Below are 115,343 nucleotides of genomic sequence, written 5' to 3' on the forward strand. Positions count from 1 at the left end.
CCGCACAGGCGGTCGAGCCGTGCGGGCGCGTGGGCGCGGCGGCCCGGCCGTCCGCCTGTGCGGGCGTGCCCGGCCAAACCGCCGCCCCAAGCGGCAAGACAAGCCGACGGGCTAGGCAGCAGGAATGCGAAAGCCCAGATACGGGATTCCTCCGAACCGGCCATGGTAATCCGACCCGCCCGTGCATATCAATCCGTAGCGTTCGGCCACATTCGCACAGCGCGCATGATCGATGGGCGTGTGGTCGGGGTGGAACCGCTCGATACCTCCCAAACCGCATTCCGCAAGCGCCGGAACCATATCGTAGCTATCCAGCTGACCGGGGTGCGCCAAAACAGCCAGCCCCCCGTCCTCCACGATAGCCGTCACGGCATCGCGCGCGTCCACGTACGCGATATCGCGATCGCAGATGCCGCCGTTCTTGAACAAGCTTCGGTACAGCGCGCGATAGGCTGCGGATACGTACGGCTCATCGGTGAGCGCCGCCATGATGTGCTGCTTGTACAACGCCGTGGAAGCGCAGCCCAGCGCAAGGGCCTTCGACACATCGACACGATAGCCGGCCGATGCCAACCGATCAAGCTGCCAAAGCGAATTCGCGTTGCGACGCTCGAGCGTGGGCGCGCACAGGGCCTCCACCGCTGACGCCCCCTCGTGCAGTCCCAAGCCCAGCACGTGCACCTTGCGCATGCGCTCGAAATCGTACGCGCTTATCTCCACGCCGCCCACCACGCGAACATCCAGTCGCTCTCCCAGCTTGGCTGCCTGGTCAAGCCCTCGCGTCGTGTCGTGGTTCGTGAACGCCACGCGCCCAATGCCGCGCTGGCGCGCCTGCTCGAGCACCTCCTCGAACGTGTCCGAGCCGTCCGAAACGGTGGTATGCACATGGAGATCTTCGATCACGCCATCATCCCTTCCTGCATGTTGAACTCATGATCGCACAACCCCTCCATGAATTCGAGGTCGTGGAAAATGCCGAGCATGGTGGTTCCCTCGGCTTTGAGCTGCTGGATCAGATCGCGCACCTTCAGCTTCGACGCATTGTCGAGCGATGCCGTGGGCTCGTCGAGCAGCAGCAGCCGGGGGCGCTTGATCATGGCCGCCGCAATGTTGAGCCGCAGCTTCTCGCCTCCCGAAAACGTGCGCGGATACAGTTCCCACAGCTCTTCGTCCAAGTCGAAGTGGCGAAGCATCCGCTCGGTTTCCGCCTCCGCCCGCTCGCGCTCGGTCGCGCCGTAGGCTTCCAATGCGCTTCTCAACACGATGTCGCGCGCGGTTTGGCGCGGCAGGGCATTCAAGAACTGGGACACGTAGCCCAGTTCGTAGGAGCGCAGATACAGCATCTGGCGCTGCGTAGCCTGGGCGATGTCCACCAGGCCGAAGCGCGCGGAGTCGTACAGGATGCGCCCGTGCTCAGGCAGGTTCGTGCGCCAGATGCAGCGCAGGATGGTGGACTTCCCGCTGCCGCTGCGACCGGTGATGCCCACGAACTGACCGGGGGCGATGGAGAACGAGATATCGTGGCACCCCTGGATCCTCCGGTCCACCCGATGGAGCAAAAACGACTTCGACAGGCCCTCGATTTGAAGCAAGGGAGCTGCGGAAGCTCCCTGGACGACCGTGCATGGCTCCAGGCCGTCGGAACGCTCGACGGTCATGCTACATCACCTCGACGCACGCGGCGCGGGGTGCGCGAACAGCCTTGTCGCACTCGGCAAGGTCGCGCCCGTACCCGCACGGCTGATCGGGATAGTGCGAGCGAAACACGGAATGACCGCCCACGAACGCGCGCGTGACCACCGGCATGGTGCGCTTGCCCGCGCCTTGCGCCAAGCCGGTCGAGGTGCCGCCAGCGCTTTCTCCGCAGGAGATCTCGCGCACCAGCAAGATGTCCGCGCGCTTGCCCACGGCAAGGGAGCCCACCTCGTCCGCAATGCCCGCAGCTTTCGCGGGATTGATGCTGACCAGGGAAAACGCTCGCGCGATATCCAACCCGCACCGATCGCGCAACGTGAACACGGCATCGAGCAGCGCCGCCGGATAGTAATCGCTGCACAGCACGTCGATCGCGCCGGCCTGCACGGCCTCGCGTGCGCTCAGATTGCCCGAATGGCTGTGGCCCAGCATGACGTTGGGCGCCCCGGCAATCGTGTGCATGCCGCGCGCCCGCGCCTCGCGAGCGATGTCGAGCGAAATGGGGAACTCGGAAATGGTGGCCTCCAAGCCGTCCATGAAGGCAAGCTTCTCCACGCTGTCGTCGTCGTGCGAGGCAATGGAAACGCCGCGCTCGCGCGCAATGGAAGCCAAGGCGGTGATCTGGGCGTACGTCATTTTCTGGCTTTCCTGCTGCTGACGGACGATGTCGCGCACCTCGTCGTCGGAAACGTCGCGGTAGCCTTTGAGCGTGTCGCCGAACACCAGCAGGTCACGGTACTGGCCCTGGCCGGGGGTGTGATCCATGAACGACACCAGATCCACTTTGCCCGAACGCAAGAACTCCTCGATGTCGTCGTACAGATCCACCGAGTCCAATTCCACGCGCATGTGCAGGCGGTGGCGAATGAGGTGGTCGCGCTCTTCGCCGCCGCGCAGCGCCGCCACGCGGTCGATGAGCGCGCTCACGTTTCCAAAATCGCGAATGGGCTTGTGGTCGAAGATATGCGCCCCGTACACCGAAAGCGAGTGGAAGATGGTGGTCACGCCGTGCGACACCAGCTCGCGGTCGGCCTTGTACAGCGACGTGCTCAGGTCCATGACCACGCTCGGGCGCGGCGAGGCCACGTTTTCCACGTAGTCGGAGTGGATGTCGATCAGCCCGGGAGCCACGTACGCGCCGCGTGCATCGACTACGGGAAGCACGCCGACGACGGAATCGGGCTGCGCGTCGAAATCCGACACGCTGGAAGGCTCGATGGAAGCGATGCGCCCATCGATCACGACAACGTCGTGATCGGGCAATACGCGATCGGCGCACACCACCGTGCCGCCGCGGATGATGCAAGAGCTGTTGTCCATGGAAGAATTCCTTTCGGGAGTTGGTCGGGCAGGAGCGAAGCGACCTGCCCATGCCGCCGCCAGGCGGCATGCGGGGCGTGCTGGTTGGCGTAGTACGTCAGCGAGGGAGCTTCCCGGTGCCCGAGATTGGCGCGAAGGCTCGAGGAAGCGTGCTTTTGCACGCGACGAGGGCCTGGAGCGCCAAGATTGGGTGCCGGGAAGCTCCCGCAGCGTCGGGCGGTTCCCGCGGGCGGCCCTCCCCCCCCGGAACCCGCTGCTCGTCAGAGCAGCGAATAGACGAGCTGCTGGGTGTAGGCATGCTGGGGATCCTCGAGGATCTGGTCGGTCAGGCCGCTTTCGATGACGCGGCCGTCCAGCATGACCAGGGTGCGATCGGCCAGCATGCGGATAACGCCCAGGTCGTGGCTTACCACCAACATGCTCACGTTGAAGTCGCGCCTGATCTGCTGGATAAGATCGAGCACGGCGGCCTGCACGGACAGGTCGAGCCCCGTGGTCACCTCGTCGAGCAGCAGGATGGGCGGGTTGTTGGACAGGGCCTTCGCAATCTGAACGCGCTGCTGCATGCCGCCGGAAAAGTTGCGCGGCGGCTCCACCGCGCGCGCCTGCGGTATGTTCACGCGCTCCAGCAAGTCCTCGCCTCGTGCGCGCATGGCGCCCACGTTGCGGCTGCCTGCGGCTATCATCTGCTCGGCAATGTTGGACAAGCTGGAAAAATCCATCCGCAAGCCCAGATACGGGTTCTGATACACCATGCCGAACACCGTGTTCCGAATAGCCCGACGCTGCTGCGACGACAAATCGAACAGGTTGGCGGCGCCACCGTCGTACGGCAGTGCGCGAACGTCGCCCGACGTTGCCTCCTCGTCGAAGAACAGGCACTTCATGAACGTGGACTTTCCGCTGCCGGACTCGCCCACCACGCCCACGATCTCGGCGGGGAACACGTCCAAGCTCACGTCGCGCACCGCATGCACCGTACCGCAGCGCGGGCACACGTTGCGCTCGAGCTGCGCCGAGGAATCCAGGCAATACGCGCAACCGGAGCCGAACCGCTTCGACAGGTGGCGCACCGACAAGCTGGGCGTTTCATCTGCGCCGAAGTGCTGCGCATCAAGCATGGGGCGCTCCTTCCAAAGAATCACTGGTCGTTCGCAGAGTCAGCGAGGGGTCTTCCGGTGCCGAAGATTGCGGGGAGAGCCCGACGAAGCGTGCTTCTGCACGTGAGGAGGGTTCGGAGCCGCAAGGTTCGGTGCCGGAAGGCGCCGCAGCGTCGGGCGGCTTCGGCGGCTGGCAAGCCGACGAAGCGCAGAACGCGGTGTCGTTGCACTGGTAGAACACGGCGCCGGTTTCCTCGTCCACCAACTCGTCCAGGTACACGTTCCGAGCGCCGCACAGGCGGCACTGCTTGCCGTCGAAGCGCTCCACCGCGAAGGGATAGTCCTCGAAATCCAAGGGAGCGACGTTCGTGTAAGGAGGCACCGCGTATATCTTCTTCTCGCGGCCTGCACCCAGCAGGGTCAGGTGATCGGCCTGGTGAAGCTTCATGTTGTCGAAACGAGGAATGGGAGACGGGGCCATGACGTAGCGATCGTGCACAAGCACGGGGTGATCGGCGCCCGTCGTGGTCATGTTAAATCGCACGATCTGGTCGAACAGCTCCAGCCACGCGCCTGTGTAGTCGGCTTCCGCATGCAGGCGCCGCGTGACGGCCTCGCTCGGCTCGAAGCTGCGCAACGGCTCGGGCGTGGGCACCTGAAGCACCAGCACCTGGTCTGCGCGCAGCGGCTGCTCGGGAATGCGATGGCGCGACTGCACCAGCGTGGCCTCTTCGGTAACGTCGGTGACCTCGACATCGGTGGTGTCGGCCACCAGCTTCTTGATGTTGACGGCGTTCACGCTGTCGTCCGACCCCTGGTCGATCACCTTGAGCACGTCATCGCGCCCGATCAGGCTGAGCGTGATCTGCAACCCGCCCGTGCCCCACCCGCGTCCGATGGGCATTTCGCGCGACGCGAAGGGCACCTGATAACCCGGGATGGACACGCCTTTGATGATCGCGCGGCGGATCTCGCGCTTCGACGCCTCGTCGAAAAACGCGTAATTATAGCGCTGCTGCATCGGCAGGCCCCTTCCCTTCCTCGCGCGTGCCGCGCACGCTGGACAGCTTCGATTGGAACGTGACGTAGTGCGGCAGCTTGAGGTGCGAGATGAACCCCGTAGCCTCCACGCCGTCCACGTGGTACAAAACGAACTCCTCGTCTTCAGTGGGATAGCGCGCATCGCCCAGCTCCAAGCAGCGATCGAGCACGCTCATGGCGATGGCCTTGGTCTCGGCGCGGCCGAACACGCAGCCGTAGCCCACGGCCAAAGACAAGCCGGCCGACAGGTTCGCCGCCTCGTCCTCATGGGACATGAACACGCTTTCGACTTCGGTAAGGGGAACCGACCCCAGGTAGTACGCGTCTTCGGCGCCGCCCGCCTCCAGCGGGTGATCGACCGACACCGCAACCGTGCCGCTGCGCAACTCGCCCACCGTGGGATGCGCGGGCCCGAAGCCGCGAATGGCCGCGTACCCCAACGCCTCGACGGCCTGCGTCATGCCGCGCGCAAGCGTTTGCAAGCGCACGGAACGCGGCGCGGGAAACGTGAGCGGGACCATGGTGGCGTCAACCGGCGGGGTATCATCGCATCGCACGGGTTCGACCAGTCCTTCGCCGCGCAGGTAATCCAAAACGCGCGGAAGCGCAGCGGGAAGCATGCCGTCTACAGCGGCAGTTGCGGCGCAGGCATCCTCGTCGAAGTGACGCAGCAGCTCCGCGCGCTTTTCCGCAAGGACTTCCTCGTCTTCGGTCTCCAGGTCGAACGCGAGCAGACGATGGCTGTAATCGCGCGTAGCGCCAAGAACCTGACCTCCCGGAACGTCCTTGAACGCCGCCGACACCCGGCGATTCGCGCGCATGCTCCCCGTATCGATGGGCCGCGAAACGTACGGCCGCTCCAGCGTCGAGCGAAATGCGCGCAGCAGAAACACCGCTTCATCGGGCGATCCTTGCGCCTGCTTGAGCGCAAGCGCCGCCAAGCGCGGGGCGTACAGCGACGCCTCGCCCATCACCTGGTCGATCAGGTCAGGAAACGTGCCCTCGATCTGGTCGGTTCCCCACGCTGCCGAAGAGCTGACGCGTTCGAGCTCAAGCAGCTTGAGGCTTTCCTCGATGGCCTTGCCGCCGCCGCGAACCGCAACGTATCCCATTTAGAGCACCCCCTTGGCGTCGAGCTCGCCAACGCACGTCACGCGCGAGCTGCGGGGAACGGCCACCACGTTGCCCGAAGGATCGACCAGCACCATTTCCACGCCGCACGGAAACTCGTCCTCGCGCGCCGCACGGGCTTCGGCCCAACCGATGCGGTCGATGGCAAAGCGGTTCGCATCCCGCACGCCCGGCCCGCGCACCTCGACAGCAAACATCGCCGGCTCAGTGCGCTCGGTCGCAGCGGAAGCCTCCGCGATACGCGTGCAGCCCATGAGCAGGGTGGCTCCTTTCTCCGGGGCCATCAGCGTTCCGCGGCACGACTCCAACACGGCCTCGGCTGCCATGCGCGCATCCGCACGTGCCGGCACGATGACGAAACCGGCGTCGCAAACGGAAGCGCGAGACGCATGCGATTCGCTGGTCACGTACGCGGCCAGGGCATCCGGCTCCACATCGGCCACGGCGAACGTCACCGCCTGATCGACGAACAGCCGCACGATCGACTCAAGCGCCGGATCCAGAGCCGTCGGGCGCGCAGGATTGTCGGGCGCGGCCTCGACGCGATGAACGGTACCCGGGTACGCGAACGCGTCCAACACGCTGCGAAACGTCCGCTGCATACGATGCAGATCCGCATCCTCCCTGATCATCATGCTTCTACCTCCATGGTCGAGAAATCCACGCGCGTGGCAGCTACGCGGCGCGCATCGGCTGCGTCTCGCTCGGCAATGCGAGCAAGCTCATCGACAAGCCGAGGCTCCCAGCGCTGCGCGCGAGCCGCGCCCGCCTCCCCGGAAAACGCCGCATCCACCACGGCCAGCTCGTAGGCGCGGCAGCGATCGCTTCCCAAGACCAGCCCCAAGCCAACAGCGTTCCCCATGCGCACGCGGCACGACGTTGCCAGCGCTTCGCCCAGGTAGAACAGGGTTCCTTGCGCCGTCTCGCGCACCTGCATCATCACCAGCTCTTCGCGAGGGTCATCGAGCACGACGATGGCGCCCGGCGCCGCATCGCGCTCGATTTCGCACACGATAGCCCGCGCCAGCGCAGGGTCGCCCTCCACGAGAGCGCGCGTGCGTTCGTATCGCTTCAAAGTCACAGCATTCCTTTCATCACAAGTTGAGTCTCAACCACCACGAACCCAGCGCAGGCGAAGTTCACCGCTGCACGATATAGCGCTTCCGCAGCTTCGTAGCCACCACTTCCAGCACCACCGCAACCGCCAAGCACAGGTACACGATCAGCCCCACCTCATGGATGTTGTAGTAGAAGCTTCCCGCCAAGAACAGCTGGTAGCCAATGCCGCCCGCGCCCGCCACGGCCCCTACGGCCACAGCGTTCACAAAGTTGATCTCGAAACGGATGAACGTCCACGAGAGCATTTCGTTCACTTTTTCGGGCACCACGCCCCGAAACACCACCTGCCACCACGAAGCCCCGCTCGCGCGCAGCGCCTCCAGCACGCCGGCGTCCACCTCTTCGAAGCTTTCCGAATACGCTTTCACCAAATACGCCACGCTATGAAACAGCAAGCCGGTGACCGCCGCCTCAGGGCCCAGCCCGATAGCCACCGAGAACACGAGCACCCATAAGATGGTGGGAACGGCGCGGGCCACGCTCATGAACACCTTGATGGCGTTGCTTACGGCTCTGCTTGACAGGTTCGACGCAGCCAGAAGGCCCAGCACGAACGCGATCACCGCGCCGATGAACGTCGTAAGCAGCGCCAAGGCCAACGACACGAACAGCCCCTCCATCACGTCAGGCAGCGTGAAGTGCCCGCCAAGCCCCGGCTGCAGCATCATCATGAAGAAATCCTCGACAGCGGCAGCCATTGCAGCGAAGAACGAGACCTTGCCGTAGTCCATGGTTGCCAGGGCGTATACGGTCACGACGGCCAGAACGCCCAGAACCGTGTACAGGGCTTTGTTCGAAGCGCTGGCCACATGGGTCTTGATCTTGCCCGAACGCGTAACGCGCGCACCGGCCACCGCAGCCGAAGCCCCGCCTCCGAAGCTCCCGTCAACCGAGGCGGCGGCCCCAGCTCCAACGCCCCGCATGTCGGCAGAAGCCCCGTGCACGTAGCCCGCGTCCTCCGCAATGGACGAGGCCATCGCCTCCGCAGCCACCTTGTCGGCGTTGCGCATCATATAATCTTCCTCCTCACGTAGTTCGACGTGAGCTCGCACGCCACAACCGCCAGAATGATCGCCAGGATCACCAACCCGGCAACGTCGTAGCGAAAGCTCTTGTAGTACACGTCGAACACGAAGCCGATGCCCGTTCCCGTCAAAAGGCCGATGAGCGTGGCATCGCGAATGTTCGTTTCGATCATGTACAGCACCCAGCTGACAACCGACGTGATGCTCATGGGAATGACGGCCTGCGCCACGATCTGCCCGTAGCTGGCCCCCGCGGCGCGCAACGCCTCCACGGGACCAGAGCCCATCTCGTCGATGCTTTCCAAAAAGCACCTTGTCAAATAGCCGAAGCTGGTCAAGAACAGCGCGAAGAAACCCGTGAACTCGCTTTGCTTGAACGAGAACAGCAAGATGAACGCCCAGGCAACCACCGGAATATTGCGAAACAGCGACGCGATAGCCCTCACCGCAAGGGGAATCGGACCGCCCACCCCCACCGATCGAGAGCCCAAAACCGCGCATACGTACGCCAGGATCGCCGCCGTGCAACTCGACGCGATCGAGGCCAGCACGGTCGATGCCAAAGCGGGCAGAATGGTGCCCAGCTTCTGAAGGGACGAGACCGACGGAACGAACTGCGTGGCCATCCATACGAACCCGCCCGGAACGTCAAGCACCGCCTGGATGAAATCGAATCCGACGTAGGTGCCTGACAGCGCGCCCAACGCAAGAAACACTGCAGCGGCCGCAACAAGGGATGCGGTGCGTCGCAGGAAGAAGGACCCGTCGTACTGACCCCGCGGAACAGCACGATGACCGCGTAGTTTTGCGCGCACGGCCGCAACGGGCGCACGTCTGATAGCGCGATCGATCATGCAGCCTCTCCCGTCGACTCGTCGGACAAGGGCTGCGCCTTTCCACCCGCACGCGACGCTTCGCCGCGGCCGGATTCGTCGTCTTCGCCTGAATCGTAAATGTCGGCAATGATCTCTTCGGTCAGATCGGCAGGGGAGCCATCGAACACCAGCTGGCCTTTCTTGAGGGCCACGATGCGATCGGAGAACTCGCACGCGAAATCCACCTGGTGCAGGTTGACCAGGCAGGCAACGCCCAGCTCGTCAGCAGCCCAACGCAAGTGCTCCATCACGGTGCGAGAAGACTTCGGATCCAGGCTGGCAATGGGCTCGTCAGCCAGCATGAGCAGCGGGTCCTGCACCAGCGCACGGGCAATGCCCACGCGCTGCTTCTGTCCGCCGGACAGCTGATCGGTGCGCGTATAAGCGAAATCCGCCAAGCCCACCTGGTCGAGAATCTCGAACGCACGGCGCTTCTCTTCCTCGCTGAACAGGCCCAGCATGCCCGCAAGCGTAGACTTGTAGCCCAAACGGCCCTGCAACACGTTCTCGATGGCGGTTGCGCGATACACCAAGTTGTAGTGCTGGAACACCATCGCAATACGACGGCGGCACGCGCGAAGTTCGCGACCTCGCACGCCCGTCACGTCCCGACCGTCAAACAGGACCGACCCTTGCGTAGGGTCGATCAGCCGGTTCACGCATCGCAGCAGCGTGGACTTGCCCGCGCCCGAGCATCCGATGATGCTGACGAACTCTCCCGGAGCCAGGGAAAGCGACACCCCGTCGAGCGCCTTCGACCAACCGTCGTAGCTCTTCGTCACGCCGCGCAGATCAAGCAGGTTGTCGGATCGATGCTTCGCCTGCGCAGGCGAAGCGCCCGCCGATGCGGGCGCCCCCGGCGCAACGGATACGCGCGCGTCAAGCATTACTCCGCCCCGCCCAGTTTGCGAATCGGCTCGTACCACGCATCGTCGGTCTTGACGAATCGGGTCTTCTCAGATTCCTTCTTGAACAGGCCCTTTGCGCCCTTGTCTTCAGGATCGATGAAGATCTGCTTGTTGCCGGCAACCGCACCGGAGCAGAAGTGCTCGACGATCTTCGTGCGATCGTCATCAGAGATCGCCTCTTCGTTGAAGCAGATGGGCGAGTTCAAAACCGGCGTGAGCGCGATGATGGTGAAGCTTTTCCCGCGCACCGTGTCCATGGGGGCCTCGGCGTTGTCCTTCGCCTTGTATACGGCACCGATGCTGTTGGGCTCGCCGGACACGAGGTCAAGGTACATGTCCACGTCAACGTCGTCAAACGCCGCCGCCTCGGCGTCGCCCGAAAGCAAGTTCACCACCGAGCCCACGTGCGAGTTGCCGAACAGCACTTCACTGAAGAACTTGCCGGCCTCCAGCAGCTGGTCGGAGCTGTCCAACCCGAACTCTTTCACGATGCCGCTCGACGGAACCTTGAAGCCCGAAGTGGACGTGGCCGACACGAACGAGAAGGACTTGCCCTTGATGCCCTCGATCGAATAACCGCTTCCTTTCTTGTACTGCTCGACGTCTTCGGTGCGCACGCAAATGCGGCTGTAGTAGCAAGCCCCTTCAAGGCCGCCGTCCTTGTCGCTGTTGGTGAACGCAGCCTGCACCTTGGGGTTCTTCTTGTTGGCCTGCACGTAACCTTCGGGGCCCAAAAGGGCCATTTGAGCCTTGCCCGAAGCGATGGACTCGATGGCCACGTTGTAATCCGTGGTGGTGAGCAGCTTCGCTTCGCGCCCGCACGCTGCCGTGATGGCCGCGCCGATAGCCTCGCGCGAGGAGGTCATGTCAGCCGAAGAGTTGTCAGGAAGCCATACCATCGTGATAGGTTCAGCGGAGGACCCGCCGTCGGTCTGCGACTCGGAGGAGCCCGCAGCCGCGCCGCTTCCGCCAGCCGTGCAGCCCGTCATCGCGCCGAACATGCCCGCCATCGCAAGCGCAGCACCGCCCACTACGAACTGGCGCCTGCTCAGAAACCCTTCTGCCATGCTTTCTTCCTTTCGCGATTCCGACACCCGCGTGTCGGATGGTTTCGTTGTTGCGCGCATCGGGTCTCCGGTGCGCGCAATCAATCGTACGGAAGGCAGGTAAAAGACACTTCAGGCGCAGGTAAAGAAGCTCCCAAGTTCAAGCAAGGAAGCTGTCAGATCCGGGCAAAGGACCCGTAAAGAAACCTGCGGAAAAGGCGGACAGCGGCGCTTCTTGTGCCGAGCAGGGTCCCGCGCCAAGCAGGGTTCCGAGCCGAGCGGGATCCCCGTATCAGACAGGCCCCGCGCCAAGCGGCGCTTCCCGCATCAAGCAGGCGTCGCCCTTTTCCCGGATCCCGGAGGCGACTCTCGCACCAACGCCCAGCCGCCACCGATACGCGCACAGAAAACGAGGGTCTTGGCACGAAATCGCGGGTCTGCGTCGTCTCGCCGGGCTATCGGCTGCGGTTGTTTTGAGCAGTTGCACCAACAGGCCAGCTCAACAAGCCGCAACAGATTCGGCAACGATCGAAGGCATTTCTCAAGGAGCGCAGATCCGCAATCCCGTGCCAAACTGGACGCCAAACCCAGAAAACATGCGGGGCCTTAACGCAGTACGGCCTCGCGCAAGCGGTAATGCGCCCGCGTGAACTCGGGATCCTTGAACCGCAGTCTCTTGCCCGTCATTTGGGCAATCAGCACAGCGATTTTGAACAAAGCTTCTCCACTGGAAATCTGGCCGTTAGTCACCGTTATCACGGTCATCCCCATAGACACCAACGTGTTGCGGCGCTTCGAATCGCGCGAAATATGCTGAGCGCCCGTATGACATTCGTCGGAATCGTATTCGACGCATACGTTAACCCGCGGCCAGCACAAATCGCAAACGCAGTACCCCTGAGACGCACTGCGACGAAATCGCATAGGAACGTCGATACGATAGTTGAGGAAGGGTTTTTCGATGCCGTAGCCTCCCAAACGATACGGCAAGCACAACAGCAGGTAGAGAGCCGATTCCCGAGGAGACGCCGAACCGTCGTTCATATAAAGCAACGCCTGGGCGGCTTTTTTCCGGCCCCGCACTCCAGCAGCGCCTTCGACAAACGCCTTCAACTTGGAAACGCAGGTAAGCGGGGACAGGTTATATTCCGTACCGCCCTCTTTGCGCTGAGCGTAGGTGCCGCACAGCTCCATGCCTTGATACACAAGCTCCTCCAAAGAAAGGTCGCTTGCCATCAGAAGAAATAGAAATTCCGGCGAGGGGGCCAGTACGCCATTCCCCACCTGCACAAACGAGCCCTTCGGAAGAGGGCCGCTCCACAACCGCCCCGTCAACAGCGAAGAACGCGGACGCGCGGAAGGGCGGGATACCAGCACCTCGAAAGGCGGATGACATTCGGAAGGCAGTTGAACGCCATCCGGCAAAACCGGTCGCTCGCCTTTTTCCAACGTGCGCTCGGCGCGCGAAGTCGCATCGCGGCGAGCGGAGGCGTTTCGAAAAAGCAGGCTCCGATCGCTGCGCCAAAACTGCAAGGCAGTTCTATGACTTATTAAGATATACATGTAGAAAGCATATCATTTTACAAAGCGCTCTGCCGAGCACGTTGCCTGGCGCGAAATCGCGGGTCTGCGCTGCTCAACCAGCCCATCGGCCGCAGCCGTTTTGAGCGCCTGCATCAACAGGCCAGCTCATCGAAATGCGGTAAATTCGACGGGTATCGAAGACGATCGCCGGAAAGCGCAGACCCGCGATTTCGTACCAAGTGCAGGAGGCGCACGAGTCTCGCCCAGCAAAACGCATCCGGGTCCGCCGCGGCCCTGCGACCGAAAGACTCGGCGCATCCCCTACTCGAAGTGGTCCACGGCAACCTCAAGCTGACGAACGATGTCGATGCCCTGCGGGCACATGGCTTCGCACGCGCCGCAGGCAATGCACTTCGAAGCCGGCCCAGGAGCTGCCTGCCAGGAATACAAGCCCTTCGCGAAATCGCGATTCTCGGTCATAAGCTCCAGGTTCAAAAGGCTTAAGATCTCGGGGATAACCACGTGCTCCGGGCAGCCCTTGACGCAGTACCGGCAATTGGTGCAGGGAATGGACGCCAGATTGGACAAAATGCTCCGCGCCGTCTCCAGCGCCGCGCGCTCATCAGGCGAGAACGGCTTGTTGCCGCGATGCTCTTCCACGTTTTGCCGAACCTGATCTGGGGAGGACATCCCCGACAGCACCGTCAACACGTTCGGAAGGTTGTAGCAGAATCGGTACGCCCACGAAGCCAAGCTCAACTCCGGGCGACACGTCAGCAAGGGCTCCGCAACGCGCGGGGGCAGGTCGGCCAGGCGCCCACCGCGAGCGGGCTCCATGATCACCACGGGTACGTCGTGCTTTTCGGCAACCTCCATGCATCGGCGCGCTTCCACAACCGGATCGTCCCAATCCAGGTAGTTCACTTGCAGCTGAACGAAATCGGCATCAGGGTGCGCCCGCAGCAAGGCATCGAGCGCGTCGGGGCCGTCATGCATGGAAAATCCCCAATTCCGAATGCGCCCCGCCGCCTTTTCGCGCCTGGCAAAATCCCACATGTCATACGCGTCGAAGGTGGCGGTCCGAGCGCCGCCCACGTTATGCAACAGGTAAAAGTCAACGTAATCGACGCCCAAACGCTCAAGGGAGGTTCCCAGGTTGCTTTGAGCCGTCTGGGCATCCGGAGCCGCCCAGGCCAAGCACTTCGTGGCGATAGTGAACGAATCGCGAGGATAGCGCCGCACCAGCGCCTCCCGCAAAGCCGTTTCGGAAGCGCCCTCATGGTAGACGAACGCGGTGTCGAAGTACGTGCCGCCTCCCGCAATGAACGCGTCCACCATCTCTTTGAACTGCTCAAGGTCGATGCTCTTCTGGTCCTGAGGGTCCAGCAAAGGCAGGCGCATGCAGCCGAAACCGAGCTTCGACGTATTCTGGAATTCTGGTTTCACGAACGCTCCTTCTTGCTTTCCTGTATTCGGTGACAAGAAAAATCATACCTATTGGAGCAGGCTCCAAGTCAAGAAGTTTCCGTACGCGAAAAAAAGATCGTGCCGAGCCTGCATCCCACAGCAACGCTACGCGCGCGAACCGGAACCGGCAAGGCAATCGAACAGGTACTGGAATTCCTGCTCGAAAATGCTGTTGCGTAGCCGTATGAAGGCTATGTCATGCTCCACGGAGAAGCCTTCCAGCTCGACGGCGCGCAGCGTTCCTTCGCGCAGCTCCCGCTCAACCGCAGCCTCGTACAGAAACGCGATCCCCATATCCCGCTGCACGAATACCTTGATAATATCGAGACTCTCCACCACGCTCACCTGGCTGAAACCATCGACGGAAAGGTTGCGGGCGGCCAGCGCATGCTCGAGCACAGCGCGCGTGCCCGAGCCCCGCTCGCGCACCAGCACATGTTCGCCAAACAGGTCCTCCACCCGCCCCGGATCCTGACTGAAATGATGATCCGGCGCGCATACGCACACGAACCGCTCGCTTCGGTAGACGTTCCAAGCGTAAGCGCTCTTATCGAAGAACCCCTCCACGAACGCGCAATCTATTTTGCCCATTCCCAAAAGCTCAAGCAGTTCCGCCGTGCCGCCGGACCGCACGGTAACCCGGTACCGCGGGTGCTCGACCAAGAAGTCAGCAAGTGGCGCCGCAACCAAATACTCGCCCGCCGTCAGCGTCATGCCCACAACCAGATCGACGCGCGACCCGGCAACGGCCTCGGCAACGCGATCGCGCAGCAACGCCTCGTCATGGGCCATGGTGGACAGGGCGTCGCGCAGCATACGCCCCGCAGCGGTAAGCGCAAGCTTCTTGTTGCGGTAATCGAACAAAGAGGCACCGTACGCTTTTTCCAGGTACGCAATATGCTGCGACACCGCCGGCTGCGTCACGTTAAGCTCTTCGGCGGCGCGCGTGTAGTTCATCGTGCGGCACACCGTTAAAAACGTTGCTACGCGAAAGTCCTGCATACGAGCCTCCACCCTTCATCGAGCATCGTGCTTTTCGCCAATACCATAACAGTACCTTATTACTGCATAAATATATATTAGTTTCCTTTGTTGTTACGGTATGGAAGAATACGCCAAAGGCGCCTTCGGTCAGGAAGCTGCGCGTTTCGCGTGAATCATCGCGAGATCACCTACAACAAGATTATTCTCGTTTACGATAAGCTCAACAGAAAGGCGAGCCGTGCTCAACGTCATACAAAAAGTGCCCATCCCCACCGCTGGCGTCGCGCTCGGCCTGGCAGCGCTGGGCAATCTACTGCAACCGTACACCGAAGCGATCCATGTCGTTTGCGGCGCGCTCGCGTTTGCCCTCATTGCTTTGCTCGCTGCGAAAATCGTCCTGTTCCCCAACATGATTCGCGACGACCTGCATAATTCCATTCTGGCAAGCGTCAGCGCAACGCTGTTCATGACCCTTATGCAGCTGGCCGTTTACCTGGCGCCCGCCGCCTACGAACTCGCCTTCGCCATCTGGGCCGCCGCCGTCATCTCGCACTTGGCCCTTATGGGATGGTTCACCGCACGGTTCATCGCCCATTTCAAACTGCACGAGGTGTTCCCCACCTACTTTATCTGCTACGTGGGAATCGTCGTGGCCTCGGTCACGTCACCTACATTTGCAATGACGGGTGCCGGTCACATGTTGTTCTGGTTCGGATTCGCCTGTTACCTGGTGCTGCTTGCGCTGGTGACCTACCGCTACGCCAAGCATGAAATTCCCGAGGCAGCGCGCCCGCTGTTCTGCATCTACACGGCGCCCATGAGCCTGTCGCTTGTAGGGTACCTGGCAACCGCAGCCGACCCCAACCCCCTGTTCGTAGCCGCGATGCTGGTGCTGGCGCAAGCCCTGTTCGTCCTGGTGCTGTCGAAACTGCCCCGCCTTCTGCGCCTTCGGTTCTACCCAAGCTACGCCGCCATGACGTTTCCGTTTGTGATCACGGCAACGGCGCTGGGGAAGGCCCTGTTCTTCTTCCGAGCAAGCGGCGTCGCCCTGCCCGAAGCGCTCGACCTGCTGTTCGTTGCGGAAACGGCCATTGCGATTGTCATGGTGGCGTACGTTTTCAGCCACTACGTTCGCTTCTTCGTGCGCCGCATCGAGCAGCCGCAAAGCGCCGCCGTGCTGCAAGAGAACCAGCAAATCGCCCGCTTCTCGGAGAACTTCGACAACTAGCCGACCTCCGACCTCCGACCTCCGAAGGATCGAAGAGGGCCGTATGCATGCTGCGCGCAAACGCGTCGCAGGCGCAAACGGCCCTCTTCTCTTGCCGTTTGCCGTTTGCCGCTTAACGCGACAAGCAGCTACTTGCCCATCTCCAGGCTGCGAGCGAGCACCTGCATGCGGGCCTCGACATCCTCGATAATCCGGCTGCAATCCTTCAACTCGGCATACGAGTCAAGCCCCTCCACCTCGCGCACCGCCTTGTACTTGAGATCATGCTCGAGGCTGGCCCAGAAATCCATGGCGATCGTGCGCAGCTGCACTTCCACGGGAATGAACTCTTTCTTGTCAAGGAAGTACACGGGAATTCGCACGATCACGTGCAAACTGCGGTATCCGTTGGGCTTCGGACTTGCAATGTAGTCCTTCACCGTGACGATGGACAGGTCGTCTTGTTTCTGAAGCAGCTCCAGCAGGTTGTATACGTCGTGGATGTACGAGCAGATCACCCGCACGCCCGCGATGTCCATGATGTAGCGTTCCATGTTCTCGAGCGTGGGCTCTTTTCCGTAACGCTCCAGCTTCTCGAAAATGCTCGCGGGCTTCTTGATGCGCGATTCGATGTGGTGAATGGGATTGCGATTCTTCTTGAGGTTGAGATCCTGGTCCAAAATCTCGAACCGCACCTGCATTTCACGCATAGCAGCCTGGTACTTCTGAATGATCTCGCGCGTTTTCGCCTCAGCCTCGCGCAGGCGCCACAGGTCGTCCATGGGCCCGCGCAAATCATCGGTCGAACGAAACGCCGGCCGGATCCCTCCTTCTTCCACGGACCCGTTCTGATCAGCCCGTTCACCCGAAAACAAGGGTTCGTCTTTCACGCCGAACGCCACCTCCATGACAATGCTCCTTACAACAGTACGCGGTAAAGGTCGTATGATAGCCTACATCGAAGGGCTCGCACCGGCTAACGCAGCCTTTGCTTCTTCCCACAGCGCTTCAAGCTCATCGGCGGAAAAGTCCTCGATGCGGCGGCCCTGCGCCCATGCCGCGCCCTCCATGAACGACCACCGAGCGCGGAACTTCGCGCAGGTTGCACGCAAGGCCCCTTCGCCGTCCACGCCCATGCGGCGCGCTACGTTCACCAGGCTGAACAGCACGTCGCCGAACTCGAGCTCGACGGCTGCGGCCAATTGCGCAGCGCGGGGGTCGGCCGCGCTCGCATCGATCTTCCCGTTCGAAGCCTTGGGGGCTGCCGCGTACGCCTCGCGAAGCTCGGCCACCTCTTCGTCCACCTTGGCCCACACGTCCTCAAGGGTTTTCCATTCGAATCCAGCCGAAGCTGCTTTGCGCGAAATCTTCTGAGCCTGCATAAGCGCGGGGAAGCTGGTGGGGACGCCGTCCAGAAGCCCCGAAGGACGAGCGCCGTCGGCTTGCGCGCTTTCGTCCGCCGTTCCTTTTTCGGAAAGCTTCACCTGATCCCACAAATCCAAGACCTCGCCCGCATTGGCGGCCTGGCTCTCCCCGAACACATGCGGATGGCGGCGCACCATTTTCGCATTAACGTCGGAGCATACGTCGTTGATGTCGAACGACCCCGCGTCGGAGGCTATCTGGCTTTGCAGTACCACCTGCAGCAAGACGTCGCCCAGCTCTTCTCGCAGGTGGGAGTTGTCTCCGGCCTCGATAGCATCGACCGCTTCATAGGCTTCCTCGATCATGTTGTGCGCGATGCTCTGATGAGTTTGCTCGCGATCCCACGGGCAGCCATCGGGCGCGCGCAAGGCAGCGATAGTGGCAACGAACTGGTCAAACGACGGATGCTCGATCGGATGGGCGGCAATGTCAAGCGCGGATTCGCGACGGGATACGGTCATGGGACGGTCCTTTCTGCTGTTCTTCTGCCCAGCAGTATACCCCTCGCCGTCAAAACGAAACCAACGATGCCGCAGGAACCGAAAACGCACGAAAATCAACCGCACGCGACGCGCGGCGACAGGGCGCGGCAACAGGGCGCGGGAGCACGCTGGACAGCGACGTGCGGCAGGGCGCGGGGTTCGCACGACGCGCCGCATGTCGCACGCGACGCGCGCCCCGCAAGCAATGCGGCCGGGGCTGCGCTCCAACAGCAGCAGCCCCGGCCGCGAAAGCCCTATGCCCTCACCTGCCTACGCCTTCAGAATCGCGGCAAGATCGTGCTCCGGATCGCCCACGGGATGCACGTCGAATTCGCGCACCAGCACGTCAAGCACGGCGGGAGAAACGAACGCCGGCAACGTCGGGCCCAGGTAGATGCCCTTGATCCCCAGGTGCAGCAGGGTCAACAGGATGCAGACGGCCTTCTGCTCGTACCACGACAGAACCAGCGTCAGCGGCAGATCGTTCACGCCGCACTCGAACGCCTCGGCCAGCGCCACGGCAACCTTGATCGCGCCGTACGCGTCGTTGCACTGCCCCATGTCCATAAGGCGCGGCAGGCCGCCGATAGATCCCAGGTCCAGATCGTTGAAGCGAAACTTCCCGCACGCAAGCGTCAGCACGATGCTGTCCTCGGGGGTCTTCTGCACGAACTCGCGGAAGTAGCTGCGCCCGGGGCGCGCGCCGTCGCATCCGCCCACCAGGAAGAAATGGCTGATAGCGCCCTGCTTCACCGCATCGACCACCGTGTCTGCAACTCCCAGGATAGTGCCGTGGCCAAACCCGGTCACAAGCGACGCGTCGGCGCCGGCGCTCTCCCCGCGCGAGCCTTCGATAGCTGCGAATACGCGCGGCTCGGCGAACCCGCCCAGCTCGAGCGCGCGCTCGATGACGGGGCCGAAGTCCTTGCTGCCATCTTCCGCAGCACCGATGTGCGCGGCACCCGGATACGCCACCACGCCGGTCGTGAATACGCGATCGGCATAGGAGGATGCCGGCGGCATGAGGCAGTTCGTGGTGAACAGGATGGGTGCGGGCAGCTCCGCAAACTCGTCGCGCTGGTTCTGCCAGGCCGTTCCCAGGTTCCCCTTGAGATGCGGATACTGCTTGAACAGCGGATACGCATGCGCGGGAAGCAGCTCTCCGTGCGTGTAGACGTTCACGCCGCGGCCAGCCGTCTGGTCGAGCAGCAGCTTCAAATCATGCAGGTCATGACCGGTTGCCACAATAAACGGACCCGCTTCCACCGTGCGCGACACGGTGGTGGGCTCGGGGGTGCCGAACGTTTGCGTGTTCGCCTGGTCGAGCAGTTCCATGCAGCGCAGATTCACTTCGCCTACCATGAGCGCCAGCGGCAGCAGCTCGTCGGCCTGCGCAACGGCAACCCCCTCAAGCCCCTCGTGCATGAACGAGGACACGGCTTCGTCCCGATACCCCAAAACCGCAGCATGATACGCATACGCGGCCATCCCGCGCAAGCCGAACAGCACAAGCGACCTGAGCGAGCGCACGTCTTCCAGATCATTCCAAACTTCACGCAAGTCCAGGTCGGGAGCCTGATCCATGCCCGCATCCGCAGCTATGAGCGCCTTCTGCGCGCGAGCGAGCCGTACAAGCGATTCCAGCTCCGCATCGTCGAAGTCCACGTTCGTCAACGTGGCGAACAGCCCTTCCATCACCAGATCGTCGGCCGCGCGTCGAGCATCGCCCGTCACGCCCGCCGCACGCACCGTACGCGCCAGGCCCACGAGCGCGCCCGTCAGCTCGTCTTGCACCTGGGCGGTGGAAGCTTGCTTGCCGCACGCTCCCGCAGCGCCCGTGCAACCGCTGCACCCTATGGTCTGCTCGCACTGGAAGCAAAACATTGCATTCGCATCCGTCATTGCTCTTCCTCTCTTTCGAGGGTCCGCGCCTCCCTCGGTCCGCAGCATGCGCCGCGAAACCAGAACGCGCTCGCCCGCTCTCGTCTTGCGTAGTTGCAACCCTACGACACAACCGCTATGCTTTCCGTTGTAATTCCAACAAAGGAGCACAATGGACCGCTACGCCCATCTGATCAACCGCTCGCCCCTGTTCCACGGCATCGATCCGCAGCACGTCGACTCCATGCTGCAATGCCTGGGCGCGCACCAGCGCAGCTACCCCAAAGGATCGGCCGTCTTTCGCATAGGAGACACCTCGTCGACCATGGGCTTGGTGCTGGAAGGGTCGGTTCGGCTCGAAAAAGAAGACTGGTGGGGAAACCGCAGCATCCTTGCATCCTTCGGTCCGGGGCAATCCTTCGGCGAGGTGTACGCCTGCGAGCAGGATCTTGCCTACGACATCAACGTAATAGCCGCCGAGGAAACAACGATCCTGTTCATGGACGTAGGCCGCGTTACCACCATGTGCCCCACCTCCTGCGCGTTCCACGCGCAGCTCATTCGCAACGTGCTGGGCGTGGTAGCGCGGCGAACGCATGCGCTCACCCGCAAGATCGAGCACACGTCCAAACGCACAACGCGGGCGAAACTCTTGTCGTATTTGTCCGACCAGGCCGAGATGGCCGGAGGGCATCGGTTCACCATCCCGTTTGACAGGCAAGAGCTGGCCGATTACCTGTCAATCGACCGCAGCGCCATGTGCGCCGAGCTTTCCCGCATGAAGCGGGAGGGCTTGATCGATTATCATAAAAGCCAATTCGAAATCACCCGAGGGAGCGCCCTATGATCAACCCCCGCACCGCCGCATTGCTGATCATCGACATGCAGCATGGATTCATCGACGCGTCATCGTCTTTGTGCGTAGCGGGCGCAGCCGCCACGGTGCCCGCCTGCGCCCGCGCGCTGGATGCGGCCAGGCGCAGGGGGATGCCCGTGTTTCACGTGGTGCGCTCGTACGCCGAAGACGGATCGGACGTGGAAGCCTGCCGACACGAAGCGTGGGCCGAAGGCGGCAAGCCGGTATCGACCGCATGCGCAAGCCCGCGCTCGCTTGAGGAACCGGCGCCGCTCGCGCCGCAACCGGGCGACCGCGTGCTGGTGAAGCCGCGCTTCTCGGCGTTCTTCAACACGTCGCTCGACCTGACGCTCAGAAGGCTGGGCATCACCACCGTGGTCCTCACGGGCACCACCACGCCGAACTGCATCCGGACCAGCTGCTACGACGCGCTGTCGCTCGACTACAACGTGGTGGTCGTGGAGGACTGCACGTCATCGCGCTCCCCCGCCGTGCAAGCGGCCAACATCCAGGACATGGCCCACATCGGGGCGCACATCATGACGTGCGAGGAGTTCTGCGACCGCGGCTTGGCCGACGTTCGCGACACGGCAGCCAACGCGCGCGCAGCGCAGCGCAACGCTTAAGGAAGAAGGTACCCATGCCCCTGCTAGAGATCGACGTGCTCGAAGACCCCCGGCTCGACGCGTACGCGCGCCTGACCGAAGCGCAGCTGCGCAGCAAGCTCGAACCCGAGAAAGGCATATTCATCGCCGAGTCGGGAAAGGTCATCGAGCGAGCGCTCGAAGCCGGCTTGGAGCCGCTGTCGATGCTCATGGAGGCGAAATGGGTTCCCGCTTTGCAGCCCGTCATCGATCGCATCGCCCTCGATCACCCCGAGGTGCCCGTGTTCGTCGCACCGCACGACGAGCTGGCGAAACTCACCGGCTTCGAGCTGACCCGCGGCGCGCTGGCCGCCTTCCGTCGCCCCAAGCCGCGCAGCGTTGCCGACGTAGTTGCCAACGCTCGGCGCATCGCGGTGCTCGAAGACATTACGAACCACACCAACGTGGGAGCCATCTTCCGCTCCGCCGCAGCGCTGAACTTAGATGCGGTGCTGGTCACGCCCTCGTGCTACGACCCGCTGTACCGGCGCGCCGTGCGCGTTTCTATGGGAACCGTGTTCCAAGTACCTTGGACCCGCATCGGAGACGATGACGCCGCCCGAGCAACGGGCCACAGCACCTGGGCGGAAGAGGGCGTCCCCCTGCTGCACAGTTTGGGCTTCAAAACGGCCGCCATGGCTCTTTCCGACGATTCCGTATCGCTTGACGACCCCGCTCTTGCCACCGAGGAAAAGCTGGCCATCGTGCTGGGAACGGAAGGCGACGGCCTTTCCCGCAGCACCATCGCACGCTGCGACTACACGGTGCGCATCCCCATGGCCCATGGCGTGGATTCGCTCAACGTAGCTGCGGCGAGCGCGGTAGCCTTCTGGGAGCTGCGCGCACGTCCGTCGGCGCGCTAAGGCCAACGACGAGCCGCAAGCCGCATCGCCAGCACCGCGCCAGCCGGGGATCGCCCGCGCGACAACCGCTCAAGCATAGGAATCGCTCGGCCGCCGCAAACGAAAGCATGCGGCACCTATGAATTCCATAGTCATTCGCTATTGTTTTATTGACTCCCCAATCTGTACTTGCTAAAGTTACAGTTATTGCACGTACATACTGTACCGGCAGATAAGGAGCAAAGACCGTGAACCTTCGAACGAAACGCCTCGGCCTGGCACTGAGCCTTGCCGTCCTTGCAACAGCAGGGCTGCTGGCGCTTGTCGCCTGCTCGAACCCGTCGTCAACCCAGGAAGGAACAAGCATGGAGCGCACGAGCGAATCCGACGCATCATCCAACGCGCATCGAACCATAGATTCCATCGAGGCCCAAGGCTTGATCGAGCAAGGAGGCGTCACCGTAGTCGACGTGCGCACACCAAAGGAATACGCCGAACGACACATCCCCGGTGCCATCAACATTCCCGTTGAGACCATCGGCGACCAGCAACCCGCCGAGCTGACGGACCCGGATGCCGAGCTGCTGATCTATTGCCGCTCGGGAGTGCGCAGCAGGCAGGCCGCCGAGAAGCTGGTATCGCTGGGGTACAAAAACGTAACCGACATGGGAGGCATCATCGACTGGCACGGGGAAACAGTTGCAGGTTCCCAACCGAACGGCAGCTAGATTCCAAGGTTACAGGTTCGCCTTGCAGGGCCGTGCGCGTCCCGCTCAAGCAGACACGTGGACGGGTATGGGCAAACTGTTCCGCACGACCAGCTGCGGGAAGCGCACGGCCCTGCAAGGCGAACCTAATGCCCGAGCCCATGATCCTGAACCACAGGATTGCGCCGCAACGCCACCGACGCATGGCGAGTGCCGACCCGCCATGCACGAGCCACAAAAAAACGTGCGGACGGGGCAAGCCGTCCGCACGTTGGCGAATCCATGCAAGACGTGCGCTTACTTTGCAACCAGCACCGGAATCTTGGAGCCGTGCAGTATTTTGTGACTCACGCTGCCCAAGTACTCTTTAAGGCCGCTCAAACCGCGATTTCCCACAACCACCAGGTCGTACTCGCGCTGATCGACCAGTTTGAGAATTTCGGTGGCAGGGTTCGTGCCCGTCAGCAACAAGGAGTCGATGCGAGCCGCCACATCCTCGCGCACGTCCGCAACCGCTTCGGCAAGCAAGTCTTCCCCGTCGGAAATCATCATGTCGAGAATCTCTTTGAAGCTGGCCATCTGGCTCTCGTCCAGCAACGGGATGGGAACGACGTACGCGATGTCGATATGCACCGCGGGATTGACTTCGGCCAAGCTGACGGCCATATCCAGAGCGCGGCGTCCGCCCTCGGATTCGTCGAACGCAACAAGCAGGTTGTTCACAGCCATAATCGGCCCCCTTTCGGTCGCGGCAGGCCCTGAGCCCACCGCCTCTGCTTCCCCTTCAGTATAAGACTTTTTCCCTACTCTGACCACGGAAAACAGGTAACGTGAGCGTAGCGAAAGCAATTCGGGAAATCCGCCCGCTCCCCCACCTTGCCGCCCTGCTCCCAACCTTCGTCCCGCTGCCCCGACCGGCCCTGCAACCGCGAAGGGCCCGGCAATGCCGGACCCTTCGCTCGTTCGCATGAAAAGATACGCTAGTCGATAGGCGTCGCATCCAAGGTCAAGCTGTCGAAGTCCAGGGGATCTTCAACCGTGCATTCGTAGTTGCCGTCCTGGTCGATGCCGATCAGCACGTGGCTGCGGTCGCGCAGATTGCCCTCGACCACCTTTTGCGCGATACGGTCCACGATCTCGCGCTGGATGAGGCGCTTGAGCGGGCGCGCTCCGAAGATGGGATCGTAACCGTCGATGGACAAGTGCTCCATCGCGGCAGGCGTCACATCGAGCGTGATGCGACGATCCGCCAAACGCGCGCGCACTTCCTCAAGCTGCAGATCGACGATAGGCTCGATGTTCGTCATGTTGAGCGCGTTGAACACCACCACGTCGTCGATACGGTTGATGAACTCGGGCCTAAACGTCGCGCGCAGCGCGCCGTCGATGGCCTGCTTCATGGCCTTCTCGTCGCCATGCTCGGCAAATTCGCGAATGAACTGCGACCCCACGTTGCTGGTCATGATGATGATCGAGTTCTTGAACGACACCACGCGGCCCTGCCCGTCCGTCAAGCGGCCGTCATCGAGCACCTGCAGCAAGATGTTGAACACGTCCGGGTGGGCCTTTTCGATCTCGTCCAGCAAAATGACGCTGTACGGCTTGCGGCGCACGGCCTCGGTCAATTGGCCGCCTTCGTCGTAGCCCACGTATCCCGGAGGCGCGCCGATCAAGCGCTGCACGCTGAACTTCTCCATGTACTCGGACATGTCGATGCGCACCATGGCCTTCTCGCTGTCGAACAGGTATTCCGCCAGCGCCTTGGCCAGCTCCGTCTTGCCCACGCCCGTCGGGCCCAGGAACAGGAAGCTGCCGATGGGACGATCCGGGTCGGACAGGCCCGCGCGGTTGCGTCGAATAGCGCCGGCAACCGAGGACACGGCCTCGTCCTGGCCCACCACGCGCTCGTGCAGCTTATCCTCAAGGTCGACCAGCTTCGCCATTTCGCCCTGCATCATCTTCTGCACGGGGATGCCGGTCCAGGTGGACACCACTTCGGCAATCTCGTCGTCGGAGACTTCCTCTTTCAGGATAGCCCCGTCCTGCTGCTTGACGTTGAGCGCTTCCTCGGCGGCATGCAGCTGCTGCTGCAATGCGGGAATGCGCGCGTAGCGAATTTCGGATGCCTTCACTAGATCGCCCTCGCGCGTGGCGCGCTCCTCTTCAAGCTGGGCGCCTTCCAGCTCCAGCTTGAGGTTCTGCACGCTCTCGATCGCGTCCTTCTCGTTCTGCCATTCGGCCTTGCGCTTGTCCAAGTCCTCACGAGCCGACGCGATTTCACGACGCAGCACGTCAAGACGCTCGCGGGAAGCCTCGTCGCTCTCCTTCATGAGCGCCTGCTCCTCGATCTGCATCTGCGTGAGCTTGCGCTCGGCAGCGTCGACCTCTTCCGGCATGGAGTCGATCTCGATGCGCAGGCGGCTGGCAGCCTCGTCCATGAGGTCGATGGCCTTGTCAGGCAGGAATCGATCGGAGATATAGCGGTTCGAAAGCTCGGCCGCGGCAACGATGGCGCTATCGGTGATGCGCACGCCGTGATGGATCTCGTACTTTTCCTTAAGGCCGCGCAGGATAGCGATGGTGTCCTCGACCGTAGGCTCGCTGACCAGCACTGGCTGGAAACGACGCTCCAAAGCGGCGTCCTTCTCGATGTACTTGCGGTACTCGTCAAGCGTGGTCGCGCCAATCGCGTGCAGCTCGCCGCGGGCGAGTGCGGGCTTCAGCATGTTGCCCGCGTCCATGGAACTGTCGCCCGTGGAACCGGCGCCCACGATGGTGTGCAGCTCGTCGATGAACAGGATGATGCGGCCTTCACTCTGCTTGACTTCGCGCAGCACGGCCTTCAAGCGATCCTCGAACTCGCCGCGGTACTTGGCACCGGCCAGCATCGCGCTCAGGTCCAGCGTGATGATGTCGCGATCCTTCAAGCTGGAGGGGACATCCCCTGCCACGATGCGCTGCGCCAGACCTTCGACGATGGCCGTTTTGCCCGTTCCCGGCTCGCCGATGAGCACGGGGTTGTTCTTCGTACGGCGGCTCAGCACCTGTACAGTGCGGCGGATTTCCTCGGCGCGGCCGATCACCGGGTCCAGCTTGCCTTCGCGCGCCTGCTGGGTCAGGTTCTGGCCGTACTGCTCCAACGCCTCGAACTGCACTTTATTCTGCTGGTCGGTCACGCGCGTGTCGCCGCGCAGCTCATCGTAGGCGGCTTCGATGGTCTTGCGCGTTACGCCCGCCACGCTCAAAACCTTGCCCGCCGCGCCCTTGTCTTCAGACAGGGCAATCAGCAGGTGCTCGCTTGTAGCGTAGCTGTCTCCCAGCTTTTCGGCCACCTTCACCGCATTGTCGATCACGCCCAGCAAAGCGGGACCGGGAATGCCGCTCATCATCATGTTGTTGTTGGAGCTGACCTTCGGCATGCGCTGAATCTCGGCATCCACGTTGGCAAGCAGCTGGAAAGGCTCCGCGCCAATGCGCTTGATGATGGCGGACAGATTGTTTTCTTTCGATTCGAGCAATGCCTTCAGCATGTGGATCGGTTCCGCCTGGGAGGCCTCGGCTTCAGAAGCGATCACGATCGTCTGCTGAAGCGCCTCCTGCGCGCTGAGGGCCAGCTTGTTCAAGTTGCCCATGTTCATATACGTTCCTCCTTCGCTTTCGTCTATGGCAAAAGCAGGTCTAGCTAGGGTAGCTGTCGAAACGAGGGCGGCAGGTCGGAAACGCGCACCAGGGCGCTGACGCTCTCGCGCGTTTCCAGCTCGTGCACGCGGTCGGCCAAGCGGCGAACGCGTTTGTGCAGGTCGTCAAGTTCGTTGTCGCGCTCGTCAAGGCGCCCCTGCAAATCCAGAATGCGGATGACGCCTGCCAAGTTGATGCCCTCGCCCGTCAGCTCGTTAATAAGCTCCAGGCGTTCGATGTCCGCTTGCGAGTACATGCGGGTGTTGCCGCTGGTGCGCTGCGGAGACACGAGACCCTTCTGCTCGTACGCACGCAAGGTCTGGGGATGCACGCCAGCCAGCTGCGCGGCCACGCTGATCATGTACAGCGGGCGGTTGCGGTCGGTACGTTCGCTCATTGCGCCCAGCTCCTCACGTCTTCCGTTGTCGCAGCCAGGTAATCTTCCATAGCCTTCTTCTGGCCTTCGTTCATTTCCTTCGGAACCAGCACCTTGACGGCAATTTTCAGATCGCCCGAGCCCTCGCCCTTCACCTTGGGAGCGCCCTTGCCGCGCACGGTCAGAACGGTGTCGTCCTGCGTGCCGGCGGGAACCTTCACGCGCACCTTCGTGCCGTCAGGCGTGGGAACCACCACGCTCGCGCCCAGCGCCGCCTCGGCCACGCTTACCGGCACGTCCATGAGCACGTCGGCGCCCTTGCGGCTGTAGTAGGGATGCTCGTCGATCTTGGTGGTGATCAGCAAGTCGCCCGATGCGCCGCCGTTTTCGCCCGGACCGCCCTTGCCCTTGAAGCGCAGACGACCGCCGTCGACGGCGCCGGCCGGAATCTTCACCGTCAAGGTTTCCGATTCGCCGCGGCCCGGAACGCGCACGGTCACGCGCTTCTCGGCACCCGAAAACGCCTCGTCGAACGTCACGTTCAACGTCACGTTCATGTCCTGGCCCTTGCGCGGGCGCGGCTGGCGGGCGCCGCCGAAACCGGAGCCGTTGAAGTCCCAATCGGAACCGAAGGCCCCTTCTCCGTGGCGAATGCTCTCCAGAATATCGGCCCAGCTGCCGAAGCCACCCGCGCCGCCGCCGAAGATGTCTTCGACGTTCACGGCACCGCCGCCCCAGCCTTGGGGAATATGGTTCTCGTTTGCCGTGCCGTACTGGTCGTACAGCTTGCGCTTCTTGTCGTCGGAAAGAACCTCGTACGCCTCGTTGATCTCCTTGAACTTCGCTTCGTCGCCGCCGGCGTCGGGATGGTGCGTTCGTGCCAGCTTGCGGAACGCCTTCTTTATCTCATCGGCCGTCGCCGTGCGTGGAACGCCCAGCGTCTTGTAATAGTCGGGAGTGGCCGACATGCGCTCCACCTTCCTTTCAATGTGAGGAGGCCCACGACATCGCGCCGAAGCCTCGCTGTTACCTGTTCATCATTAAGCAAAAGCGGGCTACCGTATGGTGTCGCCCGCTTGCCGTTGCTTTACTTCTTTTCCGCGTCTTCCTGCGGCTTTTCGCGTTTTGGTCCGCCGGTGGTAACGGTCACCATTGCGGGTCTCAAGACCTTTGATCCCATCTTGTAACCCTTTTGGTACACTTCGCTCACCGTTTCGTCGGGGACGCTTGCGTCATCGACCGTGGCAACCGCCTGGGCTTCCAGCGCATCAAACGCCTCGCCCGCCGGATCGATAACCTGCACGCCGTCCTTCGTCAACACGCCGACGAACTTCGCATGCACCGCCTTCACGCCGTCGAACAGTCCTGTTTCACCGTTCTTGGCTGCGTAGTCGATAGTGCGCTCGAAGTCGTCGATGACGGGAATCAGCCCGGAAACAAGCTTCTCCGTAGCGCGCGCCTTCTCGACTTCGCGCTGCTCGGTCGTGCGACGGCGGTACGTATCCCACTCGGCATGCAAGCGCATGAACTTGTCCTGCCACTCGCGCGCTTCCGCCTGGGCCTGGGCGACCAGCTCGTCGTTGGTCGGCTGGGCTTCCGCAGCAGCCTCGGCGCCTTCGGCCGAAGCCGCTCCAGGGGCGCCGCCCTCGGCCGATCCTTGCGGATCGACCGGGACAGCATCGGCCACGGCGTCGGAAGAGGAGGGGGCGCCGTCGCCCGCGTTGGCATCGCGTCCCTGCTGCTGAGACTCCTCGGCAGCAGCGCGGACGTCTTCAATGGGGATCTGCTTGCCTTCGCCTTGCGCCGCGCGCGCCGGCGAGGGTGTGCTCGGCTGGGCCATGGCGATTACTTCCCTTCCTTCGTGTCGTCGTCTTCGACAACCTCGTAGTCAGCTTCAATGGTGTCGTCAGCGGGAGCCGTTTCAGCGGCAGCCGCACCGGCACCGGCAGCGGCGCCCTCGGTGGAGTACACAACCTCGGCCAGCTTGTACCCGGCCTGCTGCATCTTCTCGGTCGCAGCCTTGATGGCATCCATATCGGAGCCCTCCAGAGCCGTCTTCGCCTCGGCGATGGCCTCTTCGGCAGCAGCCTTCACGTCAGCCGGAGCCTTGTCGCCCACTTCGGCCAGCGTCTGCTCGGTAGCGTTCACCAAAGCGTCGGCGTTGTTGCGGATCTCGACTTCTTCCTTGCGCTTCCTGTCCTCTTCAGCATGCTGCTCGGCATCCTTCACCATGCGCTCGACCTCGTCGTCGTTCAGCGCGGTGGAACCGGAGATGGTGATCTGCTGCTGCTTGCCGGTGCCCAGGTCCTTGGCCGACACGTTCACGATGCCGTTGGCGTCGATGTCGAACGTAACCTCGATCTGAGGCACGCCGCGACGAGCCGCGGGGATACCGGTCAGCTGGAACTTGCCCAGCGTCTTGTTGTCGCCCGCCATCTGACGCTCGCCCTGCAGGACGTGGACCTCGACCGACGTCTGGTTGTCCGACGCGGTGGAGTAGATCTCGGTCTTGCGGGTCGGGATGGTGGTGTTGCGGTCGATCATCTTGGTCATCACGCCACCCATGGTCTCGACGCCCAGCGAAAGCGGGGTCACGTCCAGCAGCAGGATGCCCTCGACGTCGCCAGCCAGCACGCCGCCCTGGACGGCAGCGCCCATGGCCACGACCTCGTCCGGGTTCACGGACATGTTCGGGTCCTTGCCGGTGAGCTTCTTCACGATGTCCTGCACGGCGGGCATACGGGTGGAGCCGCCCACCAGAATGACCTCGTCAAGGTCGCCGGACTTGAGGCCCGCGTCCTTGAGCGCGCGCTCGACAGGGGTGCGAACGCGATCCAGCAGGTCCTTCGTGATTCGCTCGAACTCAGCGCGGGTCAGCGTGTAGTCCAGGTGCTTCGGGCCGGACGCGTCAGCCGTGATGAAGGGCAGGTTGATGTTGGCCTGCGTGGTGGAGGACAGTTCCATCTTCGCCTTCTCGGCGGCTTCCTTCAGACGCTGCAGAGCCATCTTGTCGGCACGCAGGTCAATGCCGTTTTCAGCCTTGAACTTATCAGCCATCCAGTCGATGACGCGCTGGTCCCAGTCGTCGCCGCCCAGGTGGTTGTCGCCTGCGGTAGCCGCAACCTCGAATACGCCGTCGCCCAGCTCGAGAATGGACACGTCGAACGTGCCGCCGCCCAGGTCGAAGACGAGGATCTTCTCGTCCTTGTTGGTCTTGTCAAGGCCGTAGGCCAGCGCAGCGGCCGTCGGCTCGTTGATGATGCGAAGCACTTCGAGGCCCGCGATCTTGCCGGCATCCTTGGTGGCCTGGCGCTGAGCGTCGTTGAAGTACGCGGGAACCGTGATGACCGCCTGGGTCACCGGGCCGCCCAGCTGCTTCTCGGCGTCGTTCTTGAGCTTCTGCAGAACCATGGCGGAGATTTCCTCCGGCGTGTAGTCCTTGCCGTCGATGTCGACGACCGCACGACCGTCCTTGCCCTTCTGGACCTTGTAGCTGACGGTCTTCTGCTCTTCGCCCGTCTCGTTGAAGGAACGGCCGATGAAGCGCTTCACGGATGCAACCGTGTTCTCGGGATTGGTGACGGCCTGGTTCTTCGCGGCCTTGCCCACCACGCGCTCGCCGTCCTTGCGGAAGCCTTCGACGGACGGCGTGGTGCGGTCGCCCTCGGCGTTGACGAGGATTTCGGGCTCGGAACCCTCCATCACGGCCATGGCGGAGTTCGTGGTGCCCAAGTCGATGCCTAGAATCTTACCCATTATCATGCTTCCTCTCTGTTGGAGTTTGTAACCAATGTTCACGTGTCAGCAGTTGTTGTATTCGCATGCAATGCGCGCTCGGGAGCGCGCGGTCGTCAGCAAGGACCAAGCAAAAGGTGCTGCCTCGACGCTCAATCCGCTTTCGATGTTTTGGAATATATAATCTAAGTCTTTGGTTGTCAAGTTAGTTACCAATTTGTCACACAAGTTATTTCAACACGCCAACTATAGACACCGCAGCAACTCCTTCAGGGGCAATTCGGCACTTGTTACGCAGCATGCACGCACCTGTTGCAAGGCCGACGCTTCCGACAAGTTCACAAGACCGCGGACCAGCCCGCGAAGCAACGGCGCAGCCCGCGCAAGAATGAAAAGCCGGGCGCGAAGCGGCGGCAGCACCGGCGGCCAGAAGCGCCGGGACAACCGGATGAAGGCCCGCCGACCGAAAGCGTTGCGCGGCTAGCTCCGAACGCAAAAAAGCTCCCGCCTCCTGCGAAGGAGACGGGAGCTTCAAATTCGCTCAAGCGAGCAGTCCGAGTGAGGAAGTTACTCTTCGACAACCTCGGGAATGGCGCCCATGGGGCACTCTTCAACGCAATCGCCGCATGCGATGCAGGCGTCCTCGTTCACGACCTCAGCGACGCCGCCAACGACTTCGAGCACTTCCTGCGGGCACGCATCGACGCAGATGCCGCAGCCGATGCACTCATCGGCTTCGATAACCGGGTGAGCCATGATAACACTCCTTCTCGTCTTTAAAGCAACCCAGCGCCAAGGCCGGAGGGCTTCCCCAAAACTTCATGCCCGCAAGATACCATTATTCCCGCCGATTGCAAGAAAAAATGGTGAAATTCTCAGGGTGCGGCGCGAAAAGCGCCGTCGATTTACCATCGACAACCGCGCGGCGCTTTCAAGTCCCGCTTCAACAAGAACGGCTTCGAATATCTAGCAAATTCTGGGCAGTTGTTCCCCCACCAGCATGTCGAGGATGCGCGTGCCGCCGAAAGCCGTGCGCAAGAACACCTTGGAGCCGCGTTCCGGCTGCGCAGCGGTAACCTCTCCGATCATGGCGGCGTCGGCACCGTAGCGGTTCGCACGCATGGCAGCCAACGCGGCTTCGGCCTGATCGGCGGCTACCACGCACACCATTTTGCCCTCGTTCGCCACCTGAAGCACGTCGTAACCCAGCATGTCGCACGCGCCCTGTACGGCAGGCTTTACGGGAACGGCATCCTCTTCGATCGTGATGTCGGTCCCCGACTGCGCCGCAAGCTCGTTCAGCGTAGACGCCAAACCGCCGCGCGTAGGGTCGCGGAAGCAGCGCGTAGAAGGAGCCGCCGCAAGCACGTCGGCGATCAAATGGTTGAGGGGCGCGGCGTCGCTTTTCAGGTCGGCCGAGAACGAAAGAGATTCGCGACAGCTCATGATGGTGATGCCGTGATCGCCCAAGGTTCCCGTGACCAGCACTTTATCGCCAGGCTGGCACCGCGACCCGCCCAGGTCGATGCCTTCGGGAAGCGTGCCCACGCCCGAGGTGTTGATGTACACCCCATCGCCATGACCGCGGTTGACCACCTTCGTGTCGCCGGTGACCAGCGCAACGCCCGCTTCGCGAGCGCATTCGGCCATCGATGCGCAAATGCGCTTCAAATCCTCGATGGGAAATCCCTCTTCCAGCACGAATCCGCAGCTCAGATAGCGTGGCGTTGCGCCGCTTGTAGCCACATCGTTCACCGTGCCGCACACGGCCAAACGACCGATATCGCCGCCGGGGAAAAAATGCGGAGTAACCACGAAGCTGTCGGTCGAAAACGCCAAGCGCTCGCCCGGAGCAGGGGCGGGCAGCACCGCCGCATCGTCACCGCGCAACAGCTCGTCTCCGGCGTACGCCGCGAAGAAAACTTCGTCTATGATGCGTTTCATCATGGTACCGCCACTGCCGTGGCCCAACATGACCGTCGTGTCCATACTGCTCCCTACATATACTGCCCGGTCGTAGTTACGACCAGACGACCGTTCTGCACGCCCTTCGTGCCCAGAATAAGGTTCGCGATATCCTGCACCAAGCCTGTTTCACCGCGCACCACGATGACCTCCAGGCAATTGTGCGCATCCAGATGGACGTGCATCGAGGAAACGATTTCCTGAAAATACTCGTGCTGGATGGCGTGCAGCTTCTCTTGCAAATCGCTTGCATGGTGATCGAACACGATGGTGATCGTGCCCACCACCTCAACGCCGGGCGTGGAGCATTCGTCTTCCACCAGCGCATCCCGCACCAAGTCGCGCACGACTTCGCTGCGGTTCTTCGCCAGGCCGCGACGCGCTACCAGCTGGTCGAATCGAACAAGCAAATCCTCGGGCATTGCAACCGAGAACCGCATGAGATCATTGCCCATGGATGCTCCGCTTACACCAGGCTGACGGTAACGCCGCCCGCCGACTCGGCGTCGTCCTCAAGGGCGTCCTTGGCCTCGTCGAGCAACGCGCGCACATCGTCGAGCAGCGCCTGCGCCGCATGCAGCTTCTCGCTGACAGTAGCGTAGCCGGCATCGCCCGCCGTATGCCCAAGGGAGTGCGCCCAACGGCGCTCCAGCTTAATATGGTCGTCGATCTGGTCGATCATCTGCTCGAACTGACCCGTGTTGATACCGTTCGTGCACATAGCGAGCCTCCTTTATCGTACGGCAACCGCCCCTTGCAGGAAGCGCGGCGCAAGCTGCCCGTTTCTTGCTATCATGATTGTTATACGGCGAACCAGAATGGACCGCAAGGGACAGTGTGAAAAAATCTGCAAACGGTAACATGTACGAGGTCGCATTGGATGAAGCGTGGGAGCTGTTCGGAGCCCACCTGAGCGGCGCGCGCTCGGGGCTCGTGTGCGTGCTGAGCACGCAACAGCTTGACGAGCGCAGTCGCAATGCGCTGAACAGCTCCGCCGCAGCCCTCGGGTACGGGCGCGATGCCTGCCTGTTCGCAACGTTAGCCCCCGAGGGAACGCCCCTTGACAGCCAAGCGCTGTTTTTGCTGATCGAAGGCGTGGACCCGCTCTGCCTTGTCGCAACCGACGAGGCCGCTCTTAAGGCGCTTTGCGAGACGTACCGATGCAAAGCCGTTCCGGGAAAAGCGAGCCGCGTTTTCGGACGCACCTGCGTGGCGTTCCGGTCGTTTTCCCGCATGCTCGACGACGGCCAAGAAAAACAAGTGGCCTGGGCCCTGCTCAAGAAGCTTCCCAAACGGGGCGACGCAAAAGGGCGGGACCGGTAAAGCCGAGCGAGGCGGAGGGGCTACGTCACCGACCTTGCCCCTCCGCCCTATCTCGTCTTACCGGTCCCGCTTCCCATCGGGAGAGCCGGCCGAAGCCGGCCCTCCTTGCAACGCGAAACGCGTCCTCGAAAATTAAGCCGTCACCACTTCCGCAGCAGCAGCAAGAAGATCGCGCACCTCGTCCACGGTTTCGGCTTCGGCGTAAATGCGCACGAGCGGCTCGGTGCCGGAGGGGCGCATCATCACCCATGCATCGCCTTCCAGGTAAAACTTCACGCCGTCGCGACGATCGACGTCGACGACCTTTTTCCCGCACACGTTTTCGGGTGCGTAGCTCGGCACGATGTTCGCGCGGAAATTCGCCATCTGCTCGTCGGTGATGGTAAGACCCTGGCGCTCGAACTCCAGCTTGCCCACCTTCTGGAACATGTCGTCCACCAGCTGGCCCAGGCTCATGCCGCGCTGCGCCATAGTTTCGCACAGCAGCAACGCCATGAGCAGGCCGTCGCGCTCCATGACGTGGCCGGGAATGCCGATGCCGCCGGACTCCTCGCCGCCCAGCATGACGTCGCCCTTCTCCATCTCGGCGTAAATCCACTTGAAGCCCACGGGCGTGCTGGTCAGCTCCAGGCCCAAGCGCTTGCACTGGCGAGCCAGCATGGCCGACGCCGTGATGGTGGACACAACGCGGCCGGAAAGGCCCTTGTCCTCGGCCAGATGCGACGTAATCAGCGTGATGATGCGGTGCGGGTTCACAAAATTGCCGTGCTCGTCCACCGCGCCGATACGATCGGCATCGCCGTCGTTGATAAAGCCGGCATCGTAGCCCAGTTCGGGAACCTTCGCCAAGCAGCGGTCAACCCAGGGCGGAATGGGCTCGGGGTGCAGCCCGTCGAACGTGGGATCCTCGGCATTGTTGATCTCGCACACCTCAACGCCCAGATCGCGCAGCAGATTCGCGAGGTACAGGCGACCCGCTCCGTACAGCGGGTCCACCACCACGCGCAAGTTGGCGCTGCGGATAGCCTCGACGTCAACGCGCTCTTTCAGCGTAGCCAGGTACGGCGTCATGAGATCCACCGTCTCATACGTTCCGCGAGCTTCAAGAGGCTCGTCGACGAACGCCGCCTCCACGCGATCGGTGAAGTCCTTGCCCGCCGCGCCGCCGTCGGCCATACGCAACTTGACGCCCAGGTATTCAGCCGGGTTGTGACTGCTGGTGAGCATGATGCCGCCCACCGCGTCGGCGTCCTGCGCCACGGACCAGCACAGCGTGGGCGTGGGGCAGTAATCCTGCGTCAGCTTGACCGCAAAGCCCTGCGTCGCAGCAACCTCGGCCGCCAACTGCGCGTAGGCATGCGCATCCTGACGGCAATCATGACCGACGATCAACGTGCCCGGCGCGTCAGCCGGTCGGCCGGCCGCCACCGCGTCTTCCTTGAACATACGAGCGGCCGCGTCCACGACGCGCACCAGGTTATCGCTCGTGAAGTCTTCGCCGATGATAGCGCGCCATCCATCGGTGCCGAAGTGAATGTCTGCCACGAAACTTCCTTTCCTTATGGGTGCCGAAGCGCAAAGCGCCCGGCCACGTGCAAGGCATACTGCTGTTCATTATAGACAAATCGGCATCGATCGGACCAAGCCAACGCAAAAGAGGCGGATGAGAAGGCGCTGCTGCTTCGAGGAACTGCTTCGCGGCGGCGGGATTTGGCCGGCCAGCCGCCCCGGCCCAAACGCAAGCGCAGACCGCGGGGGAGGCGGTCTGCGCTTGGACGAGTGAAACGAGGAAACCGGAGAAGTTGGTCGTTTCATCACGTAGTACTTTAACGGCAATATTATCCTTTGTCAAGGATAATATTGCCGAACAAGGACCGTTCTTCATCAAGCAAGGGCACGTTTTGCAGGCAAACAAGGGCCCGCACAGCGCCAGCGATGGCCGCCGCCAGCACGGCAGCGGCACAACAAGGGCATGTTGCTTTGGCGGGTTCGAGGAAAAACACGCCCGCAAGCTGGTATTATGAACATGCGAGAAAGCAACGCCTCGCACGAAAGACGAACTGAACGGATGCGCACGCGCTCATCCACGGGAGAGGAGACAGCCATGGCGAACAGGAACCTTGCCAAGAGCCACGAGGAAACTTGCGTGCTCGTCACGGGAGGCGCCGGGTTCATCGGTAGCCATACGTGCGTGGAGCTGCTGAATCAAGGATACCGCGTGGTCATCGTCGACGACCTGAGCAATTCGAACGCCGTCGCGGTCGACCGCGTTCGCAGCATCACCGGACTTGCCGCCGACGACGATCGCTTGGCATTCTACGAAGCAAACATCCTGGACCGCAGCGCCTTAGCCGCCATCTTCGAGGAAAACGAGATAGACGCCATCATCCACTTTGCCGGATTCAAGGCCGTAGGCGAAAGCGTGCAAAAGCCGCTCGAATACTACTGGAACAACTTCGCAGGCACGCTGGCCCTGTGCGAGGTCGCGCGCGACCATGGCGTGAAGAACATCGTATTCTCGTCGAGCGCCACCGTGTACGGCGAGCCGGAGTTCATTCCCATCACCGAAGATTGCCCGAAACACGACGCGACCAACCCCTACGGCTGGACGAAAAGCATGCTCGAGCAGGTGCTGACCGACCTGTACGTAGGCGACAACGAATGGAACGTCGTGCTGCTTCGCTACTTCAACCCCATCGGTGCGCACGAGAGCGGCCTGATCGGCGAAGACCCGAAGGGCATCCCGAACAACCTGCTGCCGTACGTTGCGCAAGTTGCCGTCGGCAAGCTGGAATGCGTCGGCGTGTTCGGCGACGACTACCCCACGCACGACGGCACGGGCGTGCGCGATTACATCCACGTAGTCGACCTGGCACGCGGGCACGTGGCAGCGCTCGATTGGATGGGCGGCAAAGTGGGCACCGGCAAGGCGAGCACCGCGGGAACGCTGGCCGGAACGCCGGCAGAGGACGGAACGCGCCGCGGCGTGGGCATCTTCAATCTGGGCACCGGCACCGGGTCGAGCGTGCTCGACGTCGTGCACGCATTCGAGCGTGCGTGCGGCAAGAAGCTGCCGTACGAAATCAAGCCGCGCCGTGCAGGCGACGTAGCGGTGAACTACGCAGCTTGCGACAAGGCGCGCGAAGAGCTGGGATGGGTCGCGCAGTACGATCTGGACCGCATGTGCGCCGACAGCTGGCGTTGGCAGTCCACGAATCCCGACGGTTACGCCACCGCATAGCGCACCGCAGCAAAGAAGGGGCCTCGGCCCCTTCTTTTTCTTTTGACATCGACGGAAGCAAGGCTTAACCCCTCCCGCCCTGCACCGCCCTCGCTCATCTACAGGGAGTCTTTGTCTCGCTTTTCTTCGTACATTGCGCTGTCGGCAGCATCGAAAAGCTCTTGGTAGGTTTTGCCGTCCTGCGGGAAAAACGCCGTGCCAACGCTCATTCCCAAGTCGAATCCCATCTCAAGGGAGACCGCCTTCGCTTGCGCGCGCAAAGTGGCCTGAATTTCCCGAGCATCGGAAAGCCCGTCGTCCGACAAAACGAACGCCGCGAACTCGTCCCCGCCCACTCGACCGACAACCCCGCGCCGATCGAAGACCTCGCGAAGTACCCGAGCGATAGTCGCAAGTGCGCGGTCGCCCGCCAAATGACCGTACGAATCATTCACCAGCTTGAAATCGTCCACATCGATCACGAACAGGATGCCGGGATCACCTGCGTTGAGCATAGCCTCTATGCGCTCCTGAACGACAAGTTTGTTTAGCACGCCGGTCAGCCCGTCAAGCCTCAGCCGATGTTCGAGTCGCTCTTCCTTTTTCCGCTGGTCGTCGACATCGACAATCTTCACGACCGCGCGATACGGCTGCGACCCCTCGTACAAATAGCGGAACGTGAAGCTGAACCAGCGATACTCGTCCGAAATCGACCGAACGCGGCACAGCACCACGCGCGTTTCGCTTGGATGCGGGTTTTCAAGCGCTTCAACTAGAGCGTCGTAGTCATCTTCGCACACGTCGATCAAAGACCGTCCGCGCTCAAGATAGGACTGAGCCGACAGCTCCTCCAACCGAAACACCTCGCGCGCGTTCGGCGTCAGCTCAAGAACGTCGGTCGCGTACGAATATTCAAGCAGTACGGTATCGGAGAACTCGGCGAGCACCGTATAGCGCTCCGCATCGCGACGCGCTCGACGACGAATGCCGCCCACCGCAAAAACCATGATCACGCACGCAGCAACGCCAACGCCAACCAGCGAGGCGCCCGTTGTTACCGTCCCCTCCAGGATATGCTCGGCATGCCGAGCAAGATCGCTCTCTTCGGTAAAGTTGACGATGTTCCAATCGTTGATCCCTAACGGCGCTATCGTCATAAACACGGTCGAGCCGCCATCGGAGCCGATCACGGTGGTTATCACTTCGTTGTCTTTTTGAATGCCCGAGCGCACCTGATCCACGGCCTGCAGCGAGCACCCGCGCTCTTCCAGCAGCTCGAACAGATTGACCCCGGCCAATCCTTCCGTATTTTGGCGCACGGGAATGATGGATCCGTCTTTTTTAACCAGCAGCGAGGATATCAACGTAACCTGGGTGTCCTCCTGGCTTGTTTGCAGCAACGTGGAAGCATCGACCACGCTTCTCAGCACGGCAACCACGCGGTCATCCTTCACCACAGGCTCTGCAACACTATAATAGTAGCCGTCGTAGCGCTCGGATTTGCGCACCTCGGAAACCACCGACTGGCCTGCTTTCAGTCGAGTGAGAATGTCGATCTGCTCGTCCTTCCAAAGAACGTTGACTTCCAAGCCTGCTTCCAATTCCTCTATGGAAGAGTAAACAACCCGAAACAGCCCCTTCTCGTTCCACGACTGCAAGTACGTCGCGTACATCTCACCCTGAGATTCAAGATCGATGGATTCGGCAAGCGCACGCATAGACGAAAGAACGCCGCGCGTTTCGTGGATGGAAGATTCAACCTCCACTTTCTGAGCAAGCGTATAGTCGCTCATGCTCTCGGTTGTCATCACGACGAATTCGGCATTCAGAAAGCGGGAAAACGAGTTGAAAATGCCGAATATGACCACTCCGACTATCGCTACAGACAAGCCGAGCGCAATAAGAGTACGCGAAAAATACGGCGAATCCCATCCGACGAGTCGCCGCATGACACCCTTATATTTCCACCGCATGTTCACGACACCAACATCTCACGACTGTCCAGAAGGGGCAAGGTTGTAGCGATTATACACCCCATCGGACAAAATGCCCCGCAAACCGCGCACAAGGCACGCTAGGCAGCCAAACCGCCTGCAGAGCCCGAAGCTCCGCCTCCACCAGGAGCGTTCGCATCGCCCGAGCCGGTGCCCGCAGAGCCCCCGGCGCCAACCGCGCCGGAAGAACCCGCGCCGCCCGTGCCTCCCCCCGATCCGGTGCCGGAGCCCGTCGCGCCCGTGCCTCCCGCAGCCGGCGCTTGATTGCTCGTCGAGCCTGAGGAGGACCCTCCGTAATATAGGGAGTTATCCACGTATCCCGAACTGCCGCCCGAATTGGACGTACTCGACGAAACGGAGGGGCCGCCAGCAGACGTAATTCCACTGGGGTCGCCGCCTTCGTCGACAACCTTCATCATCTCTTTAGTCTTTTCGGCGTCGTTGATAACGTAAGACACCTCGTTGATGTACTGGGTGTACGAAGGCAGCATGGCCGAGTAGATGGTCAGCTCGCCATCATCGCGGAACTGCTGCGCCAGCGAAATGATGTCGTTCACGGACAAGTCGGTGGTCACGCTTTGCGCAGCGCTTTGAATAACGCCCGGAAGCTCCGTAACGGGCAAAGCGAGCACCTTGTTGACGATCGCCATGATCAGCTTGCGCTGGTTGGCCGTACGCGTGAAGTCGCCGTCGACGTACGCACGGCTGCGCGCGAACACGAGCGCCTGGTTGCCGTCAAGATGCTGCTCGCCCTCTTCGATGATGACGCGCGGCCATTCCGGATGCGCGGACGTTCCGTCGGCGTCGGGGTCGTCAACCCGCTCGTCCACCACGATGTCCACGCCGCCCACGGCATCGACCAGGCCTTTCAGCTCTTCGAAGTTGACCTCGGCATAGTGGGAAATATCCACGTTCAAAAGCTTGCTGGCCTCTTTGATGGCACCAGCCGCGCCGCTGTAGTTGTACGCGGCATTGAACTTGTTCGTGCCGTATCCGTCGATTTCGATTTTCGTGTCACGAGGAATGGACACCATGGTCGCCTGGTTTTTGGCGGGATCGACGCGCACAACGATGTTGGTATCGGAACGCGCGCCGGCAGAGGGGTCGTCGTCAAGACGGTCGGAGCCGATGAGCATCATGTAGAACGGCTCGGTAAACGCCGGATTGGAGACCGGCTTCAGCGCATCGCTGATGGCGCTCAGCTCGGATTCGGACTTGGTGCCCTGGTTGAGCTGCCTGTTGACGCCGTCCATCCAGAAAGCAAACGCCGTTCCTCCGCCCACAACAGCCACCAGCAACGCCGCGAGCACGCCAACCGCAATCTTCTTGCCACGATTCGACTTGCGAGAAGATGCGGTCGAATAAGACGCGTTGTTGCGGGAGTACTGGCTTACCGCAGTTTGTCGGCCGTAGGCACCGTTCGCGCCCGATCCTTGGCTGCCCGGCGTGTAAGCCGATCGATAGCCGGCGTACGAAGAGGGCTCGCCCGCACCGCCCTGGGAAAACGAGCCCGCTTGAGCCCGAGAAGCAATCCGCCCCGATTGCGCAGCCTTCGCCGAACGAACGGCGCGCGCCGATTGGGGAGCGCGAGACGAACGGGCCGCGGGACGGCTGGTGCGAGAGTTTTTTGGCGCCATATATTCTCCTCAACGACCCTTCGCGCGAACGGAGCGCGGTACAGAACGAGCCATGCACCGTCTCCCCGTCGGCGAAAGGCATCGGCTGCCAGGGCCTCAGTCTTCAAAACCTACCCGAACCCCCCGATGCCCAAACGATTCGCAAACCGTCCATATACCGGCATCCGCAGATTCGACGCGTATGGCATATATTGTAGCATCGATCGATTACAACCATAAAATAGGCATGCGCTGGGTACAAAGCGCACATTTTCCGAATTAGTGCAGAAACGTATTCTGGCGGTTACGCCGTTTCCCTTGGCTGGCAGTAGCCTGTTCTTCATGCATTCAGGCTTGGGACATAATAACCCTTCTCATCAGGAGTTTGACGAAGGAAGGCTCTCGTATGTTCTGGCCGAAAACGTCAAGCGTCTGCGCCTTGAAGCCAAGATAAACAAGCACACGTTCTCCCTCATGCTGGGCATAGGACGCCCGTTTCTCAACAAGATAGAAAGCGGGCTTGCCGATCCTCGGCTCTCCGTCATTGTGAAGATAGCCGACGCGCTCGAAACAACCCCCGAAGAACTGCTCACCACGCAAAAGCCAGCCGACAGGAAAAAGCGTTCGCCCATCGGTCTGCGCAGCGACGCGGACCACGCGCGCCTTCGCTAAGCGCCAAGCAAGGCGCCCGGGGGAGGAATCCGGGCGCCCGCTTGCTACTCTTGCCGCAAAGCTTCGATAGGCCGCAGCTTCGAAGCCCGGTACGCGGGGAAAATACCGAAAACCAGGCCGATAAACGTGCTTGCGCCGAACGCGATGCCCACAATGGACGGGGAAACCACGCAGGCCATGCCGACAAACTCGGCCAGCTTGCAGAAGCCCACGCCGAACGCGATGCCGAGCGTACCGCCCAACAAGCTTATGAGCAGGGCTTCCACCAAGAATTGGAACATGATGTCGCCGCAGCGAGCGCCAAGAGCCTTCTTGATGCCCACCTCGCGGATGCGCTCCGCAACCGAAACCAGCATGACGTTCATAACGCCGATGCCCGCAACCAGCAGCGATATGCTGGCAACCCCGGCAAGAAGGACCGTCATGGTCTTGTTGATGGAGCCGCCCGCGTTCAGCATTTCGTCTTGAGTGTTCACGACGAAATTGAACGGCGAGATGTTCTTGTCGACCCTCAGATAGCTCGACACCGCCTGTTTTACCTGCTGAACGCTGTTTTCGTCCGTTGCGCGAACATACACCGAATCGATCTTGCCGTCGGCGCCCAAAGCGTACGCGGCGGGAATCGGGACAATCACCACGCTTCCCGTGCTGAGGCCCATGGACGCGCCCTGCTCTTTGAGAACGCCCACCACGGTGAACTCGTTGCCGCCGATCTTGACCGTACGGCCCACCACGTCGGTGGTGCCGAACAGATCGCGAGCAACCGAACCGCCCAGCACGGTAACGTTCGACTTGTTGGCGCGATCCACCGAGGAAAGATTGCGGCCCGCGGCCAGTTCCAGGTTCCGGGCAGCCAGATACTGCTCGTCAGACCCCTCCACCGTCGCGCGGCTCGAATGCTTCGCGCCAACGCTCACCGAAGCGTTCACGTTTTTTGCAGGAGCCACCTTCGCAACGTTCGAAAGCTCGGATATGGACGACAGGTCGTTGTAATCAAGGGACGCCTCGAACAAAAGCGCCGAGATGACATCGCCTCCGAGCGCCTTCATCCGCTCGGAAACCTGGCGGTTCGAGCCGTCGCTCATGCCCACGAGAACGATCACCGAGGAAATGCCGATGATCAGCCCAAGCATGGTGAGCGCCGTGCGAAGCCTGTTGCGCGCAACGTTGCCCAACGCCTCTTTCGCTATCTGCACCCATTTCATACGGCTTTCACCTCCTCGTACAGCACGCCGTCGGCTATGGTCACAGTGCGGTTCGCCTCCAGGGCAAGCTCGGGGTTGTGCGTGATCAGCACCACGGTTTGCCCTTGAGCATTCAGTTCCTTGAGCATGTCCATGATCTCGACGCTCGTGCGCGAATCAAGCGCGCCAGTAGGCTCGTCCGCCAACAAGATTTCGGGCGTGCCCGCAAGAGCGCGCGCAATGGCGACGCGCTGCTGCTGGCCGCCGGACAGCTGGGTTGGCCGATGTTTCTCGCGCCCGGCAAGCCCAACCTTCTCCAGCATGCAATTCGCCAAACGGTCGGCCTCCGCCACGCGCATGCCCCGGTACAGCAACGGCAGACGCACGTTCTCTCGCGCATTCATGTTCCCCAGCAGGTTGAAGTGCTGGAATACGAAGCCGATCTTTCGGTTCCTCACGCCGGCAAGCCGATCGTCCGACATACGGGAAACGTCTTCGCCGTCAAGCAAGTACGTGCCCGAATCAGGCGAATCCAGAAGCCCGATCATATTCATGAGCGTGGACTTGCCCGAACCCGACGGCCCCACGATGGCAACGAACTCCCCGCGCTTCACCTGGAAACTCACGTTGTCGAGCGCGCGCACCTCGTCGTCTCCCATGCGGTAGGTTTTTGTAAGATGGGTCATGGAAATCATGAGAGCGCCTAACCCGCAGCCGGAAGCATCATTGCGCCGGCGCCTTCTTCACCGGGCATTTCACCGCCGCCCGCTCCCGCTTCGTTCAGGACGACCGCGTCCCCTTCGTTAAGGCCGCTCTTGATCTCGACAATTTTGCCGTCCGACAAGCCGGTCTCAACCTCGACAGGCTCCATCATGCCGCCCTCGCGCTGCACGAGCACCGTGGTCTTTCCGCCGCCCGCATCCACGATAGCGCTCACCGGCGCCGTCAGGACATCGGCAGCTTCGCCCACGTTGATGCGCACGTTCGCCGTCATGCCAATCAGAATGCTGCCGTCGTTGGGGATCTCGATGGTCACTTTGTACTTCGATCCGGTGGAGTTGTACGTGCCCACCTGGTTGATGTTCACTACCTTGCCCTCGAACGTCTTACCTTCGTTGGAGCCGAGCACAACCTGGGCAGCCTGCCCCTCGGAAAGGGTGGAAAGATCGCTTTCGTGGACGTCGAACTCAACATGCATGGCGTTGACGCGCGCCACTTCGATGTAATGCTCCTCGGTTACTTCTTCCTTGGCCTTCGGAAGGCTCTTGGACAGAACAACCAAGTCGTACGGAGCCACCAACGGATCCCCGTACGTGAAGTTCGCCAGCACGGTGCCCGCCGGAATCACCTTGTTCAGCGGCACCTCGGAGTCTTTGAAGTAGCGCCATTTGGGCATTTTCAGCTTCTCGACCTGAGCGGCCTTCACTTCGCCCGTGCCCTTCACCTGCTTCACCACCGTGCCCTTGGCAACCGTGCCGGTGGGCATCATTTCGCCTTCGGGGACGGCAGCGGAATTGGTCTGCTGGTACAGCAGATACCCAAGGCCGCCCAGCGCGGCGCACAGCACCACCACCACGACCACTTTGACGACGTTCCTTACCATGCTATCTCCTATCGTTGTTCATCATGCAGGCCCACGCCCGCCAAGCCCGTGGTTACGCCTCGTCGGTCGTGAAAGCGTTTTGATCGCCGCCTCCAAGCGAGGCGGAACCAACGGGGACCGCCGTCATCGACGTGTCCTTGTTCATGGTTTTCGCCAGCAGCAGGCCGCCGGTTACCAGAATCGCCACCGAAAGCATGACGACAAGAATCTTGTATGCGTTGCTAGTCTTGGAATCGTTCATGGGAATGCCTTTCTTTCGCATCCGTCAACTTCACGCTGCGCATACTATCGAAAGGCCCCTTAAAAAACCCTTAAAAAGCGTGCTCTCATCTGTGGAGATATCTCCACCTCCCGCTTCAGGATCGTTTAAGGATGCGATGATAGAATGGGCGCAACTGAAGGTGGGTGAACCATGAAGATTCTTATCGTCGAAGACGATCGCAACCTATCGAACGCCATCAAGCGATGCCTTTCCTCGACCTACGACGTGGATCAGGCATTCGACGGGGCGGAAGGCTACTTCTTTGCTAAAGAAGGCATTTACGACCTGGTCGTGCTTGACCTCATGCTCCCCGAAATGGACGGCTACTCAGTTTTGGAAAAGCTGCGCAAGAACGAGGTGTTCACGCCGGTGCTCATCCTTACTGCCAAGGGGACCATTGCCGACAAGGCGCGCGGATTCAGGACGGGAGCTGACGACTACCTGGTGAAACCGTTCGACAAAGACGAGCTGCTGCTGCGCATCGAGGCCATTCTTCGACGAACCATGGGACTGTACGGATCGGCTGACCTCAGTTTCAAGCAGCTGATCATTTCGCCGACGAACCGAACCGCATCAATCGAAGGCTGCCCTATCGAGTTGAAGGGCAAGCAGTTCGACGCCCTTGAGTACCTGGTCAGTCGCCAGGGGCAGCTCATATCGAAGTCGCAGCTGTTCGACAAGGTATGGGGCTTTCTTTCCGACACATCGTCAAACGTTGTGGAAGTATACGTGAGCGCCATCCGCAAGCAGCTCAAGCCTTTCGGATACGATGCGTACCTGAAAACCATTCGAGGCGTAGGCTACTTGTTAACGGACGAGGACGACCATGCGTGAGAGCGCGCGCATGAAGCGGGTGTCCATTCGCTACGCAGCCCTGTTCTTTGTTGTGTTCGGGTTGATATTCGCCGCGCTAGGCGCATTCGTGTACCAAACGGTCAACGCCAACATCTTCAGAGCCGTCGACCAGCAAATACTCATGGTCGGCGTTGGAGAAGACCAATCTTTGGCAACGGGCACCGAAGTGAAAACCGACGCGAACGACGAAAGCCCGGCGCAAGAAGAGGCCGAGGTTCCGCCGGCGCAAGGCGAAGTTGCCAGCGAGACGCCCCAAAGCCAGATAGTCGAAGAAAGCCTGGAAGAGAATCCTCAGACCGTCCTACTTGCGCGCGCAAGCGACGGAACCGTGATGGATACGTTCGGCATCTACTCCACGTATCCCAATTTCTTCGAGACCCTGCCGTTCGATCCCAGCGTTTTGGACACGGCGTACCTCATGGAGAAAAACGGGCATCATTATCGCGCGGCGAACTATCGCGTGGAGCCCGCCGCGGACGGGATTGCGTACCTGCAAACCATCGTAAACGTGGATTCGGAGATAGCCATCCTGGAGCAATTCAGGTTTACCTTGATCGTCGGCTTATCGATAGCGCTTCTGGTTTGCGCGGGCGCCAGCTACGCGCTGTCGCGCAAAACGCTGCGGCCCATAGCCGATGCATGGGAAAAGCAAACGGAGTTCGTTCAGAACGCCTCGCACGAGCTGCGCACGCCCCTCACCGTCATACGTACGACGCAGGAGCTTTTGCTGGAAGAGCCTCACGCTAGGATCATCGACAAGTTCGAAGACATCAGCATCACCATCGAAGAGGCGGGAAGGCTGTCCCGGCTGACCAAAGACCTCTTGGCGCTGACCACCGCAGACGCGGAGGACAATGCAGCCGACATGACCGAGCTTGACCTTGGCGCTCTGGCAAGCGGCGTCGCGGCGGCCTATGAGGATCTGGCGCTGGCCGAGGGAAAAACGCTAACCGTGCGCACATCGGACAACGTCTTGGTGCAAGGCGATCGAGACAAGCTGCAGCAGCTTCTGGCCATCCTGTTGGACAACGCGCTCAAATACACCGAGGGAGGCGATGCGATTCGAGTATCAGTCGAAGAACGCGGAGCGTCGGCTCTGCTGCTGGTTTCGGACAACGGCGTGGGAGTGAGCAGCGAGGATCTAAGTCGGGTATTCGATCGATTCTATCGCGCCGACAAGGCGCGCTCTCGAGAAACGGGCGGGAACGGACTGGGGCTTTCCATTGCGAAAAGCATCATGGACGCGCATGGGGGCGCCATCAAGATGACGCGCAATCCCTCTGGAGGGGTCACGGTAACGGCATCGTTCAAGAAGGCTACGGCCAGATAGCGGGAACTTGCTTGCAGGCGTGGGCGCGGTGGTGCGCGTAGGCGCGGCGGTGCGCGTAGGCGCGGGCGCGGCGGTGCGGCTCGCGCTCGCCCTGAAACAAAACAGGCCACCGGTTGAAAACCGATGACCTGCAGCATCCAATGGTGCCCCCGGCGCGATTCGAACGCGCGGCACCCGCTTTAGGAGAGCGGTGCTCTGTCCCCTGAGCTACGGAGGCGCGGTGGCTATTGTAACATTAAACGAAGTTGAGCAAGTCTCGCGCATCCTCGATCACGATATCCGCGCCCGCTTCTTGAAGATGCGCCGCATCATGATACCCCCATGCAACGCCCATGGCGAACGTGCCGGCATTGCGCGACACCTTGATGTCACCCGGGGAATCCCCCACGTAGATAGTGCGGTCGGGCGTCGAGCCCAGTTCGGAAATGGTTCGGAGCAGGCCCGTGGGATCGGGCTTGCGAGGGATCTGGTCGCACTCTCCGTACATCACCTTGAACAGATCGGGCATGTGCTGATCGATCACGTCATGGACGCCTTGATCGAACTTGTTCGACAAAACGCCCAGACGAACACCGCGATGCTTGAGCTCGGCCAGGGTTTCGATCATGTGCGGATACGGGCTGGTAAGCTTGTTGCCAATCTGAGGGTACAAATCCTTCCAACGCTGCATGACGGCCTCGGCTTGCTCGGGCGACGTGCTGGCGGGAACAGCTTGGTACATAAGCGCACGTGCCCCATTACCAACAAAGCTATGGATCTCGTCGGTCGTACGCGGGGGAAAGCCGAATTCCCCGAGTGCGGCGTTCGTTAAAACCACCAAATCAGGGAGCGTGTCGAGCAGGGTGCCGTCCAAGTCGAACACCAGCGTGTCGAAGCGAGCCATGGCAACCTCCTATCATAAGAAAAAATCCAAGCCGAGGCTTGGATCGTAAGTCTATGGAGCGGGTGACGGGACTCGAACCCGCGAATGAAAGCTTGGGAAGCTTTTGCCTTACCACTTGGCCACACCCGCAATGTAGGGAATTATAACCTTATATTCCCCATTCGTCTGAAAATATCAGAGAATATTCCATCGATAGGCCACATGACGCCTGTCGCAAGGCGCGCGCCTGGCTTCAACCCAGGTCGCGCGGGTTCTACAAGACGGCTGCGCGCGGCGTGCAGGGCGGACGTCGACAGTCTGCGCCGTCGCGCAGCGCCGACTTGCCACGCCTTCCTGCCAAAACGAGCGAGTTTTGCGGCGATTTTCCGCCCCTGAGGGAACAGCTTCTGGGATGCGTTTTACATCGCCCCAGGTCACGCAGCAGCCAGTAGCCTTTATCCTGGTTTGAGGACCAGCAAAACTCGTTCGTTTTGACAGGATGAGCGGAACCGATGCATATCGGAGGCTCAGAAAGCTCGCCCGGCGCTCGCAAGGCGCACGCCCGGCGCGCACTCGGCGCACGGCAAGGCGCGCACGCCCGACTCCTCCTCAAAACCCCCGGTTGCCGCTCACTTCATCCTAACTCGAGGACCGCCCTTGAAAACACAGGCGCGAATCGGGGCCTATGGCAAAAAATCGGGCGCCGAAAGCAGGACGCGAAACAGCGCGTTGGCGAAATGCCTGGTCGCGCGTTCGAAGGCAGCCATTATGTGGCTTCGCATACGGCGCAAATTGCCATAGGCACCGATTCGCGCCCAAAGCATTGGAACCGCGACCCTCGTGCATGGATGTTCGCACACGATAAGCTACTTGCAATATTCTTTTGTTAGCCTAGTATAACTTACAAAAGACGCACCCGCCCGTCCCTAAAATTATTCCCTAGGCAAAGCAACCCGCAACACTGCAACACCCCCCTCCAAGAATCAAAAAGCGCCCTGGAGAAAGAAAGCCGCCTATGAAACTAAGTCACCTCATACTGAAAGTCGAGCAGCTGGATCAAGCTGTTCGAGAATACCGAAAAGAAGGGTTCGCGGTCGAGTACGGAAGAACGAAAAGCCCGATCAATGCCCTCATCTACTTTTCCACAGGACCTTATATCGAGCTGCTGGATGGCTCAAGGATGCCCGACGCCGCAAAAGTCCTCATGCGGCTTCTGGGCAAAGGCGCCCTTGTCGATCGGTTCGAACGCCTTGACTCTTGCGCCCCGGGGTATCGCGAACTCGCCTTGGAAAGCTACGGGAGCAACCTTGCCGAAGAAAGGGCGGTTCTGCGGAAACACGGAATCAGAAGCTGCGAAGCTCCCGCCCATCGAGTGAACGCACATGGCAGAGACCTGCGATTCCGAATCGCATCTCCAACAGCCCTCGACGTCCCTTTCCTCATGACTTACTTCTCTACCGATCCAAAGCCCAAGAACTTCGTCCACCCAAACGGTATCGAGCAAATCAACCGGGTCGTCTACGGCACAAACCCCGTTCGATTCCCGTTGATACGGGAATTGTGCGACGACGAGCGCCTTGAGCTTGCATCAGGCGGCAACATCGAGGTCAGCTTCAAGAAACGCGCCTGAACCAGCAAGCAGGAGTCGGTCCCACAGCTATTCGGCACGCGACGCCCCGCCCCTCCGACGGTCGGCGGCGCAATGCCCGCCCTTCCGCGCGGATCGTCGCGCCATCCTGTCAAAACGAACGAGTTTTGCGGCGATTTCCCGTCTTTGGGAGAACCATTCCTCGAACGCGTTTTACATCGCCCCAGGTCACGCAGCCGCCAGTAGCTTTTATCCTGGTTCGAGGACCAGCAAAACTCGTTCGTTTTGACAGGATCGTCTCATCCTTGCCATGCGCCTCAACCCGAAAGCCAAGCGCACGCGCCATCACGAAACTTCTTCGCCATCCGCTTGGCCGAGCACCGCGTCAAGCAACTCGAAAAACCGATGAGCTTCGTCGGCGGTATCAAAACGCAGCGCTTCGGCGTACAGAACGTGCGCAACCGCCGTCAACGCCGCCGGAGTGTACTCCTCATGGGCAACCGACCCCATAAGCACGCGCGCCCGGCCCCTCCACGGCTCCACCCCTAAACTTCCAATGGAAGGGCATTCCGTCTTCTGGGCCAAAAGCGTCAGCAGATCCTGAGCAGATCCAACCGCCCGAGAGCGCGCATGCAACTCCGCGCCAGCCGCATGCGAAAGCTCTTCCAAATCGCAAACGACACCCTTCTCCACCTGCTCATCGCACGGCAAAGCCTTCGGCTTGCTCGCACTGCACGACCTTCGTCTAAAGATATCGAACATGCGCATCGAAGCTCCTTTGCCGCCCCTTCGCAACCTTCACCCGTCGGAGGAAGGCTCGTGCGCCGCGAAATCCAAGTTCCAGCGCGTGTGAAATGATACCGCCCGAAACGCCCAGCTGAACCATGCATGGACAAACGATCAATATGCCCAACCATGTGCCCATCAAGGCTTCAGGGCGCGCGGTGAACGAGGCGTGCGAACGGGTGCTTCGCACGAACTCGCGCAATTCGAAACGCGGCGCATAATCGAGCGGAATACCCAGCTTGAGGCACGTCAAAAGTCAAGCAACTAGTTTGCATACTAATTTATCAGTTCAATTAATGATTCGATTCGGTATGTAAACCTTTGGAGCCCTGCGAAACGGTTTCGATAGAAAAATAGTAACATTTTTATCATATCCGTTACGACGCCTTGGAGAGGGTGTATCGATCCATGACGCTGTGCCTACGACTGAACAACTGGGTCATTGCCACTACCGCCGCGCACAAAGCGCTCGCCAAGACCATTGGACTTGCAGGCGGCATATCAGTAAACCAGTACCGAATCCTTGCGCGGCTGCAGGCATTCGAGCGATTCGACCAAATGCGAAGCCTTGCCAAAACGCTCAGCCTGCATCCATCGACCGTTACCATGACCATCAAAGAGCTTGAAGCGATGAACCTGGTCAAAACCCAGTGGGACAAAGACGACCGACGCAACACCGTTGTCCTGTGCACCGAACGCTCCGTCCAGCTCATCAAAGACATCGACCGAGAAATTGTGGACCAGGTCAGACAGATTTGGGAGCTTTACACCACCGACGAACTTCTGCTGACATACTACGATTCCTTGAAAACAGCCGCGAACAACCGCGTGATCAGCAAATACGGGCTAACCCTTGACAACGTGGAACGCTCGTACGCCGAATGCGTGTTCGTCAATCACGCAACAGAATGCTGCGCCCTGAAAAAGAACGGGGTGTCCCTGAACAGCTTCAAGATCCTCGCCTGCCTTACCGACGCGCCCATCGGGCTGTCCCCTATCGTGATTGCAGGCAAGGTGTTCCTACGACCGCCCGAGGTTTCGGAAGCGTTGAAGAAACTCGAGAAGCAGGGATACGTTGAGCGGCAGCGGTCAGCCTCGGACCAGCGCTACACGTACGCGCGCATCACCGAGCAGGCGCTTTACGACCTTGACACCTTCATCGTCCCCGATTTGCTTGGAGCTCTCATCGCCATCATTCCCGAAGAGAGTCGAAGCAAGGCCCACCAATACTTCGACATAGCCGAAAAGATCGTCGCAGCCATGCACAAAACGAAGGAGCCGCCGTTCTAGACCTGCGGCTCCCGTAGCACGTCAATAAGAAGGCGCGATGCGACGGCCGGCAACCGTCGCATCGCGCCGCAAAAGCCCTACGCTGCGCTTTTGCGCACCTTCAGCAAGATTGCAACAATGCCAACAGCAAGCAGGATATGGCCGATGCCGGCGATTCCCGCCAACGCCGCATCGGGCGCGCTTGCCAGCGTTACGCCAAGCACCTGCGTGATCCCCCGAATCAAAAAGCCCAAGCACGCAATGTTCAGGCCAATGTTGTACACAACAACAAAGGGCATGGTTTTGCCCTGGGCCGAAAACGAGAACGACTTCTCAAGCAGCGCGAGCAGCAGGAAGAAGACCATGCCCAGCACGAAATAGTGGGTATGGATAAACGAAAGGCTCGTAAACCCGTCAAATCCCAAAATCTTGGTGAATTCCCGATAGAACACGCCCATCGCCAACGCGATCACCGCATAAACCAACGCAAAAGTAGTGTATTTCTTGACCATGCTCGCCTCTTTCCGATTCCAACAAAGCGTTGCGTCGCTCGTCTTTCGACTGCGATCTTCCCAAAGCCCCGACGAAGCCGTTTGCAGCCTCGCGCAGAGCCCCCTCTTACATGAACATCGTTCATATTAAATGATATTATAGAGGTAGCACAAGCGCAAGAAAAGAACCGTAACGCTCACATATCAAGCAAATACACTGGTCAAACGCATCTTGCACAAGAACGCCTACTGATACTCGCGACGAGCTCCGCCTTTGAGCACCAGCTTCACACACGTCCCCGCCCCCAACTCGCTTTCCACGTCCATGTGCGTGCCGGGGCCAAAGTAGCCGCAAATGCGATCGTGCACGTTCTTCACGGCAATCCCCAGGCCCGTCGACGATTCAGGATGCAGAATGTTTTGACGAGACTCCTCCGTCATGCCAACGCCGTCGTCCATCACGCGCACGATCACGTCCTGGCCTATCACCTCGCCCGTAATGGTTATCGTCAGCTTGCCCTCCGACGGCATGGCGTGGCGAACCGCGTTTTCCACCAGCGGCTGCATCAAAAACGGGGGGACCATCATGTCGTCGATGCGCGAGTCGATCTCCTCCACCATGGCAACGCGATCAGCCCCGAAGCGCGCCACCTCGAACGTGAAGTACCGCCGCGTCTGCTCCATTTCGCGACCGAACATGATCAGGTCGGCAGAATCCTCCAGCGTGCGCCGGTAGAACACGGCGAACTCGCGCAGCAGCTTGCGCGCGGTTTCCGGATCCGTACGGATCAGAGAAGCAATGGTATTGATGGTGTTGAACAAGAAGTGGGGATTGATCTGGCTTTGCAGCATTTTCAACTCCATGCTGGTAGCCAGGTTCGTCTGCTCTTCAAGCGCAGCGGCGGCCATCTGCGTAGACAAAAGCTGCCCGAAGCCCTCCGCGATAGACTTCTGCGTTTCGCTGATATGGCTGGCGCGACGATAGTAGAACTTGAGCGTGCCCTCCACGTTGCGGCCCACCGTGAGCGGCACGATGATGGCAGCCTTGATGGTTGAGCTGTCGTGCGGAAAACCGATGTCCTCGGGCGTGAACAAAACGCGCATTTCGCCGTCGGCGATCGTAGCATGCGTGGCGTGCGTGCGGATGATGCTGCCCGACGGATTCTCGGACTCTTCGTACCCCGAATACGCCAAAATCCTGTCTTTGTCGGTAATGGCCACGGCAATAGCGGCCGTCGAAGGAAGAAGCAGTCCGCATATTTTTTCTGCCGCCGTGCGGTCAAGGCCCTCGTTCATGCAGGCCAGCGTACGGCTTGCCAGCTTGAGCATGGCGTCAGATTGCCGGGCGCGCACCGAATCAGGGTCCATGAGCAGCCTGATGACCACCACGATGGACAGCGTAAATACGATGCCCGCGCAAAAGAGCGCGATGATGTTGTTGTTCGGCGCGATCAGGTTCCAAATAAGCACCAGGCCCGAAAGGACCGTGATCGTGAACATGAACATCTCAAGGGTGAAGAAACGGGGCAACGACGCCCGCTCTTGCGACTCTTTCCTCATGGTGCCTCCCGCACAACGCGACATCTGCACACCGCGCTCGAAATTGCTTCTACAGACCGCGCGCGAGTGTCGTCACCGGGCGCGTCAGCTCAGTATACCGAATTCGTTCAGCACCAACAGGGCAGCCGCCAGCAGAAGGAAGCATCCGAAGATGAAGCGGAGCATGCGTTCGGGCACCACGCGAACAAGACGAGCGCCTACAACAGCACCGGGAATGGACCCGATGGCTATGGCGATTCCCGCCGCATAGTTGATGTTTCCCAGCAACGCCTGCTCGATAACGCCCGGAACGGCCAAGATCATGACCGCAATGAGCGAAGTGCCGGAAGCCTGGCGCATCGAAATGCCCACCAACGACAACATCATGGGCACCATGATGAAGCCGCCTCCTACGCCCACGTATCCCGATGCCACGCCCGCGACCAGGCCGATTGCCGCTCCCACCAGCAGCTGCTTGCGCGTCAGCTTGCTCGACGGCGAAGGACCGGCAGGGCCGCTGAACGCGGTCGTGGTCGCAGTCGTAGTCGCGGAATCGACGGATTTACCGGGTGCCGTTTCGACCTGGATGGCAGCCGCCTGCAACGATTCCGCAGCAACGGGCGACGCATTCTTCATCTTGAACGCCTTGGACAGCATCTTGAACGCAGACCACCCGATGATGAGCGCGGCAGCCAACATGATCATCCAAGCGGGAGATATCTGGGCAAGCCACACGCCCAACGGCGACGTGATCGCGCCGCCAAGGCCCGCGGCAATGCCCAGCGACGGGATGCAAGTTTTATGCCGAATATGGGAAACCGCGCCCGAAACGGATGTGGGAATGATGGTGAACAGGGACGTAGCCGTAGACATGACGGGACTCATATCGAACGCCAACCGAAAAATGGGAACCATGACCGTGCCGCCGCCGATGCCGAGCAGCCCTGACAAAATGCCGATTCCCACGCCGACAAGAGCCGGCAGAACATAGAGCATGAAGATATCCATGAACGCTGAGCTTTCCTTTCGCTTGGCGCCCAAGCACGCGCAGCGTCAAGTGTAGCCGAAGTGCAGATGCCTTTCGCCAAATACGGTACTGCTTTTTACAAAGGTAAGCGTTTGGTTTCCGTTTCCGGCCCCGAACGCAAGGCGGCCGGCGTTTCGCCGGCCAACCAGGTGATGCTCATCAAGCGCGTTATTCCGCGATGTTCAGGCGAATCTCGCTGGTCACGCCCGGGTCGATAGCCTGTGCGGGCGCAGGTACGGGACGCATGGGCGAAGACCCGGCAGCGCTGGCGTTCAGCTGGCGCTGCGCAGACGATTGCAGCAGCGCGGTGCGCAGGATCTGGTCGTTTTCCATGCGCGCCATAAGCTCCGGCCACACGAACTGGAACTCGAAGTACTTCGCGCAATTGCGCTGAGCGTACGTGGTGGCTTCGCCGGTCGCGGCACGGGCGGCCTTGCGATACGCGCGCTTGTCGGGCCGAGCAAGGCTGCGCAGAAACGCCGTCAGGCGAATGCGATTCGTGATGCCCGGCTCCAGGAAGGGACCCGGATACGGCTCGAGCGACGAAGGCTTCACCTGCAGCAGGTCGATCTGCGTGCGGCTGTACTCCATCTTGCGATACTCGTAAAGCCAACGGAAGATGTCCTGGCGAAAACGCGTGCCCTCGCTTTCGGTCTCAGGGGGAAGGTGACGTAAACTCCACTGGTTGTCGAACCAGATGTCCGACCCGTACATGCGCAGGTTCAGCATGTAATCCAGGTCTTCGCCGCGCGCGATCCACGGATCGAACGACAAGCGGCGAAACGCCTCTTTATGCAGCGCCAGGCACCCGCCGCACACATGGTTCGAGCGCGACAAGCGAGGACCGCGCATGGCTTTGGTAATCCACTTGTTGAACGCCTTGCCCTGCTGCCAGAAATGGTTGTACCACTTGTCCTGGCTCTTGGACAGGTACGACCCTTCGGAATTGAAGTAGAAACCGGTTTTGGCCAAAATGGGAATGCCCTTTTTCGTAAGCTTGCCCAGGCCGTACATGGCTTTTTGGAGGAAGTCGGCGTCGTCGACCACTTCGTCATCATCTAGGAACACAATCGAATCGTAGCCGAGCACGTTGGCCATCACCAAGCCGAGGTTGCGCATAGCACCGTAACCCGCAAGACCAATTTCCTTTTGCAGCTTGCCCAAACCCAACTGCTCCATGCGCTGCTGGATAAGCGCCAGCTCGGGCGCGCCGATGACCACGATGTTAAGGGACGAGAAGCGCGAAGCCGTGGCCTGCACTTTTTCGGCAGCTTGGTTTTCGATGGACGGCTCGCTAACAACCAGCAAGACGATCTGCCCAAGACCGCGCACCTTTTGAAGCGAAGCAAGCAGGCGAGGCAACTCGCCAGGCGCCGAAACCGGCGTCGCGTGATCGTACGTGGTAAGCACGCTGCCGCCGTCTTTTCGGCGGCGGGCTGATATGAAAACTGGAACGACGATAACGGGATTCATGCACGTCCTTCATTCGACCGACACTTTGCAGATTCGCACGCGCACCTCCAAAAGCGTCCGAGGGCACGTTCGTTGCGAGTCTAACCTCCCTATTGTAGCTATTTTCAACCAACCCGCTGTCCAATTCACCGAAACAGTGAAGCGCCTGGTGAGCACCTATAGAACATACAGAAAGGACGCCGATAGTCCGACGCCCCCGTGAGCTGAAACATAGTATGCGATGCGAAGATCCGCGCCCGGCACGCCGCAGGCTCGCCGGAGTGCGAACTCGCCAGATGCGCTTACGCGTCGGGCTGCTTCACCACGCCAAAGCGCCTGAGCGCCGTCAACAGAGGAAGACCCAGCACATACATGACCAGCGCCTCGCCCAAACCGGTCGCCACCACGCCGAACAGGTACATGGGAAGATACATGCCATCAAGCGCAATGCTGGTGAACGGAATGGTATAGTAACCCAAACCCTGCAGGATCAAGGGCAGGTACGCCGGCACGATGAGCGCGTTCGCTATCACCGGGCCAAGCAGCGCCAGCTTCGGCTTTTCGCGCATCTTCCAACACCAGAGCGCCCCTACAAACGTGGCCAAACTGCCGAACACCACGTCAAGCATGCCGAGCGCGCCCGTACCGTTGACGGCCAGCGCAATCAGGTTCGCAATGATGCAGCCGACGGTCAAACCGGGAACGGCCGCAGGCGTGAGCACCGCCAGCACGCACACCGCTTCCGAGATGCGAAACTGCACCGGGCCCCAAGCTAAGCCTTGCAGCAGCATGAGGGTCACCAGCGTCGCCGCAGCATACACGGCTGCGATCATGCCCGCTTGGGCGACATACGTCGTCTTCTTGTTCATGGATATCTCCTTGTCTCCGCACGGCAAGCGCCGCGGGCTTTGGGCAACTATAGGTCGCAAGTGCAGGGCCCAACGATGCAAATGCGAGACCTTCCGATGCGGGCGTGAAATCCGCAGCGCAAAGCCAGAAGGCAGTATAGCAGAGAAGCGGGCCTTGAGCGCGCCGCGCGACACGGCGCACAGCAAAGCCGAGGGCGCCAGGGGCGAGGGCGCTGTTCGCTTGGCGCTCGTTCGCACGCGGGCGTCTGCGCCGTCGTTCTGCGCGCAAGGACGCAGGAGGTTGAACGCGCAGGGGGCCGATGGCCGAACGCGCGGCTCGGTGCCTTTCCCGCGATTTTTTTGGACACGAAATCGCGGGACTGCGCTCCTTGCGCGGCTTGTCGGGTGCGGTCGTTTTGTGCGCCCGCATCAACGAACCAGCTCACCGAGACGCAGCGGATTCGACGGCTGTCGAGAGTCCTCGTCCAGCAGCGCAGACCGGGGATTTTGCGCCACGAACGGATCGAACGATCCCACCAACAGATCTTCGCCCTGCCGCCAGACCATCGGGCTGGGAGCGCAACGCGCGCAGCCCAGCCGCAACTCGTCGGGTAGAATACGACAGAAAGAACATCGCGCGTCCGCGCCCGAAGAGAAAGCCGGAACTGCATGAAAACCTTGCAAGCGATACAGCAGCGCAGAAGCGTGCGCGCCTTCACAGACGAGCCGGTGGAAACCAGCGTGCTTGAAGAACTGGTGGAAGCGGGAGCTTGGGCGCCGTCGGGCAGCAACGTGCAGGCATGGAAATTCGGCATCTTGACCGATCCGCAGCTAGTGCGCAAAATCGACCTGTTCTCGCCGGGCATGAGCGGCAACCCGCCTGCGCTCATCGTCGCGTGCTCCGACCGCGCGTACGCGCAAAGGCGGGGTGGCGCGAAAGGCGCGGACGAGTTCGCAACGCTTGACTGTGCGTATGCCTCGCAGAACATCATGCTGGCGGCAGCCGATCGGGGGCTGGGCACCTGCGCTATCAAGTCCTACAACGACACGGCGCTGCGACGCATCCTCAACCTGCCCGACAACATAGTCATCGAGCTGGTAATCGCGATAGGCCATCCAGCACACAAGCCGAAAGCGCCCGCGCGCAAGCCCCTGGCCGAGATCGCCTTCTACAACACCTGGAATTAGGAGCACAGCATGAACGCGAACAACGCAATGGAATTGCTAGTGTACATGGTAACGTCAGCTGCGGGATTGCAGGGAGAGCCGGAAGCTTACGGACCCTTGCGTTTGATCGAGGCGTCCAAGCGCCTTGCCCTCATGCTAGCCGAAGAGGACGCCGATCGCGCAGCAGCCTTGCAAGAGCTGGCCGAGCTCATCGACGCCCGGAAAAACGATTGCATGACCGACGAAGATTCGTTCTACGCCATGCTCAATGACGCAGCCGCCAAACTAGTGGAATGCGTGTAAGGAGAACTCGCCGCGCAATCGGATGCGTGTAAGGAGAACTCGCCGCGCAGCCGGATGCGCGGCGGACGGCAAGCAGGCGATTCCTCGGTGACGTGCCGGCGCGCTGCCCGCTTGTTGCCGCCGCTTCCCGCCGCCATAGGGGAAACATGCGCACGAAAAACCGCCCTGCGTGGCAGTTTCTTGCGGTTTGAGGTCGTCATGTTGAGCGCTCTCTTCGCCATGGCGCTGCCCGCGTTTAGTTTTGCCTGGTCACAGCTCTGGAGTGTCGTATCGCGCTTTCGAGGGCGCTCGTCCGGCCAAGCCAAACGACCCCTAAACGTGAAAACCTTCCAGCGAAGGCGATTTTTCGTGCGCGGCTGCGCCAGCGGCGGGCCGCCGGCGCATCCGGCCCAGGCGCGCGCCCCGTCGACGGCTCGCCACCGCAGCCGACCCAGGCACAATCCGCCGGCCCAACCCGGTCGCGCTGCCGCTATGCGGCCTTTCGATCGATCATCGCGCGTCGAACGCGCAAAAGAGCATAAGCGGCAAACAACACCGAGTACACCGCCACGCTGACCTGCGCCGCTGCGCCTCCATGCAAGGCGGGCGGCAGCAACATGAGCATCAGATGCAGGTACACCAAACCGAAAAACGGGTACGCCAGCATCTGCACGCGCTTCCACGTGTCTTTCTTCATGCGCTTCTTGACCACGTTGAACGACGTGACCCCTAAGACCAGCAGAAGAGCGAACAGCACCAAGGCAACCACGAACGAGATCATCACGGCTCCCTTGTTCACGCCGCCCAATCGAGGCAGGTACGAGACAAGGTACACGGCCATGTGCCCCAACGACAGAATCCAGGCGATAATGGACAGCTCCGCGCGAATGGGACGAAGCCAACGGCCTGCTCGAGAATCGCGCGAGAACACGCCGATGAACATCACCACGGCGAACAAAGCCAAGGCCAGCATGCATTTTTGAACGAGCAGGAACAAAGCGCTCCACACTGCACGCGGCATTGGGAAAAACTCCGCCGCAATGAACAGCACGCTCACCGCCACGGCCAAAATATAGAAAGCCACCGGTGCCTTCTTTATGGGATTGCGCAACGCAAACGCCGCCGCAACGGCGCAAATAAAGACCAGCAGGAAATCCATACGTTCCCCTATTCTTCGTCAGGCAAGGACGTCAAGACGGCGGAAGCGTACAAGGCGAGCGCGGCGTACGGCCCGTCGGTCAAGTCGCAGGTTTGCTCCATGAATCGGGGGAGCCAGGCAAGCGCGTGGCTTCGAAGAAACGCTTGAGTTTGCTCGTTTAGACTGGTCAGCGTTTCTTTATTCTCGGTGCGAACAGCCTCGGCCTGCTGAGCGAACAGGTACGAAAGAAACTCGAACTCCTCCTGAACGCTGTCGCACGGCTCTTTGCGCCCGTTCTTCGCCATCACTCCGGCTTCGCGCATGCAGCGCTCGACGTCAAGCGTGACGGGCGTGCGGAACAACGAGGGAACACCCGGAGCGCCCATGGAAACATGCAGGAAAGCACTTTCGTAAGGGAAAATCGGCGTGTGCCCGCCCGGCGCAAGGTACAAGCGCGAGTACGTTTTCCTCATCTCCGACAAAACGTCCGCAACGGACGATTCCGCCCATGCCCGCAGCCCCGTTGCCAAATCATCAGCAACGGAAGCCGACATACCCATGTCCAACAGGCAAGACCGAGCATCGTCGGCCAGAGCACCTTCGACGAGCGCAGTTGCAAACACGTCGTCAGGATATGAAAACGCGCGCGAAAGAAGCTCACACGCGTCGGCCCTCCCCACGGCCCTTTTCAAAGCGTCGTATTGCTCCATGCTTCCTCCCCCTTTTTGAAAAGGGGCGGCGGTTGCTGCAAAAACCGCCGCCCCGCGTAAAGCTATTGCAGGTAGTACACGCTCGGCTCAGTGCCGGCATCTTCCTGCAAGAGCAGGACTTCGCGGCCCTCGATAGCCTTGGACACCGCGGACTCGGGGTCGTCCAGATCGCCCCAGTAGCGCGCACGGCCCGGGCACAGCTGCATGCAAGCGGGCACCTCGTCACGGTCGATGAGGTTCTTGCAGAACGTGCACTTCTCCACCGTACCGGCCTTATGAGGCGGCGCGTCATACTCGCCTACCACCACGTCAAGGTAGTACTCGGGACTCTTGATGAGCGTGCGCACGCCCTCGTACGGGCACGCCTTGATGCACGACTCGCACCCGATGCACAGCTCGCTGTCCACCGATACGATGCCGGTCTCCTCATCCTTGACGGTAGCGCCCGTCGGGCACACGTCGAGGCACGCAGGCTTCTTGCAGTGTTGGCACTGCATAGGGAAAAAGGACAGCACCGGGTCATCGTGCGTCCCGCCAGCACAGTCATTGGAAACGGCACCGGTCGCAACTGCCAGACCAAGCGTATCAAGACTCTTATCCGACTTGGTGTACACAATGTTGTAGTTAACATCCTTTGGCATATTGTTCGCGATCTTACACGCAGCGGCACACGCTTGGCAGCCGAAGCAACGATTCAGGTCGATCGCCATTCCGTAACGGGTCATTCCTCACCACTCCCTTACAGTTTCTCGATCATGACCGCAACATCATTGAAAGCCTGGTTTGCAATCATGGAGTTGTAGTCCTTCGAAGACAGGTTTGCAAAATGACCATCGATGAAATCGTCTTTCTGCCAGCTGCGTCCCGACGAGATCATCTTGCGCGGCAAACCAGCGCTGATAGCCGCCTTCATGACCACATACCCGTTATCGTTGGATAAGCGTACGGTATCGCCCTCTGCAATGCCCAGCTCAGCCGCGTCATCGGGGTTGATACGCACCACCGGCTCGCGCTCGAACTCGCGCACGTAGCCGCATTCCCACCATTGCGTATGGGTATGAGTGCGCATGTGCTCGGACAGCAAGCTAAACGGATACGTCTTCCGATACTCGCGGTCCTCGCCAACGTAGACGGGAGTCTCCCAATGCAAACCGCGCTCTTTCGAGATGTCGAAATCGGTCGTAGCAACGTTGTTGGGAACGGCAACCTCCTGGTACAGCTGAATGCGCCCAGTTTCCGTAGGCAGCGGATCGGCGGAGCCCAGCTTGTCGCCTTCCGGATAGATGCGAACAGCGCCCTTCGCCTTGATGTTCTCAAGCGTGCAGTCCAAAGACTTCCAATACTCGGAATCCAGAATGGTCTCGGCATACTCGTCTTCCGTGCACCAGAACTCGCCCAAACCAAGGCGATCCAGAATATCGCCAAAGATTTGGAAGTCAGGCTTCGATTCGCCCTGCGGCTCGACGCACTTTTCCTGCCACAAAAGATACGGGTGAGAAGAGAACAAGAAGCCGATGTCCTGCTGCTCGAACCAATGAGCGGCGGGCAGCACGATATCCGCGTACTTGCACGTTTCGGTCATGCACATGTCGGCCACCACGACGAACTCGAGAGCATCGATCCAGCGTGACGTATAATCGTTGCTGCACATGGTCACAAGCGGGTTCGAGCAATGGATGTACGCGCTTTTCACCACGTAGTCCTCGCCCTTGAACTTGCCCGTAGTGAACACCTCTTCGAACACCGTCGTATCCAGATGTCCCGAAATGCCCGGAGCCGCCTCTCCTGCGGAATTAACCGGATAGCAGGCACCTTTGATGTTGGAGAACAGCATCTGAGGCAGGTATTCCTCGCTCTGGCCGATCGCAGCACCAGGCTTGCCAGCATTGCCAGTCAGCAATCCGACCAAATATACCGGCCAACCAGTGTAGTGTGCGTTGCGATAATGGTTCAAGCCTTGCATGATTTCGGTCGTCACCGGACCGTCCTCGTGATACACGCGTGCCAGCTCTTGAATGTCCTCTACGGAAACGCCGCACACAGCAGATGCCGCTTCGGGCGTCCAAGCGGAAATGTAACTCATAGCATTCTCGTACACCGTTTGAACCACAATGCCCTCGATGGGAGCCACGTTCTTGAGCGCCGGCTTCTGAGCCTCGCTGAACGCAACGGCCTTGCTCGCAGCTTCGTCCCATACGGCAGGCGGGCTGATAACCTTCGGCTTGCCCGTAAGCGGGTCAACGTCGCCCTCGGTCGGCTCAACGCCCAGATCGCTCATGCGTAGGTACATGCCATCTTCCTTGATGAGCAGGCCACAGTTGGTCTTGCTGCGCAGCGTATCCTCATCCACCCAACCGTTCCCGATCAGCACGTTCAAAACACCTAACGCGAGCGCACCGTCCGTACCGGGCTTGACGGGTATCCACCAATCGGCCTTGGCCGTGTTCGGGTTGTACACCGGATCGATCACGATAAGGCGCGTCCCGTTTTCCTTTGCCTCCATCATGAAGTGCAGGGTATGAGGGAGCGAAATAGCAGGGTTGTTGCCCCAAAGAATCTGCGTTTTTGCATTCTTACGATCAGTAAGCTCATTGCCCAGATCAGCTCCACCATGAGCACGCGACGCGCCGTATCCCGTTCCTACGTCAACATCTAGGCCGGCGTCGGTGCATCCAAGAATGTTCTCGAACCGCACAACCGCACCTGCCGCGTTGCAACTACCGCTATACAAAGCATAGTTTCCCGATCCGTAAAAAAACATGATGGACTTCGGGCCGAATTGCTCGCGATAGCTCTTCCACTTCTCAGCTATGGTATCGAGCGCCTCGTCCCAGCTAATGCGCTCAAAATCGTTCGAACCACGCTCTCCCACGCGTTTCATGGGATACAGCACGCGCTCCGAACTGTACATACGACCCACGTGCGTCAAGCCACGAGGACAGATGCGGTTGTACTCCGTGTTCGGCATATCGCGCGCCGACGTACGCACCACTTGCCCGTCGCGCACGTGCACATTCAAAAAGCAGCCGCCGCCGCAGTTACCACGGCAGACACCCGGGTAAAGCTGCGTCTCGGGGGCTTCCTGCTTCTTGTCCGTTTCCTCCAGATTCTTGGCCTGCGGGCTGCAGCCAACCAGCGCGCCCGTTGCAGTGAGCGCCGCCGCGCCCTTGATGAAGCTTCTGCGGGTGAAACCATGCGTTGCATTTTCAGCCATGCTTGCTCCTCTCGTTCTCTCCCCACGACCTCTCGGCCGCACCGTTCTTGTGCTGCGAACAGCAGGGAGGGAGGCCGTCCGCAGCACAAGATGGAAAGTCTCGCTTCCCCCGACTTTCCCTTGCTATGCACTCTACGGATCATTGAAAATTATTGCGATAAACCGAAAATAAGTTTTGCGTTAAGAAGATATTAACCGGATATTAATGACTAGATTAATAAGATTAAATGGTGCATCGAGGATGCGAAAAGGTGCCGGACAATCTCGCCAAGCAAGAAAATCCGCCTAAGACCTGGCCAGATCGTACTCATAGCCAGCGGGGCGGTAGACTTCGCAGAACTGCTGAGGGGTCATAGCGGCAACGGGAGATCCGACAAAGTCCCGCACGTTTCGAGTCACAATGAGATCGACTCCATGTCGAAAAGCAGCCCAGGCGACCATTGCATCTTCAAAATCGCCCAGAGGATCGACCAACGCGTGACGAAGGTCAACCTCCGTCACATCAAGGACGCTTACGACGTCAACTAAATTCTGGAGCGCCGAAATGGCTCCCGGCTTTGAAGCGTATTTACGAGCAGAAAGAACGTACTGAACCGTGGGCGCCATCGACGCGGTCATGAATGGCTCGAACCGCTTCAGCAACATCACGTCCAACGCCTGGAACGAATAAAGCACGTCTTCGGTCGCTCCTAAAATGTCAACTATGACATTAACGTCAAGAAGCACTTTCATGAGCGCAACCCCGGTCCGTGCTTTTCTACCAGGTAGTCGCGATATTCCTGCCGTGCGTCAACTCCACGAGGCAAGTCGACCACCCCCACCAGCGAACGAAGCTTCTCGCGGCGCTTGGACACTTCGTCGCATGCACCCGCATCGCCACGCATCCACTCAGGCACACGTTGCTCTCGCTCCAAATACTCATAGAGGCATCGAACGGCTTGCGTCGTCGACACCCCTTCGCGCGCCAAAACTTGACCTCCGCGACGCTTCAGGTCTTCCGGCAACCGCGCATTAATCGTTCCCGCAACAGCCATTTTCGCCTCCTTTGCTCTGCACGATCTTAACAAATTGCATTATGTAATGCAATTTGTTAAGACATAATGCCTTGCTTGATGCAGGAAACAAGCGGAGTAACGAATCTTTGGCTTCCCGCGAGCCCTTAACCCTCCACTCGATCAGCCATCTTGTAACCCACGCGCTGAACCGTTAGCAGGTACCGTGGCTCGGAAGGGTTCTCTTCGATCTTCTCGCGAATCTTGCGCACGAACACCGTTATGTTGTTGGTCGGTTTGCAGTTGGCATCGGACTCGCCCCAGATGTACTCCTGAATTTGGCTGCGCGTGAACACCTTGCCCGGGTGCGCCGCCAAAAACGCCACGATCTCGAACTCCTTCGTGGTCAGTTGCACCGGCTTTCCCTTGATGCGCACCTGGTACTCTCCAAAATGCACTTCAAGATCGCCAATCTGAGCAACCCCCTCCCGATTTCTCGAGCGCGCAAAATCTATCGTGTCCTTATGACGGCGGATGTTCGCCTCGATGCGCAGCAGCAACTCCATGGCATCGAACGGCTTGGTCACATAATCGTCCCCACCCGACCGAAAGCCGATGCTCTTGTCGACAATATCGCATTTCGCAGAAAGGAAAATGACCGGAATGCGGCGGCCTTCTTCGCGGATGCGCGCACACAAATCGAACCCGTTCGTTCCCGGCAGCATCACGTCGAGCAACAGTAGGTCGGGCTTTTCATGCAGAAGCATCTCCATGCCCGATTCGGCGTCTTTCGCGCCACAAAATGCGTACCCGTTCGACGTTAGAAGCTGCTCGATCGCCTGTCGCAAATTATCCTCATCGTCGATGAGCATCACCTTATACATCGTCTTCCCCCACTATCAGCCTCTTCGGCACCGTAATAACGAAAGCGCTGCCCTTCCCCACTTCGCTCTCCACCGAAATGGCGAACCCTTGCACGTCAGCGTATTCGCGCACAAGGGCAAGGCCCAGGCCGCTGCCATTGTACTTTCGCGTCGACGTGCTATCCACCTGGAAGAATCGCTCGAAAATGCGCTCCTGGTCCTCGGGCGCAATGCCTATGCCGGTATCGACCATCGACAGCGTTACCACCTGACGATTCTCGTCGTATGCCACCCTCAACTCCACTGACCCGCCGTCGGGCGTGAACTTGATGGCGTTGCTGGCCAGGTTTTCAAGCATACGCAACGTCTTCTCGTAATCGCCGTTCACCAGGGGCACGTCCGAAGCAACCCTCGTGCGGAACGAAACCTCGTACTTGCGCGCGAGCGGAGCCATGGTGCCCTTGACCGACGCCGCCACGTCGCCCAAATCCATCGGCTCGCATGTAGACTTGATGCTGCCCGCGTCGGATCGTGCGATGTCCAGCATGTTGTTGATCATGTTGAGCAAGATCTGGCTGTTCTTCTCGATTTCCTCCCAAGACCGCCGATCGCTTTCACGCCCCGGATCGCACGTTTCGCGCGAAATCTGCGCGAACGTAATGATAGACGTCAACGGAGTGCGCAGCTCGTGGTTCACCATGGACAAAAGATCGGACTTGAAACGAGTCTCCTGCTCAAGGCTTTCGTTCAGCTTTTCCAACTTGTCGCGCTGATGCTCGAGCAGCGCATTGGCTTCCTGCAAATCAATCGTGCGAGCCTCAACCTGCGACTCCAAGTGCTCGTACATATCGCGCAGATCGCCCGCCATGTCGTTGAACCCGCCAACAAGCTGCTGCACCTCTTTCGCCGCATGCCCGCCGCCCAGTTCTGCATCCATACGGCCGCGCTTCAGCTTTCCGAACGCCGCATGCAACCCTCCTATCGGGCGCAGCACGAAGAAGGTTGTCACCACGTAGATCACCGCGCCAATGAACACGGTGATCCCCAGGAAGAACACGACGTCGCGAATCACGTTGTCGCGCAGCGTTTGCTGTTGCTGATCGATGGGAATGACAATGCTGATAGCGCCCCCAACGGAATCGAGCGTCCATCCTTCTTTTTCCTTGCCGGTAACGTCAAGCTCGCCCGCCGGTTCGCCGTGACAGGACAGACAGCTGTTATCAACCTCAAGTGCTTGCAGGTACCGGAAACGCTCTTCCCCCTGATACTCGGCAATGCCGTAATGTTCTTTCACCGACGAGTTGGCGTTGAAGCGTTCGAGCGCTTCCGCCTCGAATTCATCGGGTATGTCCTGCTCGCTGCGCGGGTTGAAATTGGTGTAGCGAATAGCGTAGTCGCTGCCGGCCGAGAATAAGCGCCCGACGCTCTTTCCAACCAATGAGCAGTGCAAACCCTTGAATTCGTACGTCCCGTCAGAAGTGTTGTTGATCACGCTTTGCGAGTTGTCCATAAACTGCCACACGGCGTCCATTTCGCGAGCAAACGTGCGGGCCTCTTCCAGCAAAGCCGCCTCGGTCTGGCGCTGCTGCGAGTAGAAATCGAACACGGCAAACGCAAGAAACGACACGCCGAACACCGCCGTCAACGCAGTTAGATAAATAGTTTTCAGACTGAAAGAGTGCTTCCCCATGCGCGTCCCCGCCCCCGTATTCGCAACGCCCCCTCGCATTGCGATGTAAACCCTAGCACAAGACTAAGAGCCACGTAAAGCAGTGCGCATCGGGCGCATGGCCGAAAACGGAAGCAGGGGAACGTGCGAACGGCCCTCGCGCGATTCGCGGCGGCACCGCAATCGAACAGCCCCGTACGTTCGTCGACATCAGCGATAAGCAGGCGATTCCTCGGTGACGTGCCGGCGCGCTGCCCGCTTGCCGCCGCTTGCCGCCGCCGCAGGGGAAGCATGCGCACGAAAAACCGCCTTCGCTGGCAGGTTTTGACGGTTTGAGGTCGTCATGTTGAGCGCTCTCTTCGCCATGGCGCTGCCCGCGTTTAGTTTTGCCTGGTCACAGCTTTGGAGTGTCGCATCGCGCTTTCGAGGGCGCTCGTCCGGCCAAGCAAAACGACCCCTAAACGTGAAAACCTGCCAGCGAAGGCGGTTTTTCGTGCGCGGATGCGCCAGCGGCGGGCCGCCGGTGCAGCCGGCCCAGGCGCGACCCCCCGTCGGCGGCTCGTCGGCGCATCCGACCCTCACGTGCAACCCCTCCAGCGGCCACCGGCGCAGTCAACCCGCAGACGCGGCACTCGACGCTACCGCTTCCTGCGCGCGCGTCCCTTTCCGCCCTTGCGATCGGATGCCTTCTCGCCGCGCATGCGACGAGCCTCCTCGCGACGTTCGCGCAGGTCAGCGGTTTCCTGCTTGAGCACTCGATAGGACGCGAACCGCTCCTTGCTGATCTCGCCAGCCTCCACCGCAGCACGCACGGCGCACCCAGGCTCGTCAACATGGCGGCAATCGCGGAATCGGCAGCCCTCGGCAATCTCTTCCACGTCCGAGAACGCGGCGCCGATGCCCGCATCGGCCTCCCACAAGCCCAGGCCGCGCACGCCGGGCATGTCCACCATGAACCCGCCGCCGGGAATGGGGACCATCTCGCGACTCACCGTGGTATGACGGCCCTTCCCGTCGTCGCGCACGGGCGTCGTTTCTTGAATATCGCTTCCCACCAGCATGTTCACCAGACTCGACTTCCCCACGCCGCTCTTTCCCAGCAGCACGGCAGTCGTATTTCGGGGCACCAGATCACGCACGGCCTCCACACTGACGGGATCGTTTTCGGAAACCACCAGCGTCTGCACGTCGGGACCCACCAGCGCGCGCACGCGATCGCGCACCTCGGCCACATGCGCTTCGTCCTCGGCAAGATCCGCCTTAGTCAGCACAACGGTCACCAAGGCACCCGTTTCGTAAGCCAGCACCAGCTCGCGCTCAAGCCGACGAGCGTTCACGTCGGCAAGGGGCTGCGCCACGAACACGCGGTCGAAGTTCGCGGCAAGCACCTGCGGAAGCGCCCGTTCGGTCGGATCTTTGCGCACGAACGCGCGCGTGCGCGGAAGAATACTGGCTATGATGCCCTTGTCATGCCCCTCCGGCACGTCCACTTCAACGAAATCGCCGATCACGGCGCGCACTTCCTCGCCCTTGACCAGCGCCGTTGCATGTTCGCATCGCACAAGCGTCCCATCGTCGCATCGCACAAGCGGATATCCACGATCAAGCTTGACTACCTGGGCCCTTTGCAAGCGTCCTCCTCTGCTCCAATCGGCACAACCGCACCCTCACCATCAAAAAAGCGCTAGCGCTGGCGCTCCCTCAACCAATAGAATACGCCCGTCATGGCAAGGCCGATGGCCACGGCCACGATACCGGGGACGAACGTTCCGAACACGAACGGATCCTGCTTTCGCTCGCCGGGCTCGATAACGGTCACAACTTCGGCATGCAAGTCCGACAGACCCTCGTGATCCGGGCACACCAGGTGAAACGTTCCTCGCACCTGCACGATGGAGCCTTTTCTGTCGTACGCGCCGAACGTGTCTATTTTCGCCGCCGCCTCGCTCGACATGTACACCGTAATGGTTGCCGAATCGCCCGGCGACGAAAGCGTGATCCAGCGATGCCTTCCATCCAAGCCCTCTTTGATGCTATCGCCAATGGCCTCGCCCGTTACTTGCACGGTTTGGTTATCGTAATACGCGTCGGCCTCGCTCAAGTCGGCAATGGACGTATCGTAGATGAACGAGCTATCGGGAAGCTGCTGCGGATTCACCGCATTCCCGCCTTCGGCCTCTTCGGCATACGCCGTTGCAGCGGCACCGCTCGACGCAAAGCTCCCGATCAGAATGCACGCCATCAAGACCGCCGCCATCGTCCACCACGTTCTTTTCCTGTTGCACCACGGCACGTTCACGACCGATGCACCAACCTTCGGGGATCAAGCGACACGACAATTTCAACGATAAGCGCCAGAAGCGTCACGAACTCAAGACGGCCGGCCCACATTTGAAGGATGTAGAACAGCTCGAGGGTGACCGGCATACCCGGAGCCGCAAGCCCCGAAGAAATGCCGCCGTTGCTGGCCATAGCCACCGATTCGAAAATAGCCTGCGTCGCGTCGTAACCATGGGCAATGCCCACCAGCGAGCCAATCGCATACGTGACCACGTACAGCACGAACACCGTCATAGCCTCTTTCACCACTTCGGGCGAGAGAATGCGGCGACCAACGTGATTGTAGTCAACCACCACGCGCGCGGAGTCGGGCGCAAGTGCTTCCTTGATAGTTGCCACCAACGATTTCATGATAACGCCCATGCGGCTGAACTTGAAACCGCCCGAAGTGGACCCGCCGCTGCCTCCGACGGCCATCAGAATGGCCACCACCAAAAACGCGCCCGACGAAAGGGCCGTGGTCAGCTGATTTGTAGTGACGTTCTGAAATCCCGTAGTCGAGAAGGCCGAGATCACCGTGAACAAGCCGCGCCGCAGCATGGCCGGCAGGTTGGAAAACTCGGCGCTCGCGCTCAACGAAGCTGCAAAAACACAGGTCATGACCGCAATCCACAAAACCATCGTGCGAATTTCCAAGTCTTTGAAGAACACTTCGACATGGCCCTTCCACACCTCGGAATGAAGCACGAAGTTGATGGATCCCAGCAGCATAAGCAGCATGAGCACCAGCTCGATGGGCAGGGAATGATAGTACATAACGCTTTGGCTCATGGGCGCGAATCCGCCGGTCATAAAGCCGGAAATCGACAGCCACAGCGACTGCAAAAGCGCGCGCGACGGCTCCATCCCTATGAACAGGCACATGCCCGTCAAGATAACCGTTGCAATGAGGATGATGCCGACGGCGATCTTCGCAATGAACTGCGTGGTTTGGACCACGTTGGGAACCACGTGCTCGCTTCGGCCCTCGGACATATACAGGCTGGCACCCGCGCGCTTGCCGAACAGGCCGAACGACAACGCCACAACGATGAGTCCCAAGCCTCCGATCAGGTGCATCATGAAGCGCCACATGTTGTCGGCGTTCGACAGGTGATCCAGATCGGTGATGATGCTTGCGCCGGTGGTGGTAATGCCCGACACGCCGTCGAACAACGCGTCAAGGTACGTTTCGTAGTGGCCCGACAGGTGGAGGGGAATCGTGGCAACCATAGCCAGCACGATCCAAGCCAGACCGGTGACAACAAGGGCTTGCTGGCGGTTGAGCCGTCCGGGCTCTATGCGCAAAAAGCGCAGGCCAGACCCTATGATAAGAGAAACGCCAATGGTCAGCAGATAGTTGGCCGCAGGAATCCATTCCTGAAACGCAAGAGCCGTCGCAAACGGCACCAGCAGCGCCAAGGACGAGAACAGCACGAGCACGCCCAGGTAGTGGCCGATGACCCGGACATCGTATAAGGTGAACCGCTGCCACATGGTGCGCTCTAACCTCGCTTTATTCCGCAGACGCGCGGTGTTATCTCGAAGCCGATCAATCCAGCACGACCCTTACGACAATGATAAGCGTCCACAGCGCAAGCAAAAAGCAAAGCAACGCCAACATCACAACGCCGAACCCCAGGGCTGGCGTCTCGATAGCTTGGCGGATGTCCTGTTTTCTTTTGCGCATGCAGGTATTCTAGTACAAATATGCGCAACACGACACGCCAGCTCGGCAACAGCGCACAACCCAGAAAAGACGCCGAAGCGCCAGCTTTGCATATTCGCAGCCCGTTCGCAAGGGCGTTCAGCAAAGAAATCGACACCTAATCGTTAAACTTTTCACCTGCGGGGCTTGCGCAAGGGGTGTCAAGGTATAATTTCCGAATCTTTTAATCGCCCGCACAAATTTACAACCATTCGTGCGGACATGGGGTTTCCCGTCGCAAAAGCGCGCGGGACGGAAAGGAACAGTAATGGCAACGGAAGAAGACATCGACTACTCGTTGTCGCGCGTTCCTGACGAAGCGAAACAGCCGTTTTGGCGGATTCTCTTCATCAGGATCGGCGCGATCTGCTGCGTGTCGCAGCTCATGTTGGGAGCCGCACTCGGCTTCGGCTTGACCTTTTGGGACGCGTTCCTGGCAACCATGCTGGGATCGGTGCTGCTGCAGGTAGTCAGCTGGGCGCTTGGCACCGCCGCTGCCCACGAGGGCTTGTCCACCAGCTTGCTTTCGCGCTGGGCGGGCTTCGGCAAGGGCGGCTCTGCCCTGTTCGGCGGCGTTGTGGCCATCTCGATGGTCGGCTGGTTCGGCGTGCAGAACTCCGTGTTCGGCGAAGGCATGGCCAGCATCGTCACGCTGACCGACTTCCTGGGCGGCATGGAGTACCCGATTTGGGCCATCGTCACCGGCCTGGGCATCACGCTCCTGGTCGTGTTCGGCATCAAGGCCATCGCGAACTTCGCGGCTATATTCGTGCCCTTGTTCGTGATCGTGGTCATTGTGGCCGCAGCCATCATCCTGCAGAACCACTCGCTCACCGAGCTTCTGACCACCGCGCCTCCGGGACCGGCCCTTACCCTGGGCGCCGCCACCACCATGGTTGCGGGCGGCTTCATTGCAGGCGCCATCTGCACCCCCGACTACGCGCGCTTCCTGAAGAACGGCAACCAGGTGTTCTGGATGACGCTCATCGGCACGTTCGTGGGCGAACTGGGCATGAACCTTCTGGCCGTTCTGCTGGCGCACGCCATGGGAACCGAGAACGTCGTCGACATCATGATGGGCACCTCGGGCATCATCGGCGTCATCATCGTTGTGGCCTCTACGGTCAAGCTCAACGACATCAACCTGTACTCGTCCAGCTTGGGCCTGGCCACCATGCTGAACGCCCTGTTCAACAAGAAGCTCAGCCGCAACGCGCTGGTATGGATGCTGGGCATCGTGGGCACCGCGCTGTCGGTTATCGGCATCATCAACTACTTCACCGACTTCCTGGTGCTGCTGGGCGTGGCTATTCCGCCCGTCGCCGGCATCATGGTCATCGACTACTTCGTGCTGCGCCGCAGCCGCAAGACGCTCGACGAGTCGCGCGCCAAGGGCCAGCTGCCCGCGAAGGTCGAGAACTGGAACCCCATCGCAATCGTGTGCTGGATCGCCGGCTTCGCCGTGGGCGAAGTCACCAGCATCATGGCAATCGGCATTCCGGGCCTGAACTCGCTTGTTCTGGCCGGTGTGCTGTACTGGGCCATCATGAAGGCTTACGCCAGCATCAAGAAGCAGGACGTGATCACGTTCGCGGAAACGGATCAGGTCCTGTAAGCGAAGAGCATAGCTCCTTGCAGGTGAAAGCCCCGCTCGCGCGCACTGCGCCGGCGGGGCTTTTCGTTTGTGCGCAAATCAGCCTGCTTGCGCGAGTCAGCCTGGAAGCACATTGTCGCCCGAAACGTACGTTTTTCGGGCTGAAAACGTACGTTTCGGGCGACAATGCAGGCGGCGCTAGCTCTCGGCGCAATGGGAAACGCCGGCGATAGCGGCAGGCCCAGCGAAAGCGCAGTTCAACCAGACTTCCCCTTACGGCAGCAGCACCAAATCGTACAAGTCGGGACGGCGATCGCGCAGATAAGGGCTGCGCTCGCGGAAGCCGTCGATCTCGTTCAGATCGATATCCGCGTACAGCACGCCTTCGGCAGGATCCTCCAGCTGCGCCACCACATGGCCGCGCGGGTTGCACACCAGCGAACGACCGGGCATCGACAAGCCGTCCTCTTCGCCGAAGCGGTTCACAGCCGCCAAGAACACCGTGTTCTCCAATGCGCGGGCAGGGGCGTTCACGTCCCACACGTCCATGTCCTCGGCGCACCACGCACTGGGGCACACCACCAGGTCGGCGCCTTGCAAGGTCAACATGCGCGCCACCTCCGGGTAGCCCATGTCGTAGCAGATCATCACGCCGACGCGCCCGAAATCAGTCTCGAACACCGGGCAGTCGCAGCCGGAGCGGAAGTAGAAGCGCTCCAAAGCCCACAGGTGCTGCTTGTCGTACGTACCCATGAGGTTGCCGCCGCGGTCAATGAACACGGAGCTGTTGTACACCACGCCGGTCAAATCGTACGTCAGCGCAAGACCGGCAACCACGTAGCAATTCGCAGCGCGAGCAGCTTCGCACAAAGCCGTAACCGTAGGGCCTTCCACCGGTTCGGCGAGTTCGACAATGCGAGGTCCCACGATGTTCAGCTGGTACCCCGTAGAGAACAACTCGGGGAAAATCACCAGGTCGGCGCCTTGTGCCCCAGCCTCGGCTATCATGCGGCAAGCTTTTTCGGTATTGGCGGCCGGATCGCACAGGGCGCTTTCAAACTGGACGAGCGCCAAACGCGCCGTGCGCTTCGCTTCGGTCATGAACAACTCCTTTATTGGGTGCAGATTTCGTCTTGACGGCATTATCTCATGACGAACGCAGAACGCCAAAGAACAAGCAGCCGAATGTCGGGAAGATGGACGCAGCAGGGCGAAAGCCGCAGCAAACGCGCCGCGTTATCAGCAAAAAGCTCGGAACAGACCGTCAAACGCGCGTTGGACGGCCGTACGAATTCGCGAATTCCAACACCTTGTCGAGCGACGCCATAAGATCCTCGATCTCGTCCACGCCAATCGTGTTGCAGAATTCCGTGATAAGCGCGTGCATCTCGTACTGGCACCCTTCTGCCAGCTCCCATCCACGCTCCGTCAGCTCGATCGACACGGTTCTCGCATCATCGCGCAGCCGTTCCCGCTTCACGTACCCTTTGTCTTCAAGCGGCTTGAGCGCTTGCGACAGCGAACTGGCGGGCATGCGGAGCAATCGGGCGAGCGACCCGGGACGGATCGTCTCGCCTTTCTTCTGATGGCCTGACAAAACCATCAGGACATCGGCTTCGAGTTGCGAAAGGCCCATGCGCGCCATATACGGCTGCGAACACGTCCGGTTGACCTCTTTCACCAACCGGAAAAGTTCGGTCACGATCGCTATTTCTTGAAGGGAAGCCTTCATCGGGGCCTTTCGCTTGCTCGAATCCACATACTCTGTCTAGGATAGCGGAATCCTAGCCGAAGCGGTACTCCACGCCCATCGTGGGCTGGGGGTTGTCCCACTTCTTGACGATGGTGCCCTCGCAGGCTATGCGGCAGGTGCCGCACTCCAGGCAGCCGGCGTAGTCGAACGACTTCGCGCCCGACTCGTCGACCTTGTAGAGGGCCGCCGGGCACACGCGCACCAGCTTGAGGAACTCCTCGTCGTCCGGGTCGTCCACCAGCTCGATGTGGGCGCTCTCCTCGTCCACCTCGTACTTGTCGAGGGCAAGGAACTCGTCGACGTTGACGGTGATGTCAGCAATAGCACTCATAGGGCCTTCGTCGCTCCTCTCACTTCGCGAGCGAGCTTGAACAGCCCGCGCTTCTTCACGATGGGCATCATGCGCTTCACGAGCGGCTTCTGCGGTGCGCCGTCCACGCTGAACATGGCGTTGAAGATCTCCCTCACCATGGCGGGGTACTCGCCGAACATGCGGTCCCAGCCCTCCATGACGTGGGGCCACTTGCGGAAGGTCTCGAGGTCCTTGATGACGAACGAGCCCTCCATGGCCTGCTTGTACGAAGCCAGGCCCGCCGCGCTCGTGTCGCCCGCGTCCAGCGCCTTGACGGCCGCCTGCCCCGCCATCTGGCCCGATGCCACGGCGAAGTCCATGCCGCGCACCTGGTAGCCCATGTTCATGCACAAACCCGCCGTCTCGCCGGCCACCAGGCAGCCGTCGAAGACGTACTTCGGGATCATGTCGTAGCCGCCCTCGGGCACCATGTGGCCGGAGTGCTCGACCAGCTTCGCGCCGCGGATGATGGGCGCCACGGCCGGGTGGCTCTTGAAGTCCTCGAACATCTGGTACACCGGGTACGGGTTCGACGCGTCGGCCGCGGTGGAGATGGTGGCCACGAGGCCGAGCGAGATCGAGTCCTTGTTGGTGTACAGGAAGCCGCCGCCCACGTTTCCGTGCGTGCAGTCGCCCACGAACAGCATCGCCGCGCCCTCGCCCTCGGGCACGAGGAAGCGGTCCTCGATCTGGGAGGCCGGCAGCTCGAGCACCTGCTTGATGCCCACGGCCATCTGGGAGGCCTTGGGGCGGGGGTTGCCCAGGCAGCGCTCGGCGAGCACGGTGTTGCAGCCCTCGGCCAGGACGACCACCTCGGCGGTGATCTCGTCCTCGCCCGCGCGCACGCCGCAGACCTTGCCGGAGCCGTCCTTCAAGAGCTCCTCCACGGCGATGCCGCAGATGTACTCGGCGCCCGCGTCCTCGGCCTTGGAGGCCAGCCACTGGTCGAACGGCCCGCGCAGGACGCTGTAGGAGTCCTTGCCCTCCTCGGCCAGCTCCGGGCTGGCGAAGTCCACCGCCAGCTGCGCCGCGGGGTCCATGAACGCCATGCGCTCGTGGGTGATCTTGCGCTCGAGGGGCGCCTCCTGCTCGAAGTCCGGGAACACCTTCTTGAGCGAATGCGAGTAGATCCGCCCGCCCGTCATGTTCTTGGCGCCGGCGAAGCTGCCGCGCTCGACCACGAGGACCGACTTGCCGGCGCGCGCCAGCTCGTAGGCCGCCACGGCCCCAGCGCAGCCGGACCCGACGACGATCGCGTCGAAATCAGCCATGTCCTATCCTTTCTCGTATCGGGGTGAAGGGGCCGCTTCCCGCAGCCCCTTTCGCGCCGGCTCCCTACAGGGCTGCCGCCAGCGCGGGGAGGACCGTTTTGAGGTCGCCCACGATGCCGTAATCGCACTGCTTGAAGATGGGAGCGTTCTTGTCCTTGTTGATGGCGAACATGGTTCCGGCGCGGTTCACGCCCACCATGTGCTGCATCTGACCAGAAATGCCCACGCCCACGTACACCTTCGGCGCCAGCATCACGCCGGACACGCCGATGTAGGCTTCCTTCGGCATCCAGTCTACGCCCTCGGCCAAGGGGCGCGAGCATCCGCACTCGCCCCCGATCTTGGCGGCCAGGGCGCGCATGAGCTCGAGGTCGGCCTCCTCGGCGAAGCCGCGGCCGCCGGCCACGACCACGTCGGCGGCAGGCAGGTCAACGTCGCTGGCGGGCAGGTCCTTCTCGCCCGTGACGCGCAGGGCGCGCTCGGGGGCCTCAAACGCTGCCTCCTCGACGGCGTCGGTGCCCGTGGCGGCGGACTCGTCGAACACGCCCGCGCCCACCGTGTAGACGGCCAGGCTGCCGGCCGGCTTGCTCTTGCGCTGACCCACGCCGCCGAAGTACATGGTGGTGGCCAGGCCGTCGGCGAACTCGATGACGTCGGTGACGGCGGCGGTCCCGGCGTGCGCGGCCAAGCGGCCCGCGAGCACCTTGCAGCGGCGCGTGGGCTCGACCAGCGCCACGGACGGGGCCTCGGCGTCGGCGATCGCGTTCACGGTCGCGTACGCGTCGTCGATCGCGGAGCCGGCGGGGACGTCGACGTGGACGACCTTGTCGGCGACGCCGGTCGTCGGCTCGACGCCGGGGGCTACCAGGACGACCTCGTCGGCCATCGTGCGGGCGCCCGCGCACAGGGCGCGCGCGGCGAGCGGGGTTTCGGCTATAACGAGTGCTTTCATTGCTGCACCAACCTTTCCTACAGGGCCGCTTTGAGGGCGGCTGCGAACTTTTCGATGTCGCCGTCGACGGAGGCGTCGAGGATCTCGAGCTTGCGCTCGGCCTGCTGGGGGGCCTTCGTCTCGACGATCTCGACGACGGCCGGGGCGGCCTCGGAGGCGGCTTCGACCGTGGAGGGCTTCTTGCCGGCGGCCAGGATGTCCTTCATGCCCGGGATGCGCGGCAGCGCGACGTCGGGGACGACGGACACGACGGCGGGCAGGTCGACCTGGACGGTCTGGACCTGGGACTCGAGCATGCGGTCGCACGTCGCGACGCCGCCCTCGACGGAGATGGCGCACACCGCCGTGACGACCGGCAGGCCCAGCGCGTCGGCCAGCTGCACGTCGACCTGCTGCGCGTAGTTGTCGGCGGAGCCGTCTCCGCACACGACCAGGTCGAACCCGCCCTGCGCGCCGACCAGCTTCGCGAGCATGGCGGCGGTGGCGTGCGCGTCCAGGTCGGCGCAGGCGTCGTCGGCGACCATGGCCAGCTCGTCGACGCCGCGGGCCAGGATGCCCTTCTTCAGCTTCGAGTCGTCGGCCTTCGCGTCGGCGACCGACACGGCGACCACCTTCGAGCCGTCGTGCGCGGCGGCCAGCTGGGCCGCGGCCTCCAGCGCGTTCAGGTCGTAGGTGGAGACGATGCGATGGGCCTTGGAGTCGTCCAGGCTCCTATCGGCAGCGACGACGATGTCCTGATCGTCGGCCAGAACTTTGATGGGAACGATGATGTTCATGGTATGACTATCCTTTCTAACTTATCGTCAGCATGCCGCGCGTGCGACATGGACGCTTCGACCAAACGGTTGGGTACCGCACAAAGCGGCTAGGCGATACGCAGCGGTTGGACCAAGCGTCCATGTCCGCAGGCGATACCGTGGCCGGCCGGGAAGGTCGGCCACGGTGCGCAGCGTTGCTGTTACTGCTGATGCTTGGCAGCGGCTTCCTCGAACTGCTTCTCGAAGAAGATCTTCTTGGCCAGGACCAGGTGATACTCGCCGGTCTGGAGAACGTCGCCGTTCTGGTCGATCATCGACATCTGGATGATGATGACGCCGCGCTCGGGCTTGTTGTCGTCCTTCGCAACAATCTCGGACGTGGTGTAGACGGTGTCGCCCACGGCCGGCATCTTCAGGAACTTCCAGTTCTTCGTGCCCTTGGTGGCAAGAATGGAGTTGTTCATCTTGGCCATCATGGGATCGGAGGGGTTGATGGAGGGCGTGAACGTGTAGATCAGCATGTGCTGAGCCAGCACGGTGTCATGGCCATGGGCCTTGCAGTACTCGAGGTCCATGTGAATGGGAGCCCACTCGCCGGAGATGCCGGCGAAGTTCAGGATGTCAGCCTCGGTGATGGTGCGACCCGTGGTAGCCGGCGTCTTGTGGTTCAGGGGCACGTCCTCGAAGAACCAGGTGTCCTTGAACTTGGCGTCGAAAGCTGCCTGCAGTTGCTCGTTCATAATGAGATCCTCCTCAAATGGTTGCTTGTGTTAGTTCTTCTTGGCGATGGAGTAGTAGCGCACGTTGTCGAGGCAGGTCGTGCCTTCCTGGTTGATGCCCAGGATGGAGATCTCGATGGTGCCCGTGCCGTCGCCGTTGTCCTCTTTGCCCACGATCTCGCACTCCAGGTGAATCGTGTCGTTGAAGAACACCGGGTTGAAGAACTTCACATGCTTGAAGCCCGTCAGATCGCCCAGAGTCTCGGCCGTGGCCGTCCAGAACTCCGTGCGCTTGAGCATGCCGCCCACCAGCGTCAGCGTGAGCGCGCCGTGAGCAACGTTCTTGCCGTACATGCCGGTCTTAGCAAACTCCTTGTCCAAGTGGACCAGGTTGTAGTCGCCCGTGATCTGCGCGAAGTTCACCACTTCAGCGTTGGTGATGGTGCGGCCACCGGGAGACTGGAACTTGTAACCAACCTCAACGTCCTCGAAGTACATCGGTGCTTGCAGCATTCTGACTCCTCCTTAATAGGTAGTGCTTCTTTGTATCGAATGCCCGCCGTCGGCGGCGGCGGGGTAATACCGTTGTTCGCGCTTATGCGCAAGGCTCATGCTCGGACAGCCCTTGCAGGCGCTGCTCAATGAGCTCTTTTCTTCTAATCTTGCCGAAATCGGTGCGGGGCATGCACTCGATGATCTCGAACGTCTTCGGGCACTTGTACCCGCTGATCTTCGTACGAAGAAACGCGCTCAAGTCATCGAACGATATCGACGATGCATCCATTCCCGCTTCAAGCTCCAGGATGGCATGCACGCGCCGACCCCACTCCTCATCGGGAATGCCGATCACCACGGCATCTTGAATGCCCGGGTAATCGAACAGGGCGTTCTCCACCTCGGCCGTGTACACGTTCTTCCCGCCGGTGACGATCATGTCCACCCGGCGGTCGGATATGTACAGATAGCCGTCGGCATCAAGCCAGCCCATGTCCCCCACGCTGCAGTAGCCCTCATCATCGGCCGCTATGGACGGCGCCCCCACGTAATGCGTTATCAGGCCAGGAACCGGCTTGCCAAAGATCTCGCCAACCTGTCCAGCCGGCAGGACCTCGCCCTCCTCGCTCCTGATCTGGAACGCGCACCCCACGGGTCGTCCCACGCTGCCGCGATGTTCAAGCCACTCGTCGCCTCGAATGACGGCGGAACCCACCATCTCGGTTGCCGCGTACATTTCGTACACGCGATCCGCGCCCAAACGATCGATCCAGCCAAGCTTCACGCGGTCCGGGCAAGGCCCGCCGCTGTGGAACACCGCCTTCAAGCTGCTCAGGTTGCGCGTCGTAAACGACGGCTCGGCCATCATGCGCTCCATCATGGTGGGCACCAAACCAATGCAATCGATCTGGTGCTTCTCAATCAGTTCAAGCGCACGTGCAGCGTTGAACCGCTCCATCAAGTACACGGTCTGCCCGAAGAACAAGCCAATGTAGGTGGTGTTGTTGTACAGGTTGTGGAACAACGCACCCGGCACCAGCTGTCGACCCCATGCAATCTGGCCGGTCATAGCCGTCCAGCTTTCCAGGTCGGCACCGCAGTACGCGGGTTTGATCCCCTGCACCACCAGCTTCGGCTTCCCGGACGACCCGCCCGTTGCCACCGCGCGCATCGGCGTGCAGGCGAAAAAGGGCAGGTTTTCGGAACCCTCCGGGAAGTCTCCGGCCATCCATTCACGCACGTCCTCTCGCGTAGCCGCACCGTGAGATCCTTCGAAATCCCAGTCCGACACAAGAAGACGGCAGTCGATCAAACCAAGCAGATCGCGCTTTTCAGAAGCGGTTCCCTTGGGGGGCATGAACACACAGCAGGCTCCCAGCTGCCAAGCCGCGATGGTGACCACCGCATGCTCGAGGCAGTTAGGCAAGGCAACAGCTACGAAGTCTCCTTCGGCCACGCCCTGGGCATGCAGGTGGCTGGCCACCTTCTCCACCGCCTCGAACAACTCTTTGCGCGACATGCTGCGCTCGGATCCGTTGTTGGCGACTTCGACCAGCGCCGTCTCATCTCCCCATGCTTCAGCAAGCCTTCTAAGCTGCTGGGCAAGATCGATGGACTTCTGCGGAATGCCTTCATGCCGTGAGCTCATAAACGTCAACCCCCCTTCGAACCGTACCCTCCTGCAATGCGACTATCAGATTAGCGGTACTGCTTGAGAATTTGCGGAGCGGTGTTGAACACCATAACCTGATCGGAACCGCCCGCGATGCGGCAGCTGCGGATGTCGACGTAGTAGCGGCCCACGCGATGGTCGCCCACCACGCCGATGCCGGCCAGGATCTGCACGGCGTCGTCAACCACTTCGCAAGTGGTCTTGGAGCAGTAGTACTTCGCCATGCCGGCCAGGATGCGCACGTCTTCGCCGTTGTCGGCCTTCCAGCACAGCTTGTACAGCATGTTCATCATGTTCTCGATCTTGCAGGCCATGTTCATGACCATTTCCTGCACCAGCTGGTAACGACCGATCTGCTGACCGAACTGCTCGCGCTGGTTAGCGTAGGCGCAAGCGTCCTCGAACGCGTTCACAGCCGTAGCGATAACGCCGGACACGTTGGCGATGCGCTCGCGGGTGAAGTTGTGCATGGTCTGCATGAAGCCGTTGTGCTCCTGACCCAAGATGGCGGAGCGAGGCAGGCGCACATCGTTCAGGAACACTTCGCAGATGCTGGTGGGAGCATCCTCGTGGCCCATCTTCGGAAGCTTGTTGATGGTCACGCCCGGAGTGTCGCGGTCGACCAGGAACATCGTAGCGCCGCGGTGCACGTTGTCCACGGTGGGGTCCTTGGCGATAACGATGATGGCCGGAGCCTCCATGCCGCACGTGGTGTAGTGCTTGCCGCCGTTGATGACCGCGGTGTCGCCGTCCCACGTGTAGGACGTCTGCATGCCGGCAACGTCGGAACCCGTCGAAGGCTCGGAGATGCCCAGAGCCAAGGGGGCGCCGCCCTCGATGTAGGGCTTGACGTACTTCTCGATCTGCTCGGGCGTTCCGAAGGCGCACACATCGAACATCGTGGGCATGCCCATGGAGTAGAACGCGGACAGCGGGCCGCCGTAGCGAGCGATGGTGAAGTTGGCCAGAGCAACCGTCATCAGGTCGACATCAGTGCCGCCAACCTCCTCGGGCAGACCAAGACCCGTAAAGCCAGCCTCAGCCATGGCCTTCCAGGCGTCCCAGGGGAACTCGGCGTTGCGGTAGCACTCGCGCTCCTTCTCGGGCGGGAACTCGCGCTCGAGAAGCTCCTTGATGCTCTCAAGAAGCAGTTCCTGCTCCTCGGTCTTGGAAAAATCGATCATTGGTGGTGCCTCCTTGGGCGTGTTGTTGCTCCGTGCGGGGGCGCGGGGAGCGCACCCCCGCACGGATCGGAAACGGTATTTCTTCGAACCGGCGTGCAGCCGCCGATCGTTCTTGCTTTGCTGCTATTCAGCGGCCTTCTTCTTGGCGGCAGCGGCGGCAGCCATCATCTTCTCCATGTTGTACTGGTCTTTGTTCCACTGGTCCTCTTCGGTCACGATGCCGCGCTCGCGCAGGTCGTCGATCTTGGCGTCGTCGAAGCCGTACTCCTTGAGGACTTCGCGGGTGAACTCGCCCGGATAGCCGCTGGCCACGAACTCAGCCTCGCCCGAAGAGAAGATGGCGGGAGCCTTGACGATGCCGATGTGCTTGCCGGAGGGATAGTCGATGCCCTGGAAGAAGCCGGCGTCCCAAGCCTGCTGGTCGTCCTGCAGGTCGGAGAAGTGCTGGCACAGGTCGAACGGGATGTCGGTGGTCATGAGCTTTTCGATAGCCTCGTCGCGCGTCACGCCGGCAAGAACCTCGGTGATGATCGGGGTGATCTCGGCGGAAGCGGCAAGCGCGGTCTGGTAGTCAGGCCACTTGGCGATGTAGCCCTCGTCCATGCCGAACGCATGCACGAACTCCGGCCAGGAGTTGTGCCACTGCAGGCCCATGAGCGCGATGGCCTTCTCGTCGGAGCACATGTACGGACGAGCCAGCGGCAGCACCGAGTTCGGATCCGTGGGATACTCGTCGCCGTAGGCAGCGGTCACGATGGGCACGCCCACGCTCCACATGCCGGCATGCATGAGCGCCACGTTGACGTCCTGGCCCTTGCCCGTGCGCTGCTGCTCGACGTACGCAGCCAGCACGGCCATCGCCAGGTAGGTGCCCGTGGGGATGTCGCCGAAGCCAAAGTACGGGATCATGGGGTTGTCGCCCTTGATGGGGCAGTCCAGGTCGTAGCCAGCGCGCGCCGCGTACGAAGCAGCATCGAAGCCGCCGCGCGGAGCCCACTCGCCCTTGGTGCCGTAGCCCGAGGTGGAACCGCAGATGATCTTCGGGTTGATGGCCGACAGGCTCTCGTAGTCAAGACCGAGCTTCTTGGAGTCCTTCGGGCGCAGGTGCGACAGGAACACGTCGCAGTCCTTCAGCATTTCCTTCAGGATGGCCAGACCCTCGGGGTTGCGGGTGTCCAGCGTGATGCAGCGCTTGCTGGCGTTGATGGAGTCCCAACCAGCCTGGTCGCCGTTGTAAATATGACGTGCAAGACCGATACCGCGGTTGCTGTCGCCAGTGGGCGGCTCAACCTTGATGACGTCGGCACCCCACTCGCCCAGGATGCGGCCGCCCATGGGAGCTGCCATGAACGCGGCGATCTCGATAACCTTCATGCCTTCCAGTAGTTTCAGAGCCATGATGCTTCCTCCTCTTTCTCAGGATGGATGTTTCGGCGATACCCCGACCGTTCGGGGTCGTCATGCACGGGGCAATGCCCCGCAGAAACCAAAGGGTGGTGGCGCGCTTCGGATGTGCGGTGCCGGATCGCGCGCCCGGATCCAGCACCGCAGGGGCGATGCGGTTACGCCTTCGGCATCCACATGGCCTGGACCTTCTTGCCGGTCTTGAAAGCCATGATCATGGAGATGGCGCAGACAACGATGAAGCCAAGGATCATGATGAGGGCCGGAGTGAAGCTGCCCGTGGCGTCGTAGATGAAGCCGTACGCCGGGATCAGGATCATGGAGCCGATGCCCGTGGCCATCATGACGATGCCGTAGATGGAGCCGAACTCTTTCTGACCGAACAGCGTGCCCAGAACCAGCGGGCCGATAACGCCCAGGGTGGCGGACAGGCAGCCGTAGAAGAACAGCGAGCCGAAGAACATGTACAGGTTCGTGCGGAAGAAGATCAAGCCGACCAGCGCGATGATGCCGCAGGCGCACGCAACCATCGTAGCCTTCAGGGGGCCCAGCTTGTCGGAGATCGTACCGAACACGATAGCAGCGATAGCCGTGCCGATCATGTACGCCGTCATGGCGAAGCCGCTGGTCACGGTGTCGAAGCCGGCCTCAATGGCAAGCGTGGGAACGATGGAGGCGAACGCCAGCGTGCCGGTGAGCAGCACCATGAAGATGAAGAAGAACCAGAACGTCGGGGTCTTCAGGGCTTCCTTCGAGGTCAAACCAGGCAGGTTCTTGGCGGCAGCAGCAGCGGCAGCCGGGTCGGCAGCCTGAGCCTTCGCATCCTCTTCGGTAGCGCCCAGGGGCAGCGTGTTCTTCTGCTCGGGAGTGCGGAACAAGAACAGCGCAGCCGGGATGACAACAACCAGGGCAAGCACGCCCAGCACGATGTAGCCCATGCGCCAACCGGACGAAGCGATGATGGAGGAAACGACCGGCGAAAGGACGGCGGAGCAGATGGCAACGAAGCTCATCATGATGCCCATGGCCAGGCCGTTCTTGTCCTTGAACCAACGGTTGATCATCATCGGGCCCACCAGCTGGGTCACGAACACCGAGCCGAACGCCATGAGCGCGGCCAGTGCATAGAAGCCCCACACGGCGTCGACCAGGGACAACGCCGCGAAGCAGCCCGCCTGCACGATAACGCCCACGATGGTGACGATGCGGATGTCGAACTTGTCGAGCAAACGACCCGCGAACGGGCTCCAGAACATGGTGACGAGAGCGGAAATGGACGACATCATCGCCACTTCGCCCACGCCGATATGCATATCAGCGCTGATGGGCTGGAAGAACAGGCCCATGCCGCTGTTGATGCCGCCACGGCACAGACCCATCATCAGCAAAACGCCGACGAGGACGAACCATGCGAAGTGAATCCCCTTTTTCTTGGCTGTATTGGTAGCCATCGATTACCTCCTGTTGTGCGGACGCGTCCCCCTCCGGGTTCGTGTCCAACAATTGCTTCCAACGTTGTAGTACGTTTTCCACTCTGCGAATAAAGCTGCACGTCGATGCGGTTTCGAAGGATCGCTCGATGCGAAGCTTGATGCGCAGACGACACCGTGACATGCCCCATGCACGGTGGCCGGCCTTCCAGGAGCGTATGGCTGAGGTCCCTGACTATGAGTAGGATGGTCAAAACACGCGAAGTGACCTGCCAGTCGCCGAAAACGGCGGCATCTGAACAAGTTTCGTCTATACTTTGCGGTATCGATTCCTATGGCTTGGATCGGTCAGGGGGGTAAGCCGGTTCGTCTCCGGGAAGGTGTGGCGCTGCTACGCCATGCCTTCAACCCCTTTCTCTAGGCAGTCCGAATACAACATGGCCGGGGCCCTGCAAGGGCGCACGCGACCAAGGCATGCCTTCTCAAGCTATAAAAATGAAGAGTTTCGTTGCGGATGCTTCGCCGTAGTTAGCGGACGAGCAAGAAACGCGATGGGTTTGCAGAAGCGGAGCGAACAAAGCGGTTTCCTTCGGAAGCGTGAAACGCGAGAAGAACGCTTTGAACTGTCGGGGGCAACCTTTACGGTTCCAGGCCCATTTGCTCATGAGCATGCCCATCTTGGCTTGCCGTAAGCGATGGTTACGCTTGATATGCGACTTGACATCAAGAACAAACATATCAGTCCCCTAGAACGTTGCCCAGAGTCGAGGCCCGTTGCCTCGATCGATGGGTCATATAGTATCTTCCGACACATAATACGTCAACGCAGAATTTTATGTTCTTAAAAATATGTAGTAACTAAAGTATCGGCAGGATGCAGGGTGCGGGAACGGGCGATAAACGCAGGGGCGGGGCCGATGCGCCCTTTGACCCGGCTCCGATTCTCCCTGCTTGCGCCGCTTCGTCGAGGTTCTGTCAAAACGAACGAGTTTTGCTGGTCCTCAAATCAGGATAAATACAGCAAGCAGCGCTCTGACCAGGCATGATGAAAAACGCCCCTTGGCAACCTGCCTGCAAGAGGCGAAAAATCCCCGCAAAACTCGTCCGTTTTGACAGAATTGAAAAGCCCTGCGGCCAAATCGTCTCTAGCGTGCGACCGGCAAGGCCGACGAGGCTGGCCGGGCTGTCGCTTCAGACGAGCTCCTTGGCCGGCGCCGCAGTGCAAGCGTCGATAAACGCAGGGGCGGGGCCGATGCGCCACCGGTCCCGCCCCTGCGTTTGAGAAGGCTCCGCGCACAGGCGGCGAAGCCTTCTTCGATATGAAAAGAGCCTACAGCATCAAATCGCCGACAGCCTTCACGCGGATGCACAGCGCATCGCCCAGATACGCCATGGGGATGTCCTCCACGTCGACCACTTCCACGGTGCTGGGGTTGGCGCCCGCCTCGATGGCTTCGTCGCATGCGCGCTGCTTCGATTCGGCAATCGCCTGGTCACGCGGCGTTTCGGACAGCGAGAACACCTTGGCTATCTGGCCGGACACCTGCGCGATGGCCGAGCCCACGGCATTCGCCACACCGAAGTTCTCCGGGCGCAGCACCTGGCCCGCGCCCTCAAGCTCTTCGGGCGAAAGAATGGAGCCGCCGCCCACCAGGATGACGGTCACGTCGCCGGTAGAGGTCTTCATGGCGTCCACGGCGTCTTCGATGATGCGCTTGATCTCCACGTACGCCGCATCCACCAACGCGGCATCCAAATGCGCCACCTTCGCAGGGTCGCCCACGCCATCAGCCAGCCCCTTGGCCACCACGATGTCGGTAGCGGTCAGCGTCTGCCCGCCGAAGCACAGCGCTTCGCGCGTCACCTTGTAGCCCACGCTGTCGGGGCCCACGGTCACGCGGCCGTCGTCCAGCTGTCGCACCAGCGAGCCGCCGCCCAAGCCCACGGACACCAGGTCGGGCATGCGGAAGTTCGTGCGCACGTCGCCAATCTCCACGGCCACCATGCTTTCGCGGGGGAAGCCATGTGCCAGCACGCCCACATCGGTGGTGGTACCGCCGATGTCCACCACTACGGCGTCCTTCTCCTGCGTCAGGAAGGATGCGCCGCGAATGGAGTTCGTAGGACCGCAGGCAATCGTGAAGATGGGATAGCGCTTGGCGTAGTCCACGGACATGAGCGTGCCGTCGTTCTGCCCCAGGTACACCGCCACGTCGGCCAAGCCCTCGGAAGCCAGCGCGGCCTCGAAGCTGTCGGCCGTCGTGCGCGCCACGTCGTAGAGCGCGGCGTTCAGGATGGACGCGTTCTCGCGCTCCAAGAAGCCGAGCGATCCGATTTCGGAAGACAGCGTAACGGGGAATTCCTCGCCCAGCTCCTCGCGCAGCACCGCCGCGGCACGCTTCTCGTGCGCGTCGGAAACGGGAGAGAACACGCTGGTCACCGCAACGGACTCGAAGCCTTCTTCGCGGACGACGCGCGCAACCTCGCGAATCTGGTCCTCGTTGAGGGGGCTGATCTCGCGACCGTCGAACTCGTTGCCGCCGTGCACCAAGAAGTCGCGCACGCGCATGGCGCTCTTCAGCTCGTCGGGCCAGTCGGCCATGCAGCTGATGGCCGTGGTGGCCGGCGCACCCACGCGCAAAGCGGCAACCTTGTTGAGGCGCTTGCGCTCGACGATGGCGTTCGTGCAATGCGTGGTGCCCAGCATGGCGAAGCCGATGTTCTGAGCGGCCTCCATGCCAACCTGCGAGATCACTTCGTGCATGGCCGCAACGATGCCGCTCATGACGTCTTCGGTGGTGGGACTTTTGGTGGCGGCGACCAGCTTCAGGTCGCCGTCGATGATAACCGCGTCGGTGTTCGTGCCGCCGACGTCGATGCCCAAGCGCCACGTGCGCAACTGACCTGCCATTATGCCTGCACCCCCTGGATTTTCGTCGCCTGAGCCGCCGCTACGCGCTCCTCAAGCGGCACGTAGTCGATGTCGTAGCCGAACGCGCGCGGGCCCACTACGGCCAGGCCTTCAGGCGTGCGCCACTGCGGAGCGCACGGCATGCCCACCACAACCACGCGAGCGCCGTACTTGAGGCCTTCCGTGGTAACGGGCGCACCGGACTCCATGTCCAGCGACATGATAAGGTCGGGCGACGTGGTGACCGGCTGGCCGTCGCGCAACGCAATAAGGTTCTCGTTTTGGAACTCGATGATCAGCTGGCTGCCCTTGTCCTCGTCCAGGCCGTCCACGATGGCGCGCCCGCGCACGAACATGCCGTCGGTCTTGCGCTCCACATCCACCACTTTGCCGCGGAACAGGCGGAAGCCCTTGGTCACGCGCAACACGGCGTCGATGGGATCGGCGTGCTGCTCGCGCGCTTCGCGCATGGTGCGGCCGATTTCCTCGCACAGCGTGGGGGTGTCGGGAATGCAGAAGTCTTTGAGCTGCTTGCCCGTGCACGGGTACGAGGCCAAGATGGTGTAGCCGCCCATAACCGACGTGGCCTGGCGCGCGATGCGCTCGAGCCAGCGATCGTCGATGCCGCGCACCGTAACGGTGTTGCCCTTCTCGTCAGCGAGCACCGCCGGCTGGCCTTTCACGCCGTTGATGCCCAGCGTGGTCATTTGCAGTTCGGGAAACGCGCGCCCCATGAGGTCGCAGTCCACCACGGGAATCTGACGCGTCGCGCCCAGGATGAACGGGATGGTCGAGTTCACGCCGCCCGCTTCGACGGCGTAGATGGCGTAGGGCTCTTGCCCCAGCTCGTTGACCAGCTCGTCGTAGGTGGCCATGGGCTCGGCGCCGCTGCAAATCTTCTCCACCATGATGGTGGGCGCGCCCATCATCTGCGAAACGCACACCACTGCGTCATCGGGAACCTCGTCAGGCGAGATAAGCTCCACCTCGCCGTACTTCTTGATAGCTTCGATGGCCATAAGCTTGCCAACATAGGGGTCGCCGCCCCCGCCAGCGCCAAGGACGGTTGCGCCAAGCGCCATGTCCTCGATCTCTTTGATGCCGATCTTCCTTCTCATGGTGCGTGAGCCCTTTCTCCGCGTAGCGTTGACATGACCAGTCTGTCATTCGGATTGTAATAGAGCAAGCCGGCAACGAACGCGTCGAACTTGCAAAGTGCCCAACAAAGCACCCGAACAAGCTGCGTTTTGCGCTTCATGCTAGGGTTTCGCGCACGGCGATGGCCTCCCCGGTTTGGCCCGGGTTTGCTTTTGTGCTTCCATTTTCGGCCAGCTCCTTGCAAGTTGCCCGCATTGCTTCCATACTTGCTGCATGCAACTTCGAGTACACCGTTCTTGCGCAGCCCACAAGCGCGATACCGCCAGCTCAAAGGGAATCGAGGGCTCGTCACGGCTGCTGTGCGGCATCGTGCCCACACACCAACAACCAGACCTAACAGGGCCCCGGCGACGACCGCGCCGGACGGCGGCCGCAGGAAACAGTACCGATTGACGCGCAGCCAACGCCAATCGGTATGCACCACAGTTTGCCAGACCAAGAAAACAAGGAGACGCCATGATCCTGAAGCAGCTGATAGAGCTCTACGACATACTGGACTCGCCTGCCGCAAGCGGGCAAGCCGCCGTCGAGTACCTGCGCAGCATCGATCCCGCTTGCGATGCGGAAACCTACGTGCTGGAAGGCCCCAAAGGCGCAACCGACATGGTACGCGTGCGCATTCCGGGCTCGCAGGGACGCGCCGCGGGCGGCGACGCCCCCACCATCGGACTGCTGGGCCGCCTGGGCGGGCTGGGCGCGCGACCGGAGCGCATCGGCTTCGTGTCGGACGGCGACGGCGCGCTGACGGCGCTGGCCTGCGCGGCGAAGCTGCTGTCCATGCATGCGCGCGGCGACGTGCTGCCCGGCGACGTGTTCGTATCGACCCACGTGTGCCCGCATGCTCCCACGTTCCCGCACGAGCCGGTGGCGTTCATGGGCTCGCCCGTGGCAACCGCCGACGTCAACCGCGAGGAAGTGGGCGGCGCCGACGCGCTGGACGCCGTGCTGGTGGTGGACACCACGAAGGGCAACCGCATCATGAACGATCGCGGGTTCATGATCTCCCCCACCGTCAAGCAGGGTTGCATCCTGCGCGTAAGCGAAGATCTGGTGTCGCTTGTCGAGATAGCAACCGGACGACGCGCCCGCACGTTCCCGCTGACCATGGCCGACATCACGCCGTACGGCAACGGGCTGTACCACCTGAACTCCATCCTGCAGCCGTGCACGGCAACCGATGCGCCCGTCGTAGGCGTTGCCATCACCACCGAAACGGCGGTGCCCGGTTGCGCGACCGGGGCCACGCACCTGACCGATCTGGACGAAGCGGGTTCGTTCATGATCGAGGCGGCCAAGGCCTTCGGCGCGGGCAAATGCTCCTTCTACGACGCCGACGAGTACGCCCGGTTCGTAGAACGCTACGGATCGATGGCGCACCTGCAGGGAATGGGCGCGCTGCCTGCCGTAGACCCGCAGGCGTAAACTCGCTGCAGCTAAAACGGATGCCCGCGAACGACAGCGCTTTCGAGCAAAGTCGCTTCGCGGGCATCGCCGCTTGCAAGCATCTTCGCCCGAAACGTACGCTTTCAGGCGTCAAACCGTACGTTTCGGGCGAAGATGCGAACGAACAGAGACGCATCAACTCGAAAGGCTGCTTATGAACCTGCAAGAACGCGCACAAACCATACTTTCGACGAACCTCGCGCTGGGCGAGGACGAAACGCTGCTGGTGGTGACCGACGACCCCACGCGCGAGGTGGGGCAGCTGTTCTACGACGCCGCCCGCGCGCTCGACCGCCGCGCGCTGCTCATGGTGATGCCCGAAGGACGCGTGACCGGCGAAGAGCCGCCCGTTGCCGTGGCCGCGGCAATGAAGACGGCGGACGTGGCGCTGTGCCCCACCGCGAAGTCGATCACCCACACCACGGCGCGCATCGAAGCCGCTGCCGCAGGAACGCGCGTGGTAACCATGCCCGGCGTTACCATGGACATGCTGCGCGACGGGGCCGCATGCGCCGACTACGCTGAAGTGGAGCGTCGGACGATGGCGCTGACCAAACGGTTGACGCATGCGAAAACGGCGCGCATCGAGAAGGACGGACACGTTCTGACCATGGACCTGAACGGGCGCAACGGCGTAGCCAGCCCCGGCGTGTACCGCACGCCGGGCGCAAGCGGCAACTTCCCCTCCGGCGAGGCGTACATCGCGCCGCTCGAAGGAGGCGCAAACGGCAGCGTGGTTATCGACGGGTCGATGGTGGGCATCGGCACGCTGGCCGAACCGCTGGTGGTGACCCTGGAGAACGGGCGGTTGGTGCAGGCGGAAGGCGGCGACGCAAACGGCGCCTACGCCGAGCAACTGAGCATCCTGTTCGCGCGCCCGGAGAACGGCACCATCGCCGAGCTGGGCATTGGCACGAACGAGCGCGCCAAACTCTGCGGCATCATTCTGGAGGATGAAAAGCTGTACGGCACCGTGCACGTCGCATTCGGCACGAACGCATCGTTTGGCGGCGTGACCAAGGCAGACTGCCATTACGACGGCATCGTGCTTCGCCCGACTCTGTACCTGGACGACGAGTGCGTCATCCGCGACGGCGAATTCTGCGAAATCATCTGATTCTTGCGATGCCCGTCGGGCGCGGTTTCGGGACAATGCGGCAAACCGGAGACATCCGTCTGGCGAAAGGAACCGTACATGCTCGTTGAATTCAAGGGGATGGCCCCTGACGTAAGCCAAGCCGCCTACATCGCGCCGAACGCTGCGATCTGCGGAGACGTGACGCTCGGCGAAGGAAGCTCGGTGTGGTTCGGTGCGGCGATTCGCGGCGAGGTTGCTCCTATCCGCATCGGGAAGAACAGCAACGTGCAGGACAACGCCACGCTGCACAGCGACCACGACTGCCCCATCGTGCTGGGAGAACGCGTTTCGGTGGGACACAATGCCGTGGTTCACGGCGCCGTCATCGAAAACGACGTGACCGTGGGCATGCACGCAACGGTGCTGAACGGCGCCGTTATCGGGGCGGGATCGATGATCGCAGCCGGCGCGCTTGTGAAAGAACGTCAGGTTATCCCACCGTGCTCTTTGGTAGTGGGCGTTCCCGGCAAAGTGGTGCGCACGCTCGATGCCGAGGCGGCGGCGCGCAACGTAGCCCACTCGCAAGAGGCGTACATCGCAGATGCGCAGGAATACGCGCGCTCGCGCGTGGTGGAATAAACCGCTGCAGTCCCGTTCGGCCGCGCAGCCGAACGGGACAAGCAACCAGGGTCGAGGAACAGTCGGTCGAGGAGCGGAAGGCCGATCCTTCGCCCTCGCCCTCCCGCTCCTCGACCGACTGCAGCACCGTGCGACGGCGCTAGCTCAACCAGTGAACGCGAGACTCCTCGTAACGGTCGGCCCCCTTCGCTGTGGGCGGTGCCGCAGGATGCCCCAGCGCAACAAGGGCAAACGGCTGAATGCCCTCCGGTGCGCCCACGATGTCCGCAACAGCCTTCATGGGCTCTTCATCAGGCGCAATACCCATCCATACCGCTCCTAGATCCATGTCGGCCACAGCAAGCAGCAAATTCTCAACCGCGGCGCCCATGTCCTGCACAGCCAGGTTAGGGAAGCGCAAGCCTTCGGTGCGCATGCAGGCAACAATGACGCACGGCGCCGCGTCAGCCGGCTTCGCATACTTCGTGACCTGGGACAACCGAGAACGATGCTCGGCATCTCGCACCACGAAAAACTCCCAAGGCTGCTGGTTTCCGCCCGAGGGAGCGGCCATGGCAGCACGCAGGGCCGCCCGCACCTGATCGTCGGTCACCGCTTCGTCCGTAAATGCGCGAACGCTCGCTCGCTTGTAAATCGCTTCAACCATAAGAGCCTCCCTTTCCAGGAATCGCTGATCGTTTCTGCTTCATACCCGCAGTATACTTACTCGCAGCGTTTTGGAGAACACGCGCTTCTCATGAACAGGGGGCACCATGGCCTATCCAATGACCCGTCGATCGTTCTGCGCTCTATCCGCCGTCGCACTTGCAACGCTGGGAATTCCCGGACGCGCGCTCGCCGACGAGATCGAAGCCGCCGCGGCACCCGGCCCCATCGTCATCGTCCATACGAACGACGTGCATTGCGCCGTGGACGAGAATCTGGGCTACGCGAAGCTGGCCGACTACGTGAAAACCGCACGCTCGACCTACGGAGGCGACAACGTCACGCTGGTCGACGCGGGCGATGCCGTGCAGGGCAAGGCCATGGGCACGCTCTCGAAGGGCGAGTACCTGATCGACATCATGAAACAGTGTCGCTACGATATGGCCATCCCCGGCAATCACGAGTTCGACTACGGAATGGACCAGTTCAACGTGCTGGTTTCGCGTGCAAAGGACGCATCGGACCCGCAGGCCGGGCCAATCCAGTACCTGTCGTGCAACTTCACCGACCTGCGCACGGGCAACCTCATGCTCGACCCGTACGCCATGCGCACGTACGAAACGTCCGCCGGGCAGAAGCGCGTGGCGTTCGTGGGCATTTGCACGCCCGAGTCGCTGACGAAATCTTCGCCCGCGCATTTCCAGGACCAAAGCGGCGCGTACGTCTACGGGTTTTGCGAAGACGACTCGGGTTCCAAGCTGTACGCAGCCGTGCAGAACGCCGTCAACGAAGCGCGCGAGGCCGGCGCGAACTACGTAGTTGCCATGGGGCACCTGGGACGCTCCGGTGTGACCCCGCGTTGGAGCAGCAGCAGCGTGGTGGCGAACACCTCCGGTATCGACGTGATGATCGACGGGCACTCTCACGAAGAGTACGTGGACACGCTGCTCAACAAGGACGGCGTTCCGGTGCTGATCACGCAAACGGGAACCCAGCTTGAAAGCATCGGGCGAGTCATCATCGATCCCGCCGCCAACAGGATTGCAGCAAGCGCGGGCGCCTGCGCAGGCAAGCTGATAACGGCATGGGACGGCATCGACGCAGCAACGGCGGCGGTCGTCAACAACAAGAAAGCCCAGATAGAAGCAATAACGGGGCAGAAGGTAGGCTATTCGGACGTACGGCTTATCGCAACCGAAAGCGACAACTACACCTGGGCCGTTCGTCAGCGCGAGACGAACCTAGGCGATTTCGTGGCGGACGCGTACCTGGCCCTCGCCTGGCATGGCGGCATAATGGCCGAGGTGGCGCTTGTCAACGGCGGCGGCATCCGCGCGAACATCGAACCGGGAACGATCACGTACGGAGACGTTATCGACGTGCAGCCCTACAGCAACCAGCTCTGCTACATAGAAACCAAGGGCCAGAACATTCTGGATGCACTTGAAATGGGCGCGAGCAAGCTACCCGAAGGAAGCGGCGGATTCATGCAGACGTCTGGCGTAACCTACGCCGTGCGCACCGACGTGCCCTCGTCCATCGAGATTGACGACAAGGGAAGCTTCGTGCGCGTGGCCGGAGAATACCGCGTGCGAGACGTGCTGGTGGACGGACGGCCGCTCGATACGGAAAGAACGTACAAGATGGTGTCGCACACCTATATGATCATGGAGGGCGGCGACGGCATGACCATGTTCAAGGCAGACGATCCCGTGCTGCTCGACGTGGACAACGCCGCGTTGATCGAGTACCTGAAGTACGACTTGAAAGGAGTCATCGGCAGCGAATACGCAAGCGAAGGCGGTCAGGGGCGCATTGCCATCAAGAACGGTCCCGATCCTGCACCCGAGCCAGAGCCCCAACCCCAGCCCGAACCGACGCCGGTGCCGGTGCCGACGGCCAAGCCCGATCCCAAGCCGCTCGCACGCACTGGCGACTCCGCCGAAGCCGTGGTCATTGAAGCCGCCGTGACGGCCGTTGCAGCAGGCGCCGTCGCCGTGAGCGCACGGGACAAGCTGGACGCGCATCAGGAGCTGTAACGAGTGCGCCCTCGTTAACGCAGCACGCCGCGCGGGCCGCTGCAGCGTCCCTGATTCGCACGTTCACGAGCCCCGAATGCGAACTGCCCCGCCGATTCGGCGGGGCAGTTTCAACGTGCAAGCTGCATGCGAGCTTTCTTGACCTGTCACCCTGGCTGGCGCAGTGCGTCGCGCGGGCCGCGGCGTCGGCTTGTTCCGGCGGTCGTCAACCACCGGAACAAGTTAGGCCATCAGCTTCGTTACTGCGTTTGCGTAAGCCACGGGATCGTCGATGGGCATGCCCTCCACGATCAGCGCCTGGTTGTACAGGATGTCGGCGTAGAGCTTCACCTTATCGGCATCGCCGCCCGCCTGCGCTTCTTTCAGCACCTCGAACACGGGATGCTTCGCGTTGATCTCCAGCACGCGCTCGGATTTCGGGCCTTCGGCCCCATCGGGCATCTGAGCCATGATGCGCTCCATCTCAAGCGACACCGGACCCGCCGCCGTAATGCACGCGGGCGCATCACTCAAGCGCGACGACACGCTCACCTTCGTCACGGCATCGCCCAGAGCATCCTTCATGGCCGCGAACAGGGTCTCGTTCTCCTTGGCGGTTTCTTCGGCTTCCTTCTTCTCTTCCTCGGAGGCCAGATCCAAATCGCCCGAAGCCACGTTCTTGAGCTCCTTGGGGCCGGTGCCCTCGATGGGCTTGTCGTCGGCGTCAAGCTCGGGCTCGGGACCGTACGCCATCATCGACTGGAAGCAGAACTCGTCCACGTCGCGCGTGCACAGCAGCACGTCGTAGCCCTTCTCGAGCACCGTCTTCACGATGGGCATCTTGCCCAAGCGCTCGATGCTCTCGCCCGCAGCGTAGTAGATGGCCTTCTGATCAGCCGGTGCGGCTTCCAGGTACTCGTCAAGCGTGACCAGTTTCTGCTGCTTGGCGGAGTAGAACAGCAGCAGCTCGGCCAGCTCGTCCTTCAACATGCCGTAACTGGTGTAAATGCCGAATTCCAAGCCGCGACCGAAATCCTCGAAGAACTTCTCGTACGCCTCGCGGTCGTTGTCGCGCATCTTCTTGAGCTCGGAGGTGATCTTCTTCTCGATCTTCTTGGCAATGGCACGCAGCTGGCTGTTGTGCTGCAACGTCTCGCGCGAAATGTTGAGCGTCAGGTCCTGGCTGTCCACCACGCCGCGCACGAAGTTGTAATGGTCGGGCAAAAGCTCCTCGCACTTTTCCATGATGAGCACGTTGGAGCTGTACAGGGCCAGGCCCTTCTTGAAGTCCTTGCTGTACAGGTCGTACGGAGCGCGGCCCGGAATGAACAGCAGCGCGTCGTAGCTGAGCGCGCCCTCGGCATGAATGCTGAACGTGCGCGCCGGGTCGGAGAAGTCGTGGAAGTCGGTCTTGTAGAACTCGTTGTACTCCTCGTCGGTAACTTCGGAGGCGCGGCGCTTCCAAATGGGAATCATCGAGTTGATGGTTTCGACCTCGGTGTAATCCTCGTACTCGGGCGTGTAGTCGTCACCCGCATCCTCGGGCTTCGGCTTCTCGCGCGTCTTGGAAACTTCCATCTGCACGGGGTAGCGCACGTAATTGCTGTAGCGCTTGATCAGGTTCTTCAAGCCGTACTCGGACAGGAACGTATCGTAGTTGTCGTCGTCGGTGTTGTCCTTGAGCGTAAGGATGACGTCGGTGCCGTGCCCGTCGCGCTGCGCCTCGGAAATGCTGTAGCCCTCAACGCCGTCGCTTTCCCAAGCCCACGCTTCGTCGCTGCCGTACGCCTTCGAAACCACGCGCACGCTCTTGGCCACCATGAAAGCGGAGTAGAAACCCACGCCGAACTGGCCGATGATGTCCACATCCTCGCCCTGCACCTCGGCATTATCGGCCTTGAAGGCCATGCTGTCGGAATGAGCGATAGTGCCCAGATTGAGATCCAGGTCGTCCTTGGTCATGCCCAAGCCGCTGTCGCTGACGGTAACGGTGCGCGCATCCTTGTCGAACGACACCTGAATGCGCAACTCGTCTTTGCTCAGCTGGATGTCCTTGTCGGTAAGACTTTTGAAGTACAGCTTATCCACCGCGTCGGACGCATTCGAGATAAGCTCGCGAAGGAATATCTCGCGGTTCGTGTAAATGGAGTTAATCATGAGGTCGAGCAGTTTCTTGCTCTCTGTCTTGAACTTGCGCATGGTCGGCATCGCTCCCTTTCGTTTCGTCGTCTGTCATGCAAAGGGCCAAGCTGCCAACCGTCTTCGCGCATGGAAGCATCCTGATTTAGCAGTCTCAGCCTTCGAGTGCTAAATCAGGATTGTAAACCGACCTCGAAAGATGTCAAGCGCATCGCGCAATACTCCGCAGTTGCTCCTCGATCATTCGGCAAGTTCGCAACGGATGCTTTTCATATCGGGCGAATACCCCGCACGTGAGCGCTTTCCATTCATCTTGGCCGAGAACAGCGCCTCGTCGGCCTTCCGATACAGCTCGTCGAACGAAGCGCCCTCCTGCGGTGCCAAAACATACCCCGCCGAAGCCGAGAACAAGAAGGTACGGCCATCCGTCACGCGACGAACCTCCATCGCGCGCAAAGCCCGGTCAAGGGCGTTTTCGAGCGACGCAACGTCAACGTCCTCGCACCACACCAAGAACTCATCGCCGCCCATGCGGCACACGATGTTATCGGGGAACACGGCTTGCAACGATTTGGCCATGTGCGTGATGACTTCGTCTCCGTAAGCGTGGCCGAACACGTCGTTGGCCAGTTTGAAGGAATCCAAATCCAGCATGACCAGCGCGCACGGCAGCTCGTTCAACGACCCTTCGCGCACGGCACGCAGACGACCTTCTATCTTGGGAATGGCGGACTGCCGATTGTGCAGCCCCGTCAGCGCATCCGTTTCCGCCATCTTAGCCAACTGCCCGCTCTGCTCCTTCAGCTGCCGCAGCGCCTCGACGTTCGCCTCGCTGCGCAAGGACTCGTTTCGACGGTCGGTCACGTCAAGGTAGTACCCCACAGCGCGAATGGGCCGACCTCGGTCGTCGCGCACGGTCTCGCACGCGGTCTCCAGCCAGATGGTGGTTTCGTCATCAAGCTCGAACGGCGCCTCGAACGACAAGCGGGCATGATCCCGCGCAGCGTAAACGCGGCGGAAAAAGTTGGTGAACACCTGCCGATATCCAGGAGGAACGTAACGGAACGGAAGGTCTTCAAGGTCGAACCCTTCGACTATCATCAGGTTCTCCTCTATGCGACCGACATGGCCCAACACCCGATCGACCACCTCGCTTCGAGAAAGCACCAGTCGATTGTTCTCCATATCCCAATCCCAAATTTTCACGCCAGCCTGGCTCAAAACGCCCTCGAGCTTTCGTTGGGCAAGCCAAAGCTCTTGCTGGCGGTCTTTGATTTCGGTCACATCGGTGCACAAGCACAAGGCCGTATGCCTCGCCGGCAACATCCCAACCCGGCGCGCTTCAATGTGCATCCAAACGTCTCCCTGCTCTGAGAATCGGGCTTTCGTAACGACAACAGCCTCTTCCCCGCATTCGATTTTATCAGCAATCAGGTCGACAAGGCGACGCTCGCCTTCCTCGGACCGAGCATACAGATGATCCAAGACAACCTTCTCGTACTGCTCGCAGGAAAGACCGTGCTTCCCCGACACCCCGCACGCCACCACGTGTGCGCGCACGCGTTCGCGGTCGGACCACGACAGCAGCACGATGTCGTTGGGCGTATGCTCCATCAAAATGCGCATCATGTTGCGAAGCTCAACCGTTTCGGTCACGTCGACCACAACGCCCTGCAAAAACGACGTTCCCTCGTACTCCAAAAAGCGGCTTTGATCAACCACCCAACGATACCCGCTTTTTGCTCGCATGCGATACTCCAAGGGGAACGGCTGCGCATCGCCCTCCTTCAAGGAGGCCACCCCCTTCAGAACGCGCTCGCGATCTTCGGGGTGGATCATATTCATGTACTTGTCATCGAACAGCTCCTTGATCTCTTCGTGCGTATAGCCGAACATCTCAAGAAAGCGATCGCTTATATACAAGAAGTCATGCGTGGGGCCGTCGAGGCAGCGATGGTATCCTCCGGGCATGTCTTCGTTCAAAAACGCCAGCTCGTCGTTGCGGCTCAGCAAAAATCGGTTGCGCTCCGCAAGATGCTGCTGAACCATCATCACTTCGGTGATGTCCGTGCACGCGCTGACAATGGCCATCCGCCCGTCCTCGGCCTCCACGACGCGCCCTTTGTCGATGGTCCAGAACCACGTTCCGTCCTTTTTGGTCATGCGATACGTTGTGGTGTACTCAAGGCCCACGTAGTATTCGGGGCCGATGTCGGCCACAACCGAGTCGAAATCGTCGGGATGGATGGTGTTGCCAACCTGCCAGTCAATGGATTCCGCCAGCTCTTCGTAGGAATCGTACCCCAGAAGGTCCACCATGGCCGCATTGGCGAAATACAGAGGGAAGCCCGGCTCGCAGTACCCGCCGATCAAGCCGCCCGGCGACATTTGAGCGGAAATGGACAAGGCGGTCTTGCGATTTTCTTCGGTCAGGTTCATCAGCGAGAAATCCGGCGAATTCGCGCCCGCCACCGCAGAAAGCGCGCGACGCGAGGTTTCCAGCTGGCGCGCCTGCTGCTGCTCTTGAGTCACGTCCCTCAAAGACCCCAGGTAAAGCGCATGTCCGTCGCGCTCGCGCAAAAAAACTAGGCGCATTTGCAAATGAACGGTCTTTTCGCCAGCGCGCATGCGTCGCACCACGGCGGTAGCACCGTTCGGAACGCTTTGGCGAGCGCTTTCGAATGCCGCCACAATTTCGTCCCAATCGGCCTCGTACGCCTGACGTGCGAAGCTATACCGCTGTTCGTGCAGGTCAACGGGGTCAATGCCCGTAAGCTGGCAATAGTGCTCGTTGGCGCTCAGCAATTCCACTTCGCCATCATGGAAGTCGTACAGCACCAAGGCGCCCATGATGTCGTCGAACATGGTCTTGCTCAGCATTTTGCTCTCAATCAAATCTCGAATGCTGAACTGGTCGATCGAATCGGCCTGCATACCGCGGAAATCGACGTTTCTCCGAGCAGCGATAAGCGGCTCGAACTCCTCTTTCGACATGGGACGGTAGAAGAAGTACCCCTGCCCGTACAAACATCCCATCTGCGCAAGCAACGCGCGTTGAGACTCGGTTTCGACCCCTTCCGCAATGACCTGCATATCCAGAAGCCTTGCCATGCCGATGATCGATTCCAGAATGCCGCGCCCCTTGCGGCTGCGCGCGTCCACAGCCTCAAGCAGCTTCATGTCCAGTTTCAGAACATCGACGCTTACGTCTTTCAGCATGTTGAGCGACGAGTACCCGCTGCCGAAATCGTCCATGTGCACCGAAAGGCCCAGATCGTGCAACCCGTCGACGATAACCGCCATCAGATCGCAGTCTTCAACGTAGGCGCTTTCGGTAATTTCAACCGCCAGCAAGCGAGGGTCAATGCCGTATTTGCGGATCAGCTCCTCGAACGTGGCAAGAACGTCCAACGCGTACAAATCCCGGCGCGACACATTGACGGAAATGGGAACGGGCGCGTGGCCCCTTTTCATCCATTCGCGAAGAGAGCAGCACACTTCTTCCCAAATGTGCAGGTCAAGAGTGGTAATTAGCCCATTTCGCTCCAACATGGGAATAAATCGATCAGGAGGAATCAGCCCCCGCTCGGGATGATCCCAGCGCACGAGCGCCTCAAGACCCACGATCTTTCCCGTAGTGATGTTGCACTTGGGCTGTGCGTAGAACGTGATCTCCCCGTTCGACAAGGCACGCTGAACCTCCAGCAAAAGGGAGTGATCGTCCTCGATCTCTCGCAGCATGCCCTCGTCGTACCATCGCGAGCGCTGCGCGTAGTCGCCTTTGACCGAAGCCAGCGCCAGCAACGCTCGATCGTACATCGTGCTTACGGGAAGCGACCGATCGTCAACAAGATACAAGCCGAAGGCCGGCAAAAACCCCATGCCCCGCCCATGCCGTAGCGTGCTTTGCGAAATACGGCCTTGCAAACCCTCGATCGCCTTGGGCGAACAGGGAATCAGCATGCAGAAATCGTCGCCGCGCAAGTATCCCGCCACGCCGTTTTGCTGCACCGACGCCTCCCTGAGCAACCTTCCCACTTCTTCGAGAAATCGGTCCCCGGCCTCTTCTCCATGCCATTCGTTGAACAGCTTGAAGTGCTCGATGTCGATGGCCATCAGGCAGTACGAGCGATTCGGGTGGGCGGCAAGGGCGTCGGCGACGGCGCGGAAAAATGCTGCGCGCGTGTACAAGCCGGTCAAAGAATCGATCGGCGGAGAATCGGGCACCCCTAAATCAGGCTTGTCGGTTTTGCGGCTCAAGAATATATGGCAATCGCCCGCACCGGGCCATTCGATATCGCTGACTTCCGTTTCCACCCAGCTTTGAAGCACCTGATTGTACAGAAGGCCCTTGTTGCTGTGATCGAGCAGCAACGGGCAATCGTGGCACGGCGCCGATTCGCCGCGCAAAGCGTGATAGCAGCACATTCCCCATTGCAAGCCAGGAAAAGACTCCGCAGCCTTATCGTTGAAATAGACGATGCGATAGTCGCCGTCGATTACATAGGCACTGGTTTCGACCTCTCCGAACGCTGCCCCCATGGGCACACCACCTTTATCCAAGGAACGGGTGCCGGCCTTTGTCGGCTCCTGGTCTTTGCCTTCACGTGAGAATTATTGTACGACATATTCACACATAATAACAAAGCAGCCGAGAACCTTTGCCGCTACCGCACCGGTGCGGCCTGCAAAACCGTGTCCATGGCGTAGCGCAACACGTCAGAACGGTTGACGGTTCCCACCACAAGGCCCTCGCTTACCACCGGGACCTTCTTCAATCGGCGCGACGCCAGCAACGAACATGCCTCTTCGAGCGTGGCGTCGGCATCAAGCGCGATCAGCTTCTCCGTGGCTATCGTGCGCGCCGGCAGCAGCATGAGCTCGCGCAAGCGCTCGTCGATGCCCTGGTCGTTGGCTGCCTTCATAAGCGAGTACGCGCCCGTGACCACCGGATGACGGTCGGCAAGATAGCGCATGACGTCGCCGTCGGACACGAAGCCCACCGGATGCCCCGCCGCATCCACAAGAGGCAAGCCACTCACCTTAAGATCCACGAACGCGCGCATGACCTGGCTTACCGTCGAATCGGCAGGCATCGTGTACGGATCGGGCTCCATCAGCAGGGCCAGGCACGGCACGGAATGCCCGATGCGCTCGGCAGTTCGCTTTCGCGCGGCGCGAGCGTACAGAAACGACAGCACGAACCCGGCTGCGGCCACCCCGCTTGCCACCAACATGGCCAGCGAAAACCCTTCGGCCGCAGCCTGGGACGCGCTCGCTCCCTGAGCGACGGCCGCAATCTGTCCCGTCGACATGATGCCAATGTAAAGGGACGGGCCAACGCATGCCGCAATTTGAACAACCGTGGTCATAAGAGCCACGCCGAACGGATTTTGCTGCGGCGGCAGCGTGCGCAAGCCCGCTGTTTGAGAAGGCGAGAACACGAAGCCAACCGCCACGTACATGAGCAGCGCGGCCGCGAACACAACGGGAATAGACAGCGTAGGCCCGGCCAGCGCCAAGGCGATGAACCCGAGGGCGATGGCACCGAAGCCTAACGGCAACAGGGGCCATTCGCCGCGCTTGTCCATAATGCGTCCGCCAAGCAGCGTCGTGCCCGCATTCGCCAGCACGGGAACCAGAATGACCAACCCCGCGGAAAGAGCAGTCATGCCGGCGGCGCCCTCGAAATACAGCGGAAGCAGCACGCTCATGGAGAACATGCTGATCATCGAGACGGTTGCCAGCAACAACGCGGGCCAGAAGGCTCGGTTTCTCAGCGGCTCAAGATCGATGAGCGGATGGCTGCAACGCAGCTGACGCACGACGAACGCCACCGACAGAAGAGCCGAAACCGCCAGAGAGCCAAGCGCCAAAGGCACGTCGATAGTCAATTGCACCAACCCAAGCGAAAGCGCGGTTAGCAGCACGGCCGCAAGGGCGACGGAAAGAACGTCAAGGTGAGCTTCGCTGGTTTCCAGGTTCTTCACGAAGCGAAGCCCTAGGCCGAACAGGATTGCCATCGCAACCATGGGAACCACGAAAATGCTGTGCCAACCGAACGTCGTCACCAGCGCCCCGCACACCACCGGAGCCAAAGCAGGTCCGAACGTGATAGTGCAGCCGCCAATGGACAGGTAGGTGCCCAGCTTGTTCTTGGGCGTGACGGCCACGATCGTGTTCATCATAAGGGGAATGAATATGCCCGTGCCCACCGCCTGCACCAAGCGCGCCGCGAACAGCATCTCGAACCCGTTCGCAACAAGCCCCATCGCGGAACCGGCGAAGCTCAAAGCCGACGCAGCGAAGAACAGCGTGCGCAAGCGGAAGCGTCGATACAGAAACGCCATGCACATGACTACCACGGTAGCGACGATCATGTACCCCGTCACCAGCCACTGAACCGTAACAGAGTCCACCCCGTAGTCGGCCATGATGGATACGAGGGCCATGTTCACGAGGTTTTCGTTGAACCCCGCAAGAAACGCTGCTCCGTACAAAACCAGCAGCAATAGAACAAGAGGTTTCCCTTGCATGAAGGAATGTCCTTTCACTTTTTCGTTTTGAGGCGCGCCGCGAGCCGGACGCGTGCGCCGGGCAGCTCTATTCGCTGCGCGCTTCGTCGTCCTTTCGGCACACGCAAAGCCACTTGTTTCCCGTAGCTCCGGCGTATGCGCAACCGACGCAAGCGGGCTTCCGGCACGTCTCGAGCGAGCGAGGAGCGCTGCCGAACGCGTCATCGACAAGGGGGTTCGAAGCGTGGCCTTCGAGCGAGCCGCCATCGCATGCCGCCATCGCATGCAAGACCATAAGGGCAAACTGCGCCATGCCGCGCTTTGTCGGGTGGGTTCCCTCAAGAGCTTCGTAATCGCGGCCTAAAGCGCGAACGTCGGCAACGCAGCATCCGTTCGATTCGGCGGCCAGGCGAATAGCGTCGTTATAGCGATCGAAATGAACGCCCCGCAACCGGTACGCGAACGTCGAATGGACAGAGCCCTCGATGCGACCGGGGCACAGCGTGCAGCACCACACTTTGGCCTGCGGATACGCAGCGCGCATACGAGCGAGCATCGCACTATACGCCTGGCCGAACCGCTCGGCCGCATCGGCAGAAGCCAGGCCCACCTCGGCTTCCGGAATGGCGGACAGATCAAGCGTTGCAGGCAGGGCGTTTCCGCGACCCGCAGCTTGGGCGGCCGGGCCGCCCCACCCGTAATCGTTGATGCCTATGAATACAAGGATCTCATCGGGCGCAACGCCGTCTTTCGCCAGCGCCGCAATGCGCTCGGCACTGTTTGCCGCAGGAAAACCCGCGCCCTCCACCATGCTTCCAGAGAACGAGCCGTTGCTCAACAACTCGCCGCCGCATTGCTCGATAACCTGCGCCCACCAGGTGTCCTCCACAAGGCGAACGCCGGTTGCGTCGCGACGCTCGTTCTCGTAGAACACGTCGAATCCTTCGGGGTTGCACCCCTCGAACGTGCTGATGGAGTCGCCCAGTACCGAAAACCGCTTCATATCACCCGCCATCTTTCCATGATCTCGTCTGGCGACCATGATACCGCAAGGCTCTTCGCCAAGCGCGAAAGGCAGGCGAACGAACCTGCAGCACATATATGCTGCAAGCCGAAAGCCACAAGCCGGTGCGAGCCGGATTGCCGTCGGGCCGCCGCGAGATCGAGTTGCGGGATCGGGTCGCGGCGCGCGCTGGCTGCGGGATCGGGTCGCGAGGTCGGGTCGCGGCGCGCGCTGGCTGCGGGATCGGGTCGCGAGGTCGGGTCGCAGCGTGCGCTGGCTGCGGGATCGGGTCGCGGCGACGCGCGGGCGAACGCGCAGCCGGGAAGCGCAGCAACGGGCGCCGAGCGAACGGCCTCAACGGGCGCCCGGACGAGCCCCGGACGCGTGGCACGCAGCCGGGGAGCGGGAGCGCGGCCCCAACAGGCGCCCGAACGCGCGGCCTCTCCAAACGCGCCCCAACGCACGGCTTCCCAGGCCGCGTCCCAACGTGCGACCCCAGCACGCGGCCTCTCCAGACGCGCCCAGGCCGGCTGCCTTTCGCTTTCGCGCGCACGCGCATCGCTCGGCGCCTTCTCCCAGCAAGCTTGCGCACGAAAAACCTCCATCGCTGGCAGGTTTTCACGGTTTGAGGTCGTTGAACCCCGCCGGACGGGCTCTCGCAAAAGAGCAGTGCAATAGCCTAAGGCCATGACCAGGCAAAATAAAAAGCAAGCCTCATGACAGAAAGAACGACGCGCCGCCCGACAACCCCTAAACGTCAAAACCTGCCAGCGATGGCGGTTTTTCGTGCGCACACCCCTTCGCGAGCGAACGCGAGACCCCGCAAGCGGAGCGCCGCCTTCATCGACGGCAACCTCGCAGCCGAATTGCAGGCGCGTCGCTACAGCGCCACGCCCAACCGAGCGAACGCCTCGTCAGAAAGCGTTGCGCCCTCAACCGAGCATACGCCAGACGCCACCTTGTTCGCAAGCTCAAGCGATTCCTTCCACGAACGGCCCGCAGCGCGCGCAGCCGCAAGCGCGCCCAGATGAGCATCGCCCGCTCCCACGGTATCGACCACGCGAACCGCCTCCGTTGCAACGTTGGCAAAACAAGCGTCCGGCCCTTCAAGCACAAAGGAGCCGGCAGCACCCGCCGTGATGACTACGGCGTTTTCGCAAGCTGCAGCCAGAACGCGAGCCGCATCTTCAAGCGTCGAGCAGCCGGTGTACGCAAGGGCCTCCTGATCGTTCAGGTGCCAGATGGGGCGAAGCGCGTTGATGCGCGCGTGCTTCTCCGGCCCCACGCCCAAAATGCGCGGACCGGGCGCATAGAAGAACTGGATTTCGGGATGCTCTTCAAAGAACTCGATGATAGCGTTGCCGCCGGAACCCTCTATCTCGTATCCGCTGGCAAGACCGCATGAAACATGCGCAGCGTCGATGACGTCGAACCACGACCGCTCGAAGTAGCGCTCGACGCCCGGCGAAGTGATCATCGTGCGCTGTCCATCAGGCTCGACCAAGCACGTGCAAGATCCGTTGTCGCGGCCTTTCACGCGCAACGGCGCCTGCAAGCCGCGCTGCGCAAGCGCACCTTCTACAAACCCTGCGTAGATACCCTCGCCCACGGGCGCAAACAAGGTGCAGTCGGCCCCCAACTGGCGCGCAGCGTTCGCAGAGTTGAACGCGCAGCCTCCCACGACGGCGCGCGACGACTCGACCACCACGCCTTCGCCCGAGGCCGGCAGCGCCGGTACGCAGCACACCACGTCCACCATAATGGCCCCCACCGCCAGAACCGCATTGCGAGCTTTCGAAGCCCCCATCGCTCCCCCTTCGCGTAGATCCGCCTTGATCAGCATAGTATACCGACACCCGCGCGAGCCGCTGCGCAGGCAAACGCAAAGCGCCGTCGCGCGCCAAGCGAACGCACCAACCCGAACGGCAAAGCGGGCGACCCGAAGGCCGCCCGCTCAACAATCAATCGCCTGTGCGCTACACTTCCAGATGCTTGAACGCCTCCGGAACCTCCTTGTAGCCCTTCGATTTCACCGCGCCGATAATCAGGCCGATGACCATCCAGGAAATGCCCACCGCATAAGTCTGCAAATCAAACCCGGTGAACACGTACACCAGAATGAATATGCCAAGCCAAGGGCAAATCAGGTACTTCACCACGTCGCCGAACGAAGAGCGCTTCTTTTCCTTCACGAAGAAGAACAAGAACACGGCAAAGTTCAACAGCACGAACGACGACAGCGCGCCGAAGTTCACGAATGCCACCAGCGTGGTCATATCCAAGAACATGGGCAGAATCAAGGACACAACGCCCAATGCAATAGACGCAATGTAGGGCGTCTGGAACTTCGGGTGAACCTTGCCGAAGATGCGCGGGATCACGCCGTCGCGGCCCATGGAGTACAGCAGGCGAGAAGAAGCAAGCTGCGCGTTCATGATGTTGGCGATACCAACAGCCACGATATTCACAACGAGCAGCAGCTTGTACAGAACGGGACCGCCCGCCATAAGCGCTGCGTTAAAGAATCCCATTTCGGGATCAACCTGCGAAACGTCGGGCTGAATGAGCGCGGCGACGTAGGTCTGCGCCACGAACACGACCACCATGATGCACAAAGCGATGAGGATGCCCTTGCCGATGGTCTTTTCGGGCTTCACGGTTTCCTCGGCCAGCGTGGACATGCCGTCGAAGCCGAGGAACGACAGGCACGCAATGGAAACCGCCGTCGCTATAAAGTGCGCATCAACCTTACCCGGCTGATAGATGGGGTCGATCGTCAGCTGACCAGCACCGCCGCCGCCCAAAACGAAGCTCGTGCCAATAGCGATGAACGCGATAACGGCCAGGATCTCAACAACGAAAATAACCCAGTCCACGCCCTTCGTCATCTGAATGCCGCGAATGTTCACAAACGTGTTGAACACCACGAACACAACAACCCACAGATACCACGGGCTTCCCGGAACAAGCGCAACGCCCCAGTTCGCCACCATAACCAGCAGCAACGACGGAACGAACACGTAGTCCAACAAAATGAGCCAACCAGCCATGAAGCCTACGTGGGGATTGATGCCGCGCTGCACATACGAATACACCGATCCCGCAATGGGAAAGCGCTTCGACATGCGCATGTAGCTCATGGCCGTAAAGCTGATAGCCACGAAGCCTACGATGTACACGAGCGGCGTCATGCCGCCGCTGGCGATTTGGATTTCGCCGTAGATGGACTGCGGAGCAATGATAACCATGAACAACACGCCGTACAAAACGACGTCGCGCAAGGTCATGCCCCTTCGCAGTTCTTGCTTGTAGCCGAACTGCTCGATGCTCTCTCCGGACGCTTTCGCCGGAGAATCGGTTTGAGCCGACATAGTCGGTCCCCCTTACTAACGTGCAGCCGAAGCCGCCTCTTCCTTCGCCGCTCCGCTGCACTAAAGCGCTGCAACCCAGCGCGCTTGCGCAGCAAAGCGCATCCTCGAATTATCGCGCTACCTTATCATCGAATCCACAACTTTTTTGTAAACGGACGCTTACATAATTGGAGCCGAGAATTCACCCGGCTCCAACAGCGCCCTTCCCGGTAAAACGCGCTTACGGCTGGGGAACCAGCGGCGGGAACTGCGGCAACTTCGGCGTCCCAACGCGCAGGCTCAGCTGAACTTCGCAGGGCTTGCACGCCTGAGACAACTCTACGTCGCTTTGCACCGACATGTACATGTAGGTGTCGATAGCGTCCCAACCCGTAATGCGCATGAGCAAACGCTGCATCTCCTTGGAGCCGTTCATCAGGGCCTCGTCAAACTCCTGAGCGCTCGCGTTCACGTACCACTTGCCGTGCGGGCCAAACGTCTCAAGCACGGGCCAGTTCAGTTCGAAGCCCTTCACCAGCGACACCTTCACGGTGATGTCGGCAGCAATCTCGATGCCCGTGCCGCACAGTTCGGCGTCGCCCATGGTTGCGTGCACGTCGCCCATTTGGAGCAGCGCGCCCGGCACGCGCACGGGGAAGTACATGCGAGTTCCCTTGGTGATCAGCTTGTTGTCAAGATTGCCCCCATGAGCGCCCACGAAACCGTCGATGACATCCTCGCCGTCGGGCGCGGTTCCTATAACCCCGATCATGGGATCGATGGGGAATTTAACGCCGTTGAACTCGGCCATGCCGTCTTTGATGGGGATGATCTTGCTGCGGTAGTCGGTCGATTCGAACAACGGTCCGCAGTGGTCATCGGTTGCGATAACGCCCTGGTCAGCCACCTGCACGTCGTAAATGTCAACCACCAGCACGTCACCTGGCTGGGCACCTTCCACGTACACAGGACCAGCAGCCGGATTGGTGAACCCGTACGAGAAGTTCAAGTCTTTCATGGTGACGTCTTCGGTAGGAATGCGTCCGGCAAAGCAATCCTGCGTCTTGAACAGCAAAACCTCGCCCGGCTGCGCAGTGTAGCAAGGCGCATTGTCCTTGGAAAACTTAATGACCTGATCTTCGATGACCTGCATGATGCCTTCATCCTCCTTGGGTTGACGATTCGTCCAGTATATTCCTTCAGCGTTCCGCTACGCCATACCCAGCCATACCGCCACTTTCGGTGCATACCCCATAACGAAAATGATCAGAATCAGCGAGGGGATGCCGAACTTCAACCACGGAAGCGACCATGCCGGGAACTTCAGCCCCCTGCCCGTGTCGGCTTCGGCCAGGAAGTTCTCCCAACCCCACCCGCTTTTCGTGACGCAGAACAGCACGAAGAACAGGCTGCCCAGCGGCAGCAGGTTGTTCGACACAATGAAGTCCTCGATAGACTGGATGTCGCCGATAGCCGGAATGGTGACGCCCGCAAGCACGTTGAATCCAAGAGCGCACGGCAGACTGAGCACCGTCACCAGAATAGCCGTGCGAGCAACGGCCACCTTGCGACTCCAACCCCACTTGTCCATAGACCAGCTGATCAGGTTTTCGAACACCGCAATGATGGTGGACAGGGCGGCAAAGCTCATGAACACGAAGAACAGCGCGCCCCACAGCTGACCCATGGGCATTTGATTGAACACGCTAGGAAGCGTAACGAACACCAAGCCCGGACCGCTGCCCGGCTCAACCGCAAACGCGAAGCATGCGGGAAAGATGATGAGGCCGGCCATAAGGGCAACCGCCGTATCCAAGCCGCAGATGCGCAGGGCCTCGCCCGTGAGCGAGCGCTCTTTGCCGATGTAGCTGCCGAAGATCTCCATGGCGGCGATGCCCAGCGAGAGCGTGAAGAACGCCTGGCCCATAGCCGCGTACACGGCGTCGCCGAACGTAGCCCATTGCTCCGCAGGCGTTGCCCCGGCGAACAGCTTGCCAAAGTCGGGGATCAGGTAGAACTCGAGGCCCTCCAAGCCGCCCGGCAGGGTAACGGCGCGCGCCACCAACACCACCATGATGCCCAGAAGGCACACCATCATCACCTTGGTGATGCGCTCAACGCCTTTCTGCAAGCCCAGGCTGCATACCAAGAAGCCTAAAACGATGACCACCAGCATCCAGCCCACCAATTCGGTGGGGTTCGCCAGCATGTCGTTGAACACCTGGCCGACACCCGCGCTATCAAGGCCGTTGAACGCGCCGGTTCCCATTTTCACCACGAAGGAAAGCATCCAGCCGCCCACGGTGGTGTAGAACATCATGAGCACCATGCACCCGATGTAGCCCCACCACGAGAACCAATGCCACTTCCGCGAAGGCTGCAGCGTATCGAACGCAAGCGCCGCGCTTTTTTGGCTGGCGCGGCCCACGGCGAACTCCATGACCATGACGGGCAGACCCAGAATGATCAAAAAGACCAGGTACATAAGCACGAAGGCCGCGCCGCCGTACTCGCCCACGATGTAGGGGAAACGCCACACGTTTCCCAAGCCGATAGCGCATCCGGCGCTGATCAGGATAAAGCCCAACCGCGACGCGAATCGCTCACGGTCGGCGGTTTGCACGCCGCCCGTCCCCTTGCCCTCGCTCATACCACGCTCCTCTTGCAGATATTTGCACGCACCTGTCTGTTAGCAAAACGCTGCAATTGTAGCGCAAAAAGGTGGGAGAACCCGGCTGCGAGCCGCAATATGCCTGTTCGATCGGGCGAAACGACCGACGCAGCCTACGCAATCGGAAGAGCGGCGGGCCGGGGCGACCGGGGCTGGAAACAGGGCTACAGCCGAAGGCGGAGGCGGGGCGTGGCCACAATCGAGCGCGGAGGCGCGGTTGAAAGCGAGGCGTGCTCTAGCGTAGGTCTTTCGAGGCTTGTGCGAGCCTGCGCTCGATGACCAGGTCGCCAACGCCCTTCACGATAAGCAGCACGCCAAGCATCAGGACGAATGCCGCCGTGGTTTCGAAGGGATTGACCACGATAACCACGCCGCCGATGGCCACGGCGGCGCTTATCACTATCGAAGCGATCCACGTGCTGCCCTGATACGCGCGCAGCTCGATGGAACGGGTCGCGTTCACAACACCGCCGACAAGCAGCAGAACACCCAGAATCAACGAGAAAAACCCGGCGACGGCCTGCGGAAACAAAAACACGAGCAACGCCAGCACCAGCAGCACGACCGCGCTGGTAAGCACTCCGGCAGACCGGTAACGACCGCTCGAAGAGCGAAAGTAGGAGAACAGCGACGCCGCACCGGAAACGGCAAGGTACAAAGCCAGCAGGTAGACCACGGTGAGCACCGTCGCTCCTGGCCAAAACGCCAACAGCAAACCCAGCGCAATAGACAGAACGGCTTGCACCAAAATATTGGAACGGATTACGTCGATGAACGACTTCATAACTTGCCTCCATCTGATTGGCGTTTTGTCGAGCTAGCTGCATAATACCCCCGGACGAGAACCCGTCGCAAAACTGATGAGCGGCGGTTTTCTTTACGCAACACGCCACGGCAAGCAAACCCTCGTCGCAAACGCAAGGAGCCAGTTAAAATACGTCGCGCCAACGCCTTACGCTACCCAACCTGGGCATCATGCGAATCAAGCAAAACTACATTCCAATTGTGGATATCCCATGAATTGCCATAAATCATTTGCTTCTTATACTTAATGCTAGTAGTATTCATTTTCGCCGCTTTTCCTGTTTGAAGGTACTTTGAGCAGGAAGGGTAGGCGCAACACAATGTTGCGGGGTGGAGCAGTCTGGTAGCTCGCCGGGCTCATAACCCGGAGGCCGTAGGTTCAAATCCTGCCCCCGCGACCATGAAACTTTCAGCAGGCCAACCGATAAAGGCGGTTGGCCTGCTTTTTTGATCTCAGGAATCTAAAGCGAAGCACCTCCGTTGACTTGCTCCCCGGAGCACTGCCCACCTCGATCCTTGCTTTCGCCTGTATAGCGCGTGCTCAAAATCCAACGCCATGCACTCGCCGCCCCGCTATCCCAGCATGTTCCCAAGCATAGACATGACGTCGTTTTCTTCGGGTTCGGATACATCGTTGCCATACCCGCACTCCGTGCAAACCCAGTGACCAGACGAGGTGGTAAAGTTCGCTTGGTCGTTCAGACGCGCTTTACAGTGCTCGCAAAACCACTCGCCCTCGTTGATAGCGTCTTCATTGCCGCCGTTCAAGGCGCCCAGCAGATCGACAACGGAATCAAAAATACCCATAGTGCTCTCCTTCAAGGTTGTTGGTCTAAAAGGCTTCAGCAATCTGCTGCTTGTACTTCTCAAACGATGCGCTCCATTGGCTAAATGCGGTGTTCGAGCGATGGTCAGGAAGACCATATTTTTCCGACAGGAGTTTTCCTAAATAAGCCGAGACCTTAGTTGCGCCACTTAAATTCAAGTGGTCTCCTTTATCGTACGTATCAGCATTCCAATCGATTGGAACCTTGTTGGGACCCATATTCAAGTCGTAATAGTCAACACCAAGTTCCTTAGCTAGCTCGGTAATGCTGTTATGCCTGGCCGTGTTCCAATTAACCGTGCTCGGCGTGCTAACAAGCACAGGGGTCACGCCATTTGCCTTGCAAAGCTTAACCATGGCAATGAGATACTGGCGATTAACAACATTGACCGGCAGCGCCTCGTCACTTGGCGCCATGTGGTTGGCGGCATCGGCCGGGTTTACCCCACGGTTAACAACAAACCCCTTCAACGGATCGCTCCAAGTAGCCAAGGGCTTCCCCGCGAAGTCCTGCGCGCCCAGCCTCTTCCATCGATCGTGATATTCAAGGACGGGCAGCTTGTTCTGGAAAAGACTCAGTATCGCGTCATCTGGTTCAATCGGCGCGAAAATAGAATTCGTTTCGAATACTACAACCTTGGGCTTTTGAGAAAGGAGCGCCTTCTCGAGCAGGCAATATCCATACGTCAATCGTTGACCCGAAGTAGCACTCACGTACGAAGTGAAGCCATGCTCCCCCCACATCTGCAGTGGAGAAAATGAACTGAACGCTTCGCTATCGCCAATGAATACAGCATCAAGAGAACGATTCGGCTCGCCAAGAATTCCATTGGCTGCTTCTGCAACCTGACCGAATTCTTTCTGGTTGTTTTTCGGTTGGACAACGTTCGACACCAACCAAAGAAGACCGATAGTTGCTGCCACCACAAAAATCGCGGTCACAACCACCTTCAGAGCGCTCTGTAGTTTTACTGCTCTCATACATGCTCCTAAAACTGCGCGTACATAGGGTCAACCGGCATGTATCCAATGCCATAGGCACCAAACGTTACGGTTCCCACAAACAAAAGGATCACAAGGCCCCATCGCATAGGCGCGCGTCGCGCCGCTACCCATTCCCACACATTGCAGCCCCGCTCTTTCGCTACACCCACCACCAGAACCAGCATCATAAACAGGGCCACGATGATGCCGTCGCCTACGCCAAAGCCAATTTGCAATGCCGACCCTGTCGTAAATGCTTCAATAGTGAAATTGCCCGCAATCCGACCCACCATGGCAAGTCCCGCCTCCAACGAACTCGAACGAAAGAATAGCTCGCCAATAAAAATGATCACGAGAGTGCGCGCCGTCTGCAAAGCTCGATAAGGCCAGCGGTCGCGGTTGATACCAAAATGCTGCGCCACACGTGCGCATTGAGGCTCGATCAATCCACCTACCATAATCAAAACGAAGTAGTACAAACCAAAGAAAATGTACTGGCTGCCAGCGCCATGCCATAAACCATTGCCAATCCAGACACAGAAAAGGGCGACAGCGCTTGCCAAAAGCGGGCCGTACCTGTTTCCAAAACGCTTGCGCGCCTTAGTCGTCAGCAGCTTGCATGGTTTAGACAGCGAAACGGGATAGTACACGTAGTCCTTGAACCATAAGCCCAGCGTAATGTGCCAGCGTTGCCAGAATTCAGAAGCGGTGCGCGAGAAGAACGGCTGTCTGAAGTTCTCTGGCAGCGCCACGTTGAACACGCGACCCATGCCCAGGGCAACGTCCATCGTCCCCGAAAAATCACAGTACAACTGAATGGTGTACAGAATCGCCGCAAGGGCTATGACGCCGCCATCATACGAACCGTAGTTGTCGAACACCGGCTTCACGAACGCATTCAACCGATCTGCAACGATAATCTTCTTTGCCATGCCCCATACGATGCGCAAGGTTCCGGCGTACAGGTTCTTCCGATTCAGCGGTTCGCCCGCAGTAAGACTTGGAGCAACGTCGTTGTACCTACTGAGCGGCCCTTCCATGATTCCCGGGAAAAATGCCAGGAACAGCGCCACATGTCCAAGGTTTTTATCGGCCTTCGTGCGCTCGCGGTACACGTCCATAACGTACGAAACGGCCATCAACGTATAAAACGAGATTCCGATGGGCAAGGCGAAGCTGGGGATGGCAAGGTCAACCGAAATGCCGAAGGCCGCAAGCACCGAGGCCAGGGACACTCCGAAGAAACCCGAGTACTTCAAAACGGCCAGAATACCGATATTGATGACGACCGCCCCGGCAACGATGCGCCGGTTCTTTCGCTTGCAGGCCTCGCGCATCTCACGCTTGCCCGAGCTAGCCTTTGCCGGTTGCCGGTTTTTCTTTTCAAGGTTGGCGTCTATCATGCGGGCGCATGCGTACACGACCACCGTCGACAGAGCAACGAACGCAACAAGCGCGCCGCTCAGGGCGAAGAAAAAGCCGTAGCTGGCCAGCAGCAGCACCGCCCACCTAAAACGCCTTGGAGCTATGCCGTACAACATGACCGCAATCGGCAAAAAGGCCGTGAAGAAAAGGGCGGAATAATACGACGTCATTAAAACGGTTCCCTACTCGCTCGATTCGCGCAGGCTAGTCTTGCTCTGCTTGCAGGCGCGCCATCAGGATGCACATGGCATCAACCGAATTGAAATTGTCGGGAACGATTTCAACAGGCGGTATTTCGACGTCGAATGCGTCTTCGAGTTCGGCCACAAGGGCGACCATCGTCAGCGAGTCAATGCAGCGTGAATCGATAAGATCGACGCACATCTCATAATCCGCGCCCGGGTTGATGTCTTCGAGAATCTCGATGATTTGACGTTTCATGATCAGTTCTCCTTTTTGTCTTGTTCCGCCGCGTTATCCTGCGACCTTTTCGATGAATTGAACAGGGCTGTTTCCAAACGATGGCGTACTACGTGCATGCCTCCTGAAACATCACGCACGACCACCGACGGAAGGTCGCGGCTCAAAAACAGCGCCCGGCCCTCCGTCACGCAGTAAGCGCCCGCCCGAGCGAACGCGAGCACGTCTCCCACGGACAAATCGACGATCGGCACGTGCTTTGCAATGATGTCGTTAACCGTGCAAAGCGCCCCGCATATATTCCAAGGTTGCGAAACGCCTGCCGCCGTATCAACCTTTCTGAAAACCGGGCACTTCATAGCCATCGAGTGCCCGTAATACGAAATCTGGTGCATGCCACCGTCGATGATCGCGTAGTTTTGCCCGCTCGTCGTTTTAGCATCCACAACGCTGGTTAGATACGTTCCGCAATCCGCTGCGATGCTGCGACCCAACTCGAGAACGATGTCCCCTTCGAAAGGAAAGCCGTTCAGCAGCGTTGCAAGTTCAGCAATCGGGGCGTCTTGCATGCATCGAGCCCGCTGCTCGTCCTCATCAAAGTACTCGACGGGAAACCCGGGACCGTACTCGATCTCGTTCAGCTTCACCAAGCAGGAGGCCTCCACTTCGGCCACGACGCAGTGCAGCTTGCTCAGTTCTCTATCAAGCTTTTTG

At 60.7% G+C, this 115,343-nt stretch carries 102 protein-coding genes and 3 tRNA genes (1 of these 105 running past the window's edge); 21 read left to right on the plus strand and 84 right to left on the minus strand.

The window, feature by feature from the left end; genetic code table 11:
- Positions 1–111: 111 nt before the first annotated feature.
- The 15 genes from phnPP to ACTQZK_RS03705 form a co-directional block, all read right to left on the minus strand.
- On the minus strand, positions 112–903 hold the full coding sequence (gene phnPP, locus ACTQZK_RS03635; RefSeq protein ID WP_225749565.1) for a phosphoribosyl 1,2-cyclic phosphate 1,2-diphosphodiesterase: 792 nt from the start codon (positions 901–903) through the stop codon (positions 112–114).
- Positions 900–1,658 (minus strand): phosphonate C-P lyase system protein PhnL, encoded by a 759-nt coding sequence (locus ACTQZK_RS03640; RefSeq protein WP_225749566.1) that lies wholly within the window; start codon positions 1,656–1,658, stop codon positions 900–902. The genes phnPP and ACTQZK_RS03640 overlap by 4 nt, the downstream gene beginning before the upstream one ends.
- 1 nt (position 1,659) lies before the next feature.
- Positions 1,660–3,015, minus strand: a complete 1,356-nt coding sequence (locus ACTQZK_RS03645; protein ID WP_216529205.1) for an alpha-D-ribose 1-methylphosphonate 5-triphosphate diphosphatase — start codon at positions 3,013–3,015, stop codon at positions 1,660–1,662.
- 260 nt (positions 3,016–3,275) lie between these two features.
- Positions 3,276–4,136, minus strand: coding sequence for an ATP-binding cassette domain-containing protein (locus ACTQZK_RS03650; RefSeq protein WP_216529204.1), 861 nt, complete (start codon positions 4,134–4,136; stop codon positions 3,276–3,278).
- Positions 4,129–5,136, minus strand: a complete 1,008-nt coding sequence (locus ACTQZK_RS03655; RefSeq protein WP_418830196.1) for an alpha-D-ribose 1-methylphosphonate 5-phosphate C-P-lyase PhnJ — start codon at positions 5,134–5,136, stop codon at positions 4,129–4,131. Before ACTQZK_RS03655 ends, ACTQZK_RS03650 begins: the two co-directional genes overlap by 8 nt.
- On the minus strand, positions 5,120–6,268 hold the full coding sequence (locus ACTQZK_RS03660; RefSeq protein WP_441898526.1) for a carbon-phosphorus lyase complex subunit PhnI: 1,149 nt from the start codon (positions 6,266–6,268) through the stop codon (positions 5,120–5,122). The genes ACTQZK_RS03655 and ACTQZK_RS03660 overlap by 17 nt, the downstream gene beginning before the upstream one ends.
- A complete protein-coding gene (phnH, locus tag ACTQZK_RS03665) occupies positions 6,269–6,922 on the minus strand; it encodes a phosphonate C-P lyase system protein PhnH (protein WP_114566607.1) in 654 nt (217 codons plus the stop codon).
- The gene (phnG, locus tag ACTQZK_RS03670) at positions 6,919–7,368 is read right to left on the minus strand and encodes a phosphonate C-P lyase system protein PhnG (protein WP_428420267.1); all 450 of its coding nucleotides are present in this window, start codon (positions 7,366–7,368) and stop codon (positions 6,919–6,921) included. The genes phnH and phnG overlap by 4 nt, the downstream gene beginning before the upstream one ends.
- Before the next feature lie 58 nt (positions 7,369–7,426).
- Positions 7,427–8,419, minus strand: a complete 993-nt coding sequence (locus tag ACTQZK_RS03675) for a PhnE/PtxC family ABC transporter permease (RefSeq protein WP_428420269.1) — start codon at positions 8,417–8,419, stop codon at positions 7,427–7,429.
- Positions 8,416–9,285, minus strand: a complete 870-nt coding sequence (locus ACTQZK_RS03680) for a PhnE/PtxC family ABC transporter permease (RefSeq protein ID WP_441898529.1) — start codon at positions 9,283–9,285, stop codon at positions 8,416–8,418. Before ACTQZK_RS03680 ends, ACTQZK_RS03675 begins: the two co-directional genes overlap by 4 nt.
- Positions 9,282–10,193, minus strand: a complete 912-nt coding sequence (gene phnC / locus ACTQZK_RS03685; RefSeq protein WP_114566611.1) for a phosphonate ABC transporter ATP-binding protein — start codon at positions 10,191–10,193, stop codon at positions 9,282–9,284. Before phnC ends, ACTQZK_RS03680 begins: the two co-directional genes overlap by 4 nt.
- A complete protein-coding gene (locus ACTQZK_RS03690; protein WP_441898532.1) occupies positions 10,193–11,281 on the minus strand; it encodes a phosphate/phosphite/phosphonate ABC transporter substrate-binding protein in 1,089 nt (362 codons plus the stop codon). Before ACTQZK_RS03690 ends, phnC begins: the two co-directional genes overlap by 1 nt.
- A 585-nt stretch (positions 11,282–11,866) precedes the next feature.
- The gene (locus tag ACTQZK_RS03695; RefSeq protein ID WP_428420633.1) at positions 11,867–12,550 is read right to left on the minus strand and encodes a DUF559 domain-containing protein; all 684 of its coding nucleotides are present in this window, start codon (positions 12,548–12,550) and stop codon (positions 11,867–11,869) included.
- A 555-nt stretch (positions 12,551–13,105) separates the two neighbouring features.
- The gene (locus ACTQZK_RS03700) at positions 13,106–14,230 is read right to left on the minus strand and encodes an aldo/keto reductase (RefSeq protein ID WP_418830180.1); all 1,125 of its coding nucleotides are present in this window, start codon (positions 14,228–14,230) and stop codon (positions 13,106–13,108) included.
- A gap of 126 nt (positions 14,231–14,356) precedes the next feature.
- Positions 14,357–15,253 (minus strand): LysR family transcriptional regulator, encoded by an 897-nt coding sequence (locus tag ACTQZK_RS03705; protein ID WP_428421137.1) that lies wholly within the window; start codon positions 15,251–15,253, stop codon positions 14,357–14,359.
- Positions 15,254–15,473: 220 nt separating this feature from the next.
- Here ACTQZK_RS03705 and ACTQZK_RS03710 point away from each other — a divergent pair, with 220 nt between their 5' ends.
- Entirely contained in the window at positions 15,474–16,463 is a 990-nt protein-coding gene (locus tag ACTQZK_RS03710; RefSeq protein ID WP_225749572.1) for a TDT family transporter, read from the plus strand.
- 128 nt (positions 16,464–16,591) lie between these two features.
- Here ACTQZK_RS03710 and ACTQZK_RS03715 read toward each other — a convergent pair whose 3' ends face one another.
- The 3 genes from ACTQZK_RS03715 to hcp form a co-directional block, all read right to left on the minus strand.
- Positions 16,592–17,350, minus strand: coding sequence for a GTP pyrophosphokinase (locus ACTQZK_RS03715; RefSeq protein ID WP_225749573.1), 759 nt, complete (start codon positions 17,348–17,350; stop codon positions 16,592–16,594).
- Positions 17,351–17,395: 45 nt separating this feature from the next.
- Positions 17,396–18,328: a nucleoside triphosphate pyrophosphohydrolase gene (gene mazG / locus ACTQZK_RS03720; protein ID WP_225749574.1), complete on the minus strand. Its 933-nt coding sequence runs from the start codon at positions 18,326–18,328 to the stop codon at positions 17,396–17,398.
- 291 nt (positions 18,329–18,619) lie between these two features.
- Positions 18,620–20,251 carry a hydroxylamine reductase gene (hcp, locus tag ACTQZK_RS03725; RefSeq protein ID WP_225749575.1) on the minus strand — a complete coding sequence of 544 codons (1,632 nt, stop codon included), beginning with the start codon at positions 20,249–20,251 and terminating at the stop codon, positions 18,620–18,622.
- A 151-nt stretch (positions 20,252–20,402) separates the two neighbouring features.
- On the opposite strand from hcp, the gene ACTQZK_RS03730 reads away from it, so the two are divergent.
- The 4 genes from ACTQZK_RS03730 to ACTQZK_RS03745 all read left to right on the plus strand — a co-directional run bounded on the left by ACTQZK_RS03730 (position 20,403) and on the right by ACTQZK_RS03745 (position 23,300).
- Positions 20,403–21,077: a Crp/Fnr family transcriptional regulator gene (locus ACTQZK_RS03730; RefSeq protein WP_114566619.1), complete on the plus strand. Its 675-nt coding sequence runs from the start codon at positions 20,403–20,405 to the stop codon at positions 21,075–21,077.
- Positions 21,074–21,712 carry a cysteine hydrolase family protein gene (locus ACTQZK_RS03735; RefSeq protein WP_216529195.1) on the plus strand — a complete coding sequence of 213 codons (639 nt, stop codon included), beginning with the start codon at positions 21,074–21,076 and terminating at the stop codon, positions 21,710–21,712. Before ACTQZK_RS03730 ends, ACTQZK_RS03735 begins: the two co-directional genes overlap by 4 nt.
- Positions 21,713–21,726: 14 nt before the next feature.
- Entirely contained in the window at positions 21,727–22,593 is an 867-nt protein-coding gene (locus tag ACTQZK_RS03740; RefSeq protein WP_216529194.1) for a TrmH family RNA methyltransferase, read from the plus strand.
- Between the two features lie 227 nt (positions 22,594–22,820).
- The gene (locus tag ACTQZK_RS03745) at positions 22,821–23,300 is read left to right on the plus strand and encodes a rhodanese-like domain-containing protein (RefSeq protein WP_225749576.1); all 480 of its coding nucleotides are present in this window, start codon (positions 22,821–22,823) and stop codon (positions 23,298–23,300) included.
- 276 nt (positions 23,301–23,576) lie between these two features.
- Here ACTQZK_RS03745 and ACTQZK_RS03750 read toward each other — a convergent pair whose 3' ends face one another.
- From ACTQZK_RS03750 to ACTQZK_RS03795, 10 genes are all read right to left on the minus strand, one after another.
- Positions 23,577–24,008, minus strand: a complete 432-nt coding sequence (locus ACTQZK_RS03750) for a universal stress protein (RefSeq protein WP_114566622.1) — start codon at positions 24,006–24,008, stop codon at positions 23,577–23,579.
- Between the two features lie 251 nt (positions 24,009–24,259).
- The gene (clpB, locus tag ACTQZK_RS03755; RefSeq protein WP_225749577.1) at positions 24,260–26,917 is read right to left on the minus strand and encodes an ATP-dependent chaperone ClpB; all 2,658 of its coding nucleotides are present in this window, start codon (positions 26,915–26,917) and stop codon (positions 24,260–24,262) included.
- Between the two features lie 44 nt (positions 26,918–26,961).
- Entirely contained in the window at positions 26,962–27,354 is a 393-nt protein-coding gene (locus ACTQZK_RS03760; RefSeq protein WP_114566624.1) for a heat shock protein transcriptional repressor HspR, read from the minus strand.
- Positions 27,351–28,301 carry a DnaJ C-terminal domain-containing protein gene (locus tag ACTQZK_RS03765; protein WP_114566625.1) on the minus strand — a complete coding sequence of 317 codons (951 nt, stop codon included), beginning with the start codon at positions 28,299–28,301 and terminating at the stop codon, positions 27,351–27,353. The genes ACTQZK_RS03760 and ACTQZK_RS03765 overlap by 4 nt, the downstream gene beginning before the upstream one ends.
- A 119-nt stretch (positions 28,302–28,420) precedes the next feature.
- Entirely contained in the window at positions 28,421–29,173 is a 753-nt protein-coding gene (locus tag ACTQZK_RS03770) for a nucleotide exchange factor GrpE (RefSeq protein WP_114566626.1), read from the minus strand.
- A 5-nt stretch (positions 29,174–29,178) separates the two neighbouring features.
- On the minus strand, positions 29,179–31,089 hold the full coding sequence (gene dnaK / locus ACTQZK_RS03775; RefSeq protein ID WP_114566627.1) for a molecular chaperone DnaK: 1,911 nt from the start codon (positions 31,087–31,089) through the stop codon (positions 29,179–29,181).
- 546 nt (positions 31,090–31,635) lie between these two features.
- Positions 31,636–31,824 carry an ATP-binding protein gene (locus tag ACTQZK_RS03780; protein ID WP_114566628.1) on the minus strand — a complete coding sequence of 63 codons (189 nt, stop codon included), beginning with the start codon at positions 31,822–31,824 and terminating at the stop codon, positions 31,636–31,638.
- A gap of 210 nt (positions 31,825–32,034) precedes the next feature.
- Entirely contained in the window at positions 32,035–33,057 is a 1,023-nt protein-coding gene (hypE, locus tag ACTQZK_RS03785; RefSeq protein ID WP_225749579.1) for a hydrogenase expression/formation protein HypE, read from the minus strand.
- Between the two features lie 8 nt (positions 33,058–33,065).
- Entirely contained in the window at positions 33,066–33,488 is a 423-nt protein-coding gene (gene nikR / locus ACTQZK_RS03790; protein ID WP_114566630.1) for a nickel-responsive transcriptional regulator NikR, read from the minus strand.
- Positions 33,489–33,499: 11 nt separating this feature from the next.
- Positions 33,500–33,754 (minus strand): dynein gamma chain protein, encoded by a 255-nt coding sequence (locus tag ACTQZK_RS03795; RefSeq protein ID WP_114566631.1) that lies wholly within the window; start codon positions 33,752–33,754, stop codon positions 33,500–33,502.
- A 116-nt stretch (positions 33,755–33,870) separates the two neighbouring features.
- On the opposite strand from ACTQZK_RS03795, the gene ACTQZK_RS03800 reads away from it, so the two are divergent.
- Positions 33,871–34,356, plus strand: coding sequence for a hypothetical protein (locus ACTQZK_RS03800; RefSeq protein WP_225749580.1), 486 nt, complete (start codon positions 33,871–33,873; stop codon positions 34,354–34,356).
- Between the two features lie 132 nt (positions 34,357–34,488).
- Here ACTQZK_RS03800 and ACTQZK_RS03805 read toward each other — a convergent pair whose 3' ends face one another.
- Positions 34,489–35,901 (minus strand): phosphoglucosamine mutase, encoded by a 1,413-nt coding sequence (locus tag ACTQZK_RS03805; protein WP_216529192.1) that lies wholly within the window; start codon positions 35,899–35,901, stop codon positions 34,489–34,491.
- A gap of 257 nt (positions 35,902–36,158) precedes the next feature.
- Between ACTQZK_RS03805 and ACTQZK_RS03810 the strand changes: the two genes are divergently transcribed.
- Both ACTQZK_RS03810 and galE read left to right on the plus strand, forming a co-directional pair.
- Positions 36,159–36,380: a hypothetical protein gene (locus ACTQZK_RS03810; RefSeq protein WP_147269856.1), complete on the plus strand. Its 222-nt coding sequence runs from the start codon at positions 36,159–36,161 to the stop codon at positions 36,378–36,380.
- 80 nt (positions 36,381–36,460) lie between these two features.
- Positions 36,461–37,597: a UDP-glucose 4-epimerase GalE gene (gene galE, locus ACTQZK_RS03815; RefSeq protein ID WP_441898539.1), complete on the plus strand. Its 1,137-nt coding sequence runs from the start codon at positions 36,461–36,463 to the stop codon at positions 37,595–37,597.
- A gap of 98 nt (positions 37,598–37,695) precedes the next feature.
- Here galE and ACTQZK_RS03820 read toward each other — a convergent pair whose 3' ends face one another.
- Both ACTQZK_RS03820 and ACTQZK_RS03825 read right to left on the minus strand, forming a co-directional pair.
- On the minus strand, positions 37,696–39,465 hold the full coding sequence (locus tag ACTQZK_RS03820; RefSeq protein WP_441898541.1) for a GGDEF domain-containing protein: 1,770 nt from the start codon (positions 39,463–39,465) through the stop codon (positions 37,696–37,698).
- 185 nt (positions 39,466–39,650) lie between these two features.
- Positions 39,651–41,207, minus strand: coding sequence for an LCP family protein (locus ACTQZK_RS03825; protein ID WP_114566635.1), 1,557 nt, complete (start codon positions 41,205–41,207; stop codon positions 39,651–39,653).
- A 333-nt stretch (positions 41,208–41,540) separates the two neighbouring features.
- On the opposite strand from ACTQZK_RS03825, the gene ACTQZK_RS03830 reads away from it, so the two are divergent.
- A complete protein-coding gene (locus ACTQZK_RS03830) occupies positions 41,541–41,858 on the plus strand; it encodes a helix-turn-helix domain-containing protein (RefSeq protein ID WP_181792541.1) in 318 nt (105 codons plus the stop codon).
- 44 nt (positions 41,859–41,902) lie between these two features.
- Here ACTQZK_RS03830 and ACTQZK_RS03835 read toward each other — a convergent pair whose 3' ends face one another.
- From ACTQZK_RS03835 to ACTQZK_RS03850, 4 genes are read right to left on the minus strand one after another with little or no spacing between them, the layout of a single operon-like run.
- Positions 41,903–43,063 (minus strand): ABC transporter permease, encoded by a 1,161-nt coding sequence (locus ACTQZK_RS03835; protein ID WP_418831798.1) that lies wholly within the window; start codon positions 43,061–43,063, stop codon positions 41,903–41,905.
- A complete protein-coding gene (locus ACTQZK_RS03840) occupies positions 43,060–43,737 on the minus strand; it encodes an ABC transporter ATP-binding protein (RefSeq protein ID WP_114566638.1) in 678 nt (225 codons plus the stop codon). The genes ACTQZK_RS03835 and ACTQZK_RS03840 overlap by 4 nt, the downstream gene beginning before the upstream one ends.
- An 8-nt stretch (positions 43,738–43,745) precedes the next feature.
- Positions 43,746–44,645 (minus strand): efflux RND transporter periplasmic adaptor subunit, encoded by a 900-nt coding sequence (locus tag ACTQZK_RS03845; protein WP_114566639.1) that lies wholly within the window; start codon positions 44,643–44,645, stop codon positions 43,746–43,748.
- Between the two features lie 52 nt (positions 44,646–44,697).
- Positions 44,698–44,886, minus strand: coding sequence for a hypothetical protein (locus ACTQZK_RS03850; protein ID WP_147269858.1), 189 nt, complete (start codon positions 44,884–44,886; stop codon positions 44,698–44,700).
- 171 nt (positions 44,887–45,057) lie between these two features.
- On the opposite strand from ACTQZK_RS03850, the gene ACTQZK_RS03855 reads away from it, so the two are divergent.
- Entirely contained in the window at positions 45,058–45,741 is a 684-nt protein-coding gene (locus tag ACTQZK_RS03855) for a response regulator transcription factor (protein WP_216529185.1), read from the plus strand.
- Positions 45,734–47,092, plus strand: a complete 1,359-nt coding sequence (locus tag ACTQZK_RS03860) for a sensor histidine kinase (RefSeq protein WP_371298289.1) — start codon at positions 45,734–45,736, stop codon at positions 47,090–47,092. The genes ACTQZK_RS03855 and ACTQZK_RS03860 overlap by 8 nt, the downstream gene beginning before the upstream one ends.
- A gap of 141 nt (positions 47,093–47,233) precedes the next feature.
- On the opposite strand, the gene ACTQZK_RS03865 is transcribed toward ACTQZK_RS03860, so the two are convergent.
- The 3 genes from ACTQZK_RS03865 to ACTQZK_RS03875 form a co-directional block, all read right to left on the minus strand.
- Positions 47,234–47,309 (minus strand) — tRNA-Arg (locus ACTQZK_RS03865).
- A gap of 18 nt (positions 47,310–47,327) precedes the next feature.
- A complete protein-coding gene (locus ACTQZK_RS03870) occupies positions 47,328–47,975 on the minus strand; it encodes an HAD family hydrolase (protein WP_216529183.1) in 648 nt (215 codons plus the stop codon).
- A 54-nt stretch (positions 47,976–48,029) separates the two neighbouring features.
- Positions 48,030–48,104: transfer RNA gene (locus ACTQZK_RS03875), tRNA-Gly, on the minus strand.
- Positions 48,105–48,969: 865 nt separating this feature from the next.
- On the opposite strand from ACTQZK_RS03875, the gene ACTQZK_RS03880 reads away from it, so the two are divergent.
- Positions 48,970–49,584, plus strand: a complete 615-nt coding sequence (locus tag ACTQZK_RS03880; RefSeq protein ID WP_216529182.1) for a VOC family protein — start codon at positions 48,970–48,972, stop codon at positions 49,582–49,584.
- Positions 49,585–49,887: 303 nt separating this feature from the next.
- Here ACTQZK_RS03880 and ACTQZK_RS03885 read toward each other — a convergent pair whose 3' ends face one another.
- Entirely contained in the window at positions 49,888–50,310 is a 423-nt protein-coding gene (locus ACTQZK_RS03885; RefSeq protein ID WP_441898546.1) for a hypothetical protein, read from the minus strand.
- A 426-nt stretch (positions 50,311–50,736) separates the two neighbouring features.
- Here ACTQZK_RS03885 and ACTQZK_RS03890 point away from each other — a divergent pair, with 426 nt between their 5' ends.
- The gene (locus ACTQZK_RS03890; RefSeq protein ID WP_441898548.1) at positions 50,737–51,618 is read left to right on the plus strand and encodes a MarR family winged helix-turn-helix transcriptional regulator; all 882 of its coding nucleotides are present in this window, start codon (positions 50,737–50,739) and stop codon (positions 51,616–51,618) included.
- Between the two features lie 77 nt (positions 51,619–51,695).
- On the opposite strand, the gene ACTQZK_RS03895 is transcribed toward ACTQZK_RS03890, so the two are convergent.
- The 5 genes from ACTQZK_RS03895 to ACTQZK_RS03915 all read right to left on the minus strand — a co-directional run bounded on the left by ACTQZK_RS03895 (position 51,696) and on the right by ACTQZK_RS03915 (position 56,975).
- Positions 51,696–52,109, minus strand: coding sequence for a DUF2871 domain-containing protein (locus ACTQZK_RS03895; protein ID WP_114566648.1), 414 nt, complete (start codon positions 52,107–52,109; stop codon positions 51,696–51,698).
- A gap of 225 nt (positions 52,110–52,334) precedes the next feature.
- Entirely contained in the window at positions 52,335–53,648 is a 1,314-nt protein-coding gene (locus tag ACTQZK_RS03900; RefSeq protein ID WP_114566749.1) for a histidine kinase, read from the minus strand.
- Between the two features lie 84 nt (positions 53,649–53,732).
- Positions 53,733–54,635 (minus strand): sulfite exporter TauE/SafE family protein, encoded by a 903-nt coding sequence (locus ACTQZK_RS03905; protein WP_441898550.1) that lies wholly within the window; start codon positions 54,633–54,635, stop codon positions 53,733–53,735.
- A gap of 187 nt (positions 54,636–54,822) precedes the next feature.
- Positions 54,823–56,127: a glycosyltransferase family 2 protein gene (locus ACTQZK_RS03910; protein ID WP_114566650.1), complete on the minus strand. Its 1,305-nt coding sequence runs from the start codon at positions 56,125–56,127 to the stop codon at positions 54,823–54,825.
- Between the two features lie 281 nt (positions 56,128–56,408).
- Positions 56,409–56,975, minus strand: coding sequence for a QueT transporter family protein (locus ACTQZK_RS03915; RefSeq protein WP_114566651.1), 567 nt, complete (start codon positions 56,973–56,975; stop codon positions 56,409–56,411).
- Between the two features lie 648 nt (positions 56,976–57,623).
- Between ACTQZK_RS03915 and ACTQZK_RS03920 the strand changes: the two genes are divergently transcribed.
- Positions 57,624–58,142 carry a nitroreductase family protein gene (locus tag ACTQZK_RS03920; RefSeq protein ID WP_225749591.1) on the plus strand — a complete coding sequence of 173 codons (519 nt, stop codon included), beginning with the start codon at positions 57,624–57,626 and terminating at the stop codon, positions 58,140–58,142.
- 9 nt (positions 58,143–58,151) lie between these two features.
- Positions 58,152–58,424, plus strand: a complete 273-nt coding sequence (locus ACTQZK_RS03925; RefSeq protein WP_225749592.1) for a DUF6092 family protein — start codon at positions 58,152–58,154, stop codon at positions 58,422–58,424.
- Positions 58,425–58,893: 469 nt separating this feature from the next.
- On the opposite strand, the gene ACTQZK_RS03930 is transcribed toward ACTQZK_RS03925, so the two are convergent.
- The 11 genes from ACTQZK_RS03930 to ACTQZK_RS03980 all read right to left on the minus strand — a co-directional run bounded on the left by ACTQZK_RS03930 (position 58,894) and on the right by ACTQZK_RS03980 (position 70,805).
- A complete protein-coding gene (locus ACTQZK_RS03930; RefSeq protein ID WP_225749593.1) occupies positions 58,894–59,562 on the minus strand; it encodes a ferric reductase-like transmembrane domain-containing protein in 669 nt (222 codons plus the stop codon).
- A gap of 8 nt (positions 59,563–59,570) precedes the next feature.
- On the minus strand, positions 59,571–60,251 hold the full coding sequence (locus tag ACTQZK_RS03935; RefSeq protein WP_114566655.1) for a TorD/DmsD family molecular chaperone: 681 nt from the start codon (positions 60,249–60,251) through the stop codon (positions 59,571–59,573).
- A gap of 62 nt (positions 60,252–60,313) precedes the next feature.
- Positions 60,314–60,976 carry a 4Fe-4S dicluster domain-containing protein gene (locus ACTQZK_RS03940; protein ID WP_114566656.1) on the minus strand — a complete coding sequence of 221 codons (663 nt, stop codon included), beginning with the start codon at positions 60,974–60,976 and terminating at the stop codon, positions 60,314–60,316.
- A gap of 14 nt (positions 60,977–60,990) precedes the next feature.
- The gene (locus ACTQZK_RS03945) at positions 60,991–63,465 is read right to left on the minus strand and encodes a molybdopterin-containing oxidoreductase family protein (RefSeq protein WP_216529173.1); all 2,475 of its coding nucleotides are present in this window, start codon (positions 63,463–63,465) and stop codon (positions 60,991–60,993) included.
- A gap of 285 nt (positions 63,466–63,750) precedes the next feature.
- Positions 63,751–64,197 (minus strand): PIN domain-containing protein, encoded by a 447-nt coding sequence (locus tag ACTQZK_RS03950; RefSeq protein ID WP_216529172.1) that lies wholly within the window; start codon positions 64,195–64,197, stop codon positions 63,751–63,753.
- A complete protein-coding gene (locus tag ACTQZK_RS03955; RefSeq protein WP_216529171.1) occupies positions 64,194–64,499 on the minus strand; it encodes a type II toxin-antitoxin system RelB/DinJ family antitoxin in 306 nt (101 codons plus the stop codon). Before ACTQZK_RS03955 ends, ACTQZK_RS03950 begins: the two co-directional genes overlap by 4 nt.
- 125 nt (positions 64,500–64,624) lie before the next feature.
- The gene (locus ACTQZK_RS03960; RefSeq protein ID WP_114566660.1) at positions 64,625–65,341 is read right to left on the minus strand and encodes a response regulator transcription factor; all 717 of its coding nucleotides are present in this window, start codon (positions 65,339–65,341) and stop codon (positions 64,625–64,627) included.
- Entirely contained in the window at positions 65,334–67,010 is a 1,677-nt protein-coding gene (locus tag ACTQZK_RS03965; protein ID WP_418830690.1) for an ATP-binding protein, read from the minus strand. The genes ACTQZK_RS03960 and ACTQZK_RS03965 overlap by 8 nt, the downstream gene beginning before the upstream one ends.
- A 617-nt stretch (positions 67,011–67,627) precedes the next feature.
- The gene (gene rsgA, locus ACTQZK_RS03970; protein ID WP_114566662.1) at positions 67,628–68,620 is read right to left on the minus strand and encodes a ribosome small subunit-dependent GTPase A; all 993 of its coding nucleotides are present in this window, start codon (positions 68,618–68,620) and stop codon (positions 67,628–67,630) included.
- A gap of 53 nt (positions 68,621–68,673) precedes the next feature.
- Complete coding sequence (locus tag ACTQZK_RS03975; RefSeq protein WP_441898555.1) at positions 68,674–69,246, minus strand: hydrolase; 573 nt, start codon at positions 69,244–69,246, stop codon at positions 68,674–68,676.
- Between the two features lie 38 nt (positions 69,247–69,284).
- Complete coding sequence (locus ACTQZK_RS03980) at positions 69,285–70,805, minus strand: TrkH family potassium uptake protein (protein ID WP_114566663.1); 1,521 nt, start codon at positions 70,803–70,805, stop codon at positions 69,285–69,287.
- Positions 70,806–71,284: 479 nt separating this feature from the next.
- Between ACTQZK_RS03980 and ACTQZK_RS03985 the strand changes: the two genes are divergently transcribed.
- A complete protein-coding gene (locus ACTQZK_RS03985) occupies positions 71,285–72,631 on the plus strand; it encodes a purine-cytosine permease family protein (protein ID WP_216529168.1) in 1,347 nt (448 codons plus the stop codon).
- A gap of 252 nt (positions 72,632–72,883) precedes the next feature.
- On the opposite strand, the gene ACTQZK_RS03990 is transcribed toward ACTQZK_RS03985, so the two are convergent.
- The 14 genes from ACTQZK_RS03990 to ACTQZK_RS04055 form a co-directional block, all read right to left on the minus strand.
- Positions 72,884–73,711 (minus strand): nitrilase-related carbon-nitrogen hydrolase, encoded by an 828-nt coding sequence (locus ACTQZK_RS03990; RefSeq protein WP_114566673.1) that lies wholly within the window; start codon positions 73,709–73,711, stop codon positions 72,884–72,886.
- Positions 73,712–73,874: 163 nt separating this feature from the next.
- Entirely contained in the window at positions 73,875–74,312 is a 438-nt protein-coding gene (locus tag ACTQZK_RS03995) for a MarR family winged helix-turn-helix transcriptional regulator (protein WP_181792544.1), read from the minus strand.
- Positions 74,313–74,394: 82 nt separating this feature from the next.
- The gene (locus ACTQZK_RS04000; RefSeq protein WP_441898558.1) at positions 74,395–74,694 is read right to left on the minus strand and encodes a ferredoxin family protein; all 300 of its coding nucleotides are present in this window, start codon (positions 74,692–74,694) and stop codon (positions 74,395–74,397) included.
- A complete protein-coding gene (locus ACTQZK_RS04005; protein WP_441898560.1) occupies positions 74,691–75,986 on the minus strand; it encodes an FAD-dependent oxidoreductase in 1,296 nt (431 codons plus the stop codon). Before ACTQZK_RS04005 ends, ACTQZK_RS04000 begins: the two co-directional genes overlap by 4 nt.
- A 64-nt stretch (positions 75,987–76,050) precedes the next feature.
- Entirely contained in the window at positions 76,051–76,938 is an 888-nt protein-coding gene (locus ACTQZK_RS04010; RefSeq protein ID WP_225749600.1) for an electron transfer flavoprotein subunit alpha/FixB family protein, read from the minus strand.
- A 17-nt stretch (positions 76,939–76,955) separates the two neighbouring features.
- Positions 76,956–77,714, minus strand: a complete 759-nt coding sequence (locus tag ACTQZK_RS04015; protein ID WP_216529164.1) for an electron transfer flavoprotein — start codon at positions 77,712–77,714, stop codon at positions 76,956–76,958.
- A 182-nt stretch (positions 77,715–77,896) separates the two neighbouring features.
- Positions 77,897–78,436 (minus strand): MaoC family dehydratase, encoded by a 540-nt coding sequence (locus tag ACTQZK_RS04020; RefSeq protein WP_114566679.1) that lies wholly within the window; start codon positions 78,434–78,436, stop codon positions 77,897–77,899.
- A 30-nt stretch (positions 78,437–78,466) separates the two neighbouring features.
- Positions 78,467–78,928: a MaoC/PaaZ C-terminal domain-containing protein gene (locus ACTQZK_RS04025; RefSeq protein ID WP_114566680.1), complete on the minus strand. Its 462-nt coding sequence runs from the start codon at positions 78,926–78,928 to the stop codon at positions 78,467–78,469.
- Between the two features lie 82 nt (positions 78,929–79,010).
- Positions 79,011–80,558 (minus strand): class I adenylate-forming enzyme family protein, encoded by a 1,548-nt coding sequence (locus tag ACTQZK_RS04030; protein WP_418830848.1) that lies wholly within the window; start codon positions 80,556–80,558, stop codon positions 79,011–79,013.
- A 50-nt stretch (positions 80,559–80,608) separates the two neighbouring features.
- The gene (locus tag ACTQZK_RS04035) at positions 80,609–81,766 is read right to left on the minus strand and encodes an acyl-CoA dehydrogenase family protein (protein ID WP_114566682.1); all 1,158 of its coding nucleotides are present in this window, start codon (positions 81,764–81,766) and stop codon (positions 80,609–80,611) included.
- Positions 81,767–81,889: 123 nt separating this feature from the next.
- A complete protein-coding gene (locus ACTQZK_RS04040) occupies positions 81,890–83,164 on the minus strand; it encodes a CaiB/BaiF CoA transferase family protein (RefSeq protein ID WP_114566683.1) in 1,275 nt (424 codons plus the stop codon).
- Between the two features lie 164 nt (positions 83,165–83,328).
- A complete protein-coding gene (locus ACTQZK_RS04045; RefSeq protein ID WP_114566684.1) occupies positions 83,329–84,621 on the minus strand; it encodes an MFS transporter in 1,293 nt (430 codons plus the stop codon).
- A gap of 1,309 nt (positions 84,622–85,930) precedes the next feature.
- Entirely contained in the window at positions 85,931–87,511 is a 1,581-nt protein-coding gene (locus ACTQZK_RS04050) for a hydantoinase/oxoprolinase N-terminal domain-containing protein (protein WP_441898564.1), read from the minus strand.
- Positions 87,511–88,629 carry a DUF917 domain-containing protein gene (locus ACTQZK_RS04055; protein WP_216529159.1) on the minus strand — a complete coding sequence of 373 codons (1,119 nt, stop codon included), beginning with the start codon at positions 88,627–88,629 and terminating at the stop codon, positions 87,511–87,513. The genes ACTQZK_RS04050 and ACTQZK_RS04055 overlap by 1 nt, the downstream gene beginning before the upstream one ends.
- 496 nt (positions 88,630–89,125) lie before the next feature.
- Between ACTQZK_RS04055 and ACTQZK_RS04060 the strand changes: the two genes are divergently transcribed.
- The 3 genes from ACTQZK_RS04060 to ACTQZK_RS04070 all read left to right on the plus strand — a co-directional run bounded on the left by ACTQZK_RS04060 (position 89,126) and on the right by ACTQZK_RS04070 (position 91,829).
- Positions 89,126–90,091, plus strand: a complete 966-nt coding sequence (locus ACTQZK_RS04060; protein ID WP_216529158.1) for a DUF1177 domain-containing protein — start codon at positions 89,126–89,128, stop codon at positions 90,089–90,091.
- Positions 90,092–90,266: 175 nt separating this feature from the next.
- Positions 90,267–91,229, plus strand: coding sequence for an aminopeptidase (locus tag ACTQZK_RS04065; RefSeq protein WP_418830854.1), 963 nt, complete (start codon positions 90,267–90,269; stop codon positions 91,227–91,229).
- A 78-nt stretch (positions 91,230–91,307) separates the two neighbouring features.
- Positions 91,308–91,829, plus strand: coding sequence for a gamma carbonic anhydrase family protein (locus ACTQZK_RS04070; RefSeq protein ID WP_441898566.1), 522 nt, complete (start codon positions 91,308–91,310; stop codon positions 91,827–91,829).
- 139 nt (positions 91,830–91,968) lie between these two features.
- Here the strand turns inward: ACTQZK_RS04070 and ACTQZK_RS04075 are convergent, their stop codons facing one another.
- A complete protein-coding gene (locus ACTQZK_RS04075; protein ID WP_225749611.1) occupies positions 91,969–92,475 on the minus strand; it encodes a nitroreductase family protein in 507 nt (168 codons plus the stop codon).
- Positions 92,476–92,581: 106 nt separating this feature from the next.
- Between ACTQZK_RS04075 and ACTQZK_RS04080 the strand changes: the two genes are divergently transcribed.
- On the plus strand, positions 92,582–94,513 hold the full coding sequence (locus tag ACTQZK_RS04080) for a bifunctional metallophosphatase/5'-nucleotidase (RefSeq protein WP_441898568.1): 1,932 nt from the start codon (positions 92,582–92,584) through the stop codon (positions 94,511–94,513).
- A gap of 222 nt (positions 94,514–94,735) precedes the next feature.
- Here the strand turns inward: ACTQZK_RS04080 and htpG are convergent, their stop codons facing one another.
- From htpG to ACTQZK_RS04125, 9 genes are all read right to left on the minus strand, one after another.
- Positions 94,736–96,691 (minus strand): molecular chaperone HtpG, encoded by a 1,956-nt coding sequence (htpG, locus tag ACTQZK_RS04085; RefSeq protein WP_216529153.1) that lies wholly within the window; start codon positions 96,689–96,691, stop codon positions 94,736–94,738.
- Positions 96,692–96,871: 180 nt separating this feature from the next.
- On the minus strand, positions 96,872–101,173 hold the full coding sequence (locus tag ACTQZK_RS04090; RefSeq protein ID WP_441898570.1) for an EAL domain-containing protein: 4,302 nt from the start codon (positions 101,171–101,173) through the stop codon (positions 96,872–96,874).
- Positions 101,174–101,298: 125 nt separating this feature from the next.
- Positions 101,299–103,167: an MFS transporter gene (locus ACTQZK_RS04095; protein ID WP_441898572.1), complete on the minus strand. Its 1,869-nt coding sequence runs from the start codon at positions 103,165–103,167 to the stop codon at positions 101,299–101,301.
- Positions 103,168–103,234: 67 nt separating this feature from the next.
- On the minus strand, positions 103,235–104,188 hold the full coding sequence (locus tag ACTQZK_RS04100) for an SGNH/GDSL hydrolase family protein (protein WP_441898573.1): 954 nt from the start codon (positions 104,186–104,188) through the stop codon (positions 103,235–103,237).
- A gap of 841 nt (positions 104,189–105,029) precedes the next feature.
- Entirely contained in the window at positions 105,030–105,956 is a 927-nt protein-coding gene (locus ACTQZK_RS04105; protein WP_114566696.1) for a PfkB family carbohydrate kinase, read from the minus strand.
- 169 nt (positions 105,957–106,125) lie between these two features.
- Positions 106,126–107,520 carry an APC family permease gene (locus tag ACTQZK_RS04110; protein ID WP_114566697.1) on the minus strand — a complete coding sequence of 465 codons (1,395 nt, stop codon included), beginning with the start codon at positions 107,518–107,520 and terminating at the stop codon, positions 106,126–106,128.
- A gap of 220 nt (positions 107,521–107,740) precedes the next feature.
- Positions 107,741–108,652: an acetamidase/formamidase family protein gene (locus ACTQZK_RS04115; protein WP_441898575.1), complete on the minus strand. Its 912-nt coding sequence runs from the start codon at positions 108,650–108,652 to the stop codon at positions 107,741–107,743.
- A gap of 57 nt (positions 108,653–108,709) precedes the next feature.
- Positions 108,710–110,149, minus strand: a complete 1,440-nt coding sequence (locus ACTQZK_RS04120; protein WP_441898577.1) for a sodium-dependent transporter — start codon at positions 110,147–110,149, stop codon at positions 108,710–108,712.
- 256 nt (positions 110,150–110,405) lie between these two features.
- Positions 110,406–110,954 (minus strand): DUF308 domain-containing protein, encoded by a 549-nt coding sequence (locus ACTQZK_RS04125; protein WP_441898579.1) that lies wholly within the window; start codon positions 110,952–110,954, stop codon positions 110,406–110,408.
- A 344-nt stretch (positions 110,955–111,298) separates the two neighbouring features.
- Between ACTQZK_RS04125 and ACTQZK_RS04130 the strand changes: the two genes are divergently transcribed.
- Positions 111,299–111,375: transfer RNA gene (locus ACTQZK_RS04130), tRNA-Met, on the plus strand.
- Positions 111,376–111,547: 172 nt separating this feature from the next.
- Here the strand turns inward: ACTQZK_RS04130 and ACTQZK_RS04135 are convergent.
- From ACTQZK_RS04135 to ACTQZK_RS04155, 5 genes are all read right to left on the minus strand, one after another.
- A complete protein-coding gene (locus ACTQZK_RS04135) occupies positions 111,548–111,781 on the minus strand; it encodes a Sec23/Sec24 zinc finger-containing protein (RefSeq protein WP_441898581.1) in 234 nt (77 codons plus the stop codon).
- 25 nt (positions 111,782–111,806) lie between these two features.
- The gene (locus ACTQZK_RS04140; RefSeq protein ID WP_441898583.1) at positions 111,807–112,781 is read right to left on the minus strand and encodes a hypothetical protein; all 975 of its coding nucleotides are present in this window, start codon (positions 112,779–112,781) and stop codon (positions 111,807–111,809) included.
- Between the two features lie 8 nt (positions 112,782–112,789).
- Positions 112,790–114,187: an MBOAT family O-acyltransferase gene (locus ACTQZK_RS04145; protein WP_441898585.1), complete on the minus strand. Its 1,398-nt coding sequence runs from the start codon at positions 114,185–114,187 to the stop codon at positions 112,790–112,792.
- 226 nt (positions 114,188–114,413) lie between these two features.
- Positions 114,414–114,650: an acyl carrier protein gene (locus ACTQZK_RS04150; protein WP_216529139.1), complete on the minus strand. Its 237-nt coding sequence runs from the start codon at positions 114,648–114,650 to the stop codon at positions 114,414–114,416.
- 2 nt (positions 114,651–114,652) lie between these two features.
- Positions 114,653–115,343, minus strand: the 3' portion of a protein-coding gene (locus ACTQZK_RS04155; RefSeq protein ID WP_216529138.1) for a diaminopimelate decarboxylase family protein. 539 nt of this gene lie beyond the right edge of the window; 691 of the gene's 1,230 nt are visible here — the last part of the coding sequence; its start codon lies beyond the right edge, outside the window; the stop codon is at positions 114,653–114,655.

This window comes from Paraeggerthella sp. LCP19S3_G8 (assembly GCF_052119225.1).
Taxonomy (GTDB): domain Bacteria; phylum Actinomycetota; class Coriobacteriia; order Coriobacteriales; family Eggerthellaceae; genus Paraeggerthella; species Paraeggerthella hominis.

What these genes read in the sequence shown, in the direction of transcription:
- hcp (WP_225749575.1), bottom strand. Translation starts at nt 20,251, where the DNA reads ATGACGGATGCGAATGCAATGTTTTGCTTCCAGTGCGAGCAGACCATA.
- ACTQZK_RS03975 (WP_441898555.1), bottom strand. Translation starts at nt 69,246, where the DNA reads ATGGCGGCGGTCTTGATGGCGTGCATTCTGATCGGGAGCTTTGCGTCG.
- ACTQZK_RS03930 (WP_225749593.1), bottom strand. Translation starts at nt 59,562, where the DNA reads ATGGATTTCCTGCTGGTCTTTATTTGCGCCGTTGCGGCGGCGTTTGCG.
- ACTQZK_RS03980 (WP_114566663.1), bottom strand. Translation starts at nt 70,805, where the DNA reads ATGTGGCAGCGGTTCACCTTATACGATGTCCGGGTCATCGGCCACTAC.
- dnaK (WP_114566627.1), bottom strand. Translation starts at nt 31,089, where the DNA reads ATGGGTAAGATTCTAGGCATCGACTTGGGCACCACGAACTCCGCCATG.
- ACTQZK_RS04075 (WP_225749611.1), bottom strand. Translation starts at nt 92,475, where the DNA reads ATGGTTGAAGCGATTTACAAGCGAGCGAGCGTTCGCGCATTTACGGAC.
- ACTQZK_RS03890 (WP_441898548.1), top strand. Translation starts at nt 50,737, where the DNA reads ATGACGCTGTGCCTACGACTGAACAACTGGGTCATTGCCACTACCGCC.
- ACTQZK_RS03945 (WP_216529173.1), bottom strand. Translation starts at nt 63,465, where the DNA reads ATGGCTGAAAATGCAACGCATGGTTTCACCCGCAGAAGCTTCATCAAG.
- ACTQZK_RS03895 (WP_114566648.1), bottom strand. Translation starts at nt 52,109, where the DNA reads ATGGTCAAGAAATACACTACTTTTGCGTTGGTTTATGCGGTGATCGCG.
- ACTQZK_RS03735 (WP_216529195.1), top strand. Translation starts at nt 21,074, where the DNA reads ATGATCAACCCCCGCACCGCCGCATTGCTGATCATCGACATGCAGCAT.
- ACTQZK_RS03650 (WP_216529204.1), bottom strand. Translation starts at nt 4,136, where the DNA reads ATGCTTGATGCGCAGCACTTCGGCGCAGATGAAACGCCCAGCTTGTCG.
- ACTQZK_RS03925 (WP_225749592.1), top strand. Translation starts at nt 58,152, where the DNA reads ATGAACGCGAACAACGCAATGGAATTGCTAGTGTACATGGTAACGTCA.
- ACTQZK_RS04055 (WP_216529159.1), bottom strand. Translation starts at nt 88,629, where the DNA reads ATGAGAAGGAAGATCGGCATCAAAGAGATCGAGGACATGGCGCTTGGC.
- ACTQZK_RS03675 (WP_428420269.1), bottom strand. Translation starts at nt 8,419, where the DNA reads ATGATGCGCAACGCCGACAAGGTGGCTGCGGAGGCGATGGCCTCGTCC.
- ACTQZK_RS03915 (WP_114566651.1), bottom strand. Translation starts at nt 56,975, where the DNA reads ATGAACAAGAAGACGACGTATGTCGCCCAAGCGGGCATGATCGCAGCC.
- ACTQZK_RS04020 (WP_114566679.1), bottom strand. Translation starts at nt 78,436, where the DNA reads ATGAACGAGCAACTGCAGGCAGCTTTCGACGCCAAGTTCAAGGACACC.
- ACTQZK_RS03795 (WP_114566631.1), bottom strand. Translation starts at nt 33,754, where the DNA reads ATGTGCACGAACGGTATCAACACGGGTCAGTTCGAGCAGATGATCGAC.
- ACTQZK_RS03740 (WP_216529194.1), top strand. Translation starts at nt 21,727, where the DNA reads ATGCCCCTGCTAGAGATCGACGTGCTCGAAGACCCCCGGCTCGACGCG.
- ACTQZK_RS03730 (WP_114566619.1), top strand. Translation starts at nt 20,403, where the DNA reads ATGGACCGCTACGCCCATCTGATCAACCGCTCGCCCCTGTTCCACGGC.
- ACTQZK_RS04110 (WP_114566697.1), bottom strand. Translation starts at nt 107,520, where the DNA reads ATGTCGGCTCAAACCGATTCTCCGGCGAAAGCGTCCGGAGAGAGCATC.
- ACTQZK_RS03770 (WP_114566626.1), bottom strand. Translation starts at nt 29,173, where the DNA reads ATGGCCCAGCCGAGCACACCCTCGCCGGCGCGCGCGGCGCAAGGCGAA.
- ACTQZK_RS03910 (WP_114566650.1), bottom strand. Translation starts at nt 56,127, where the DNA reads ATGAATCCCGTTATCGTCGTTCCAGTTTTCATATCAGCCCGCCGCCGA.
- ACTQZK_RS03780 (WP_114566628.1), bottom strand. Translation starts at nt 31,824, where the DNA reads ATGGCTCACCCGGTTATCGAAGCCGATGAGTGCATCGGCTGCGGCATC.
- ACTQZK_RS03870 (WP_216529183.1), bottom strand. Translation starts at nt 47,975, where the DNA reads ATGGCTCGCTTCGACACGCTGGTGTTCGACTTGGACGGCACCCTGCTC.
- ACTQZK_RS04090 (WP_441898570.1), bottom strand. Translation starts at nt 101,173, where the DNA reads ATGGGGGCAGCGTTCGGAGAGGTCGAAACCAGTGCCTATGTAATCGAC.
- ACTQZK_RS03645 (WP_216529205.1), bottom strand. Translation starts at nt 3,015, where the DNA reads ATGGACAACAGCTCTTGCATCATCCGCGGCGGCACGGTGGTGTGCGCC.
- ACTQZK_RS04150 (WP_216529139.1), bottom strand. Translation starts at nt 114,650, where the DNA reads ATGAAACGTCAAATCATCGAGATTCTCGAAGACATCAACCCGGGCGCG.
- ACTQZK_RS03990 (WP_114566673.1), bottom strand. Translation starts at nt 73,711, where the DNA reads ATGACCGAAGCGAAGCGCACGGCGCGTTTGGCGCTCGTCCAGTTTGAA.
- phnH (WP_114566607.1), bottom strand. Translation starts at nt 6,922, where the DNA reads ATGATGATCAGGGAGGATGCGGATCTGCATCGTATGCAGCGGACGTTT.
- ACTQZK_RS03880 (WP_216529182.1), top strand. Translation starts at nt 48,970, where the DNA reads ATGAAACTAAGTCACCTCATACTGAAAGTCGAGCAGCTGGATCAAGCT.
- htpG (WP_216529153.1), bottom strand. Translation starts at nt 96,691, where the DNA reads ATGCGCAAGTTCAAGACAGAGAGCAAGAAACTGCTCGACCTCATGATT.
- ACTQZK_RS03965 (WP_418830690.1), bottom strand. Translation starts at nt 67,010, where the DNA reads ATGGGGAAGCACTCTTTCAGTCTGAAAACTATTTATCTAACTGCGTTG.
- ACTQZK_RS04035 (WP_114566682.1), bottom strand. Translation starts at nt 81,766, where the DNA reads ATGATCGATTTTTCCAAGACCGAGGAGCAGGAACTGCTTCTTGAGAGC.
- ACTQZK_RS03690 (WP_441898532.1), bottom strand. Translation starts at nt 11,281, where the DNA reads ATGGCAGAAGGGTTTCTGAGCAGGCGCCAGTTCGTAGTGGGCGGTGCT.
- ACTQZK_RS04115 (WP_441898575.1), bottom strand. Translation starts at nt 108,652, where the DNA reads ATGCAGGTCATCGAAGATCAGGTCATTAAGTTTTCCAAGGACAATGCG.
- ACTQZK_RS04025 (WP_114566680.1), bottom strand. Translation starts at nt 78,928, where the DNA reads ATGCTGCAAGCACCGATGTACTTCGAGGACGTTGAGGTTGGTTACAAG.
- ACTQZK_RS03750 (WP_114566622.1), bottom strand. Translation starts at nt 24,008, where the DNA reads ATGGCTGTGAACAACCTGCTTGTTGCGTTCGACGAATCCGAGGGCGGA.
- ACTQZK_RS04060 (WP_216529158.1), top strand. Translation starts at nt 89,126, where the DNA reads ATGATCCTGAAGCAGCTGATAGAGCTCTACGACATACTGGACTCGCCT.
- ACTQZK_RS03940 (WP_114566656.1), bottom strand. Translation starts at nt 60,976, where the DNA reads ATGACCCGTTACGGAATGGCGATCGACCTGAATCGTTGCTTCGGCTGC.
- ACTQZK_RS03920 (WP_225749591.1), top strand. Translation starts at nt 57,624, where the DNA reads ATGAAAACCTTGCAAGCGATACAGCAGCGCAGAAGCGTGCGCGCCTTC.
- ACTQZK_RS04040 (WP_114566683.1), bottom strand. Translation starts at nt 83,164, where the DNA reads ATGGCTCTGAAACTACTGGAAGGCATGAAGGTTATCGAGATCGCCGCG.
- ACTQZK_RS03960 (WP_114566660.1), bottom strand. Translation starts at nt 65,341, where the DNA reads ATGTATAAGGTGATGCTCATCGACGATGAGGATAATTTGCGACAGGCG.
- ACTQZK_RS03885 (WP_441898546.1), bottom strand. Translation starts at nt 50,310, where the DNA reads ATGCGCATGTTCGATATCTTTAGACGAAGGTCGTGCAGTGCGAGCAAG.
- mazG (WP_225749574.1), bottom strand. Translation starts at nt 18,328, where the DNA reads ATGACCGTATCCCGTCGCGAATCCGCGCTTGACATTGCCGCCCATCCG.
- ACTQZK_RS03935 (WP_114566655.1), bottom strand. Translation starts at nt 60,251, where the DNA reads ATGGAGCAATACGACGCTTTGAAAAGGGCCGTGGGGAGGGCCGACGCG.
- ACTQZK_RS04005 (WP_441898560.1), bottom strand. Translation starts at nt 75,986, where the DNA reads ATGGCTGATTTCGACGCGATCGTCGTCGGGTCCGGCTGCGCTGGGGCC.
- ACTQZK_RS04080 (WP_441898568.1), top strand. Translation starts at nt 92,582, where the DNA reads ATGGCCTATCCAATGACCCGTCGATCGTTCTGCGCTCTATCCGCCGTC.
- ACTQZK_RS03835 (WP_418831798.1), bottom strand. Translation starts at nt 43,063, where the DNA reads ATGAAATGGGTGCAGATAGCGAAAGAGGCGTTGGGCAACGTTGCGCGC.
- clpB (WP_225749577.1), bottom strand. Translation starts at nt 26,917, where the DNA reads ATGAACATGGGCAACTTGAACAAGCTGGCCCTCAGCGCGCAGGAGGCG.
- ACTQZK_RS03655 (WP_418830196.1), bottom strand. Translation starts at nt 5,136, where the DNA reads ATGCAGCAGCGCTATAATTACGCGTTTTTCGACGAGGCGTCGAAGCGC.
- ACTQZK_RS03715 (WP_225749573.1), bottom strand. Translation starts at nt 17,350, where the DNA reads ATGGAGGTGGCGTTCGGCGTGAAAGACGAACCCTTGTTTTCGGGTGAA.
- ACTQZK_RS03845 (WP_114566639.1), bottom strand. Translation starts at nt 44,645, where the DNA reads ATGGTAAGGAACGTCGTCAAAGTGGTCGTGGTGGTGGTGCTGTGCGCC.
- ACTQZK_RS04065 (WP_418830854.1), top strand. Translation starts at nt 90,267, where the DNA reads ATGAACCTGCAAGAACGCGCACAAACCATACTTTCGACGAACCTCGCG.
- phnC (WP_114566611.1), bottom strand. Translation starts at nt 10,193, where the DNA reads ATGCTTGACGCGCGCGTATCCGTTGCGCCGGGGGCGCCCGCATCGGCG.
- ACTQZK_RS04010 (WP_225749600.1), bottom strand. Translation starts at nt 76,938, where the DNA reads ATGAAAGCACTCGTTATAGCCGAAACCCCGCTCGCCGCGCGCGCCCTG.
- ACTQZK_RS04000 (WP_441898558.1), bottom strand. Translation starts at nt 74,694, where the DNA reads ATGAGTGCTATTGCTGACATCACCGTCAACGTCGACGAGTTCCTTGCC.
- ACTQZK_RS03760 (WP_114566624.1), bottom strand. Translation starts at nt 27,354, where the DNA reads ATGAGCGAACGTACCGACCGCAACCGCCCGCTGTACATGATCAGCGTG.
- galE (WP_441898539.1), top strand. Translation starts at nt 36,461, where the DNA reads ATGGCGAACAGGAACCTTGCCAAGAGCCACGAGGAAACTTGCGTGCTC.
- ACTQZK_RS03660 (WP_441898526.1), bottom strand. Translation starts at nt 6,268, where the DNA reads ATGGGATACGTTGCGGTTCGCGGCGGCGGCAAGGCCATCGAGGAAAGC.
- ACTQZK_RS03905 (WP_441898550.1), bottom strand. Translation starts at nt 54,635, where the DNA reads ATGGATATCTTCATGCTCTATGTTCTGCCGGCTCTTGTCGGCGTGGGA.
- ACTQZK_RS04050 (WP_441898564.1), bottom strand. Translation starts at nt 87,511, where the DNA reads ATGGCAGGTCAGTTGCGCACGTGGCGCTTGGGCATCGACGTCGGCGGC.
- ACTQZK_RS03860 (WP_371298289.1), top strand. Translation starts at nt 45,734, where the DNA reads ATGCGTGAGAGCGCGCGCATGAAGCGGGTGTCCATTCGCTACGCAGCC.
- ACTQZK_RS04140 (WP_441898583.1), bottom strand. Translation starts at nt 112,781, where the DNA reads ATGAGAGCAGTAAAACTACAGAGCGCTCTGAAGGTGGTTGTGACCGCG.
- hypE (WP_225749579.1), bottom strand. Translation starts at nt 33,057, where the DNA reads ATGGACACGACGGTCATGTTGGGCCACGGCAGTGGCGGTACCATGATG.
- ACTQZK_RS03950 (WP_216529172.1), bottom strand. Translation starts at nt 64,197, where the DNA reads ATGAAAGTGCTTCTTGACGTTAATGTCATAGTTGACATTTTAGGAGCG.
- ACTQZK_RS04145 (WP_441898585.1), bottom strand. Translation starts at nt 114,187, where the DNA reads ATGATAGACGCCAACCTTGAAAAGAAAAACCGGCAACCGGCAAAGGCT.
- ACTQZK_RS03900 (WP_114566749.1), bottom strand. Translation starts at nt 53,648, where the DNA reads ATGAGGAAAGAGTCGCAAGAGCGGGCGTCGTTGCCCCGTTTCTTCACC.
- ACTQZK_RS04015 (WP_216529164.1), bottom strand. Translation starts at nt 77,714, where the DNA reads ATGAACATCATCGTTCCCATCAAAGTTCTGGCCGACGATCAGGACATC.
- ACTQZK_RS03705 (WP_428421137.1), bottom strand. Translation starts at nt 15,253, where the DNA reads ATGCAGGACTTTCGCGTAGCAACGTTTTTAACGGTGTGCCGCACGATG.
- ACTQZK_RS03840 (WP_114566638.1), bottom strand. Translation starts at nt 43,737, where the DNA reads ATGATTTCCATGACCCATCTTACAAAAACCTACCGCATGGGAGACGAC.
- ACTQZK_RS03825 (WP_114566635.1), bottom strand. Translation starts at nt 41,207, where the DNA reads ATGGCGCCAAAAAACTCTCGCACCAGCCGTCCCGCGGCCCGTTCGTCT.
- ACTQZK_RS04100 (WP_441898573.1), bottom strand. Translation starts at nt 104,188, where the DNA reads ATGGTCGCCAGACGAGATCATGGAAAGATGGCGGGTGATATGAAGCGG.
- ACTQZK_RS03640 (WP_225749566.1), bottom strand. Translation starts at nt 1,658, where the DNA reads ATGACCGTCGAGCGTTCCGACGGCCTGGAGCCATGCACGGTCGTCCAG.
- ACTQZK_RS03765 (WP_114566625.1), bottom strand. Translation starts at nt 28,301, where the DNA reads ATGTCGGCCACTCCCGACTATTACAAGACGCTGGGCGTTCCACGCACG.
- ACTQZK_RS04135 (WP_441898581.1), bottom strand. Translation starts at nt 111,781, where the DNA reads ATGGGTATTTTTGATTCCGTTGTCGATCTGCTGGGCGCCTTGAACGGC.
- ACTQZK_RS04125 (WP_441898579.1), bottom strand. Translation starts at nt 110,954, where the DNA reads ATGAAGTCGTTCATCGACGTAATCCGTTCCAATATTTTGGTGCAAGCC.
- ACTQZK_RS04105 (WP_114566696.1), bottom strand. Translation starts at nt 105,956, where the DNA reads ATGGGGGCTTCGAAAGCTCGCAATGCGGTTCTGGCGGTGGGGGCCATT.
- ACTQZK_RS04120 (WP_441898577.1), bottom strand. Translation starts at nt 110,149, where the DNA reads ATGAGCGAGGGCAAGGGGACGGGCGGCGTGCAAACCGCCGACCGTGAG.
- ACTQZK_RS03855 (WP_216529185.1), top strand. Translation starts at nt 45,058, where the DNA reads ATGAAGATTCTTATCGTCGAAGACGATCGCAACCTATCGAACGCCATC.
- ACTQZK_RS03955 (WP_216529171.1), bottom strand. Translation starts at nt 64,499, where the DNA reads ATGGCTGTTGCGGGAACGATTAATGCGCGGTTGCCGGAAGACCTGAAG.
- ACTQZK_RS04045 (WP_114566684.1), bottom strand. Translation starts at nt 84,621, where the DNA reads ATGGCTACCAATACAGCCAAGAAAAAGGGGATTCACTTCGCATGGTTC.
- ACTQZK_RS04070 (WP_441898566.1), top strand. Translation starts at nt 91,308, where the DNA reads ATGCTCGTTGAATTCAAGGGGATGGCCCCTGACGTAAGCCAAGCCGCC.
- ACTQZK_RS03985 (WP_216529168.1), top strand. Translation starts at nt 71,285, where the DNA reads ATGGCAACGGAAGAAGACATCGACTACTCGTTGTCGCGCGTTCCTGAC.
- nikR (WP_114566630.1), bottom strand. Translation starts at nt 33,488, where the DNA reads ATGGGCAATGATCTCATGCGGTTCTCGGTTGCAATGCCCGAGGATTTG.
- ACTQZK_RS04030 (WP_418830848.1), bottom strand. Translation starts at nt 80,558, where the DNA reads ATGAGCTCACGGCATGAAGGCATTCCGCAGAAGTCCATCGATCTTGCC.
- ACTQZK_RS04095 (WP_441898572.1), bottom strand. Translation starts at nt 103,167, where the DNA reads ATGCAAGGGAAACCTCTTGTTCTATTGCTGCTGGTTTTGTACGGAGCA.
- ACTQZK_RS03850 (WP_147269858.1), bottom strand. Translation starts at nt 44,886, where the DNA reads ATGAACGATTCCAAGACTAGCAACGCATACAAGATTCTTGTCGTCATG.
- ACTQZK_RS03680 (WP_441898529.1), bottom strand. Translation starts at nt 9,285, where the DNA reads ATGATCGATCGCGCTATCAGACGTGCGCCCGTTGCGGCCGTGCGCGCA.